This window comes from Polaribacter atrinae (genome assembly GCF_038023995.1).
GTDB classification, from domain to species: domain Bacteria; phylum Bacteroidota; class Bacteroidia; order Flavobacteriales; family Flavobacteriaceae; genus Polaribacter; species Polaribacter atrinae.
In genome coordinates, this window is the sequence record NZ_CP150660.1 from 2,660,050 (window position 1) to 2,775,392 (window position 115,343).

86 protein-coding genes and 1 pseudogene (2 of these 87 only partly in view) are annotated in these 115,343 nt (G+C 31.3%); 49 read left to right on the forward strand and 38 right to left on the reverse strand.

The genetic code is table 11. From position 1 onward, the window contains the following. The 8 genes from WG945_RS11670 to WG945_RS11705 form a co-directional block, all read left to right on the forward strand. On the forward strand, positions 1–1,368 hold the 3' portion of the coding sequence (locus WG945_RS11670) for a M1 family metallopeptidase (RefSeq protein WP_231874616.1). 423 nt of this gene lie to the left of the window's left edge; the window shows 1,368 of its 1,791 coding nt (coding positions 424–1,791); its start codon lies beyond the left edge, outside the window; its stop codon occupies positions 1,366–1,368. Positions 1,369–1,642: 274 nt separating this feature from the next. Then, a complete protein-coding gene (locus WG945_RS11675; protein WP_068449187.1) occupies positions 1,643–5,842 on the forward strand; it encodes a T9SS type A sorting domain-containing protein in 4,200 nt (1,399 codons plus the stop codon). A 108-nt stretch (positions 5,843–5,950) separates the two neighbouring features. Further along, positions 5,951–6,973: a Holliday junction branch migration DNA helicase RuvB gene (gene ruvB, locus WG945_RS11680; protein WP_068449189.1), complete on the forward strand. Its 1,023-nt coding sequence runs from the start codon at positions 5,951–5,953 to the stop codon at positions 6,971–6,973. 202 nt (positions 6,974–7,175) lie between these two features. Beyond that, entirely contained in the window at positions 7,176–8,903 is a 1,728-nt protein-coding gene (locus WG945_RS11685) for a SulP family inorganic anion transporter (RefSeq protein WP_068449193.1), read from the forward strand. A gap of 86 nt (positions 8,904–8,989) precedes the next feature. Next, positions 8,990–10,396 carry an MBL fold metallo-hydrolase gene (locus tag WG945_RS11690; RefSeq protein ID WP_068449196.1) on the forward strand — a complete coding sequence of 469 codons (1,407 nt, stop codon included), beginning with the start codon at positions 8,990–8,992 and terminating at the stop codon, positions 10,394–10,396. Between the two features lie 3 nt (positions 10,397–10,399). Then, entirely contained in the window at positions 10,400–10,768 is a 369-nt protein-coding gene (locus WG945_RS11695; protein ID WP_231874606.1) for a rhodanese-like domain-containing protein, read from the forward strand. A gap of 233 nt (positions 10,769–11,001) precedes the next feature. Continuing rightward, positions 11,002–12,885, forward strand: a complete 1,884-nt coding sequence (locus WG945_RS11700) for a transglutaminase domain-containing protein (protein WP_068449200.1) — start codon at positions 11,002–11,004, stop codon at positions 12,883–12,885. 9 nt (positions 12,886–12,894) lie between these two features. Continuing rightward, entirely contained in the window at positions 12,895–14,865 is a 1,971-nt protein-coding gene (locus tag WG945_RS11705) for a DUF3857 domain-containing protein (protein WP_068449203.1), read from the forward strand. A 91-nt stretch (positions 14,866–14,956) separates the two neighbouring features. Here WG945_RS11705 and WG945_RS11710 read toward each other — a convergent pair whose 3' ends face one another. From WG945_RS11710 to WG945_RS11720, 3 genes are all read right to left on the reverse strand, one after another. Continuing rightward, positions 14,957–15,820: a sigma-70 family RNA polymerase sigma factor gene (locus tag WG945_RS11710; RefSeq protein ID WP_068449388.1), complete on the reverse strand. Its 864-nt coding sequence runs from the start codon at positions 15,818–15,820 to the stop codon at positions 14,957–14,959. A gap of 29 nt (positions 15,821–15,849) precedes the next feature. Then, positions 15,850–16,041, reverse strand: coding sequence for a hypothetical protein (locus tag WG945_RS11715; protein WP_068449205.1), 192 nt, complete (start codon positions 16,039–16,041; stop codon positions 15,850–15,852). Positions 16,042–16,342: 301 nt separating this feature from the next. Beyond that, positions 16,343–18,691: a TonB-dependent receptor gene (locus tag WG945_RS11720; protein WP_068449206.1), complete on the reverse strand. Its 2,349-nt coding sequence runs from the start codon at positions 18,689–18,691 to the stop codon at positions 16,343–16,345. Positions 18,692–19,198: 507 nt separating this feature from the next. Between WG945_RS11720 and WG945_RS11725 the strand changes: the two genes are divergently transcribed. The 5 genes from WG945_RS11725 to WG945_RS11745 all read left to right on the forward strand — a co-directional run bounded on the left by WG945_RS11725 (position 19,199) and on the right by WG945_RS11745 (position 26,616). Beyond that, positions 19,199–19,891, forward strand: coding sequence for a TIGR04282 family arsenosugar biosynthesis glycosyltransferase (locus tag WG945_RS11725; RefSeq protein WP_068449207.1), 693 nt, complete (start codon positions 19,199–19,201; stop codon positions 19,889–19,891). 62 nt (positions 19,892–19,953) lie between these two features. Beyond that, positions 19,954–23,214: a SusC/RagA family TonB-linked outer membrane protein gene (locus WG945_RS11730; RefSeq protein ID WP_068449209.1), complete on the forward strand. Its 3,261-nt coding sequence runs from the start codon at positions 19,954–19,956 to the stop codon at positions 23,212–23,214. Between the two features lie 4 nt (positions 23,215–23,218). Next, positions 23,219–24,667, forward strand: coding sequence for a SusD/RagB family nutrient-binding outer membrane lipoprotein (locus WG945_RS11735; protein ID WP_068449210.1), 1,449 nt, complete (start codon positions 23,219–23,221; stop codon positions 24,665–24,667). A gap of 64 nt (positions 24,668–24,731) precedes the next feature. Then, a complete protein-coding gene (locus WG945_RS11740; RefSeq protein ID WP_197482069.1) occupies positions 24,732–25,643 on the forward strand; it encodes a nucleoside hydrolase in 912 nt (303 codons plus the stop codon). A gap of 1 nt (position 25,644) precedes the next feature. Beyond that, positions 25,645–26,616 carry a phosphotransferase gene (locus WG945_RS11745; protein WP_068449213.1) on the forward strand — a complete coding sequence of 324 codons (972 nt, stop codon included), beginning with the start codon at positions 25,645–25,647 and terminating at the stop codon, positions 26,614–26,616. Here WG945_RS11745 and arfB read toward each other — a convergent pair. The 5 genes from arfB to WG945_RS11770 form a co-directional block, all read right to left on the reverse strand. Beyond that, positions 26,613–27,017: an alternative ribosome rescue aminoacyl-tRNA hydrolase ArfB gene (arfB, locus tag WG945_RS11750; protein WP_068449215.1), complete on the reverse strand. Its 405-nt coding sequence runs from the start codon at positions 27,015–27,017 to the stop codon at positions 26,613–26,615. The two genes, WG945_RS11745 and arfB, sit on opposite strands and share 4 nt — an antisense overlap. Positions 27,018–27,131: 114 nt before the next feature. Then, positions 27,132–27,791 carry an AAA family ATPase gene (locus tag WG945_RS11755; protein ID WP_068449217.1) on the reverse strand — a complete coding sequence of 220 codons (660 nt, stop codon included), beginning with the start codon at positions 27,789–27,791 and terminating at the stop codon, positions 27,132–27,134. Beyond that, positions 27,752–28,384: a nicotinamide riboside transporter PnuC gene (pnuC, locus tag WG945_RS11760; protein WP_068449219.1), complete on the reverse strand. Its 633-nt coding sequence runs from the start codon at positions 28,382–28,384 to the stop codon at positions 27,752–27,754. Before pnuC ends, WG945_RS11755 begins: the two co-directional genes overlap by 40 nt. Positions 28,385–28,706: 322 nt before the next feature. After that, positions 28,707–29,429, reverse strand: a complete 723-nt coding sequence (locus tag WG945_RS11765; RefSeq protein WP_068449221.1) for a geranylgeranylglyceryl/heptaprenylglyceryl phosphate synthase — start codon at positions 29,427–29,429, stop codon at positions 28,707–28,709. A gap of 66 nt (positions 29,430–29,495) precedes the next feature. After that, positions 29,496–30,377 (reverse strand): helix-turn-helix domain-containing protein, encoded by an 882-nt coding sequence (locus WG945_RS11770; RefSeq protein ID WP_068449222.1) that lies wholly within the window; start codon positions 30,375–30,377, stop codon positions 29,496–29,498. 94 nt (positions 30,378–30,471) lie between these two features. Here WG945_RS11770 and WG945_RS11775 point away from each other — a divergent pair, with 94 nt between their 5' ends. Continuing rightward, positions 30,472–30,846, forward strand: coding sequence for a DUF983 domain-containing protein (locus WG945_RS11775; protein WP_068449224.1), 375 nt, complete (start codon positions 30,472–30,474; stop codon positions 30,844–30,846). Here the strand turns inward: WG945_RS11775 and WG945_RS11780 are convergent. Further along, entirely contained in the window at positions 30,824–31,450 is a 627-nt protein-coding gene (locus WG945_RS11780; RefSeq protein ID WP_068449226.1) for a 4'-phosphopantetheinyl transferase family protein, read from the reverse strand. The two genes, WG945_RS11775 and WG945_RS11780, sit on opposite strands and share 23 nt — an antisense overlap. Before the next feature lie 63 nt (positions 31,451–31,513). Between WG945_RS11780 and ahcY the strand changes: the two genes are divergently transcribed. The 10 genes from ahcY (at position 31,514) to WG945_RS17780 (ending at position 53,698) form a co-directional block, all read left to right on the forward strand. Next, a complete protein-coding gene (gene ahcY, locus WG945_RS11785) occupies positions 31,514–32,827 on the forward strand; it encodes an adenosylhomocysteinase (RefSeq protein WP_068449228.1) in 1,314 nt (437 codons plus the stop codon). Between the two features lie 1,137 nt (positions 32,828–33,964). Continuing rightward, positions 33,965–36,961 (forward strand): SusC/RagA family TonB-linked outer membrane protein, encoded by a 2,997-nt coding sequence (locus WG945_RS11790; RefSeq protein WP_197482070.1) that lies wholly within the window; start codon positions 33,965–33,967, stop codon positions 36,959–36,961. Positions 36,962–36,971: 10 nt separating this feature from the next. Then, entirely contained in the window at positions 36,972–38,786 is a 1,815-nt protein-coding gene (locus WG945_RS11795; protein ID WP_068449232.1) for a RagB/SusD family nutrient uptake outer membrane protein, read from the forward strand. A 15-nt stretch (positions 38,787–38,801) separates the two neighbouring features. Continuing rightward, complete coding sequence (locus WG945_RS11800) at positions 38,802–39,692, forward strand: discoidin domain-containing protein (RefSeq protein WP_068449235.1); 891 nt, start codon at positions 38,802–38,804, stop codon at positions 39,690–39,692. Positions 39,693–39,873: 181 nt separating this feature from the next. Beyond that, entirely contained in the window at positions 39,874–42,084 is a 2,211-nt protein-coding gene (locus WG945_RS11805) for a M60 family metallopeptidase (RefSeq protein ID WP_068449237.1), read from the forward strand. 43 nt (positions 42,085–42,127) lie between these two features. Continuing rightward, the gene (locus tag WG945_RS11810) at positions 42,128–43,480 is read left to right on the forward strand and encodes a DUF3472 domain-containing protein (RefSeq protein ID WP_068449239.1); all 1,353 of its coding nucleotides are present in this window, start codon (positions 42,128–42,130) and stop codon (positions 43,478–43,480) included. A 228-nt stretch (positions 43,481–43,708) separates the two neighbouring features. Then, positions 43,709–46,453, forward strand: a complete 2,745-nt coding sequence (locus WG945_RS11815; protein ID WP_082864208.1) for a glycoside hydrolase family 95 protein — start codon at positions 43,709–43,711, stop codon at positions 46,451–46,453. 179 nt (positions 46,454–46,632) lie between these two features. Next, positions 46,633–49,053, forward strand: coding sequence for a VPS10 domain-containing protein (locus WG945_RS11820; RefSeq protein ID WP_068449241.1), 2,421 nt, complete (start codon positions 46,633–46,635; stop codon positions 49,051–49,053). After that, positions 49,050–53,114, forward strand: a complete 4,065-nt coding sequence (locus WG945_RS11825) for a LamG-like jellyroll fold domain-containing protein (RefSeq protein WP_068449243.1) — start codon at positions 49,050–49,052, stop codon at positions 53,112–53,114. Before WG945_RS11820 ends, WG945_RS11825 begins: the two co-directional genes overlap by 4 nt. A 272-nt stretch (positions 53,115–53,386) precedes the next feature. Further along, positions 53,387–53,698, forward strand: a complete 312-nt coding sequence (locus tag WG945_RS17780; protein ID WP_394364774.1) for a hypothetical protein — start codon at positions 53,387–53,389, stop codon at positions 53,696–53,698. On the opposite strand, the pseudogene WG945_RS11830 reads toward WG945_RS17780, so the two are convergent. Continuing rightward, positions 53,678–53,901 (reverse strand): annotated as a pseudogene (locus tag WG945_RS11830) (ATP-binding protein); the annotation flags it as partial. The gene WG945_RS17780 and the pseudogene WG945_RS11830 sit on opposite strands and share 21 nt — an antisense overlap. On the opposite strand from WG945_RS11830, the gene WG945_RS11835 reads away from it, so the two are divergent. Further along, positions 53,880–54,179: a DNA/RNA non-specific endonuclease gene (locus WG945_RS11835; RefSeq protein WP_340866610.1), complete on the forward strand. Its 300-nt coding sequence runs from the start codon at positions 53,880–53,882 to the stop codon at positions 54,177–54,179. The pseudogene WG945_RS11830 and the gene WG945_RS11835 overlap by 22 nt on opposite strands. 121 nt (positions 54,180–54,300) lie before the next feature. Further along, positions 54,301–55,143, forward strand: a complete 843-nt coding sequence (locus WG945_RS11840) for a DMT family transporter (RefSeq protein WP_262501937.1) — start codon at positions 54,301–54,303, stop codon at positions 55,141–55,143. Between the two features lie 4 nt (positions 55,144–55,147). On the opposite strand, the gene WG945_RS11845 is transcribed toward WG945_RS11840, so the two are convergent. The 11 genes from WG945_RS11845 to WG945_RS11895 form a co-directional block, all read right to left on the reverse strand. Further along, entirely contained in the window at positions 55,148–56,683 is a 1,536-nt protein-coding gene (locus tag WG945_RS11845) for a YifB family Mg chelatase-like AAA ATPase (protein WP_068449249.1), read from the reverse strand. Positions 56,684–56,713: 30 nt separating this feature from the next. After that, complete coding sequence (locus tag WG945_RS11850) at positions 56,714–57,097, reverse strand: hypothetical protein (RefSeq protein ID WP_068449251.1); 384 nt, start codon at positions 57,095–57,097, stop codon at positions 56,714–56,716. A gap of 103 nt (positions 57,098–57,200) precedes the next feature. Continuing rightward, a complete protein-coding gene (locus WG945_RS11855) occupies positions 57,201–59,780 on the reverse strand; it encodes a phosphoenolpyruvate carboxylase (RefSeq protein WP_068449253.1) in 2,580 nt (859 codons plus the stop codon). Positions 59,781–60,028: 248 nt separating this feature from the next. Then, positions 60,029–61,411 carry a TlpA family protein disulfide reductase gene (locus tag WG945_RS11860; RefSeq protein ID WP_068449255.1) on the reverse strand — a complete coding sequence of 461 codons (1,383 nt, stop codon included), beginning with the start codon at positions 61,409–61,411 and terminating at the stop codon, positions 60,029–60,031. A 17-nt stretch (positions 61,412–61,428) separates the two neighbouring features. After that, positions 61,429–62,745 carry a tRNA lysidine(34) synthetase TilS gene (gene tilS / locus WG945_RS11865; protein WP_068449257.1) on the reverse strand — a complete coding sequence of 439 codons (1,317 nt, stop codon included), beginning with the start codon at positions 62,743–62,745 and terminating at the stop codon, positions 61,429–61,431. A gap of 40 nt (positions 62,746–62,785) precedes the next feature. Further along, positions 62,786–62,917: a type II secretion system protein GspG gene (locus WG945_RS11870; RefSeq protein ID WP_197482071.1), complete on the reverse strand. Its 132-nt coding sequence runs from the start codon at positions 62,915–62,917 to the stop codon at positions 62,786–62,788. A gap of 22 nt (positions 62,918–62,939) precedes the next feature. Beyond that, on the reverse strand, positions 62,940–63,248 hold the full coding sequence (locus WG945_RS11875) for a hypothetical protein (RefSeq protein WP_068449259.1): 309 nt from the start codon (positions 63,246–63,248) through the stop codon (positions 62,940–62,942). A gap of 1 nt (position 63,249) precedes the next feature. Beyond that, positions 63,250–63,483: a hypothetical protein gene (locus WG945_RS11880; RefSeq protein ID WP_068449261.1), complete on the reverse strand. Its 234-nt coding sequence runs from the start codon at positions 63,481–63,483 to the stop codon at positions 63,250–63,252. 19 nt (positions 63,484–63,502) lie between these two features. Further along, positions 63,503–64,819 (reverse strand): serine hydrolase domain-containing protein, encoded by a 1,317-nt coding sequence (locus WG945_RS11885; RefSeq protein WP_068449264.1) that lies wholly within the window; start codon positions 64,817–64,819, stop codon positions 63,503–63,505. A 39-nt stretch (positions 64,820–64,858) separates the two neighbouring features. Then, the gene (locus WG945_RS11890) at positions 64,859–66,205 is read right to left on the reverse strand and encodes an anthranilate synthase component I family protein (protein ID WP_068449266.1); all 1,347 of its coding nucleotides are present in this window, start codon (positions 66,203–66,205) and stop codon (positions 64,859–64,861) included. A 67-nt stretch (positions 66,206–66,272) separates the two neighbouring features. Further along, a complete protein-coding gene (locus WG945_RS11895; RefSeq protein ID WP_231874610.1) occupies positions 66,273–67,496 on the reverse strand; it encodes an acyloxyacyl hydrolase in 1,224 nt (407 codons plus the stop codon). A 109-nt stretch (positions 67,497–67,605) separates the two neighbouring features. Here WG945_RS11895 and WG945_RS11900 point away from each other — a divergent pair, with 109 nt between their 5' ends. After that, positions 67,606–68,214, forward strand: coding sequence for a DUF4230 domain-containing protein (locus WG945_RS11900; protein WP_068449269.1), 609 nt, complete (start codon positions 67,606–67,608; stop codon positions 68,212–68,214). Positions 68,215–68,254: 40 nt separating this feature from the next. On the opposite strand, the gene lpdA is transcribed toward WG945_RS11900, so the two are convergent. Beyond that, positions 68,255–69,655 (reverse strand): dihydrolipoyl dehydrogenase, encoded by a 1,401-nt coding sequence (gene lpdA / locus WG945_RS11905; protein ID WP_068449271.1) that lies wholly within the window; start codon positions 69,653–69,655, stop codon positions 68,255–68,257. A 162-nt stretch (positions 69,656–69,817) separates the two neighbouring features. Here lpdA and WG945_RS11910 point away from each other — a divergent pair, with 162 nt between their 5' ends. Further along, positions 69,818–71,083: a glycosyltransferase gene (locus tag WG945_RS11910; RefSeq protein ID WP_068449273.1), complete on the forward strand. Its 1,266-nt coding sequence runs from the start codon at positions 69,818–69,820 to the stop codon at positions 71,081–71,083. 189 nt (positions 71,084–71,272) lie between these two features. On the opposite strand, the gene WG945_RS11915 is transcribed toward WG945_RS11910, so the two are convergent. Both WG945_RS11915 and WG945_RS11920 read right to left on the reverse strand, forming a co-directional pair. Next, positions 71,273–72,895, reverse strand: coding sequence for a glycoside hydrolase family 10 protein (locus WG945_RS11915; RefSeq protein ID WP_231874612.1), 1,623 nt, complete (start codon positions 72,893–72,895; stop codon positions 71,273–71,275). A 48-nt stretch (positions 72,896–72,943) separates the two neighbouring features. Continuing rightward, positions 72,944–73,693, reverse strand: coding sequence for a DeoR/GlpR family DNA-binding transcription regulator (locus WG945_RS11920; protein WP_068449275.1), 750 nt, complete (start codon positions 73,691–73,693; stop codon positions 72,944–72,946). Positions 73,694–74,072: 379 nt separating this feature from the next. Here WG945_RS11920 and WG945_RS11925 point away from each other — a divergent pair, with 379 nt between their 5' ends. From WG945_RS11925 to WG945_RS11970, 10 genes are all read left to right on the forward strand, one after another. Further along, entirely contained in the window at positions 74,073–77,261 is a 3,189-nt protein-coding gene (locus WG945_RS11925) for a SusC/RagA family TonB-linked outer membrane protein (protein WP_068449277.1), read from the forward strand. Between the two features lie 11 nt (positions 77,262–77,272). Beyond that, complete coding sequence (locus WG945_RS11930) at positions 77,273–78,769, forward strand: SusD/RagB family nutrient-binding outer membrane lipoprotein (protein ID WP_068449279.1); 1,497 nt, start codon at positions 77,273–77,275, stop codon at positions 78,767–78,769. 203 nt (positions 78,770–78,972) lie between these two features. Continuing rightward, a complete protein-coding gene (locus tag WG945_RS11935) occupies positions 78,973–79,473 on the forward strand; it encodes a hypothetical protein (RefSeq protein ID WP_157603589.1) in 501 nt (166 codons plus the stop codon). A gap of 6 nt (positions 79,474–79,479) precedes the next feature. Beyond that, complete coding sequence (locus WG945_RS11940; protein ID WP_068449283.1) at positions 79,480–81,489, forward strand: T9SS type A sorting domain-containing protein; 2,010 nt, start codon at positions 79,480–79,482, stop codon at positions 81,487–81,489. A 43-nt stretch (positions 81,490–81,532) separates the two neighbouring features. Continuing rightward, a complete protein-coding gene (locus WG945_RS11945; RefSeq protein WP_068449285.1) occupies positions 81,533–82,990 on the forward strand; it encodes a sodium:solute symporter in 1,458 nt (485 codons plus the stop codon). Next, positions 82,980–83,801 carry an N-acetylmuramic acid 6-phosphate etherase gene (gene murQ / locus WG945_RS11950; protein ID WP_068449287.1) on the forward strand — a complete coding sequence of 274 codons (822 nt, stop codon included), beginning with the start codon at positions 82,980–82,982 and terminating at the stop codon, positions 83,799–83,801. The genes WG945_RS11945 and murQ overlap by 11 nt, the downstream gene beginning before the upstream one ends. A gap of 14 nt (positions 83,802–83,815) precedes the next feature. Further along, the gene (locus WG945_RS11955) at positions 83,816–84,922 is read left to right on the forward strand and encodes an acyltransferase family protein (protein ID WP_068449289.1); all 1,107 of its coding nucleotides are present in this window, start codon (positions 83,816–83,818) and stop codon (positions 84,920–84,922) included. A gap of 9 nt (positions 84,923–84,931) precedes the next feature. Then, positions 84,932–86,620 carry a glycoside hydrolase family 3 protein gene (locus WG945_RS11960; RefSeq protein WP_068449290.1) on the forward strand — a complete coding sequence of 563 codons (1,689 nt, stop codon included), beginning with the start codon at positions 84,932–84,934 and terminating at the stop codon, positions 86,618–86,620. A gap of 42 nt (positions 86,621–86,662) precedes the next feature. After that, positions 86,663–88,129, forward strand: a complete 1,467-nt coding sequence (locus tag WG945_RS11965) for a glycosyl hydrolase family 18 protein (RefSeq protein WP_068449292.1) — start codon at positions 86,663–86,665, stop codon at positions 88,127–88,129. A 9-nt stretch (positions 88,130–88,138) separates the two neighbouring features. Further along, a complete protein-coding gene (locus tag WG945_RS11970; protein WP_068449294.1) occupies positions 88,139–89,347 on the forward strand; it encodes an exo-beta-N-acetylmuramidase NamZ family protein in 1,209 nt (402 codons plus the stop codon). A gap of 95 nt (positions 89,348–89,442) precedes the next feature. Here the strand turns inward: WG945_RS11970 and WG945_RS11975 are convergent, their stop codons facing one another. Further along, entirely contained in the window at positions 89,443–91,461 is a 2,019-nt protein-coding gene (locus WG945_RS11975; RefSeq protein ID WP_068449296.1) for a M3 family metallopeptidase, read from the reverse strand. A 171-nt stretch (positions 91,462–91,632) separates the two neighbouring features. Here WG945_RS11975 and WG945_RS11980 point away from each other — a divergent pair, with 171 nt between their 5' ends. Together WG945_RS11980 and WG945_RS11985 are read left to right on the forward strand one after the other, a co-directional pair. After that, a complete protein-coding gene (locus WG945_RS11980; protein WP_068449298.1) occupies positions 91,633–93,264 on the forward strand; it encodes a LamG domain-containing protein in 1,632 nt (543 codons plus the stop codon). 216 nt (positions 93,265–93,480) lie between these two features. Then, a complete protein-coding gene (locus tag WG945_RS11985; protein WP_068449300.1) occupies positions 93,481–94,113 on the forward strand; it encodes a T9SS type A sorting domain-containing protein in 633 nt (210 codons plus the stop codon). A gap of 67 nt (positions 94,114–94,180) precedes the next feature. Here WG945_RS11985 and purE read toward each other — a convergent pair whose 3' ends face one another. The 3 genes from purE to WG945_RS12000 are packed head-to-tail and all read right to left on the reverse strand — an operon-like array spanning position 94,181 to position 96,357. Beyond that, the gene (gene purE, locus WG945_RS11990) at positions 94,181–94,660 is read right to left on the reverse strand and encodes a 5-(carboxyamino)imidazole ribonucleotide mutase (RefSeq protein WP_068449301.1); all 480 of its coding nucleotides are present in this window, start codon (positions 94,658–94,660) and stop codon (positions 94,181–94,183) included. A 54-nt stretch (positions 94,661–94,714) separates the two neighbouring features. After that, positions 94,715–95,878 (reverse strand): 5-(carboxyamino)imidazole ribonucleotide synthase, encoded by a 1,164-nt coding sequence (locus WG945_RS11995; RefSeq protein ID WP_068449303.1) that lies wholly within the window; start codon positions 95,876–95,878, stop codon positions 94,715–94,717. A gap of 53 nt (positions 95,879–95,931) precedes the next feature. Next, positions 95,932–96,357, reverse strand: coding sequence for a hypothetical protein (locus tag WG945_RS12000; protein ID WP_068449305.1), 426 nt, complete (start codon positions 96,355–96,357; stop codon positions 95,932–95,934). Positions 96,358–96,546: 189 nt separating this feature from the next. Here WG945_RS12000 and greA point away from each other — a divergent pair, with 189 nt between their 5' ends. The 3 genes from greA (at position 96,547) to WG945_RS12015 (ending at position 97,790) form a co-directional block, all read left to right on the forward strand. After that, positions 96,547–97,020, forward strand: a complete 474-nt coding sequence (gene greA / locus WG945_RS12005) for a transcription elongation factor GreA (RefSeq protein ID WP_068449307.1) — start codon at positions 96,547–96,549, stop codon at positions 97,018–97,020. A gap of 199 nt (positions 97,021–97,219) precedes the next feature. Then, positions 97,220–97,609, forward strand: a complete 390-nt coding sequence (locus WG945_RS12010) for an HIT family protein (protein ID WP_068449309.1) — start codon at positions 97,220–97,222, stop codon at positions 97,607–97,609. Position 97,610: 1 nt separating this feature from the next. Beyond that, positions 97,611–97,790: a hypothetical protein gene (locus tag WG945_RS12015; RefSeq protein WP_068449310.1), complete on the forward strand. Its 180-nt coding sequence runs from the start codon at positions 97,611–97,613 to the stop codon at positions 97,788–97,790. A 176-nt stretch (positions 97,791–97,966) separates the two neighbouring features. On the opposite strand, the gene WG945_RS12020 is transcribed toward WG945_RS12015, so the two are convergent. The 4 genes from WG945_RS12020 to WG945_RS12035 all read right to left on the reverse strand — a co-directional run bounded on the left by WG945_RS12020 (position 97,967) and on the right by WG945_RS12035 (position 104,262). Next, on the reverse strand, positions 97,967–99,343 hold the full coding sequence (locus WG945_RS12020) for a T9SS type A sorting domain-containing protein (RefSeq protein ID WP_068449312.1): 1,377 nt from the start codon (positions 99,341–99,343) through the stop codon (positions 97,967–97,969). 107 nt (positions 99,344–99,450) lie between these two features. Beyond that, positions 99,451–101,325, reverse strand: coding sequence for a DUF11 domain-containing protein (locus WG945_RS12025; protein ID WP_068449314.1), 1,875 nt, complete (start codon positions 101,323–101,325; stop codon positions 99,451–99,453). A gap of 240 nt (positions 101,326–101,565) precedes the next feature. Then, the gene (locus WG945_RS12030; RefSeq protein WP_068449316.1) at positions 101,566–102,786 is read right to left on the reverse strand and encodes an IgGFc-binding protein; all 1,221 of its coding nucleotides are present in this window, start codon (positions 102,784–102,786) and stop codon (positions 101,566–101,568) included. Positions 102,787–103,110: 324 nt separating this feature from the next. After that, on the reverse strand, positions 103,111–104,262 hold the full coding sequence (locus WG945_RS12035) for a sensor histidine kinase (protein WP_068449318.1): 1,152 nt from the start codon (positions 104,260–104,262) through the stop codon (positions 103,111–103,113). A gap of 195 nt (positions 104,263–104,457) precedes the next feature. On the opposite strand from WG945_RS12035, the gene WG945_RS12040 reads away from it, so the two are divergent. Together WG945_RS12040 and WG945_RS12045 are read left to right on the forward strand one after the other, a co-directional pair. Beyond that, positions 104,458–105,318: a flavin reductase family protein gene (locus WG945_RS12040; protein ID WP_068449320.1), complete on the forward strand. Its 861-nt coding sequence runs from the start codon at positions 104,458–104,460 to the stop codon at positions 105,316–105,318. A 5-nt stretch (positions 105,319–105,323) separates the two neighbouring features. Continuing rightward, positions 105,324–105,692, forward strand: a complete 369-nt coding sequence (locus WG945_RS12045; RefSeq protein ID WP_068449396.1) for a DUF3127 domain-containing protein — start codon at positions 105,324–105,326, stop codon at positions 105,690–105,692. Positions 105,693–105,798: 106 nt separating this feature from the next. Here WG945_RS12045 and WG945_RS12050 read toward each other — a convergent pair whose 3' ends face one another. Continuing rightward, positions 105,799–106,044 (reverse strand): DUF1456 family protein, encoded by a 246-nt coding sequence (locus WG945_RS12050; protein ID WP_068449322.1) that lies wholly within the window; start codon positions 106,042–106,044, stop codon positions 105,799–105,801. A gap of 29 nt (positions 106,045–106,073) precedes the next feature. Beyond that, entirely contained in the window at positions 106,074–106,697 is a 624-nt protein-coding gene (locus WG945_RS12055; protein WP_068449324.1) for a YqaA family protein, read from the reverse strand. 123 nt (positions 106,698–106,820) lie between these two features. On the opposite strand from WG945_RS12055, the gene aat reads away from it, so the two are divergent. Both aat and WG945_RS12065 read left to right on the forward strand, forming a co-directional pair. Then, positions 106,821–107,447 (forward strand): leucyl/phenylalanyl-tRNA--protein transferase, encoded by a 627-nt coding sequence (gene aat / locus WG945_RS12060; protein ID WP_068449326.1) that lies wholly within the window; start codon positions 106,821–106,823, stop codon positions 107,445–107,447. A 64-nt stretch (positions 107,448–107,511) separates the two neighbouring features. After that, complete coding sequence (locus tag WG945_RS12065; protein ID WP_068449328.1) at positions 107,512–108,048, forward strand: hypothetical protein; 537 nt, start codon at positions 107,512–107,514, stop codon at positions 108,046–108,048. Here the strand turns inward: WG945_RS12065 and WG945_RS12070 are convergent. Continuing rightward, positions 108,045–109,715 (reverse strand): RluA family pseudouridine synthase, encoded by a 1,671-nt coding sequence (locus WG945_RS12070; RefSeq protein ID WP_068449330.1) that lies wholly within the window; start codon positions 109,713–109,715, stop codon positions 108,045–108,047. The genes WG945_RS12065 and WG945_RS12070 overlap by 4 nt on opposite strands. Before the next feature lie 17 nt (positions 109,716–109,732). Beyond that, positions 109,733–110,692 carry an L-threonylcarbamoyladenylate synthase gene (locus WG945_RS12075; RefSeq protein ID WP_068449332.1) on the reverse strand — a complete coding sequence of 320 codons (960 nt, stop codon included), beginning with the start codon at positions 110,690–110,692 and terminating at the stop codon, positions 109,733–109,735. Between the two features lie 195 nt (positions 110,693–110,887). On the opposite strand from WG945_RS12075, the gene WG945_RS12080 reads away from it, so the two are divergent. Together WG945_RS12080 and WG945_RS12085 are read left to right on the forward strand one after the other, a co-directional pair. Beyond that, positions 110,888–111,295: a DUF134 domain-containing protein gene (locus WG945_RS12080; protein ID WP_068449334.1), complete on the forward strand. Its 408-nt coding sequence runs from the start codon at positions 110,888–110,890 to the stop codon at positions 111,293–111,295. 131 nt (positions 111,296–111,426) lie between these two features. Next, the gene (locus WG945_RS12085) at positions 111,427–113,499 is read left to right on the forward strand and encodes a hypothetical protein (protein WP_068449336.1); all 2,073 of its coding nucleotides are present in this window, start codon (positions 111,427–111,429) and stop codon (positions 113,497–113,499) included. 6 nt (positions 113,500–113,505) lie between these two features. On the opposite strand, the gene hemG is transcribed toward WG945_RS12085, so the two are convergent. After that, positions 113,506–114,072 (reverse strand): menaquinone-dependent protoporphyrinogen IX dehydrogenase, encoded by a 567-nt coding sequence (hemG, locus tag WG945_RS12090; RefSeq protein ID WP_068449338.1) that lies wholly within the window; start codon positions 114,070–114,072, stop codon positions 113,506–113,508. A gap of 309 nt (positions 114,073–114,381) precedes the next feature. Further along, a protein-coding gene (gene tyrS, locus WG945_RS12095) for a tyrosine--tRNA ligase (protein ID WP_068449340.1) crosses the window boundary here: on the reverse strand, positions 114,382–115,343 show its 3' portion. 247 nt of this gene lie beyond the right edge of the window; only the last 962 of its 1,209 coding nucleotides appear in the window; its start codon lies beyond the right edge, outside the window; the stop codon is at positions 114,382–114,384.

Consider the following 115,343-nt stretch of genomic DNA (forward strand, 5'->3'; position numbering starts at 1 on the left):
GATTTCGATGCTCAGGTGCCTGTTCAAATTCGTCGTTCTGGTAGAAATAGTAGCGAAGGTGTTGCTTTGTCTATGTCGCAATGGTATCCTAAATTAGCAGAATACGATTTTCAAGGTTGGCATACGCCTCCATATATTGCAAGAGAGTTTCAAGGTGTTTGGGGAGATTTTGATGTAACCATTCATATTGATAAGAACTATACTGTAGGTGGTACAGGGTATTTACAAAATCCACAAGAAATTGGTCATGGTTACCAAGATGATTCTAAAGATTTAAACTTGCCTAAAGGCGATAAATTATCATGGAATTTTAAAGCACCAAATGTGCATGATTTTATGTGGGCAGCAGATCCAGAATACATTCACGATGTTTTAAAAATGGAAAACGGAATCGATTTACATTTTTTATATAAGAAAACATTAGAAGCAGAATATTTGAAAAACTGGAAAGATTTACAGCCTAAAACGGCAGAATTAATGACGTATTTTAGTGAGCAAGTTGGTCAATATCCATATAAACAATACTCTGTAATACAAGGTGGAGATGGTGGAATGGAGTATGCAATGTCTACTTTAATTACAGGAAAACGTAAATTTGGTAGTCTTTTTGGAGTTACAGCACACGAGATGGCACACACTTGGTTTCAGTTCTTATTAGCATCAAACGAAAGTTTACATCCTTGGATGGATGAAGGTTTTACTTCTTATATTTCTAATAAAGCAGAAAACTTAATTTTAGATGAAGGTAAAGAAAACCCACATGCAGGTTCTTACAGAGGTTATAGATCTATTGTTACAAAAGGGTATGAAGAATCGTTATCTACACATGCAGACAGATACCATACAAATTGGGCGTACAGTACTGCAAGTTATTCTAAAGGAAATATTTTCTTAAGTCAATTAGAATATGTTATTGGTAAAGAGAATGTAGCAAACGGATTAAAGAAATATTTTAACGATTTCAGTTTTAAACATCCAACACCAAATGACATTAAACGATCTATGGAAAAAACTGCAGGATTGGATTTAAGTTGGTATTTAAACGAATGGACACAAACTACACATACCATAGATTATGGTGTAAAATCTGTAGATAACAATACAATTACATTAGAAAGAGTTGGGCAAATGCCAATGCCAATGGATGTTGATGTAACTTATGTTGATGGAACTTCAGAAAGTTTTAACATTCCATTAGAAATGATGAGAGGTAGTAAGCCAACAACAGCAACCATTTTAAAAGATTGGGGTTGGGCAATGCCAACATATTCTTTTACAGTTTCTAAAACTGTAAAATCTGTTACTATTGATAAAAGCGGATTAATGGCTGATATTAATTTAGAGAATAATGTTCTAGAAGTGAAGTAAAAGTGTTAAAAACCAAATTAATAACCTTTCCTATTAGGAAAGGTTTTTTGTTTGGTTATTTTTGCAATAGAAACAAACCGTGTTAAACTGTTAATTTTTCCATTAAAATAAATATAATTTTCCAACGCTCCCTATTTCTTCAAATGCCCCTAAGAAGTTTTTTCGTTCTTTAATTTTAATTTGCATTTTACATTTTTCTCTATTTTCGAATGGACAAACAGCTGTAAGTACTGTTTATGGAGATAATGGAGGTTTTTATACTTCTACAACGGCTGTGCCTGTAACTTATGATGATTCTAATAATTTATTAGGATTTACAGTAGATGGTGCTACATATTCTACCGGTGTTAATGATGCAACTTTAACAGCTAATAATATAACATATACTACTGGTAATTTTGTTTCATTTCCAATGCCTGCTTCTATTGATTATAAATCGGAAGAATTAATTGGTATTGGAACTAATTGGGGAGGAGTTTCGCAAAACAATAATGCAACAGATTATATAAAAACGTTTAACCCTATTGTTCCTTCTCATTTTGTAAGAGATGGTAGTAATGGTTTAGAGTTAGCAACAAATTTTTTTAATATAGAAAGTCAAGTAATCATATACGATGCTATTGTAATAAATCAGGCAGTAAGTATTAATGATGCGATGCCAGATATTATTGTAACTCAGACAGGAGCTCCTGGAAATACAGATAAGTTTAAATTTATAGATAGTGCAGGTGTTATAGTAGGGTCGGAAATCAACGTTACTTTTGGAAATGTAGCTATTGTAGGAGGAACAGATTGGACTATTTATAGAGTAAATCCTGCTACAGGGTTGGTTAAAAATACATTTGGTATAGACACCTATAGAGACCTAAGGGTTCTTTCTATAAAGTTAAGTGATTTTGGTCTTACAACTAGTAATTTTAACCAAGTAACTAATTTTGTACATACTACTTCTGGTAGTACAGATATTGCTTTTACGGCTTATAATTATGATGCCATAAAAATACTACTGCCGGCAACTGATTTAGAAGTGTCTAATTCAATGATTTCTGCAGATGATTTTTGTGCGCCTACTACGGCTACTTTTACAACAACGATAACTAATAAATCTGCTACCGAATTATCAAAAGATTTTGAGGTAGATTTTACAATTCCAGTTGGTATGACAGCAACTAGTAATTCTGCAGTTTTTTCCGAAGCAGGTGTTTCTCCTTTATCAGCAAGTTTTAATAATACGAATAATACCTGGACTATTGATAATTTATCAGTAGGAGAAAGTGTAACGCTAACAGTTAATACATCCGTAAGTACGGCTTCATTTCCTATCAGTTTTACAGCTACAGCAACCGGATTGTTTCAACCAGATAGTGACCCAAGTAATAACACACAAACAATATCTGAAGCAGGAGAAGATAATGATTGTGATGGTGTAAAAGATACGGATGATTTAGATGATGATAATGATGGGATTTTAGATTCTGATGAAGGAACTGGAGATTTTGATGGAGACGGAATTGCTAATTATTTAGATTTAGATAGTGATGGAGATGGTTGTCCAGATGCTTTAGAAGCAACAGGTACTGTTAAGCAAACGGATTTAGATGCTAATTTTGTAATTATTGGAGCTGTAAATGTACAGGGAATACCAACTTTAACAGAAGCTGGTGCTGGAGTAGGACAAGATATTGGTGATAGCCAAAATGGAAGTGTTTTAGCTTGTGATACTACTGATACTGATTTAGATGGAATAATTGATATTATTGATTTAGATGACGATAATGATGGAATTTTAGATACTGCAGAAAATGCATATAGCGGAAACCCGATTGCAGATACAAATAAAAACGGAATTATAGATTACAAAGACCCAGCTCTTAGTGGTTTTGTAGATTCTAATTCAGATAATATAGATGATCGGTATGATATTGATTTAGATGGAATCATAGATCAGTTTGATACAGATAGTGATGGAGATGGCTGTCCGGATGCTTTAGAAGGTGGTGCAACTTTTACTTTTGCAGATGTAGATGGTAATAATCGATTAAAAGGGGATGTAGATGAAAAAGGTATTCCTGTAGTAGCTAGTAGTAATGGTCAATTATTAGGGAGTAGTCAAGATAATTTAATACAAGACCAAAGCTGTAGTTTGTTACCGGTAATTATTAGTCAAGTGTATCAAACGGCGTCGGGTAACGCAATAGAATTAACAAATATTGGAACAACAACTGTAACTAATATCAGTTTAGTTTTATTTAAAGATTTAGGTATTGCTTCTGCAAGTGCTATTATGCCTACGGCGGATTTAACAATAGCAAGCATACCTGCAGGTGGTTCTGTTGTTATAAAATCTGTTGCATCAATTCCGGGAGTTACTTTTATAAATAGTCCTACCGAATTAACAGATGCTAGTATTACGGATTTAGCAGATGGAGACGATACTATAATTCTTTCAAAAACCATAAATGCTTCTGCATGGGAAAATAGATATGATGTTGTAAAAAATATTAGTAATGAAACTTCTCTGGTTCGTATCGATGAAATAACCAAAGCAAATACTTCTTTTACGGTATCAGAATGGATTTCTTTTATAGATGATGCTATAGCTGTTGTTGGAGATGCAGAGCCAATTCCTGCAATTGTAAGACATGCAAATGCGCCACTTTTATCAGAAGTAAAAACACCAATTAATGAAACAAATTGTGGTTTAGGTTTGCATAGAATAAGTCCAACTATTCGTACAGGAGCTGCGTGGAGTAACGGTTTTCCGGATAAGTCTAGAAATGTAATTGTAAGAGAAACGTATACACATGCTACAGGTAGTTTAAATGCAAGAATCTTAGATGTGCAAGATAGTAATGTGTTAAGTGTGAGTGATAATGCGTTAATTGTGTTAAACAATACTAATATTAATGTGAAAGCGCAAATTAGAATTTTAGGAACTGCACAGTTTATTCAGGTACACGATGGTAAAAGTGCGGTTACCGGTAATGGAAAATTATTAATAAGCCAAAAAAGTAAGGTTCCTAATGTGTTTAGATACAACTATTGGTCGTCTCCAGTTGTAGAATTTATTGGTGGTAATACGTATAGAGTATCAGAAATAATGAAAGATACAGGAGGAGACCTTTCTGCAAATTCTACAATTACAGATATTAATTTTGTAGGTGGTTATGATGGTGCTTCTACTAGTCCTATACAAATATCTAGTTATTGGATTTGGGCTTATTTTAATAGTGCCGGAAATAATGATTGGGTACAATTAAAAGAAGAAGGTTACTTGTCTAAAGGTTTAGGGTATATTATGAAAAGTACAGGTCTTAATCCACAATATTTTACGTTTTATGGAAGTCCGGTTGATGGAGATATTTCATTTAATTTATCAGCAAATACAAATAGTCTTATTGGAAACCCATATGCAGGTACTTTAGATGGAAAAGCATTTATTTTAAATAATGAAGACACTATTGATGGGACGCTTTATTTTTGGGAACATTCTGGTGAAGCATCAGATCAAGGGCACACAAAAGCGGGTTATGAAGGAGGTTATGCTCAATTAACTTTTTCTATGGCAACAGCTGCTACAAGTGTTGTTGGTACAAACGGATTAACAGATTCTTACACGTATACTACTCCATCAAGGTATGTTGCTTTAGGTCAGGGATTTTTTGTGTTTTCAGATACAGACGGAGGAACCATTAATTTTAATAACAAGCAAAGAAGTTATCAAACAGTAGAACCTTATTTTTTTAAAGGACAAGAGAAGAAAACAACTAATAGTTCGCTTCCTATTTTAAAGTTAGGTATGGATTTTACAAATAAAGACTATCTAAAGCTTCATAGGCAAATAGGAATTTCATTTAATGAAAATCATTCTTATGGTTTTGATTATGGTTACGAAAGTGTAATGATAGATGTTCAATCGTCTGATGTTTATTGGGATTTTGATGAAATGGATCATAAGAAATTAGCTATTGCAGGAGTTGAGGGGATTAATGAAGCTTTAAAAGTTCCACTTACAATTCTTGTAGATTCTAATGAACCTCTTTTTATCCGAATAGATGAATTAGAAAATATTGACCGTAAAATTTATTTATTTGATGCTTTAGAAAATACAACTAGAGAATTAAAAACTGATGAGGTAGTTGAATTACCATTGTCAAAAGGAGTTTATGAAAACAGATTTTTTATCACTTTTAATGAATCTAAAGTATTATCTGTAACGGATGAGGTTTTAGAATCTAATTTAAAGGTTTATATGGATAATGATTCGAATAAAATATCAATAGTTAATAAAAGCAGTTTTACTATAGAAAACGTTGCGGTTTTTAATGTATTAGGTCAGAGAGTTAAAAATTGGAGTCTAAATGTATTAGATGAAAAAATTGACTTAGAAGTAGGTGAATTATCAGCCTCTGTGTATATCGTACACGTAAAAACAAACAAAGGAACATTTTCTCGTAAAATGTTAAAAAAATAAGGGATTAATTCATGTATTTACAAAAAGCCTTTCCTATTTGGAAAGGCTTTTTTGGTTATGTAACAAAACATACAAAACTGTAATTTAAATTCAATTATATTTGTGGTTATGAATGAAAACTTAAATCCTGAAAACAACAATTTATCGAACGAAGATTTAGATGTAGAAAAAAAATTACGTCCGCTTTCTTTTGATGATTTCACAGGACAAGATCAAGCCATAGATAACCTAAAAATATTTGTTGAAGCAGCAAATCAAAGAGGAGAAGCTTTAGATCACACATTGTTTCATGGACCTCCTGGTTTAGGAAAAACAACCTTGGCGCATATTTTAGCCAACGAATTAGAAGTAGGTATAAAGGTTACTTCTGGTCCTGTTTTAGACAAGCCAGGAGATTTAGCGGGTTTGTTAACAAATCTAGATGAGCGAGATGTTTTATTTATTGATGAAATTCATAGATTAAGTCCTATTGTAGAAGAATATTTATACTCTGCAATGGAAGATTATAAAATTGATATTATGATAGAATCTGGCCCCAATGCCAGAACAGTTCAAATAAATTTAGAACCTTTTACTTTAATTGGAGCAACAACCAGATCTGGGTTGTTAACTGCACCAATGAGAGCTCGTTTTGGAATAAGTAGTAGGTTACATTATTACAAAACAGATTTATTAACTACAATTATTCAAAGAAGTGCATTTATTTTGGGAGTTCCTATTTCTATGGAATCTGCAATTGAAATTGCAGGAAGAAGTAGAGGTACACCAAGAATTGCAAATGCCTTATTAAGAAGAGTTAGAGATTTTGCTCAAATAAAAGGAAATGGAAAAATTACTATAGATATTGCAAAATTTGCGTTAAAGGCATTAAATGTAGATGCTCATGGTTTAGATGAAATGGATAATAAAATTCTAATGACTATTATCGATAAATTTAAAGGAGGACCTGTAGGTTTAAGCACTATTGCAACTGCAGTTTCTGAAAACACAGAAACGATTGAAGAGGTGTACGAACCTTTTTTAATTCAGCAAGGATTTATCATGAGAACTCCTAGAGGAAGAGAAGTAACCGATTTAGCGTACAAACATTTAGGACGCGTAAAAGGGAAAAGTCAAGGAGAATTGTTTTAGAGAAAAATGAAACAAGAGTAAAGAGAATAGAAAATAGACAACAATTTATGTTTTTGATGTTACTATGTGTTCGTTATTTAATTTTAGAAACAAGAGTGTGTTGTGTGAATAGATGAAATTAACCAATTAAATAAAAATATTAAAGTAATAGAATAAGAATATCTGTCTTTATTCTTGATTCTATTTTCTTGATTCTCAAGAAATGAATATAAAAAAAATAATACCAATTTTAGAGTGGTTACCAAACTACAATACAACTCTTTTTAAAGGAGATTTATTGGCAGGAATCACTGTTGGTATTATTTTAATTCCGCAAGGAATTGCGTATGCTTTAATTGCAGGTTTACCACCAATTTATGGTTTATATTGTGCTTTGGTGCCCCAAGTTATGTATGCTATTTTTGGATCTTCTAGGCAGGTGGCAATTGGTCCTGTAGCGATGGATTCTTTAATTGTAGCTACTGGTGTTTCTACCTTGGCTTTGGCAGGTTCTGAGAGTTACATAGCTATAGCTATACTGTTAGCTTTAATGGTGGGGGCAATCCAATTTATAATGGGGGTTTTTAGTTTGGGGTTTATTGTAAACTTTCTATCTAAACCTGTTATTACTGGTTTTACATCCGCGGTAGCGTTAATTATTGGCTTCAATCAATTTCGGAATTTATTTGGAGTCGATTTTGTGCAAAGTGATCAATTACAGTATGTTGTGGTTGATGTTTTTGATAAAATAGTCAACTTTAATCATCCAACAACTGTTATTGGTTTAATTTCTGTTGTGGTCATTATTATTTTTAGAAAAATCAACAAAAAAATACCAAGTGCCTTAATAGTTGTTGTTCTCGGAATTGTAGTATTAAAATATTTTGGTGCTTCTTTTGGTGAGGTTTCTATTGTAAAAGACATTCCTTCTGGCTTGCCAACATTTGGTATTCCGGAGTTTGATATCGACTTAATAAGAGAGTTATTACCAATTGCATTTACATTGGTGATGGTTGGTTATTTAGAAACCATTTCTATAGGTAAATCATTAGAAGCAAAACAAGACGAATATAGAATAATACCCAATCAAGAATTAATAGCATTAGGAATCAGTAATATGGTAGGATCTTTGTTTAAAGCATATCCAACCACATCTAGTTTTTCTCGTTCTGCAATTAATCAAGAAAGTGGAGCAAGAACAGGTATGGCAGCTTTAATTTCTGTTGTAATGGTTGTTTTTACACTATTATTTTTAACGCCATTATTTTATCATTTACCAAAAACAGTTTTGGCAGCCATTATTATTGTAGCGGTTTTTAATTTGGTAAATATTAAAGAAGCGGTTTTTTTATGGAGAGCAAATCATTTAGATTTCTGGTTGATGTTAGCCACATTTATTGGCACATTATTATTAGGAATCGAATTTGGTATTATAGTTGGCGTAGGGTTGTCTTTAATTGTATTAATTTATAGAACATCTAGACCTTATGTAGCGGAACTAGGGAAAGTGCCCAACTCTAATTTTTACAGAAATAGAAGTCGTTTTGAAGAAGTTATTATAGAAGATGATGTTTTAATTTTTAGGTTTGATGCTCAGATATTTTATGCAAATTCGAGCTATTTTAGAGATAAGCTAGATGAAATGGCACATAGAAAAGGAGCGGCTTTAAAATTGATAGTTTTAGATGCAGAAAGCATAAATAGAGTAGATAGTACGGGAGTAGAAATGTTAAAAGAGCGAATTAAATACTATAAAAAGAAAGGTATTACTTTTTTATTAGCAGGCGTAAAAGGCCCTGTAAGAGACGATTTATTTAGAAGCGGAATTTTATCAATTATAGATATCAATCACTTTTTTATGCGCTCTAATGATGCCGTAAAATTCTACAAAACTGGCGACAGAAAACAACAAGAAAAATATGCTAAATACATACACCAAGCATATCATTAAAAAGAATTAGTCACTTATCCTATGAGTATAATTTCTGAATTTAATTCAGTATTAAAAATACTTTGTAGGTGTTAAAAATTATAAAAATGATTATAGAACAAATTTATACAGGTTGTTTAGCTCAAGGGGCTTACTACATAGAAAGTAATGGCGAAGTTGCTATTATAGACCCATTAAGAGAAGTACAAGATTATATAGATAGTGCAGCAAAAAATAATGCAAAAATCAAATATATTTTCGAAACGCATTTTCATGCAGATTTTGTGAGCGGGCACGTTACATTGGCAGAAAAAACAGGAGCAGATATTGTATTTGGTCCAACAGCAGAAACTAATTTTAATGCAATTATAGCAGAAGATAATCAGGTTTTTAAGGTAGGAGATATTACCATTACCGTATTGCATACTCCAGGACATACTATGGAGAGTACTTGTTATTTATTGAAAGATGAAAACGGAAAAGATCATGCTCTTTTTAGTGGAGATACCTTGTTTTTAGGTGATGTTGGTCGCCCAGATTTAGCACAAAAAGGAGATATTACAGAAAAAGATTTAGCAGGGTTTTTATTTGATAGTTTGCGTACTAAAGTAATGACTTTGGCTGATGAGGTTATTGTATATCCTGCACACGGAGCTGGTTCTGCTTGTGGTAAAAACTTAAGTAAAGAAACGGTAGGTACTATTGGTAATCAAAAAGAAACCAATTATGCTTTAAGAGCAAACATGACTAAAGAAGAGTTTGTAAAAGAAGTAACTGATGGTTTATTGCCTCCTCCAGCTTACTTTCCTTTAAATGTAAAGCTGAATAAAGAAGGGTATAAAAGTATTGATGAGGTTATCAAAAATAGTGAAAAGCCATTATCTGTTAAAGATTTTGAAATTATTGCAAATGAAACAGGTGCAGTTATTTTAGATGTTCGTCATCAAACGGAGTTTGTAAAAGGCTTTATTCCGCAATCTATTTTTATTGGTATCGATGGTGGTTTTGCTCCTTGGGTTGGTGCATTGATTAAAGATATTAAGCAACCAATTTTGTTGGTCGCTCCAGAAGGAAGAGAAGAAGATACCATTACGCGTTTATCTAGAGTTGGTTTCGATAATGTTTTAGGATATTTAGAAGGTAGTTTTGATGCTTGGCAAAAAGCAGGTAAAGAAATAGATACATTAACCTCTGTTTCTGTTCAGGTTTTAGAAGATAAAATCAAAGAAAATGCGGTAGTTTTTGATGCTAGAAAACCTGGAGAATATGCAAGTGAACATATTGTAGGAGTTAAAAATACTCCGTTAGATTTTTTAAATGATCATATTTCTGAGTTTCCAGAAAAAGGAGATTTCTACGTGTATTGTGGTGGAGGTTATCGCTCTGTAATTGCAGCTTCTATCTTAAAAGCAAGAGGTATTCACAATGTAATTGATGTTGCAGGTGGTTATGCTGCCATAAGAAATTCTAATATAGAAAGATCAGCAGCTGTTTGTCCTTCAACTTTAAAATAAAAAATGAAGAAAAATGTTTTATGCCTTTTATTGATGAGTTTCTTTTTTATGAATTGCAGCTCGCAAGTAGAAGTAAAATCAATTTCTACAAAGGAATTAAAAGAATTACTTTCTAAAGAAAAAATTCAATTAATGGATGTTAGAACACCAAAAGAAATTAAAGAAGGTGCAATAGCAACGGCCACTTTTTCAAACTATTTTGATACTAATTTTAAAGAGAAAGCTTCTGAGATATTAGATAAATCTAAACCAGTTTACTTATACTGTAGAAGCGGCAATAGAAGCGAGAAAGCCTCTAAAATACTTCAGGAAAATGGTTATGAAGTCTACAATGTTTTAGGAGGATATAACAAATGGAAACAAGAAAACTAAATTTAATTAGAAACTCTAGAAGTAGATAATAAAAACAGGGTTTTACACAACGTAAAAACTATTGTTTGTTATACTATTGATAGAATAGATTCTTAACGTTAAAAAACACATAAAAAAGAGAGAACAAGAGCTTTACATAAGGTTTTTGTTCTCTCTTTTTTGTATTTTAGTTTCATATAAAACAGACAAGTTTGAGCATTTATAAATTAGTTTTTCTTACATTTTTTTTATCAATGGTAACAAGCTTAAACGCTCAGTATTCTGCAGAGTTTTTAAGATATAATAAAGCGCATCCAGAAGCTGCAAGAGTTCGTTTACAGCAAGAAACTACTATTGCAATAACCGTTGTAAATGATAGTTTACAAATAGATCAAGCGTTTTTTGAGGAAGATTTGTATTTAAATGATGCTGCCACCTATAACTCTAAGAATACTTTAAATTTCTCTGCCTTTTTTGAATTAAAGAACATAGAAGCTTCTTCTTTTTCTTTTGACAATAATGAATATGTAGAAAATAAAGTAGAAAAATTTACTAAAAAAGATGAATTAAATCAGTCTTTTCATGATGATTCTACATTGTTAAATTTTGTATATCCAAATTTAAAAAAAGGGTCTAAATCGATTTTGAAATATTCTCAGAGAATTAAAAACCCTCGTTTTTTAACTCCTTTTTATTTTGGTGATTATTTTCCTGTTCAAAAAAACAAAGTCACTATTATTGTTGATGAAAATGTGCATTTAGAATTTAAGAAATTTAATATTGTTGATGATAATATTCAGTTTACCGAAGCTAAAAAAGGTGATAAGGTAATTTATACATGGGTTTTAAATAATCAACAGGAATATGATTTTGAGTCAAATACACCCAGTTACAAAACTATTTTACCGCACATTGTACCAATTATCACTTCTTATAAAATTAAAGGTGAAAATATTAAGTTATTAGGTAAGGTTTCAGATTTATACACTTGGTATTATTCTTTGGTAGAAAATGTAAATACAGAAGCACCAGCTAAAGAATTGGTAGACTTGGTTTCTAAAATTACAGCAGATAAAAAAACGGATCTAGAAAAAGTGAAATCCATTTATTATTGGACGCAGCAAAACATAAAATACATTGCTTTTGAGTATGCCTTAGGTGGCTTTATTCCGAGAGAATCGAATGAGGTGTTTAGAAAGAAATATGGCGATTGTAAAGACAATTCGAGTATACTTTATAGCATGTTAGAAATTGCAGGTGTTAAAGGAAATTTAACATGGATTGGTACAAGAAGCATTCCGTATACGTATGATGAGGTGCCAACACCCGTTGTAGATAATCACATGATTCTCTCTTATGAGAACAACGGAAAAACCTATTATTTAGATGCTACAGGTAGGTATATTAAATTCGGAACTCCAACTTCATTTATTCAAGGTAAAGAAGCGTTGGTAGGTTATGGAAAAGATTTTAAGATTAAAACGGTGCCCATTATAGCTGCGAAAGAAAATGCAATTATAGATGTAACTAATATTAAAATTGAAAACGGTAGTGTTTTTGGATCTTCTAAAACAACGATTTCTGGGTATCCAAAAATTGATATTTTTCATACGTTAGAATCTGGAAACTCAGAAACTAAGTTGAAGAAATTCTATAAAAGTGCGTTTGAGAAAGGGAATAATACTTTTCAAATCAATAATTTTAAAGAAACGAATAAGTATCATTATGATAATGATTTTATTGTGGATTATGATTTTGAAATTAAGAATTATGCTAAAAATTTGGGTGATGAAATTTATATCAACCTAAATTTGAATAAAGAGATTTCTTTCTATAAAACGGATAAAAACCGAAAGAATGCGATAGAATATGAGTATCAAAAACAGTATAATTATACCACTAAATTAGAAATTCCGGTAGGTTATAAAGTAGATTATGTGCCAGAATCAGTAACTGTTTCTAACGATTTATTGACTTGTAAAATTACGTATCAAATAAAGGGAAATGAGGTGGTTTATGAGCATGAAATTGAATTAAACTTCTTAGTTTTATCAACAGAACAACAAAAAGAAGTGAACAAAGAGATTCAAAAAATAGAAAGAAATTATAAAGAAATTGTAGTTTTAAAAAAAGAATAAAGCAGAATTATGAAGATTAAAATAAACCTATTAATAGCCTTGTTATTTACTTTTCAGATGGTCGTTTCTCAGGAAATACCTTTTTTTGAGAGTTATGATTGGGAAGTAAGTCCGAATTATACGGTAGATAATGAAATTGAAGAAGATATGATTGCTGTTAAAGAAAAAACAGTCACAGAGTTTTATTTTCAAGATGAAGATTTGGTTGAATTTTATTTAGAACACAAAGTTTTATGGCTTAATTCTGATGATGCAATTGAGGAGTATAATAAAATCTATTTACCATTTTCGTCAGACGCAGAATTGCGCGTAAATAAAGCAAGAGTAATTACTCCAGGCGGAAAAATCATCAACTTAGACAAATCTAAAATACTAACAGCAGAAGATGAAGAAACTGGTAATACTTACAAATATTTTGCCTTAGAAGGTATTTCAAAAGGAAGTTTTATAGAATATATGTATGTGGTAAAAAGACCGCCAAATTATACTGGGAAAAAATTTTACATCCAAGATGGGTATTATAAAGACAAAGTAGAGTTCGATTTATATTCTCCGAGTAATTTACTTTTTAAGTTTAAGAGCTATAATAATATACAAAATGTAGAAAGAGACACTTTAAGTACCGTAAAATTACATTATAAATTACATGCTGCTAAGGTTCAGAAATTAGAGAATGAATACCAAGCTCCTTACAATGCTTCTAGAGGTTTTATAGTGTATAAAATGGATAAAAATGTAGATAATATGGACGAAGATATTATCTCTTACAGTAGTATAGCGCAAAATGTATACGCTTCTTATTATCCAGAATATTCAGAAAAGACAAAGGGTTTACTAAACGATTTTATTAAAGAATTAGCATTGCCTAAAAATGCAGATCAAGAAAGTATCATTAGAAAATTAGATTTTTATATAAAATCAACGGTATATTCTCAAGATGTTTATAATGAAGATTTGCAAGATTTAGATCTTATTTTAACAACACAACTAGCTAATGAAAGCGGAGTTATTAAGTTATATATAGCTGTTTTAAGAACGTTAAATATAGCACATGAATTAGTAATAACAACGGATAGAACTGAAATGAAGTTCGACCCAGAATTTGAAGCGACTAATTTTTTAACAGACTTTTTATTATATTTTCCTACTTCTAAAAGGTATTTATCTCCAAATGCATCCGGAACAAGGTATGGGTTTCCAATGCCTTATGTAACGGATAATTATGGATTGTTTTTAAAAGAAGGCGTAGTTGGAGATCAGAAATCTGTTACAGGAAGAATTAAATATATAGAACCTGTAAAAGTAGATGAGGTTTTAGATGTTATGAAGGTAACAATCGATTTTAATAAAGAGAATTTAACTGAAAACACCGTTCATTTAGATAGAACTTTTAGCGGTTATTATGCAATGAACATACAGCCTTTTATGCATTTAATTCAGGGTGAAGATGCTAGAAATGACTTGGTAGATAGTTTTGTAGAAAGCATGACTTACGAGTTTGAAGCTCAAAATAGAGAATTGATAAATGATGATGCAGAACTATTTGGAGTAAAGCCTTTACAGATTAAGGTAGATTTTACTACGGAAGCTTTTGTAGAAAAAGCAGGAAGAAAATACTTGTTTAAGCTAGGTGATTTAATTGGGCAACAGATAGAATTGTATCAAGAAAAAGAAAGGGTTTTACCGTTAGAAGGACAGTTTCATAGAGGTTACAAGAGAACTTTAACACTTCATATTCCTGAGGGGTATAAAATTACCAATTTAGATGATATTAATATTGACAACTCGTATGTGAAAGACGGAAAAGAAATCTTCTTTTTTAAATCTTCTTATCAATTAGAAGGAAACACGTTAACGGTAACTGCCAACGAATATTATAAAGAAAATATTATTGAAGTTGCTATGTATGAGGATTACAGAACTGTTATTAATAGTGCTGCAGATTTTAATAAAATTGTATTGCTATTAACTGCCGAATAGTGTGGTAAGGTGTATATAAGAAAATAAAAAGGGAGCATATCGCTCCCTTTTTATTTGTAATAATTTTGTGAAAAAAAAATAAACAAAATGTTTATCCTAAATATGTTTTTAAAAGATGTGTCTTAGATTGATGTTGTAAGCGTCTAATTGCTTTTTGCTTTACTTGGCGCACTCTTTCTCTAGATAAATCAATGGTTTCTCCTATTTCAGTTAAACTATAAGGACTCGGTAAGTTAATACCGTAAAACATTTTTATCACTCTTGCTTCTTTTTGAGATAGTGTATCTAAAGCTCTATTAATCTCTATAGATAATGATTGTTTTATTAAGTCTTTATCGGGTCTTGGAGACTCGTCAGACTGTAAAACATTGTATAGATTAGTATCTTCACCTTCTTTAAACGGTGCATCCATAGATACGTGTCTACCAGAATTTCTTAGAGATTGTTCTACCTCAGTTTCCGTCATGTCTAACTGTTTTGCAATTTCTTTATTAGTAGGCATGCGTTCCGCTCCTTGTTCTAAACGAGCATATATTTTTCGTATTTTATTAATACTACCAATTTTATTTAAAGGCAAACGTACAATACGAGATTGTTCTGCTAAAGCAGACATAATAGATTGACGAATCCACCAAACAGCGTAGGAAATAAACTTAAAACCTCTTGTTTCATCAAAACGTTTTGCTGCTTTTACCAAGCCTAAATTCCCTTCATTTATCAAATCGGATAACTTTAAACCCTGACCTTGATATTGTTTTGCAACAGAAACAACGAATCTTAAATTTGCTTTTACAAGTTTATCTAACGCTCTATTGTCTCCTTTTTTTATTTCTAAAGCTAGTTCTACTTCTTCATCAGCAGTAATTAGCCCAATTTTACTAATTTCTTGAAAATATTTTTCTAAAGATTTGGCGTCACGATTGGTTACTTGTTTTACAATTTTAAGTTGTCTCATATATTGTTTGGGGTTTTTTAAAATTAATTTTAAATAAATAAATTGCAATCATCACATGTTTTCACTTCTCCATAATACGTTTCTCTGTATTCATGGATTGTTTTAATAGGGATCCCTAAAAAGTATTTTTTAATGCAGGTTACTCTAGAGTTTAAAGTTCCCATTGCAGAGGAATAGTATTTTTGATATTTTGTTTTTCTTTGAATTTTAATAATTTTCATATATATAATTTTAAATAAGTGTGAAAACACTTATTATGAAGTTGAGGATTAAAAAAGGTATAATTTTCTTGAAAAAATTAAGGTATAGAAAAACTAGAAAGCAAGTGTAATTGATTTATCTGTATGATTTTCTAAAAGAGAAAAATCGAAACAATAAATGCTTGTATTTTTTTGAATGTAAAAAGATGAATTCTTCATAATTAGCAATATACGAAAAAACGAGCGATTTTCAATAGAAAATGCTCGTTTTGTTTCGTTTTTGCGTTATTTTTAGTTAAAAATGACTAAAAATGATCTTTTTTTAAAACTTTAAAGTAACCCCAACTAAGAAGTTTCTAGTGGCTTGTGGGTAGTAACCTGCGCCATCTACCGTTGTAATTTTGTTTGGGTCAGACCAAGTATCATCATACGTGTAATAATAACCTCTGTCTACATATTCTGTATTAAAAATATTATTTATTAAGGCAGAAAACACAATAGATTTGAAAATTTTGTTTGGGTTTATTTCATAAACAATATTTAAGTCAGAAGTAAAATAATCGTTTAAAACATCATTGTCAGAAATTTTACTACTAAAGTTGCTCATAAATTGTTTACCAACATATTTAGATAAAAATGAAACTTGTAAGTTCTCTATAGGTTTGTAAATAAACATGTTTCCTGCAACAACTTCCGGAGAAAAAGATAAGTCTGTGTTTCCTAAACTTTCTGGTGTATCAATTCCGTTTCTTGTTATAAAAAAGTCTTCGTTTTTATTAGAACTAAATGCAGCATTTGGTTTTATAGAAAACTGATCGCTTACAGTAATGTCTGCATCAATTTCTAAACCTAAACGATAACTGTTACCAGAAGTTGCTCTTACTGGCGCACCAACATCATCTAAAGCACCTGTTAAAACCAACTGATTTTTATAATCCATATAATAGATGTTGGTATTTAATTTAAGGTTTTCCTTTTTTAAACGCCATCCAAATTCTAAATCATTTAAAGTTTCGTGTGTGGTAACTCCGCCTTCAAAATCGTTTCTATTAGGTTCTCTATTTGCTACCGCAAAAGAAGTGTATAAGTTATTATGGTCATTAATCTTATAAGTTAATCCAACCTTTGGGTTAAAGAAATTAAAATTGGCATCAACATCAATAGCAGCAATGTCAGAAGTAATTCCTTTTGTTTGGTAACCAACAAAACGCCCTTGTAAATCAGCATAACCAGACAATTTCTCACTAATATCAAAAGTAGCTTTTGCAAAGATTGAAAAGTCTGTTTTCTTTGCATCAGAAAAATAATAACGATCTCTAATATTTACATTTGGAGCTAAGTCTTCTCCCCAAATTACTTCACCAAAATGATCTCCAGTATAATTAGAATAAGAAATTCCAGATATAAAATTCAACTTATCTGTTTTGTAATTCGTGTTAAAGTTTACCACATAAAAATCATTCTGCAACCAACGTCTTACAATTACATCTGTACCATCAACAATTAAATTACCATAATCTGCTGCATCTCTTTCCTCTTTAAATTGCTCGAAAAAACCAGCACCTTTTGTGTAGTTTAAACCTAAGGTTGTAGACCAATTTTCATTCAGTTTTTCATTCCAATGTAACTGATAATGGTTTTGGTCATAATCATCTACTTCATTCTCGTACGTATACGGGTTCTGTCTTCTATCTTCCTTTAATTGATCTGCTGTTAAACCTTCCCAAGCTTGGTAAGTAACCTCTTTACCACCAAAAGTAATCGCTTTTATCAACGTGTTTTCATCCGTATAACTACCTTGTAAATAATAAGATTTTAAATCTGCAGAAGCTCTATCTACATAACCATCAGATTTAATGTTAGACAACCGACCAGCAACTTCAAAGTGCTCGTTAATTTTACCAGTACTAAATTTTACCGTATGTTTTCTAGTTCCGTAAGAACCAAAAGAGTTCGATATTTCTGCAGAAGCCTCTTCAGAAACCGCATCTGTTAAAATATTTAAACTCGCACCAAAAGCACCAGAACCATTTGTTGATGTACCAACACCACGTTGTAATTGTAAATTCTGAGTAGAAGAAGCAAAATCGCTTAAATTTACCCAAAAAGAACCATGGCTTTCGGCATCATTATAAGGTATTCCATTTACTGTAACATTAATTCGCTCTCCGTTAGAACCACGCACGCTCATATAAGTGTAACCAACACCTGCACCAGCATCACTAGAAGAAACTACAGAAGGCATATAATTTAGTAGAATAGGTATATCTTGACCTAAATTACGGGTTGCAATTTCTTTTTTAGAAAGGTTAGAAAACGTAACAGGTACATCTGCATTTACTCTTACTGCAGAAACTAAAACCTCTTCTAAAACAGTAGCATTAGGTACTAAAGAAAACGCAATTGTATCATTTTGGGTTAAAGAAACTGTTTTAGAAACTGTTTTGTAACCAATAAATGAAACTTGAATGGTATAATCTCCTTTATTAAGATTTACACTAAATTTTCCATCAAAATCTGTAGAGGTTCCTTTCTTAGTTTCTTTGACTAAAATAGTTGATCCTGGCAAAGAATCATTGTTTTCATCTACCACTTTTCCGTTAAGTGTAAATGTCTGGGCGTTTACAAGAATGCTTGCAAACAAGAATAAAAAAAATGTGATTTTTTTCATTTTAAAAATTTTAAAACGAATAAAAAGAGGTAATTATTCTTGTGATTTATGTTGAATAATTAATTTCTGTCATTACGAGGAGTATACAACGTGGTAATCTCTTCAATAAGAAAAATTGCTTCAGAAAAAAATCTTCGCAATGACATTTTATATTTCCTAAACAGCATTACCTGTTCTAGGTTCAATGGGTATGATCTCAGCTTTTTAAAGCACCCCTTTATGAGAACGCTGCAAAATTACCTCAGTTTTTTGACATAGAGAATAACAAAAGCACTTTTTTTTAGAAGCTATTTCCTGCTTTCCGCTATATCTTTTTTTGTAAAAAACAAAAAAAGGATGCCGCTGCAATCAGGGCTAAGTTTACTTGCCAAATCTTAGTGTTTCCTGAAATAAAATTTCAGTTTAAAATCTTTTACCTAAAAACGAATAACTTATATGTTAAATATTATTTTAGCTTTTGTAATTTGCTATATATAATTACGACTGTTACAATTTAAAATATTTTTTTTGATCAACTTAAAACATTCTAAGACTGCTATTCTTATCTTTTCGCTTTCGCAAGAAGCCGAAAATTTACGTAAGCCTTTCCTTCAAAAAAAGGATACGGTTAGCAAACTGAATGCTCTAATTAAAGAAAAAGTTAGTTCTTTAGGTGTAGACTATTTTCACTATACAGAGAAAGATCAAAAAGGAAATAATTTTGGTGAACGTTATGTAAATACCGTTTCGGATATTTTTAATAAAGGGTATAATAATGTTATAACAGTTGGTAACGATACTTTAGGTTTAGAAAAAAAGCATCTTCGTGCTGCCATAGAATCCTTAGAAAACAATCAAATACCTGTTGGACCTTCTTACGATGGTGGTTTTTATCTTTTAGGTATACGTAAAGATCAATTTAAAGCCTCAGAATTTCTTTCGCTTCCTTGGGAGTCATCAACATTATATAAAGAATTAAAAACACTTTTATCAGCAAAAGAAATAGCAACTGCTACACTTCCTTGTTTATATGATTTAGATGAAGAATTAGATATTTCTAAAAACATTGCGTCACTTTCTTTTCTAAAAATAAAAGCACTTAAATTATTACAAAATCTACAAGTAGTAATTTTAAAAGTAAGCAAATACATTCTTCAAAAATTTAAAGAAGCTTCTTTAAACCACCTATACAATAAAGGACCTCCATTGGTTTGTAATTAATTATAAGTACAATTTTCTGTAAAAACAGGACTTATTATTTTACATACATTTTAACTCAACTAATGAAGAATTTATTTTTCGGGTTACTTGCGCTATTTACTATTAGCCTAAGTGCTCAAGAAAATCTTGTCGTCTACGTTATAGATTATGAGACCAAAGCACCAATTAAAAACATAACTGTTACGCTTGTTAACGACCTACAAGGTTATGAAGCAAAAAAGACCACAAATGAAGTAGGTAAAGCCTCTTTTAATTCCATTGCCGCTGCAAACGGTTATCAAGTTATTTTTGATGGAAACAAAACATACGGAACCACTATTTCTGATATGGTAGGTGTTCGTACTAATGAAGAATCGGTAGTCAAATTGTTACTGTTTCCGGCTTCATTTCAGCAAGAAATATTAAACGAAGTTGTTGTTACTGCTTTAGGTATTAAAAGAGAAAAGCAATCTTTAGTATCTTCCGTAACCACTATAAAACCTGCGGCTCTTACAGAAGTTACGCTTACGAACGTGGTAAATAGCCTTGCAGGACAAGTTGCTGGTGTAAAAGTTACCAATGGTTCTTCTGGTGTAGGATCTTCTTCTCGTATTGTTATTCGTGGAGAAAACTCTTTAAGCAGCTCTAATCAACCTTTATTTGTTGTTGATGGTGTGCCTATTAGTAATGAGCAAATTACAAGTGATTTAGTAAACGATGGCTCGTTACAAGAAGTAGATTATGGTAATGGAGCATCTGAAATTAGTCCAGATGATATTGCTTCTATCTCTATTTTAAAAGGAGCAGGTTCTGCTGCTTTATATGGTGCAAGAGCCGCTAACGGAGTGGTATTAATCACTACCAAAAGGGGGGAAAAGAAAAAAGGTTTAGGAGTTAGCATTAATAGCTCTTTAACTATAGAAACTTTATTAACCTTACCAGATTATCAAAATGTATATGGTGGAGGTTCTAATGGTGAATATTCTTTTCAAAATGGTGCTGGCGCTGGCGTTAATGATGGTGGTTTAAGTAGTTATGGTCCTCGTTTAGACCAAGGTCTTTTAATCAACCAATTTGATAGTCCATCTGTAGATATTAACGGAAACCCTGTTCGTGCTGGAGACATTATAGCAAGAACCCAAGCAGACGGAACTTTAACGCCAATTACACCTACTGCTTGGGTTTCTAACCCTAATAATGTACGTGATTTTTTTAAAACCGGAATTACGAAGCAAAACAATATTGCTATTAGCTCTTCTGGTGATAAAGGAAGTAGTAGATTTTCGTATAGTAATTTAATAAACGAAGGAATTGTACCAAATACAGATTTAAAAAGAGATGGTATTTCTATAAGTTTAAACCAAGAATTGCACAACAAGTTACATGTAAATGCTTTTGTTAATTATATTAATACAAGAAGTGGTAACCGTCCTAATTTAGGTTACGGATACGAAAATCCTCTTTATGGTTTTAATTGGACAGGTAGACAAGCAGATATTAATTCTTTTAGAAATTATTGGCAAGCAGGACAAGAAGGTTCTCAGCATTTTGATATTAACTACAACTGGTTAACAAACCCTTATTTAACTGTTTTTGAAAACACCAACAGTTTTAATAAAAACAGATTTTTAGGAAACGCTGCTGCCGTTTACAATATTACAGACAAATTAACAGCAACCGTACGTACTGGTTTAGATACTTATAATGATAAGCGAGAATTTAGACGTGCTGTAAGTACCAATGCAAATCTAGAAGGATCTTATAGAGAAGACAATGTGTTTTTTAAAGAATTAAACACAGATGTATTAATCTCTTATGATGATGTAATTAATGAAAATTGGAAATACAATCTAAGTGCAGGTGCTAACCGTTTTGATCAAGAAATTGAATACAGTTATACTTTAGCGCCTCAACTAGCTATTCCAGATATCTTTACACTTGCAAACTCTAAAGCTGCTTTGGTTGCAGAGAGTAATACGTTTACTAAAAGAATAAATAGTGTATATGCAACTGGTAATGTAAACTATAAAGATGCTCTTTATTTTGATGTTTCTTATAGAAATGATTGGAGTAGTACTTTACCTGCCGATAACAATTCTTTTGGATATTATTCTGCAGGCGTAAGTGCTGTAATTAGTAAGTTAGTGACATTACCTGAAGCAATCTCTTTCTTAAAACTTCGTTTTAGTGGCGCAAGTGTTGGTAATGATACAGATCCTTATCAAAACAATCAGAACTTTTTATTAAATCAGAACTACGGAACCAATTTTCGTGTAACTAATGAGAATGTACTAAAGAACTCTAATTTAAAACCAGAAAGATTAAATGCTCTAGAAACCGGTATTGAAGCTTGGTTTTTAAACAATCGTTTACAAGTAGATGTTTCTGCTTATCAAAATACGAGTGTAGACCAAATTATATCTAGTCCTATTTCTCAAGCGAGTGGTTTTGGTAATTTTAATATAAACGGTGGTGAAGTTCGTACTAGAGGTTTAGAAATTTTATTGAGTAGTATTCTAATTAAAAATAAAGATTTTAAATGGGAAAGTTCTGTAAACTTCTCTACTTCTAGAAGTATTGTTACAGAATTACCCGAAGGAGTAGATCAATTTGTAACAGGTTCCGCAGACGTATTTTCTGGTTCTGGCGGATCTAATAGTGTTTTTTATATTGCCCAAGAAGGTGGTCGTGTTGGAGATATGTTTGGTACTGGTTTTGTTGAAATTGATGGAGAAATTCTTCATAATGCTAATGGTTTACCTGTACAGGATCCTAATTTACGCTTATTAGGAAATTATAATCCAGATTTTCAAGTAGGTTTTAATAACAACTTCACCTATAAAAATATAAACGTATCCTTTTTATTCGACTGGAGACAAGGAGGAACAATCGTTTCAAGAACTAAAGCTTTAGGTAGTACTTCTGGCGTATTAAAAGAAACTTTAATAGGTAGAGAAACAGGTATTGTAGGTAATGGTGTGGTTAATATAGGTACGGATGCAGCTCCACAGTATGTTGCAAACACAACTAATGTTTCTGCACAAACATACAATAATAGCTTTTTTGATCGTGGTAATGAAGCAAGTGCATTATATGATGCTTCTTATTTAAAATTAAGACAACTAAGTATTTATTATAAGTTTAATAAAGACTTAGTAAATAGAATTGGTTTCCAAAAAATAAAAATTGGGTTAACAGGTAGTAATTTATTCTTATTTACAGAAAACCCTCACTTTGATCCGGAACTAAATGCTTTACAAGGACAAAGTGTAACACAAGGTGTTGAAGATTTCTCATACCCATCTACAAGAAGTTTCGGAATTAGTATTAAAACTGAATTTTAAGAAAATGAAAAATTATAAAAACATATTTTTAGCAATCTTCGTTTTTAGTACGTTTTTTACTGCGTGTACTAACGGTTTCGAAGAAATTAATACAAATAATAATAATCCAGAATCTGTTGCTCCGCAATTTTTATTAACCAATATTCTTTCAGTTTCTTCAGATTTAAACGCATACGACCAAGGCTTTAGACAAGCCAATTATTTAGCTCAATTTTCGGCTAGTATTGAGTTTGAACGTATTGATCGTTATGAAATGGGATCTAATAGTGAGTATTGGAATGCTATTTTTGGTTTGCTTTCTGATATTGAATCGATACAAAATTCAGAAACCACAAACAGTGCTTATAATGCGGTTGGTGATATTATGAAAAGTTATTTATTTTCTCAACTTACCGATTTATGGAGTGATGTTCCATATACAGCAGCTTTAGGGGCTATTGATGGTGTTTTTTCTCCTAAATACGATACGCAAGAAAATATTTATACAGATCCTGAAACAGGTATTTTGGCAGTTTTAAAAAAGGCTGTTACAACATTAGAAAACAACAATGCTATTATTGAAGGTGATGTTTTATTTAATGGCGATTTAAGTAAATGGATAAAATTTGCCAACTCTTTACAAGTCCGTTATTTAGTACGTATTAGTAAACGTTTAAGTGATTTTTCAGATTTACAAGCTTTAGCCGATTCAGGTAACATCATGCAATCGAACAACGATAATGCGGTTCTTCCTTATTTAAGTACATCACCCAATCAGTTTCCTTTGTTTAATGCAGCTTCTGGTATTAATAATGAACATACCATGACGATTACTGTAGAAGAAATTTTAAAATCTTGGGACGATCCTAGAATGGGAGTTTTATATAAACCAACAAATGCAACGGCTAATACTACCGCAGAATTTCATGGTTTATTAAACGGACAATCTAGTAATAGTATTGCCGCTAGTGGTGTAGACTTAAATAATATTTCTTTATTCGGAGCTATTTTTAGAGATACTCCTAATGGCGTAGATGCACAATACATGCAATATTCCGAAACTCAATTTGCTTTGGCAGAAGCTGTTGTAAAAGGTTTTATTTCTGGTGATGCTAATACGTATTACCAAAACGGAATTACAGCTAGTTTTGATTATTATAACACAGAAATTCCTGCAGATTATTTTACAAGAACTGCTATTGCTTTAGACGGAAGTGAAGATGATATCACAAAAATTATGACTCAAAAATGGTTGAGTTTAATTTCTGTAGGTCATGAAGCTTGGTTTAATATTCGAAGAACAGGAATTCCTAATTTAATAGCTGGTCCAGATAATTTTAACCAAGACCGTTACCCAGTTCGTTATTTGTATCCAGAATCTGAACAAGCTTCTAATAACACTAATTATAAAGAAGCAGCAGAAAGGATTGGTGGAGATAATATTAATAGTAAAGGTTGGTGGGAAAAAGATTAATTTATACTTTAAAAATTTGGGTTTACAATCGAAATATAAAACATCTTATATAATGACAAATTACATGAAAACGATATACACATTTATACTGTTCTTACTGATTTCTGCCTTTGCAGAAGCACAACAAAAACCAATACATTTAATTATAGATGCAGACACAGCAAATGAGGTTGACGACCTCTTTGCGCTTGTACGTGCTATAGATGAACCGGCATTTAATCTTTTAGGAATTACATCTGCACAGTTTCATACATCGCCACAAGCAACTGAAAATACGGTTAGCGAAAGTCAGCAAATTAATGAACAGATTATAAAGGTGATGAATCGCCCAGAAATTAAATTGCCTTTAGGTAGTAATGTTCCGTTAGCATCTATGACAACGCCTTCTCCTTCTAAAGCTTCTAAGTTTATTATAGAAAAAGCGCACGAAATGAAGGATAACGAAAAATTAGATTTGGTTATTTTAGGTTCTTGTACCAATGTTGCTTCTGCAATTTTAGAAGATCCTTCTATCATTTCTAAAATTCGTGTAAATTATCTTGGTTTTTGGCACACGGTAAAAACCAATACGTATAACAAAAAAGAGTTTAATTCTGGTAATGATCCACTTGCAGTGGATGTACTTTTAAATACGGTAGATTTAGAATTTAATGTGATGACGGCAACTACTTCTCAGCATTTAGTTTTTAAAAAGAAAACGATAGATAAGCAGTTAAAAGGAAAAGGCGGAATTAAAGATATTTTAGTAAATCGTTGGGATACGTATAATCGTTGGTGGACAAAAAAAGATCCTAAAAAGAAAGAATGGGTAATGTGGGATGTTGCTCTTATTGAGGCTTTAATAAACCCAGAATATGCAACGATAACGCCTTTAGAAACACCAAAAGAAAACACAAAACGAACTATTGGTGTCTACACAGATTTAGATAAAAAAGCAATGGAAAAAGCATTTTGGAAACACCTTAATAAATTATAATATGAAGTATATTGATATACATACAGATTTAAAAATCATCAAAGAATTTCTATTAGAAATCAATTTTTTAAAGGAGTCTGAAGAAATTTTATCCGCAGAAAAACCAGGAGAAGGTAATATGAATGTGGTGTTGCGTGTAACAACAAATCAACGTTCTTTTATTGTAAAACAATCGCGTCCTTTTGTACAGAAGTATCAAGATATTCCTGCGCCAGAAGACCGAATTGATGTAGAATATCAGTTTTATAAAGCTATTGAAAGTCCTGCAATAACTTGTCATATTCCTAAAGTTCTTGCTTACGATACTAAAAATTATGTATTAATTTTAGAAGATTTAGGAAATTGTGAAGACATGAGTCTTGTTTATAAAAATCGTGTTATTGAAACGGAATCAATTCAACTTTTGGTGGATATACTTTCTAATATCCATAAAAGTGAAGTTTCTAATACGTATCCAGAAAACAAAGAATTACGCGCTTTAAATCATCAACATATATTTGTTTTACCTTTTGCTGTTGATAATGGTTTTTCTTTAGATACCATTCAAGATGGTTTAGAAGCGGTATCACAAACTTATAAAAATGATGAAAAATTAAAAGCAGAAATTGCTTTAGTTGGAGAATGTTATTTATCCGAAGGAACAACTTTACTACACGGAGATTATTATCCGGGTAGTTGGATGACTAAAGGGGATGAGGTGTATGTAATTGACCCGGAATTTAGTTTTAAAGGTTTTGCAGAATTTGATTTGGGTGTTATGGCGGCACATATGGTGATGGCAACTGGAAATAAATTAATGATTTCTAAAATAAAACAAGCGTATACATTAAAGTTAGATGAGCACCTTTTCTTACAAATAATAGGTATTGAAATAATGAGAAGATTAATTGGTTTAGCCCAACTTCCGTTGGATAGAACTTTAGATGAAAAGAAAGAATTACTTGAAATAGCGAGATTATTAATTATTGATTAATCTAATCCTGGTTTTTTTCTCAATGCTTTTTTCACAGAAGTTCTCTTTTTCTTTTCAGCATTTTTTCGAACAGAAGATTTACTTGGTTTTGTAGGTCTTCTTTTTTTCGGACGAATTAAATTGACACGTAATAATTCTAAAAAACGTTTGATAGCTAAATCTTTATTTCTGTGCTGAGAACGAGATTCTTCACAAAATAAGATGAGGTTATTTTCTTTTGTTAATTTAGAAGAAAGTTTGGTTTTTAAAAGTTCTTTTTCGTTATCAGAAAGAGACGGTGAGTTTTCTAAATCGAAAGTTAATTCAATTTTAGAAGACGTTTTATTTACATGTTGGCCACCAGCTCCAGAGCTTCTAATGGCTTTAAAATTAAGTTCTTTTAGTATGTTTTCTTTGTTCATGTTCTAAAAATAAAGTCTATAAAAAGTAAAATAGTTAGAGTAGTTGTATAAAATTTAGATATTTTTATCAGTTCTCTATATTCTTTCCTCTTGTATCTTGTTTCTCTTTTACATTTAATACTCAAATGGAGTGCCAAAATCACCCGTATTTTGATGTAGAAAGTGCATGTCTACATCTTGTAAAGAATCAGAAAAAGAATGTAAATTTTCTTTATCAGCAATTATTTTATTAATAGCTTCTGTAGCATTCCTTAAACGGGTTTCTTTATCTCCTTTTAATAAAATATAAGGTCTGTTATTGTCTATTAAAGATTTTTCAAAAGCATTAAACATTTCTAAACGTAGCTCTGGTCTGTCTCGTAAATCATCTTCTTCCCAAGGCGTGTCTATGTATGTTAATAAGTACAAATCGTATGTGTTTTCGCTTGCAGCTTCGTTTAGTCTTTCATCAACAAAACCACCATAAAATTCTTCGGAATATACTTTTGTTTCTAATAAATCGGTATCACAAATTAAAATTTTATCAGCCTTTTTTGCTAAAGAATTTTCTAATTTCATTTGTCCGATGGCAATAGGAAGTAAATCTTCTTTTTCGCACGTTTTACGCTCGTTGTTCCATTTTTCTTGTAAATATTCACGTGCAAATTCTGGCGCCCAAACTGTATTATAATAACGTGCTAAATGACGAGAAAGTGTTGTTTTACCAGAAGATTCAGGTCCGAATAAAACAACTTTTACGATGTTAATTGGTGCTTGTTTAAGTTCTTTTTCCATGCTAAATAACCAAATATTGCTATAAAAGTAAATATTAAATACTGAAAACTAGTAAAAGTAAACCCTTTATAGAAATAGAGAGGCGCAGAAATGATGTCTCCAACAATCCAATAAATCCAGTTTTCTATTTTTCGTTTTGCCATTAACCACATACCTACAAAGAAAATTGCTGTTGTAAAGGTGTCTACATAGGCGGTCCAACTTGTCCATTTTTCAAAATAAGTATATACGGCATACACAAAAATAAGTGTTGCTATAAAAATAACAATACTCAGTTTTTTTTCCTTTAATGTTGTTCTGCTTATTGGCGTTTCATGCTCTCCATCACTTTTATATGTCCAAATATACCAACCATAAACACTCATTATAAAGTAGTAAGCATTTATCATCATATCACCTAAAAGTTCCCATTTATACAAAAGGTATACAAAAATTAGAGTGCTAATCATTCCTGTAGGAAACACCCAAATTTTATTCTGTTTAGAATACCAAACCGATAAAAAACCGAAGATTATGGCAACAATTTCTAAAGAGATGTCTATAGTAGAATAGGTTTTGTACTGTCCAAAAAGGAAATTGATAATCTCTAACATGGTTGTTTTTTAAGAGTTGTAAATGTAATCTTTTCAGGTTTTAATAGTAAAGGTACAATTCATTTATAACTATAAAAAAATACAACTACTGTCATTTCAACCTTTTGGGAGAAATCACATGAAGCTTGGTTGTTGTGTTATCAATGTTATGAGATTTCTCCTATCGTCGAAATGACAATTGTTGAGGTTTCTTTTATGTTCAGTTTTGTCATTTCAAACTGTCGAGAGAAATCTCATAAAATTTTGTAATTGTCTTGTTATCACTGTTGTGGGATTTCTCCTTGCGTCGAAATGACAAACTGTAGAGAAATATTATAGCGTATTATTTTTTAAGTTGATTAAAAAAAGCTTCATCATTTTCGAAAGCAGTACCAATAACTACTAAATCTGCACCAGCATTAAAAGCGTTTTCTAATTGTTTTTTTGTTCTAATTCCTCCGCCAACAATTAAAGGAATCGATAAATTAGCATTCACAACAGCGGTAATATTTGCATCTACAGGTACTGTGGCTCCAGAACCTGCTTCTAAATAAATCAATTTTTTACCAGACAATTCACCAGCCAAAGCAGTGTTTAAAATCAGTTCTGTATTTTCTTGTGCAATTGGTTTTGTGTTGCTTACTTTTTGAGTAGCCGTTTCTTTTTGTCCGTCAATTAAAATATACCCCGTAGAAATAATTTCTAAATTAGAATCCTTTAAAAACGGAACACTTTTTATCTGTTGTTCTATTAAATACTCCGGATTTCTACCAGAAAGCAAGCTTAGAAATAGAATTCCATCTGCTTTTTGTGTTATTTGTTTTACATCACCAGGAAAAAGAACAACAGGCAATTGAGTTTCTTTTTTAATAGCAGCAACCACATTTTCGGTTAGGTTGTTTATATCAGTACTGCCACCAACAAAAATATGCGTAGCAATAGATAGATGTACTTTTTCGAAAAAAGAAGCAATGTTATCTAGATCTATTTTTTCTGGATCTATTAAAACGGCCAATAATTTTTTGCCCTCTTTTTTTGCTAATAAAATGTTTTGATAAATATTCACAACTGCGAAAATACGAATTACTAGATTATGAATAATGTAGAAATTTATATTTCATTTATAGGTTCTCTATTTTATAAAATAATATTTTTTTCTAAACCCCATAGGAGTAAAACCTGTATTCAATTTAAAAAACCTTGAAAAATAAGCGTAATCAGAAAACTGAAGAGTGTCTGCAATGTTTGCTAAATTGTTTTCAGAATGAATAATTAATCTCTTTGACTCTAAAATAATTCTTTCAGAAATTAATTGACTAGTTGTTTTGTTAAGAGCTTTTTTTACCACTCTATTTAAGTGCTTAGTTGTTATATTTAATTGATTGGCATAAAATTTAGGGAACTTCTCTTTGTAAAAATGTGTGTTTATTAAATCTTCTAAATTCTCTAATATTACAGCGTAATAAGGAGAAACTAATTTTTCTATATTAACATTAGCAGTGTAAGCTCTTGTTAATTCTATGTATATGTTGTTTATGGTATTTATTATTTTTAACTCTCTTAATAGCTTTTTTTGATGATATTCTACATAGATTTCTTCAAACTTAAGTTTTAATTTATTTAAATTTTCTGTTGATAATTCTAATAAAGGAGGGTTTTGATTAGAGTAGAAAAACGGAAATGACTGCAGTGTGTGGTCTAAAAATTTTAGGTTGTAAAACTCTTGCGAATGAAAAAATATAAAACCTTCAGGTTTTGTATCAAATTTCCAAAAATGTGTTTGTCCTGGTTTTAGAAAAAAGACCTTACCTGGGTTTACTGTGTAAGAATTAAAATCAATTTCATGAATTCCAGAACCTTCTGTAAAAAGAACACACAAGTAAAAATTATGACTGTGTGGTTTGCTTAGTAATTTCTTATTCAGTTCAATATGATTAGAAAAAGAGTTAATATAGAAATCATTTAATGAGTGTGATTCTTTAAATTGTTCAATTTTTAAAACAGGTATCTTCATAATTATGTCTTAAAAGTACAAAAAATAGCGATTATACTATATAGAAATTATGTATTTGTCAACTTAATTTTGTATATAAATTAAACGATAAGTTATGGCAAACGTAATTGATGTCTTAAAATGTAAATGTCCTAATTGTGAAGATGGAGAAATGTTTTACAAATCTGGAAACTTTCTTTTATTGAAAGCCCCTAAAATGAATTCAGTATGTACAAAATGTAGTTTTAAATTCGAAAAAGAACCAGGTTTCTTTTTTGGATCTATGTTTGTTAGTTATGCTTTGGTGGCTGCAGAAATGATAGCTAGTATCGTTTTATTTAAGGTAATCTTAGGTTTTTCGTACATAAACGTTGTGTTTATAGTACTTGCTGTAGCTGTATTACTAAGTACTTTTAATTTTAGAGTTTCTAGATCTATCTGGATCTATATGTTTTATAGCAATGAATCTAAAAAGCATACACACACGTAAAACCTTCAAACTCTAAAAACTCAATATTATAGGCAGTGGTTTTACCTTCATACCTAATTTCTCCAGTCGTTTTTGCATTTTCAAAATCAAAATCTTCTATATAAATATTTTCTAAAAAGCGTAATTTTTTCTTTCCGTATATTTTATACAAGCTCTCTTTTCCTCCCCAAACAATGGTTAGTTTACTAATTAAAGCATCGTGGTTTGCAATGGTTACATACTCTTTAACGTGTGTAAATTTGTGCGCAATTTTCAGAATTTTATCACGTTGCATTTCAATATCAATACCAACATGTAAATTATCAGAAATTATCAACCCAGAAAAAGTGAAGGAATGTGTTATAGAAATAAACTTTCCATCCTTTAAGTGTGGTTTTCCAAATTCATCATAAACTAAATCCGAATCAGAATAACCAGCTTCTTTTAATAAATGACGCACACTTAAAAAACCTCTTTGGTGTAGGTCAGATTTCATTCCGTCTAAACGAGTCTGACTTTTATCAGTAAGTAAAACGTTTGTATTTAATTGATTAAATGATTCTTCAATTTTCCAAATGAATACTTTAGTGTTTTTGTTAATCGTTAAACTTTTGTAAAGAGGCATACTTTTTTAAAATGGATGTCGTAACTTTGCAGTTCGAAAAATTAGAATATAAATATACATAATATGAGCACTAAATTAGCTTACGTACCAAATAAAGTTAAAGATATTTCTTTAGCAGCTTGGGGAAGAAAAGAAATTTTATTGGCAGAGGCAGAAATGCCAGGATTAATGTCTTTAAGAGAAGAGTACAAAAACGAGCAACCTTTAAAAGGAGCTAGAATTGCAGGTTGTCTTCACATGACAATTCAAACAGCAGTTTTAATAGAAACTTTACAAGCTTTAGGAGCAGAAGTTACTTGGAGTTCTTGTAATATTTTTTCTACACAAGATCAGGCAGCAGCAGCAATTGCAGCAGCAGGAACAGCAGTTTATGCTTGGAAAGGTTTAACTGAAGAAGAATTTGACTGGTGTATAGAGCAAACTTTATTCTTTGGAGAAGATAGAAAACCATTAAACATGATTTTAGATGATGGTGGAGATTTAACGAACATGGTTTTAGATAAATATCCAGAATTAGCTGCAGGAATCAATGGTTTATCAGAAGAAACTACAACAGGAGTTCATAGACTTTACGAAAGAGTAAAAGCCGGAACTTTACCAATGCCAGCAATTAACGTAAACGATTCTGTTACAAAATCTAAATTCGATAATAAATATGGTTGTAAAGAATCTGCAGTAGATGCAATTCGTAGAGCAACAGATATTATGTTAGCCGGTAAACGTGTAACTGTTTGTGGTTATGGAGATGTTGGTAAAGGTACAGCAGCTTCTTTTAAAGGAGCAGGTTCTATTGTAACGGTTACAGAAATCGATCCTATTTGTGCTTTACAAGCTGCAATGGACGGTTTTGAAGTAAAACGTTTAGAAACTGTTGTTGGTAATTCAGACATTATTATTACAACTACAGGAAACAAAGATATTATTCAAGGTCGTCATTTTGAGGCTATGAAAGACAAGGTTATTGTATGTAACATTGGGCATTTCGATAACGAAATTGACATGGCTTGGTTAAATAAAAACCATGGTAATACAAAAGATACAATTAAACCACAGGTTGATAAATACAACATTAACGGAAACGACATTATTTTATTAGCAGAAGGTCGTTTAGTAAACTTAGGTTGTGCAACAGGTCACCCAAGTTTTGTAATGTCTAACTCATTTACAAACCAGACTTTAGCGCAAATAGAATTATGGAAAAACGCTGATGCTTACGGAAATGATGTATACATGTTACCAAAACATTTAGATGAAAAAGTAGCAAAATTACACTTAGCAAAAATAGGAGTAGAGCTTACAGAATTACGTGAAGAGCAAGCTTCTTATATTGGTGTAACTGTAGATGGTCCTTATAAGCCAGAACACTATAGATACTAGTAATTAGTAACTAAAAAGTAAAACTGTCATTTCGAAATGAGCCTTTTTGGCGATTGAGAAATCTCATATAAACACAAAACCCTTTCATTAACTTGAGAGGGTTTTTCTTTTTTCTGTCATTCCGAAATGAGTCTTTTTAGGAGATTGAGGAACCTCATGATAATTATGCTTTTTTGGGACGTTTTAACAGGCTTTTACTACTCGCTTTTTTTACTGCTAGTTCTCGATACAAATTTTTCATTCTTCAAAATTCACTCGAACTGACAATAAAAAAAGTGCTACAAACATATAGACTGTCTTGAGCGTAGTCGAAAGACTCAATCCTTAATGCGGGTTTTTGGCATTTAAAAAATTGCTGGCTTCTATTAAAAATTAGTAAAAAAATTTCAATTTTTTCTTTATTAGAAACTTTATAAACTAAAGAAATATATTCTTAACAACACATTTATGTAAATCTAAATAATCAGATTTAGGACAAAAGTAATTGTGTTTTGTAATTTTAGCCAACAATAGATTTGCTTGAAATTCAATTTATCTAAATTTTCAATTATCCTACCCTTCTAGAATCTATTTTTCTTATTCTATTTTTAATTTAAAGCCCTTTGTATTCTAGAGATAATTGAATCCATACCAAATAATTGTAGGGAATAAGTTTCAAATAATATTGCGACAATTTTATTTATTAACCTCAATGTTTTTAACAAAATTAACATAATGTCAAGAGTCCGTTTTTTAAGTGATAAGAAGATGTTTCTATAGTTGTCTGTAATAGAGTGTGATAATAGTTAATAAGAGGGAAGTAATAATTAGTCAAAAAGGAGTATTATTTAGTCTTATGATTAATTAAACCTAAAATTGAATAAAACTTTCACTACAAATTATAAATAAAATTTCATATTTGGGAGTAAATTAACAGATAATTAACAATATGTACTTAACAAAAATGCCTCTAGTTATGAGCTTTGAAAAGAGGAGTGTGAGTAACGAAAACCTTCTTTAGGTATTAAAGAAACTTATTAATTAACCAAAATAATCACAAATATTAACTTTATGAAAAAACTATTTACTTTCTTTCTGTTATCGTTATTGTTGTCATTTAGTTTAGAAGGCTATTCGCAGTCCGATCAAACTACTATAATGGGAACTATAATCGATGTAGACAAAACTCCAATTTATGGAGCAAATGTTATAATTCAGGGTACAACTATTGGTACAACTACCGATTTTGATGGAAAATATACCCTTAAAGTACCAACATCAGCAACATCACTTACATTTTCTTATTTAGGTTTTACAACTAAAACTGTTCTCATAGAAAATAGGAGTGTAATAAATGTAACTTTAGAAGCTTCTTCTGCAGAGTTAGATGAGATTGTTATAGTTGGCTTTGGATCTCAAAAGAAAATTAGTGTTGTAGGAGCAGTTTCTACAATGGCTTCCGAAGATTTAAGGTCTGCTAATACCACCATTTCTAGCTCGCTAGCAGGTAATGTAGCAGGTATTATTGGTGTGCAACGTTCTGGACAGCCTGGGGCTGATGGAGCAAGTTTCTATATCCGTGGGGTTGCTACTTATAGTGGTGTCTCCAACCCATTAATTTTATTAGATGGAGTAGAAATCTCTCAAGGCGATTTAAATAGTTTAAGTCCAGAAGTTATAGAATCTGTTTCTGTACTTAAAGATGCAACAGCAACAGCTGTTTACGGAACTAGAGGAGCTAACGGTGTATTAATTGTTGCTACTAAAACAGGTAAAAATTTAGATAAACCAAGAATTAATGTGCGTGTGCAATCTCAGTTTACTATGCCAACATCAACACCAGAGTTTGTAGGTGGTGTAGAATATATGGAATTATATAACGAAGCTGTTACTCAAAGAGGTACTGGAGAAATATTGTTTTCTCAAGATAAAATTAATGGTACACGAGATGGCTTAAACCAATATGTGTTTCCAAATGTAGATTGGTATGATGCTATGTTTAATGATTTTGCAGATAACCAAGAGATTAATGTTAGTGTTCAAGGTGGTGGGAAAAAAGTAGGCTACTTTATGAATGCTACTATGAATAACCAGAATGGTATGTTAAAGAAATTTGATGTAAACTCTTATGACAATAACATTAATGTTAGAAAATTTACTTTTCAAAATAATATTGATGCCGATTTATCGTCAACTACAAAAGTTGCGTTAAAATTAAATACACAATTAAGGTATTACAACGGACCATCTACAAATGTTCAATCTATTTTTAGTTCAGTTATGAATACGAATCCAGTTGTTTTTCCTATGTATTATCCATTAGAAGAAGGCGCAGATCCTAGAGACTTAATGTATGGTGGTAAAAGTGGAGGAGCCGTTAATGATGGATTTGAAAACCCTTTTGCTTCAATGACCCGTGGTTATACTGATAACTTTCAAAGTACGGTATTGGCTACGTTTACAGGAGAACAAAAATTAGATTTTATTACAGAAGGTTTGGTTTTTAAAGGTTTAGCGTCTTTTAAAAACTGGTCTACTACAACGGTTACGCGTTCTAAAGGTTACAACCAATATGAACTAGGTTCTTATCAAGTGAATGCAGATGGTACTTATGATTATAGTTTAAATCAAGTAGGAGCAGCACAAAGTATTTCTTTAGGAACCTCTACAGCGACTTCAGGAGATAGAAGGTTTTATATGCAACCATCTATCGAGTATAAAAAATCTTTTGATAAACATGAGGTGTCAGGGTTACTTTTATATAATCAAACAGAATACCTTATAAATAGTCCTTACGATTTATCAAGTTCATTACCAGAAAGAAGAATGGGGTATGCAGGTCGTGTAACTTACGATTTTGATAACAGATATCTTTTTGAAGCTAACTTTGGTTATAATGGTTCTGAAAACTTTGCAGAAGGTAATCGTTTTGGATTTTTTCCTTCGGTAGGTGCAGGTTATGTTATTAGTAATGAAAAATACTTCGAGGGGTTAACAGATGTTATTGATGTTTTAAAAATTAGAGCCAGTTGGGGTAAAGTTGGTAACGACCGTATTGGTGGTGCACGTTTCCCTTATTTGTCTGATATTGATCTTAACGGTAGTGGTTTTACAACAGGTGTTGAGCAAACCACGAATTACTCAGGTCCGGTTTATAATCAATTTGCTAACACAGGCATCTCATGGGAAACGGCTGAAAAATTAGATATAGGGCTTCAGTTAGATTTAACAAATGGATTTAAATTTAACATCGATTATTTTAGAGAAAAAAGAGATAATATTTTTGTTGATATTTCTACTACAATACCTACTGTATTTGGAACATCTGGAACTAATGTATATGCTAATTTAGGAGAAGTTTTAAATAAAGGTTTCGATTTTTCGCTTCAATATGACAAACAAATTGGTGAAGATTTCTTTATTTCTTCAAGAGGTACATTTACGTTTGCTCGTAACAAGGTTTTAGTTAATAACGAACCAGCCTATAGTGATTTTCCAAATTTATCAGCTGTTGGCTATCCTATTGGAACGCAGTTGGGGTATAAGGCAGAGCGTTTATTTATTGATCAAGCAGAGGTAGATAACAGTCCTGTTCAACAATTAGGTGGTTTTGTTTCTGCAGGTGATATTAAATATACGGATGTTACAGGCGATGGAATTATTAATAGTGATGACCGTGTTAGAATGGGGAATCCTGCAATACCTGAAATTGTTTATGGTTTAAGTACATCAATACGTTATAAAAAATTGGATCTGTCCTTTTTACTTCAAGGTGTTGCACGTACATCATTCTTTACAAGTGGGTTTCATCCTTTCGGAAGTCAAGGTGTTAGAAATGTATTGCAATGGGTAGCAGATGATCACTACAGTGCTAGTAACCCAGATATCTATGCAGCATATCCAAAATTATCTAAGTTAGATAATGGTAATAATACTCAAAACTCTACATATTGGTTAGAAGATGGTTCTTTCTTAAAACTAAGAAGTGCGGAGTTGGGGTATAATATTGGTAATACTAGAATATTTTTAAGTGGTTATAACTTATTAACTTTTTCTAAATTCAAAAAGTGGGATCCAGAGCAAGGTGGTGGAAGTGGACTTTCATACCCTACACAAAGTATCTTTAATTTAGGTGTACAATTAAAATTTAATTAAAAAAGAAAAAATGAAAAAACTAATAACATATTTAACAGTAATTGTAATTTTTTCAACCGTATTCAGTTGCGAAGATTATCTAGAGATTGTACCAGACGAAAGACCAACGGAAGAAGATGCTTTTAGAAACCCAAATGCAGCTTTAGGATATTTGTATTCTTGTTATTCGTATATACCAAAACAGAGATCGGGAACATCTTCTATCGATTTAATGACGGCAGATGAAATTGTTACTGCCTTTGAGCATGAAACCTTTGCAAAGTTCCCAAGAGGAGAATATACGGCTTCTTCCCCTGTAATTTCATATTGGGACGATTTGTATAAAGGGATTAGACAATGTTACATTTTTATCAATAATGTAGATGCTGTAGCAGATTTAGATAATAGTACTAAAACACTATATAAAGCTGAAGCTAACTTTTTAATTGGTTATTATCATTTCTTATTATTAAGAATGTACGGACCAGTGGTAATTGCAGATCAGCAATTCGATATTAACATGTCAGTTGCCGATTATCCATTAAGATCAACTTATGATGCTAGTATCGATTTTATTGTTGAAAAATTAGATGAAGCATCTCAAGATTTACCATTACAACCAGTTAGCCAGTCAGATTATGGTCGTGCTACAAGCGTTATCGCAAAGTCTGTTAAAGCTAGAATGTTATTGTATGCAGCATCCCCTTTATTTAATGGAGGAGGTCAAGACATGGCTAGTTTATATGGTAATTTTCTTGATGATGAAGGAAATCAATTAATAAGTACAACCTATAATAAAGAAAAGTGGAAACGTGCAGCAGATGCTTGTAAAGAAGCGATTGATATTGCAGGAGCAGCGGGAATTGAATTATATGAAAATAGTACATATAATTCAGATTTACCTTCAGACCCTATTGAAAAAGATTTACGTTATGTATTTGTAGATAAGAACTCTAGTGAGATTATCTGGGGAGAAACTCGAAAAGAAACTATTTACGATTTTCAATTTAAAAGTACACCAACAGTATCTGGTTTTGCATGGAATGGCGTAGGCCCAACCTTAACTATTTTAGAATCTTTTTACACCAAAAATGGTTTACCAATTAGTAAAGACCCAGAGTATAATTATGGAAATAGATATAATATTGTTGATACAGATTTAGGAGCTACAATGGGACTTAATTTAGAAAGAGAGCCTCGTTTTAATGCATGGATTTCTTACCACAACAGTTATTATGAGGTAATAAGAGGTGCAGAAAAACAAGTTTTAACTCAATATAGACGTAATGATAACTATGGTATTCAAGGTAGAAGTAATAATTACACGCCAACAGGATATCTTAATAAAAAAGGTGTAGCACCAGAATTGGTTCAAAATCAGTATTCTGTTTCTGTTAACTACCCATGGCCAGTAATTAGATTAGGTGAGTTGTATTTAAATTATGCCGAAGCTTTAATAGAATACGGTCAAGATTTTAGCACAGCAAAAGATTATATAGACAAAGTTAGAACACGAGCAGGTATACCAACAATAGACGAAGCTTGGAATCCAATTGGAGGCGCAAATGATCAATCTACACTTCGTGATATTGTTCGTCAAGAAAGAACAATAGAGCTTTATTTAGAAAATCATAGATTTTGGGATTTAAGAAGATGGCAAATCGCTGATCAGTATTTGAATGATAATCTACAAGGAATGAATATACAAGGGGAAACAGATGAAGAATTCTTTAGAGTTACCGAAGTACAATTTCCAAGATCTTTTAGTCAAAGAAATTTTTTAATGCCTATTCCTCAGTCAGAAATAAACAAAAACGAATTGTTAATTCAAAACCCAGGATATTAATAAAACAATATTATTATGAGAAAAATATTATATACCGCAATAGTAGCACTTTTATTAATAGGGTGTGACGATTCTAACGATAGTAACATAGCAGAACCAACCGATGTAGTAAGTGTTAGCGCTGAATCTCGATTAGGAGGAGCCTTAGTAAAATGGGATATCCCTGAAGATGCCGATTATACTTACCTAGAAATAGGTTATGTTAAAAACGGAAAGCAAGTTATTGAACATGCAAGTAAATTTACTGATACTTTATTGGTGGAAGGTCTAATTAATAAAGAAGACTTTTCTTTTACCATAAAATCTGTAAATGAAACTCCCAATGCAAGAACAGAAGGAGCTATACTTACCAGTAATTCGGTAACACCTATTAGAAGGTTACCAGATATTACGTACTATCCAGAAGAATTAGAGAAGTTATCTATAACTAGTGATATGATAGATACTTATACACAAGAAAATAGTGAAGGACCAAAAGCAAACTTGGTAGATGGAGATATTAATACTTACTGGCATTCTGCTTGGTCTAGTGGTGTGGCTCCGTTACCTCACTGGATTGAAATAAACAATACAGAGGTGTCAAATCTTGGTGCTATTAAATATTGGCTTAGACAAAATAATGGAGATAAAGGTGGTAGGCCAACGCAATGGGGACTAGAAACTAGTGAAGATGGAGTTACTTGGGAACGTGTTTGGGAATCTGATGATAACCTATCTGTTTCAGATAGTTCTATAGAACATTCTGTAACTTTTGATAAAAACTATTCTGCAACTAACTTTAGAGTATTAATTCTTAAAGATGGAAGTGGTACTTATGCCCACTTAGGAGAGATTTCATTTTATAAAATGGATTCTAGAATTGTAGACAAAGAACTGGAAGCAGAAGAAGTTTATTATAGCTTCTAAGGTTTCTAAGACCAGATTTATTTTGTTTTTATTGAGTTTGAATTAATGATTGTGCGGTGTGCTTTTTTAAGGATACCGCATAATTACAATTCATTTAAACGCTTAGAATTTTCTATCTTCTTTACTGTATACAACTTTATTTAGAGTAGAGTATTCAGTTAAAATTTAAAACCATTTCAAAATGTACCTTAAAACATTCAAAATATTTTTACTATTTGTAATATTATTTTCTGTTAGTTGCTCAGAAAGTGCTAACACTGCAGTACAACCAGAAATAGAGAATCCAAAAATTACAGATCCAGAAAAATATGAGCCTACCAATGCAAATAGTATAGATAAAGATGTTAAAATATCTCCAAATAGTGCATCTGCAAGTGAGTATCAAAGTGGAACAGATATTCAAAAAACAATAGATGGAGATAAATCCACAATTTATCATAGTAGATGGGGAGATGCTACAGAATATCCGGTAGAACTTATTTATAATTTTTCGGATACTAAAGATTTAATAGATTATTTCGTGCTTTATCCGCGTAGCGATGCTACAAATGGTGATATTTTAGAATTATCAGTTTATACAAAAGCTCAAGGAGAAAGTGATTATGCTTTGTTTAAAGAATATGTTTTTACAAATGGAAATTCTCCTAAAATGATAGCATTTCCTGAAGGGTTTGTAAATCCGGCTTCTATAAAATTATCCGTAACTAAAGGAGTAAACGATTTTGTTAGTCTTGCAGAAATTGAGTTTTATAAAGAAAGCGCAACTTTAGAAGCTAGCTTAAGTGTTTTTAGTGATAAAGCCTGTACAGTACTTGTACCAGGAACTACAAGAGAAGATATTGATAATATAGATAATGAGTTTATAAAAGCGATGGCATTAGCTATTTTTAATGAAGTTTATGAAGAGTTTAGAATAGGCAATTTTAAAAGCTATGCAAATCCAGACATTGCTAGTATTGCAAATAAAACAGGAACCTATGGTATTTACGATAATGCGACCGGAATTTATGTTAAATGGGGTACAGATATGGTTGTTTTTATGAACGATTTTGAAGGAGAAATATCTTTACGAGTTGTAAATCACAATCAAGGTTTTGGAGGTGTCGATTATGTTCTAAAACCAGGAGTAAATAGGTTTCAAGTAAATACAGAAGGACTTGCTTATTTAATATATCAAAATGAAGCACAATATGAAGTAAAAGCTAATTTTGCCACAGGAAAAATTAACGGCTATTTTGATGTTGCCAAGCACACTAATGAAGATTGGCAAGCGCTTATTGATAATGCAGAATATACTTATTTTGATGTGTTGGGTGAATTGTCAATGTTATCTTTTACCACTGCAGATTTCCGTCAGTACAACACCAATATTACAGAGCTTATTGGATTATATGATAATATGGTGGATCTAGAACAGGATTTTCTAGGATTGTATAAATATGATAGAGCCAATAAATCTCGCATGTATTACAGAACAAATACACATCAAGATATGTTTATGTACGCTACAAGTAATAGGACAGAGTACCATAAAAGTACCATGCCAGGACTTATTAACCCTAATACATTAAAAACAGATCCTTGGGGGCCAGCACACGAAATTGGGCATATTAACCAAACTAGTCCAGGTTTAAAATGGCTAGGATTAACCGAAGTTACCACAAATATTTATAGCCTTTATGTACAAACTACTTGGGGTAACGCAGCTAGAATAGATGAAGAAGTTGTTGCTCCTTATAATAATCGTTATGAAAATGCATTAACTGAAATTGTAGCGGCAAATATTTCTCATGCAGAACACGGTGATGTGTTTTGTAAGTTAGTTCCGTTTTGGCAATTACAATTATATTTTTCTGATGTATTAGGAAAAAAAGATTTTTATAAAGACGTTCATGAGATTATTAGAACAACAGAAGATGCTGATACTAATGGAGAATCGCAAATTGAATTTGCTAAAATTTGTTCGGATGCAGCAGAAACAGATTTAACAGCATTTTTTATTGACTGGGGCTTTCTAAAAGTAGTAGATAAAGAACTTAACGATTATGGAGCAGGTACTATAACCGTTACACAAACTATGGTAGATGATGCTATTGCAGATATTAAATCTAAAGGTTATCCAGAACCAGCCATGAAGTTACAATTTATACACGAGCAAAGTTTAAACATTTACAAAAGTAAAGGGGCGCTTAGTATTGGAAATGCTTCTGTGGTTAATAATGAAATAACGATAACAGGAACAAATAATGCGGTTGTATATCAACAAGAAAGAGATGGAAATATTATATATATATCTGTAAGAGATAAGTTTACTGTTACTTCTTTTAATGCTTCAGATAAAATATTTGCAGTTGGTTATGATGGAGAACGTCAAGAAATTTCAGTGCAGTAATTGTAAATCCTAAAAATAATTTTCTAGTAAAAAAAGGAATAAAATGATATATAATAAAATAAAAAACATTCTTTCAAGTATTTCTATAATCACACTTTCGGTGTTTTTGATAGGTAATTTATTCTCTTGTAAAAGTGATAAAAAACCAAATCAAATTGCTGCTACTGCAATAAAACCTCTTTCTTTTGAGATACCAGCAAAAGGAAATAGTTGGGTTACAAATAATGTAGCCTCAAACAATAGAATTATTAGAGAAAACGGAATTAGAAATTGGAACGATTCTGAAACACAAATTAAAACCTATTTTAAAACAGAAAAAACGGGGAAGATTAAGTTGATATTAAGGTTAAATACAATAGACGAATCATCTAAAATTAGCATTTCTTTAGGTAATGATGTGAAGGAACTTACCATAAAAAAATCTGATAAGAAGGAGGTTTTTGCAGGAGAATTTAATATAACTACAGCAGGTTATCAAACTATAGAAATTAAAGGATTACAAAAAGATGGCGCTGTATATGCAGATATCAATGCTTTTATTATTGAAGGAGCTGCTACCGCAGGGAATATTTACTTTATTAAAGAAGATTTTTATTTTGGTAGACGAGGACCCTCGGTACATTTATCTTATGAGTTACCAAAAGAAAAAAAAGTAACCTATTTTTATAATGAAATTAATGTTCCTGAAGGAGAAGATGTTATTGGGTCTTATTACATGGCAAACGGATTTAAAGATGGTTATTTTGGTATTCAGGTAAATTCAGAAACTGAACGTCGTATTCTATTTTCAGTTTGGAGTCCTTTTGATACTCAAGACCCTAATGAAATTCCAGATGATCATAAAATTATTTTACTAGATAAAGGAAGTGGTGTAAAAACAGGTGAATTCGGAAACGAAGGGTCTGGTGGTCAGAGTTATAAAGTTTACCCGTGGAAAGCTTCCACAACGTATAAGTTTTTATTAAAAGGTGTGCCAGCAGAAAATAATTCAACAGATTATACTGCTTATTTTTATAGTCCAGAAGAGAATAAATGGAATTTAATAGCTAGTTTTCGTAGACCACAGGCTAGTAGATATTTACAAAACCTGTATTCTTTTTTAGAAAATTTTGATACAAAAACCGGATACATTTCTCGAAAAGCAAATTATAATAATCAATGGATATATACCAGCGATAATGAATGGATAGAATTAACAAAAGCAAAGTTTACAGCAGACGCCACTGCAAGAAAAGAATCTAGATTAGATTATGCTGGAGGAGTGGAAGGAAATCAATTTTTTATGAAAAATTGTGGCTTTTTTAGTGAAACTATTCCAATAAATACTGCGTTTACAAGAATAAAAAATGGGATAGCTCCAGACATCAATTTTTCTAATCTAGAAACTTTAAAGTAAGAAGTAATCTAAAGCTTAAAAAAATACCTTAATGTTATCTATAGGGTGATGGTTTAAAGTTTACCAATTATAACAACTCGTTTAAAAGATGATTTATCAGTAAAGATGAAAATAGGTATTTCAAAAGATAGGATCTATGTTTCAACTTCAGAGACATATAGTTAATCAAATAAATTGAAGCTAATTCAGTGACCATATATTGTTTAGGGTTAGGTTAAAAAAAAGCAAATGAAACAAAAATTTTCAATCGTATTATTGTTTTTACTAACAACAATAGCATACTCACAAGTTTCACCAATAATTTCAACTTATAATAGTGAAACTTGGTATTATATAAATTTTAAAGTTGGAGGAGCTGTTTTACAGGACATGGGAGATGGTGAAAGACTTTCTACCAAAGTAGCATTGGAAAATTCTGATGCCCAATTATGGAAATTAACGGGATCAATGGACAAGCTCGTTTTAACAAGTAAGTTAGGAAGAACTATTGATTTTGTTGGAAATAATTTTAAAACTAGTATTTCTACCAATGTTGACTTTAAGTTAGTTGAGACTTTGAATCAAAATCTTAGTCCAGCATGGGAATTGCAAATAAATGGTAGCTCTAAGGCGATGAACCAATTAGGAGGAGCAGGACCTGAAAAAGAGTTGGGAGAATGGAGTTTAGGAGATGATAACAATCTTCTAGAGTTTAATTTGCCGTTAGAAATGGGATTCCTTCCAGAAAAACCAGCTGAAGTGAGAATGACAGGAAGTGCAAGTAAACCAAAATCGGCACTGTCTTTATGGTATAGAGAGCCAGCTACTGTTTGGATGACTTCTGCATTGCCTATAGGTAATGGTGAGTTTGGTGCTATGGTTTTTGGTGGAGTTGCTCAAGAAGAAATTCAATTCAATGATAAATCACTTTGGACAGGAGGTAAAGGAGGTTATGGTTTTTATCAAAATTTTGGAAGTTTATTTATTAATACGAATAATATTACAAGTGTCTCTAATTATAGGAGAACTTTAGATATAGAAAATGCTGTTGCAGACGTAACTTTTGAATCGAATGGCGTGCAGTATACAAGAGAATATTTCTCAAGTAAAGTTGATGACGTTGTAGTAATACGATTGTCAAGTTCTGCTTCTAGTATGATAGATGTCGATTTAATATTATGGGACGCACATGCAATAACACCTAAATACCAAGACAATACTATTTCATTAGACGGAAAGTTAGATTTATTAAATTTCAATACAAAAATAGAAGTAAAAAATGAAGGAGGAACTCTTTCTACTTTTGATGGTAAAATAACAGTTAAAGATGCGGATGCTGTAACAATAATATTAAGAGGAAAAACTAATTTTTCTCCTAGTAGTCCAAATTATATTTTTCCTAAAGAAAACCTTAACAGAATAGTACAAGATATCGTTGGGTCAGCTTCTAATAAATCTTATGAATCCCTAAAATCAGATCATATTTCTGATTATAAATCATTATTCGATAGAGTTTCATTGGATTTAGGAGATATGAATAATGTGATACCAACAAAAGACCTTGTAAAAGCGTACGATGGAGGTGTGCAAAATAATTTTTTAGAAACACTGTATTTCCAATACGGACGTTATTTAATGATATCTTCTGCAAGAGGAATGGATTCACCTTCAAACTTACAAGGAATATGGAATAATTCGAACACACCACCGTGGCATAGTGATCTCCATGCTAACATTAATGTTCAAATGAATTACTGGTTGGCAGAGAACACAAACTTGTCAGAATTACATAATACTTTTTTAAATTACCTATATAATGAAGCGATAGTTCATGATCAATGGAAACAAAATGCCCTTGATTCAGGTCAAACTAAAGGATGGACACTTTATACTGAGAATGATATTTTTGGAAGCAATGGAGGGTTTGCAACAAACTATGTTGTTGCAAATGCTTGGGTTTCTATGCATTTATGGCAACATTACAGGTATACGTTAGACAAAACGTTTTTATTAGAAAAGGCATATCCTGTTATGAAAAGTTCTGCAGAGTTTTGGCTAGAACGTTTGGTGAGAGATTCAGATGGTTCTTGGGTTTGTCCTAATGAATATTCACCAGAGCATGGTCCAGAAGCAGAAAATGGTGTAGCCCATGCGCAACAATTAGTTTGGGATTTGTTCAATAGTACAATTCTTACCATGGATATATTAGGAAATGATGTTGCAGCGGACATAGATTTTAAAAAAGAATTACAAGCTAAGTTTGAAAGTTTAGATACAGGTTTGGCAATTGATAATGACGGACATCTTAGAGAATGGAAATATTCTCCTCGTAGTGTTGGGCAACCAGGGCATCGTCACATTTCTCATTTAATAGGATTGTACCCAGGAAATCAAATTTCTCCTCTAATTGACCAAGATATTTTTAATGCAGCAATTGTTTCCTTGCGTGATAGAGGAGATGAAGGGACAGGTTGGTCAATGGGATGGAAAATTAACTTATGGGCACGAGCATTGGATGGCGATCATGCACATGAAATTTTGAGCGGTGCACTAAATTATGTAGAAAACACGAGTAACGGAGGTGGAGTTGGTGGAGGTGTTTATGGTAATCTTTTAGATGCACATCCTCCATTTCAAATAGATGGTAATTTTGGAGTAACCGCGGGTATTGCAGAAATGTTATTACAAAGTCATACGGGTACTATTCAAATATTACCAGCTTTACCAAGTGTTTGGAAGAGTGGTAGTGTAAAAGGGTTAAGAGCAATAGGTCTTTTTGAAATTGATATAGATTGGAACAATAATAAAGCAACTAAAATAGGAATACAATCAAAGTCGGATTCTATTTGTGTTTTAAATTACCCTTCAATAAAAGAGGCGAATATTATAAATAAAGAAACGGGAGAATCTGTCCGTTTTAAGGTAATTTCAGATTCTATAGTGTCGTTTTTAGCAAATAAGAATGTTGATTACATAGTAATATTTCCTAATTAAAAACCATTAGGATTAATCTTTCTAAGATTGTTAAAGTAAAAATATTATAAGGTAATGTTAGTAAAACACATTAAAAAATCAAAAACAATTTGTCTGTTAGTTAGTTTTAAATTTTTTTGATAGAAATGAAGCTGCTTTAGATAGAATTACAGAGGTTAAAAAAAATAAAGTATTTAATTATGAAAAAAATCACTCTAATAGTTTTTTTATTAATCTATAATATATGCGATGCACAAATTAGTAATCAATGGTCGCAAATATTCTTAAAATGGAATGTTAAGCAAGATAATGGAGGAACAGGTGTAGTTCGTTCCATAAGAATTGATCCTAGTGATACAAATTCGGTTTTAATAGGTGCGTCAACAGCAGGAATTTGGCACACAGCAAATGCCGGAGAAGACTATAGATTAGTTTCTGTAGGTGTTCCTGAAGTAGAATGGGTAAATGAAATTGTTTTCAGTAGAAAAAATCCAAAAATTGTATATGCTGGTACTGATATTGGTGTGGTTAAATCTATAGACGGTGGTTTAAATTGGAATTATACAGGATTAAAAAAAGAAAAACCTGCTAAATATGGCGATTTATTATGGGTAGATGTATCAGATAAAAGCAGTAGCATTGTATACGCTACTGTAGAAGAATCAGGTTCGTATAGATTACTGAAATCTAAAAATGGAGGAGACTCTTGGAAAGAAATGTATAAAACATCTTCCAAAATTTGGGATATGCGTGTAAAACCAAATAATCCAAATATTGTATATATTTTAGAAGAATCATCAACAACAAAGTGGATTAATTTTAAAAGATCAACAGATAGCGGAGTTACATTTACAACAATAAATAATGGCTTTCCTGCTGATTATAGCACAGATTCTCACAGAGCAAGATTGGGAACAACACCTGCAAATAATAATGTGGTTTATGTTGCAATTGGTTACAATGGAGGCGGTGATAATGATAAAATTTCTTTCTTTAAATCTTCAAACGCCGGAATTTCTTTTGATAAAAAATGTTGTGGTAACCCAACAAATCCTTTGGAAAATGCAAATGGTGCAACAGACTTTTTATATGAAACTTGCCATTTAGCACAATTAACTTGGAATTTTGCTTTTACAGTATCTGAAACCGATGAGAATTTTTTAGCCTGTGCAGCAAATAAGCTAAAAGTAAGTAAAGACGGTGGAGCAACTTGGGGTTACGATGTTACTGGAAATATAATAACAGGAAAACAGTACGATTATTATAAATCTAACAATGCACATACAGGAGTACACGGGGATCATCACGGACTTTCTGTTATTGGAACTCAAATATGGAATGGAAATGATGGCGGTGTGTACCATTCTTCAGACGGAGGAAAAACAGTTGTGTACGATAAAAGTGATGGCTTAGGTTTACAAGAACTTTGGGGATTTAGCCAATCATTTAAAAATGATATTATGGCTGTAGGGTTAAATCATAATCAAATATGTTTTAGAGATGATGCTGTTTATGGTGGTTGGATTGGGGTAAACGGAGCAGATGCTATGGCAGCAAATGTAAACCCTATAGACGATCAATTTATGTATAATCACCCTTGGGGGCATGAAAGAGTTGAAAGAGCTTTAGCAGGCGTTAAAGGGCATAAAATGCAAAAACTGGGTATTGAGTTAGGGTATATTACATTAGATAATCTTGAATTTCATCCACACCAATATTATACCATGTACGGAAGTGATTATGGAGATAGGAATAAAACGTACAAGCTTACAAAATCTACGGATAATGCAGAGAGTTGGCAAGTTATAAAGAGTTTTGAGGATGAAAAGAAAAATGCCGTTTCTGTAAAAGTAAGTTTTGCCAATTCAAATTATGTATATGCTGTTGTTGAACCGAATCGTGTAATTAAATCTGTTGATGAAGGAAAAACTTGGACAGAAGTTGGGCCACCTAGTACTTTAATTAAAAATACAACTTTATGGAGGTTAGCGGTAAGTGATAAAAATCCTGAACATTTATGGGTTACGTCCAAAAAAGGAACGAAAGCACAAGTCTTTTTCTCTAATAATGGTGGTAGAACTTGGAGTGATTATTCCGAGGGATTGCCAAATCAACCCGTATATTCAATAATTTACCAAAGAGGGAGTGATGATATTCTTTATCTAGGAACTGGTTTTGGTGTTTATTACAGAAAAAAGAATATGTCTGAATGGAAACTTTTTGGAACAGGTATGCAAGCAGGTAAGACTCCTTTTATGTTTATCAATTATGCAAAAGGTAAATTACGATTAGGAACCTCTAGAGGTTTATGGGAAGTTAATTTGTTAAAATTAACAGCTCCAAAAGCTAATATTACAGCCAATAAGTCAACTTTTAATGAAGAAAATCCTGTAATAAAATTTGCAGATTATTCTGTAGCAGATAAAGATGCAACATATGCATGGAGTTTCCCTGGTGGATTTCCAGCTACTTCAACATTAGAACGACCAGAAATTAGGTATTCTAAAGTTAACGGAACTAGCTTTAATGTTACTTTAACTGTTACAGATGCACGTGGTACAAGTACACAAACCTTAAAGGATTTTATAAAATATGCAAAAAATAAAACTATAATAAAATGAAAAAAATAATATTATTTCTTATCGTATTGGTAAGTCCGTTTGTGTTTTCACAAGAAAAGAAGAAAAATGATCATGAATACGAAATGAAGCACAAAGCCAAACCTTGGTTTGCTGAGATGAAGGATGGCAGTAACTACCATCAAGTAAAAGCTAACTTCGATACTTATTTTGGCAACAGAGTTTGGGATAAAAGCAAACCTAGATCTATTGGGCAGCAGTGGTTAAAACAAAAATTATTTTATCTTGATAAAGATGGGTTTGTACAGGCAGAACCGTATGCAAAAGAAATGAGTCAACTGAACTCACCTTTAAATACTTTTCAAAATGAAACTACAAGAGTTTTAGGTTCTTGGAACCTTATTGGCCCGGTAAATAGTAGTGAGACTGGTTACTCTGGCAGTGGTAGTCATGGAGGCTATGTATTTTTAAATCGTATAGATCCAACCAATAGCGCAAAACGATTTGTATCATTTGTAACGGGTGGTTTATGGGTAACAGAAAACTCTGGTGAAAGTTGGACAATTGTTGATACAAATTTACCAGATGATAAATATCAAGATTTAGATGTTGCCATATCAAATCCAGATATCGTATATGCTATTAGCGATCAACAAGTAATTAAATCTACAGATGGTGGTTTAAATTGGGCTTCTACCACCTTAATAAAATCTAATTATAGTGGGGAAGCATATGATATTGCCGTTTCTACAAGCAACCCAGACATTGTTATAGCAAGATGGGGGAAAAATATTTATAGAACTACAGATGGTGGCGTTACTTGGGTGTCGGTATTAACAGGTTTAGCAGAACACCAAACATGGGATAGTAGTGTGCATAGCGAAATGGTAGATTGGAGTACTACAAATTCTGATGTAGTGTACTCAGTAAGTACAAGTCATAATAACAGGGTTCTTGTACACCGTTCAGATGATGCTGGCGCAACATTTTCTTTGATGAAAGTATTAAGTTTAGAAGCCTCGGCAAATGGAAGTATTGTGGGGTGGGCAAAATTAATGTTGCCTTCATCAAATAGCAATTCTATTTACGTAGCTGTTGGTAGTGGCGATAATCCTTATGCCCACAGATCTGCTCATTTGTACAAATTAAATGCAGTTACCGGTGCTATAGAACTCACCAAAACCAATATGATTACTGGTGTAGGAGACCCAAGAAAACATGATTCTTATTTGCATCATGGTGATATTGCTATGGATAGAAGTAATGAAAATAAAATTGTTTATGGCTCTTATGCAGGTACAAAAGTGTTTGTATCTAACGACAATGGAGGTTCTTTTACGCTTTCACAAGCAACTACGCATTCAGATATTAGATCAGTTGATGTTGTAGATGGTTTATTATTAGTTGGCTCTGATGGTGAAACTGTAGATTCTACGGACGATGCTCAAACTTTAAAAACTATAACCAATAGTATTAGTAATCATGAATTATGGGGTTTTGGTAGTGCTTTTAAATCAAATTTAGTAGCTTCTGGTAATAATCATGGACCAGTAATGGTTAAAGAATCAGCTAATGGTTTTGATTGGTATAATGGTCCAGGAGCAGATCAAGGAAACACAGATGTAAATCCTTTAGATACGAGATATATTTATAGTCAAGGGTATAGTAATTACAGGTTTTTTAGACCAGGAGTGCACCAAATAACGAATCAAGCAAACTCTTTAGACCTTGGTGGTATTTATAGTTATTTTAATTCCATTGAGTTTCATCCTAATAATTATTACACCATTATTACGCATCACGCAGGGCAATATCCAACGAATAATCCGAATTTAACAACTTGGAAAAACTCATTAATTAAAACGGAAGATAATGGGAATACTTTATCAATCGTAAAAACATTTAACGAACAAGTTTTTAGAGAAAAAATCTCTATGAAAAACCCAAATCATATGTATGTGGTAACGGGTTTAACCAATAACAAAGTTTGGCACACTGCTGATGCAGGAGTAACTTGGACAAATATAACTCCAAAATCAAGCACCACTTTAGGACAAAAAAACATCTCTGATATTGCTGTAAGTGATGAAAACCCCAATGAAGTTTGGGTTACGTATAGTGGTGTGCAATCGGCTTGTAAAATTATAAAATCTTCAGATTACGGAGCAACTTGGACCAATTTAACTCAAGCTAATTTAACAAGTTTTCCAATGACAAAAATTGTCTTTCAACGAGGTTCTGATGGTGGTGTGTATGTTGGTAATAAAAGCGGCGTTTATTACAGAAACAATAGTATGCCTAATTGGATACCTTTAGGCACTGGTTTACCTATGGTTGATGTTCGATTTATGTTTATTAACTACAATGAAAATAAACTTAAAATAGGAACTTCTAGAGGAGCATTTTCTCATGAATTGTATGAAATAAGCCCACCAAACGCATTAATTTCTTCTAATACTGCCCAAATAACATGTGCAGCAATAGAAAATGTTCAATTTAAAGATTATTCGGTTGTAAGAAATGCATCTGCCACTTGGCAATGGAGTTTTCCTGGAGGTACACCAGCAAAATCAAACGAAGAAAACCCTGAAGTATCTTATGTAAATGCAGCAAGTGGTTTGTATGATGTTACACTTACGGTAACAGATGCTTATGGTACAAGTACACAAACATTAACAAATTTTATTGAAGTAGCCAATGAATGTGGTTCTCCAGAACCAGAACCAACACCTGGAAATGTAGCTTCTTTTTCAGGACCAAGTAATAAGGATTATATTAGTATTGGAGATTTGGGACTTAACAATAATTCTTTTACCTTTTCTACCTGGATAAAACCCGATGGAATTCAAGTAGATTATAGTGGAATTTTTAGTGTACAAGATAGTGGAAATGACTTCATATTAAATTTTGTTGGTGGTAACAATACGCTAGGGTATCATCCTAATTGGAGTTGGACCTCTTCAGGTTTGCAAGTTCCACCAAATGAATGGTCGCATGTGGCATTAGTAAGTGATGGTAGCGTTGTTAAGATTTATTTAAATGGAGTGGAAAGTATACATAATGCTGCTATAGGTTCAAAGGCAATAAACGTTATAGATTTAGGTCGTTATGGTAGAAATCAAGCTGCAGATGTACGTTATACAAAATTAGAAATGGATGAAGTTTCAATATGGAACAGGCCTTTAAGTAAAGATGAAATTAGAGCATCTAGGCATTTAACAAAAAAAACTACAGACCCTATATTTAATGGCTTGGTAGCGTATTATCAGTTTAACGAAACCCAAGGAAATATTTCATTAAATAAAGTGAACAACCCAAGTTCTAGCTTTGGAACTTATAAAGGTATTAGTGGCTCTAATCACATACCATCAACTGCACCTGTTTTTAGCGGTAAAAGTCAAAAAATGACAATTAATTCTGCAGGAATAAAAGATTTTGATACTGCAGGAGTTGCTATGAATTTTGATACAGGTACGTATCCTGATGGTGATGTTTGGGTGTCTACAAGTACTATAAATCCTGATGTTTTGCCAGACGGTTTTACAAACTTTAATTCTTATACTATTGTAAATAATTATGGTACAAATACTACATTTACACCTTTACAATCAATATCATTTACAGGAAACAGCAATTTTACAAATACAACAGCTTCTTTGTATAACCTTTATAGTAGACCAACAAATGCTTTTGGAAATACTTGGGGCTCAAAGATTGATACTGCTGATACCATCGTTGATGCATCTGGCGCTTCTACCGTTGTAACTTTTTCAGATGGACTTGCCATTGATACTTTTGGTCAATTTGTACTTTCTAATAAAGATACATCATTATCTACTGAAGATATAGTGCTTAATGATGATAAAAATATACCAATTATGTATCCAAATCCTATTGATAAAAAAGATACGTTTCATGTTACTCTTCCGCAAAATTGGGAGAAAGCATCGATAATAATTTATAATATTTTTGGACAAAAAGTAGCAAAATCTTCTTTAAAAATAGATGATAATAAATTACGATTAAACCTTACATCAGGTGTTTACACAGTTAAGGTATTTAATCAAACTAAAAATTACACTAAAAAGATAATTATGAATTAAGCGTATACTATTCTTTATTTATGATGAGATCTTCTGCCTAAAAATTAATTTGTTCATAATTTAAGGCAGAAGATTTTCTGTGTTTTATAACTTTTCTCATTACATTTATCCTTTTAATTAAAACACTAAATACCAATGTTTTATAAAATCAATTAAAATTGATAGAAAGTTATATACCAAATAACGAAAGTATAAATACAAAAATTTCAAAAGCAAATGTTGGTTGGCATTAAGATCATAGTTTAAAAGTTATAAATTCTGTGGTACAAGCCATGCAAAGTTCAAACCCTACTTTGTATACAGATAATTTTAGGTTTTTAAGGAAAATATTATTGAAATTCAATTATTTTCCAAGAGGAAAAGTAAAAGCTCCAAAACACGTAAAACCACCAGAAGTAGTATTAAAAGCTGATATCATTAAACAATTAATAACCTCAAAAGAGCATATTACTGTAATTATTAACTTATACAAAGATGCTTATTTTGTACATCCTATATTTGGAAATGTAAATACATTAAGAGTATTTTCTTTTTTAAATGCGCATACAAATCATCATCTAAAAATAATAAAAGCCATTATGTGAAAATGAAATTTCTCCTGGTCTTGGATATTTGCCTCCACCAACGAGCGATACATTAGAAATTGTGTGATGTGGACCTCTAAAAGGATGTTGATGTAGCAATCCGTTATTTTTAGTTTTACCAACCACAGAATGGATTTTGTAGTTTCTAGCGCTTCGTGCAACGTCATTGGTGGTAAAATACTTGGTAACCTTTCTATCAACAAGTACAACCAACCAAGTGGTGCATCATGAGAATTATTCATTATCATACAGCGAAAAATATGAACAAGCAGAATGGGTTGCCTTAGACAAAACAGACGGTAAAATTAAAATGTTGGCTTTTTTAATGCGTAATAAAGAATCAAAATCGCCTTTATACAAATTTGTGGTTTCGGTTGATGAAATAGAAGCGTTAACTGGTATTGATTTCTTTGCGCAATTAGATGACACTATAGAAGAAAAATTAGAAAGTTCTAGCAGTTATAAAAGTTGGAGTTTTTAATAGAAAAAGTAATCAAAATCTTTCAGACATTAAATCAAGGTTCTTAGTAATCAAAGGTAGTTTTCCTTATTTTAATCTTATTTTTGTGCCCTTATAATCTAAACAGTACAAGTACTTCTTTATGAAAAGCTCAAAGGCAATTTTTTATATGATTTTTAGTGTCATTGCATTTTCACTAATGAATACAGTTGTAAAATATTTAAATGATTTTAGTGCCTATCAAATTGTGTTTTTTAGATCTATTGGTACCTTGTTTTTTACGGTGCCATTAATTTTAAAAGCGAAGATTCCTATTCTGGGTAACAATAAAAAACTGTTGTTTATTAGAGGGCTTGCAGGAGTAATTTCCTTAACAACTTTTTTTCAGGCTTTAAATTATTTAGCAATTGGTACGGCGGTTTCATTAAGATATACTTCTCCTATTTTTGCTGCTATTTTAGCACTTATTTTCTTAAAAGAAAAAATAAAGCCAGTTCAATGGTTTTTGTTTTTATTATCATTTACAGGGGTTTTGGTTATTAAAGGTTTTGGAGTAGATGTAGATTCTATTGGAATAGTATTAGTTCTTTTATCTGCAATTTCTTTAGGTGTAATTTTTGTAGTAATTCGTAAAATTGGAGATACAGAAAATCCATTAGTAATTATCAATTACTTTATGGTAATGGCTTTTGTTTTTGGAGGTATTATGTCTGTCAATAACTGGAAAAACCCTAATTCATTAGAATGGTTACTGTTATTAAGTTTAGGTGTTTTTGGTTATGTTGGTCAATTATATATGACCAAAGCATTACAATCTCACGAAACAAATGTAATTGCTCCTTTAAAATATTTAGAAGTGGTTTTTATGATTGCTATTGGTGCTTTTTGGTTTGGGGAAATCTATAATTTATGGACCTTGTTAGGTGTCTTTTTAATTATGTTTGGTTTGCTTTATAATATTTATATTAAGAATAAAAAAAGTTAATTATTTACCCCAACCAGCCATCTCTATCCAAGCTTCTGTATTGTATTGCCTCTGCAATATGATCTGGAGAAATATCTTTAGAGTTTGCTAAATCTGCGATTGTTCTGGATACTTTTAATATTCTATCATAAGCCCTGGCTGAAAGGTTTAATTTTTCCATAGCAGTTTTTAAAAGAGTTAAACTTTCTGGTGATAATTTACAGAATTCACGAATCTGTTTTACACTCATTTGTGCATTATAATGTACGTTTTCAAAGTCTTTAAATCGCTCAGACTGTATTTCTCTAGATTCCGTAACTCGTTTTCTGATGTCTACACTAGATTCTCCTTTGCGTTCTTCAGATAATTTTGCAAACGGAACAGGAGTTACTTCTATATGAATATCAATTCTGTCTAATAAAGGTCCTGATATTTTACTCAAATAACGTTGCATTTCTTGTGGAGAAGAAGTCATCGGGCTGCTTGGGTCATTAAAAAAACCACTCGGACTCGGGTTCATACTTGCCACCAGCATAAAACTACTTGGGTAGGTAACTGTAAATTTTGCTCTAGAAATAGTAACTTCTCTGTCTTCTAAAGGTTGACGCATAACTTCTAAAACATCTCTTTTAAATTCAGGTAATTCATCTAAAAACAAAACACCATTATGCGATAACGAAATTTCTCCAGGTCTTGGGTATTGTCCGCCGCCGACCAAAGCTACATTCGAAATTGTGTGATGTGGGCTTCTAAAAGGACGTTGGTATAGCAAACCTTCCTTTTTTATTTTACCAACCACAGAATGAATCTTTGTAGTCTCTAATGCTTCATGCAACGTCATTGGTGGTAAAATAGATGGTAATCTCTTTGCTAACATCGTTTTTCCAGATCCTGGAGGACCAATTAAAATAATATTATGTCCGCCTGCAGCAGCAATTTCCATGCATCGTTTTATAGATTCTTGTCCTTTTACATCAGAAAAATCGAACTCTGGAAAATCTATATTTTTATAAAATTCAGCTCTTGTATCTACAATGGTTGGTTCAATTTTTTTATCCTCATTAAAATGATTGATAACTTCTAAAATATTTTCGACTCCTAAAACCTCTAAATCATCTACAATGGCAGCTTCTTTAGCATTTTCCTTTGGGAGAATTAAATATTTATAACCTTCTTCTCTTGCTTTTATGGCAATTGGTAAAGCACCTCTTATGGGTTGTAGGCTTCCGTCTAAAGAGAGTTCGCCCATAATAATGTATTCATGAATAGCTTCAGATTTTATTTGTGCTGATGCAGCTAAAATTCCAACAGCCAAAGTTAAATCATAAGATGCACCTTCTTTTCTAATATCGGCGGGAGCCATATTGATAATAATTTTTTTACCAGGAAGTTTGTAATTATTGTTGTTAAGTGCGGCAGAAATTCGATAAGAACTCTCACGAACTGCATTGTCTGGTAAACCTACCAAATGGTAGCCAATACCTTTGTCAATATTTACTTCTACGGTAATGGTGGTTGCCTCAATACCAAAAACGGCAGAGCCATAGACTTTTACAAGCATTCTTTTTCTTTTTTCTAAAGATAAAGAAAATTAATTAAGGTTTGGTTGCTTAAAATTAATAGGATCCCATCGTGTAGGATCATTTTTTTGTAAAAAACCTTTTAAAAGGTATTCATCTCGATAACTTTTATAGTCATCATAAATAAATCGAGTAGCTTTTGTACTCAGGTTTTTATCAGAAATTAAAAATTGGTTATCATCAATTTCTTCAAAAGAAATCGTTGAAAATTTATACTGTTTTTTGAAGTTTAAATCCTTATTAATTGAAGTGTAAGAAGGATTAACATCAGCTGTAAGCTGAAAAGAAGAGGTGTAAATACTAACTGGAATAAAATTATTGTTCGTAGTTTGTTGTTGTGAAAAACAAAAACTACCAACAAATAAAGTTAAAAGTAAGAAATTGTATTTTTTCATAGTACGTAATTTTACTTTATAAAAATACTACTTTAATATCACAAAAAAAAATGCACTCATAAGTTGAGTGCATTTTAAATATAAATTATTTTTTGATATTATTTTAAGCAGAATTTCTACTTGCATTGATATTACCAAATAAAGAACGCATTACCATTTTTTCATATATTTCAATTTCTTCTGCGCTTCCGCCAGTTTTTTGAAGTTCTTGAATTTTCTTTAAAGCAAATTGCTGAATTGTTAATAATGGCAATACAATTTGTTCTCTAATTTCTATAGAAGCTTTTCCAACAGGGAAACTTTCCATTAATTCAGACTCTCCAGTAAGTTTTAAAAGTAGTCTTTTAGACGTTTCGTATTCTGTAAAAATTACTTTCCAAAATTCACCAAACTCTTCATCATCTGCCATATAAGAAGTTAGCCCAAAGAAAGATTTGGTTAAACTCATCATACTGTTCTCTAGTAATGTTCTAAAGAAGTCTGAAGCGTGGTAAAACTCTTTTATTTCTTCAAACCTACCAGCATCTTCATATTTTTTAAGTGCAGTACCAACACCAAAGAAACCAGGTACATTTTGTTTTAACTGGCTCCAGCTTCCTACAAAAGGTATTGCTCTTAGTGCAGAAAAGTCAAGTTTGTCAGATCCACCACGTTTACTTGGCCTACTTCCAATATTGGTTTTTGCATAGTATTTTAACGTACTCATTTTTTCTAAATACGGTAAAAATTTATCGTGATTTTTAAAATCTACATACGTTTGGTAACTTGTAGCGGCCATATCGTTTATTAATTCTCTATGGCTATCATTTAATTGATCTTTGGTAAAAACATCATTTTTAATACCAGAACTAATCAACTGCTCTAAGTTGTATTGAGATGAATTTAAGGTACCAAAGTTAGAACTAATCGTTTGTCCTTGTATGGTTAATTGTATTTCTTTATCTTCTATTGTTGGGCCTAAAGAAGCATAGAATTGGTGTGTTTTTCCTCCTCCACGAGCTGGTGGTCCACCACGTCCGTCAAAGAAAATTACTTCAATATCAAATTCTCTAGATATTCTTGTTAGAGCTTCTTTTGCTTTAAAAATACCCCAGTTAGCCATTAAGTAACCACCATCTTTTGTTCCATCAGAAAAACCTAACATAATTGTTTGTTTGTTTTTTCTTTTGGCAACATGGTGTCTGTAAACTTTATTAGAGTATAAAGTTCTCATTACATCTTCTGCGTTTTCTAAATCTTCTACAGTTTCAAAAAGCGGAATTACATCTATTGGCAATTCGTTTTCAAAACCACATAAGTTTAGCATTGCAAAAGTTTGCATTACGTGTAAAGCACTTTGGTTGTTACTAATAATGTAACGGTTTGCGCCACGTTCTCCATTTCTTTGTTGAATTTCTTTTAAGGCATAAATAGACTCAATGGTTTTAACAGAAGTTTCGTCTGTTAAAATACTTGGGTCAATACTTCCTTTAACAACAGATAAAATGTCTACTTGCTCTTCTTCAGAAAGATTTAAATAGTTTTTAGGGAAAGTAGTATCTCCTGTTTTTAATAAATCTTCTACAATTTGAGTAAATGCTTTATGGTGTACTCTACTATCTTGTCTAATATCTAAGGTTGCAAAGTGAAAACCAAAAATTCTGACTTTATTGATAACATCATTTAATTCTTCTACAAATAAAGATTGATGCTTGTTAACAATAATTTCTCTTGCAGCATATAGTTCATCTAATAAGATTTTTTGAGAAAAGTTAACTTTGGTATAACTTCTTACAACGTGCTTATAAAGTCTTTTTTCTAGTTTTGCAAAAATTTCTTGCACACCATCAAAAGTAAAACGTCTTTTTAAACGTCTGATGTCTCTATAGTAGTTTCTTAAAATTGTTTGACGCAATCTTTCTGCAACATCTAACGTAATTTTTGTAGTTACAAATGGATTACCATCTCTGTCTCCACCAGGCCAAAAACCAAGTTCTATAATTTCATTTTCTATTGGCTCTCCATCATAAATATGATGTTGAATGTAGTTGTAAATTTTAGGTACAGAGTGATAAAATACGTGTTCTAAATACCAAATTAGACTTACAGCTTCATCAAAAGGAGATGGCTTTTCTTTTTTATAGAAAGGCGTTTTACCTAATTGAGCTAATAATTTTCTAATTAGTAATAAATCATCATTCTGAATTGCTCTGTCTAAGTCTGTAATAATACCTAAAACAGACCCTGGGTAAAATTGTGTTGGGTGTGCTGTTAATACAATACGTACTTTAAAATCTTCTAGATGTGCTTTTAATTCGTCCTTTTTATTACTAAGTAGCGCTTGCTCTTTAGAGTTTCTTAAGGTTCCAAAACCATCCATATTATTTACAATAGGGTAGGCAGCATCTTCTACAGCATCAAATAAAACTACTTGACGTTCTATAAATTGAATAAAACGGAAAAGTAAATCTGATTTTTCTTTTTCTGTAGGTTCGTCTTGGTATTTATTAAAAAAGTGCTCTACAATTTCTGTAGGATTTTTTCCTAATTTAAAACCTTTGTTACAAACTTTATGTAAAAGAGGTAATAATACCCCAGTATCGTCTATGGTGTCAAAAGGTAGCGTTGTGAAAATACTGTTGTAAATCTGATATTTAGACAGTACGTTTTCATTAAATCTATCTAGCTTAGGTAAATTGTTCATTTTCTTATGATTTTACGGGATTAAAATTACGAAAAAGGGAAATGATTAAACCTACTTTTTAATGAATAATCGTGTTTTTATTTGCGAAAACGATATAAATTCTATTCCTTTTTAGTGAATTGTTTATTTTCTGTTACTTAATGTAGTTTTTTGTTTTTTATTTAAACAAAAATAATTTTTTAAATCCATGCGAAGAGTAGCATTCTTTAATGGATAAAAAATGCTACTTGTCGCATAGATTTTAATCCTTATAATTCTAAAGATTGCAACGTTTCTACTAGTTTTTTGTCAGATGGTCTTGGAGCATTTGCATTCACGATATTTCCTTTAGGGTCAATCAATATAAAACGTGGAATCCCTTTTATTTGGTAGTCTTCTATAAATTTAGATTCCCAATTATTATCTGCAAATAATTGTAGTCCTTTTAAGTCTTTATCAACAATCATTTCTTTCCATTTTTCATGGTCTTTCATTTTATCGATAGAAATACTTATAAATTCAATGTTTTTATTGTGATATTCTTTTTCTAGTTTCTTTAAAGAAGGTATTTCTGCTATACAAGGGCCACACCAAGTTGCCCAAATATCTAAGTATAAATACTTTCCTTTTAAGTCGTCTAAAGAAGTAGTTCCGCCTGCGTAATTTTCATAATCTACAAATTTTGGAGAAGGACTTCCTGTAGCCAAAGCCTTTAATTTATTGTAAGCCGTTGTTATTTCTTTGTTGTTTTCTTCGTTGGTAGAGTTTTTAGAAAAAATGGCGTAATATGTTTCCAAATCATTTGTGTAGGTAACTCCGTATTTAGCAGCGTCATACAATAATTTGTTTTTTATTTTATCATTTTTAATTTTTGCAGTCAATTTTAAGTACGCAATATCATCTGCTATAGAATCTTTTTTTGCTAATGCTGTTGCATCGGTTCCTATGGCATTCTCTACAACACTTCGATATCCTTTAGAAAAAATAAAATCGTTTTCATTTTCTAAATCGATATTTTTTAACTCATCTAAAAAGTTTTCTGAAGCTTTAAAACTTCTATCTTTAGAATAGTAACCATGATAAAGTTCGTATTTGTTTAAAGTAGATAAGTAAGTGTACTTAATGTTTTTAAGTTCATTGTTTTTAAAATTTTCAGAAATAGCTTTCGTTTTCATTAACAAATCTTCTTCTGCTGTTTTTATTTTTAATAAATGTGCTTTAAAATCAGCTTCATCCTTTAGAAACATTTCTTTTTGATCTCCTGTTGTCGTTTTTGTAACAAATACTTTGTCAGACAAATATTGATTAATAGCACTGTTGCTTCCGCTAAACTGTACCGTAGAATCTTTCTTTGTAGCATCATATTCAATTTTTAAAATACTTCCTTTTGGGATATATACATCTGTTAAGTTTTTATCTTGACGAAGTGCATAAAAATCTGTAGCTGTTTTTAATGTGTCACTAAAAGTACCATCTTCTGCAATGGTAAGATCAGCTATTTTTTTCATAGTATATTGGTTGTAAATTGCAGCTTTTTTAGAATCTGTATTTTCAATTTTACCAGAAATAACGGCATAATCTATCTTTTTTTCAACTTCTGTTTTACAAGATAATATGGTTGTAAAGGCTATTAATAGTATTATTTTTTTCATATTTCTTTTTTCTTTATTTAATTTTTCGTTGAGATTTTTAAAAGTGTGTTTGTTTCTTTTTTTTTATCAAAACGCTTGTCTTTTCTGTGTCCTACAACCCAAATAATGGCATTGTCATTATTACAGAGTAACCAAGTGTTTTGTTTTTGTAAAAGCGAGAATTTTTCATCTTTAAAATATTTGCTTAGTTTCTTTTTTCCGTTCATTCCTGTAGGATAAAAGAAATCTCCATCTTGCCATTTTCTAAGTCTTAAAGGGAACTGTAAATTATGTTTATCAACATAAATGGTTTGTTTATTTTCTGTTGATTTTTCTTGTACGTTTTCTAACCTTAAATGAATAGGTTTGGTAATTAAGGTTGTATTTTCGTCTATCTCGGTTGTGATTTCGAGTGCAGTCGAGAAATCTTTTTTAGATAGTAATAAAAAACCTCTATCTTTTAATAATGTATGTGTTTTAGATAGAATTTGTTTGCCAGATTGTGCAGAAAGTAAATTAGAAACATCATTCCATTCTGTAAAATTATAGTCTTTTAAAAGTTGGTATAAATAGGCCTTCGGATTTGATAATTTCTCAATTTTAGAAATATCAATGTTTAAAATATTATCTACTGTTACTGTTGTTTTTGTAGAAATTTCATCAACTTTATCTTCAACGATTTGCTGACTCTCTTTTAAATGAGCTGTGGTTTTATCAAAAGTTTCTAACAAACTTGGGTTGATTTCTTTTAAAATAGGAACTATTTGATGTCTAATTTTATTTCTGATGTATTTTGTAGAGGCGTTGCTTTTATCTTCTCTCCAAGAAATGTTGTTTTCTTTTACAAATGTTAATATGTCATTTCTAGAAAACTTTAAAAGCGGACGTACAATATTTCCGTTAATTTCTGGAATGCCTGTTAAGCCATCTAAACCAGCACCACGCGTTAAATTAATAAGAAAAGTTTCTAAATTATCATCTGCATGATGAGCTGTTAAAATATAATCGAATTGGTGTTTTTCAATCAGTTCATTAAACCAATCATAGCGTAAGTTCCTTGCAGCAATTTGTGTAGATTGTTTGTTTTCTTTGGCAAATTCTGTTGTGTTAAAATGAATTGTAAAAACTTTGGTGTTTAGATTCTTTCCTAAATTTTTTACAAACTCCTCATCTATATCACATTCAATTGGTCTTAAATTAAAGTTGCAATGTGCTAAAGAAATATCAAACTTTAACGTAGATAAAAGATGTGTTAAAACCACAGAGTCAACTCCGCCAGAAATGGCGATTAATAGTTTTTTATCCTTTAAAAAAGGAAGATTTTGGTTTATGTGGTTCGCGAGTTTTTTTAGCATTGTACCTCAAAAATAACAATTTTATATGTGATAGTATCATTTAATTTGAAGAGTATTGGATATCGTCTTTTGTATTCAATTCTCCATCACCTCCTAAAGAAATTAATTGATAATTTTGTCCATCTTTAGATGGTGTATATACAAAAGTAGATTTCCAATAATCCGTGGTCAAATTATTTCTTAAAGGATTATTTCTAATAATCTCTTTTTAATGCTGATGGAAATTTACCAAACTGCTTTTTTTCTGATTCTAAAAGTTTAGAAATTTCCAGCATTCTTTTTGTTGTCTTTCTCTGATTCTCATTTTTAAAAATGAAGAATGAAAATAGGAAGATAACAGGGATAATAATGATAAAGAAAATGAACAATGGTTTTGTCAATGGATGCCAAACAATACTTTTTGGCAGGTTATTTTCTTTCTCATACTTTCTTCTTCTTTTTGTGTTAAACCAATGCTTAATGTCTAAATAGGTATCTAAAATACATCCTATAAAATCAAACATTTTATTGTTTATTTAACCAAACTCGAATCTCTTTTCTTATAGAAACTTCTGGTTTAGGTAACGGAATTGTTTTACCAAACTGTTTACTTCTATTAAATTTAGAAAAGGTAACTTTTAATGCTTTCCATTCTGCTGGGTACAACTTTAAAAACATGTTAAACATATTTTGTTCTGTTGGTTTTTCGTTTAAACTGTCTAATGTTTTTCTAAAAAGTTCTTCTTGATTCGGAATCATAACGTAAATTTTAATAAAATTATTGATTGTCTTTTATTGCTTTATAAAACACTTGCTGTAGCTTTGGTCTTATATTTAGATTGTATATATTTCTGTGATCTCTATTAGGATATACTCTGTTTGATAAGAATATAAAAACTAAATTATTTGTAGGATCTGCCCAAACAAACGTTCCGGTAAAACCACTATGACCAAAACTTTCTGAACTAACTTCTGGTGCAGGATAAGCTTCTTTTATAGATAATTTAGCATTGTCAATTAAAGGTTTGTCAAATCCTAAACCTCTTCTGTTTTCATTTTCTGGGTATTGAATTTTGGTAAACTCTCGTAAGGTGTTTTCAGAAATATATCTTTTTCCATCATAGATGCCGTAATTGGTATACATCTGCATAATTTTTGCCAAATCTAATGAGGTACCGAACAAGCCTGCGTTACCAGAAATCCCACCTAAAAGAGCTGCATTTTCATCATGAACCCAGTTTCTTGTAAGTCCTTTTCTAAAAAGATCATCTACTTCTGTTGGTACAATTAAGTTGTTAAAATTCTTAGATTTTGGTCTGTATCCTAAAGTGGTAGCTCCTAATGGGCTGTAAAAATTGTTTTGGAGATACTCAGAATAATCCTCTTTAGTAATTTGACTGATTAAGTCAGGGTAAATTAAAAAGCTTAAGCCAGAATATTTGTATTTTTTTACATCAGAAACTTCAGATCTATTAATTTGTCTAAAGACCTTATTTTTAAATCTGTTTTTAACATAAAGACCTTCGTAAGCTTCATTTTTAAATCTTCTGCTAGCTTTACTTTTGATAAATCTTTTTTTGATTTTGCCATCTTTCTTTAAAACTTCATTTAAAAAAATAATATAAGGAGTTAGTCCTGCTTGATGTGCTAAAATCTCTCTAACGGTAAGCTCTTTTTTATCTTTTCTATTTTGCCAAGGTGTCCAATACTTACTAAAAGGACTGTCTAAATCTAATTTCCCTTCACTATGAAGCTTCATTAGTGCGGGCAAAGGTCCTGTAATTTTAGTAACAGAGGCTAAATCATAAATGTCATCTAAACTTACTTTTTGGATGCTGTCATAGGTATGAAAACCGTAGGCTTTATTAAAAATGATTTTACTGTCTTTTACCACTAGAATTTGTGCGCCAGGAAATGCTTCTTGCTGTATTCCAAATTTCATAATGGAATCTACTTTGGTGTACATGTAAAGAGAATCCATACCAACTTCAGATGGATTTCCGTAAGTAATTTTTTGATTTTGAGCGATTGAAATGTGTGAAATAAATAATAACCCAATTAAGAATAAAGTAGATGTTTGCTTAGATGTTGTCATGTTTATTGATCTTTATTTTAGGATTATTGTAAAGTTTTTTTATTTAGAATTCAATAAAGCAAATTTCATTGCTTTTGCTTTTAGCAAACATTCTTCGTACTCTTTTTCTACAACAGATTGTGCTGTAATAGCGCCACCAACAGAATACGAAATATATTTTTCTGCTTCATTATATAAGATACTTCTTATAATAACATTGAAGTCAAAGTTATTATCTGGTGTAAAATATCCAATTGTTCCAGAGTATAAGCCGCGTTTTGTTTCTTCTAAATTCTCAATAATTTTCATTGCAGAAACTTTTGGAGCTCCGGTCATGCTTCCCATCGGAAAGGTACTTTGAAGTACGTCTATTGGGTGTGTGTTTTCTTCTACTTCAGAAACTACCGTAGAAATTAATTGATGTACTTGCTTAAAAGAATACACTTTGCATAATTCTTCTACTTTTACAGAGCCTATTTTTGCAGTTTTAGATAAATCGTTTCTAACCAAATCTACTATCATTACATTTTCTGCACGTTCCTTTTCGTCTCGCGTTAAATCTAAAGCTAATTGTGCGTCATCAAATGCGCTGACCAATCTTTTTGCTGTCCCTTTTATTGGTTGAGAAATTATTTTAGTGCCTTCTTTTTTTATATATCTTTCTGGTGAAGCACACAAGGCATATTTGTCATCTAACTTTAAAAAAGAGGCAAAGGGAGGTTCAGAAATTTGGTTTAGATGTTTATAAACTTCAACTGGGTTTATCGTTGCATTTTCTGCATAAAATTCCTGACAGAAATTAGCTTCATAAATATCTCCTTTTTTTATGTGATCTAAAACCTGGGTTACTTTTGCATGGTATTCATCCTTATGTATCCTTAGTTTTATTTTGATATTTTCTTCCCTACTGTCTGTTTGATTCTGGTCGAGTTCTTGCGTATCCTCTAAATCGTTCGTTTGAGTTTGAATTGACAGTTTAGAAATCTCATCAAAATCACTTTCAATTTCATCATCAACCATTCTTAAATAATGAAACTCTACAGAGTTCCCTTTGATAAAAACAAGCTTTTTGGGTTGAAAAAAATACAAATCGGCAAAATCTAAACCATCAAAGTTCTTGGAAGAAAGTTGCTCAACATCATTTTTAACATCATAGGTGATGTAACCAAAAAGATAATCTTTGGTAATGGTTTGGTACTCCTTTAATTTCTCAAAAGCGTTGTAATAATCTGTTTTTATAGAAGTAAAATCATCTGCAGCTAAAGCCCCATCAAAACTAGAGTATTTCTGATGATAGTTATTAGAATCTAACCAAATAACCGTTTCAAATTGTTGTGCCCAAGACAATAAATTGTTTTTGAACTCAATAGTATTATCAACAGAAAAAGTGCGAGTTGTTCTTTGCATATTCGCTTCAAAAATACAATTCTTATTTCTTTGAGGTATAAATTTTTAAATTGATTTGATGTTGATGTTAAAATGTTTTTCCAATTGTAAATTGGATAGGAATTGCAACACCTGAATTTTTAGTAAAAATATTTCCGTTAGAGTAATGCATAATTCTAAGTTCTGCGTTGTAAGCTCTTTTTTCTCCAAAGAAAACGCCTAAACCCATCGTATCTTGATACGTGATTTTTGGTCCTGTTTCTAAATTATCTATGTTACTTTTTGTTAAATAAGTGGGGCCAATTAAAGAGTAATTGGTGTACATGTCAAAATCATCTCTTCGCATTAAATAAAAACGCATAGTAGGGAAAATAGAAAACGCAAACACATTTGTATTGGTGGCTTCTGTGTTAAAAGCGGTAACACTTACACCCCAATCTAGAGAAAAAAGTTTTTGTGTTCTAAAAGCCAATCTTTGGTAGGTGATAGAAAATGAGTTTTCTGCTTTTACATCACCAACCCAAAAAACCGGAATTCCGAAACTTTCGAAATTACCAACTTTTAAACTCATTCCGAAAAATTTATTTGCACCAAAACCAATTTTACTGGTTCCGTAACTTACTTGTAAAATGTTTTTTGGAAAGAAATATCTTTCATCATTTTCATATTCTAAAGCCAATGCATCGGGTATTTTTTGAATATGATATTCAAACCCAACAGAGGTTTGTGAAATAGAAGGTTGATTGTGTTTGTCTGATTTCGGGAAAAATGTTCCGTTTAAGGCTAGTTTCCATCGGTCATTTAATTGGTAATTGAATCCAAAACCATAGAGTAAGCTTCCAAAATGAGCATCGTCATAAATTACTTTATCTTCAATAGAAAAACCACTTCTTGTAACATTTGCTGCACCAAGTTCTCCAAAAAAGGATAGTTTTTTAGTTAAGTTGATGTTTTTTTTGAGTGATAAATACCAAGCATTAATCCACACACTTCTATAATAACCAATATTATTTACATTGTCATATTTAAACCAAGAAGCAGGTCTTATAACACCAAATTGCAACGCTAAGTTTTTGTCTATTTTGTAGCCAAAACCTAGTTTCCCAGAAAAATAGTTTCTACTAAAGGTTTCCGTTTTATAGCCTTCAATTAAGTTATCATTAGAAAAAGGATAAAAAATGCCACCAAAATTAACACTGTAATAAAAGTTTGATAAAAATTTTGAAGGCTGTGTTTTTAGATTTTTATTTTCTTGACTATTCAAGTTTGAAAATATCATAAAAACAGAAAGCAGTAGTATGTTTTTTTTCATGTTATAAAAGTAAGTAACTTTTTAAAAAGAAAAAGTAAAGATAAAAGGTGAGTACTATTAATTGATAAGTATTTTTTTTACATTTATTTTTTGGTAGTATATTTACATTATGGAGTTAATTATTTTAGGACTGGTTATTGGTTTAGGAATTTCCTATGTAATATCAAAGCGGTTTTCAGTATCAAAGAAAAAGAATTTAGTAGAAAAACAATCTGTTATTTTATTAGATAAAATAAAGAAAGTATCTAAATTGATTACCGTAGAAGGAGATTTTTCTGAGATTTATCATCATGAAAATACCAAAGAAAACTTTTGGGGATTTAGTAGCAAGAAGAAAGCAATCGTCTTAATTCAGGCAAAAGCACATATTGGTTTCGATTTTAGAAAAATAAAATTAGCGGCTAATACAGAAAAAAAGGAAATTGTTTTATCAGATTTTCCGCAACCAGAAGTAGTTTCTATTGAGTGTGATATTAAGTTTTACGATATAAAAAATGGCTATTTAAATAAGTTTGGTACAGAAGATTTTACTAGTTTAAACAAAGAGGCAAAAGAACATGTACTTAACAAAATACCAGAAAGTAATTTAATACAATTGGCAAATAAAGAAGCGTTAGAGGCCATTTTATTGATGGAAAACATTGTAGAAACCATTGGGTGGAAACTAGATTATACTGCTTTAGAAGCAAATGAAGCGCATAAAAAAATCTCGAAATAAAACATATTTCGAGATTTTTAAAATTATATATTTTTACTGATTAAGCATTTAACGGCTTACCGTCCCAAGCAGCTTTTGCAGCTTCTTTTACCGCTTCAGAATACGTTGGGTGACCATGGCAAATTCTAGCTAAGTCTTCTGCCGATGCTCTGTATTCCATTGCAACTGCAGCTTCCATAATTAAATCGGCAACACGTGCACCAACCATGTGAACTCCTAAAATTTCATCTGTATTTTTATCTGCAATAACTTTTACAAAACCATCTGTATCTCCACTTGCACGAGATCTACCTAAAGCTCGCATAGAAAATTTACCAACTTTGTAATCTACTTTTGCATCTTTTAATTCTTGTTCTGTTTTACCAACAGCAGCAACTTCTGGCCATGTGTACACAATACCAGGAATTAAATTATAATCGATATGTGGTTTTTCTCCAGCTAAATATTCAGCTACAACAACACCTTCTTCTTCTGCCTTGTGTGCTAACATTGCTCCTTTAACAACATCACCAATTGCGTAAATATTAGAAACATTGGTTTGTAAATGATCGTTTGTAGTAACTTGACCACGTTCGTTAACCTCTACACCAATTTTTTCTAAACCTAAACCTTCTGTATATGCTTTTCTACCAACAGCAACCAAACAATAATCTCCAGTAAAAGTAACTTCTTCACCTTTTTTGTTATTTGCTTTTACGATAACTTCATCACCGTTTCTTTCTACAGAAGTAACACCATGACTTACAGCAAATTTAATACCTTGTTTCTTTAAAACTTTAGTAAGTTCTTTAGAAACATCAGCATCCATAGTTGGCGTAATTTTTGGAGCATATTCTACAACAGTAACATCTGCACCTAAACGTTTGTAAACAGAACCTAACTCTAAACCAATAACACCACCACCAATTACAATTAAATGTTTTGGTACTTCTGGTAATTTTAAAGCTTCAGTAGAAGTAATTACACGTTCTTTATCTAAAGAAATAAAAGGTAAAGTAGACGGTTTAGAACCTGTTGCAATAATAATATTAGTCCCTTCAATTATTTCTGAAGAACCATCTTTTTTAGTGATTTTAACATGTGTTGCATCTTCAAAAGAACCTAAACCTTCAAAAACATCAACGTTGTTTTTGTCCATTAAATACGTGATTCCTCCTGTAGTTGTTTCTACAACTTTGGCTTTTCTTTCTACCATTTTTCCAAAATCAAACGTCGGATTTTCAACAGAAATTCCATGTTCTTCAAAATGGTTTACAGCATCATAATAATGATGAGAAGAGTCTAATAATGCTTTAGATGGAATACAACCAACGTTTAAACAAGTTCCTCCTAAAGTTGAGTATTTTTCAATAATTGCTACTTTTTTACCTAATTGAGATGCTCTAACTGCAGAAATGTATCCTCCAGGACCAGATCCAATTACAATAATATCGTATTTCATGATTGCGTTTTTTTGCGTAAAGTGTAACCTTTCGCTTTGTTTCTTATATTGATGAACAAAAATACATATATTTTCATAGAATAAAGTAAGAAATAAGTAGTTTTACTAATCTGTATTTCTTAATTTTTAGCTAAATAAGATTAAAAAAGAACTAGGTTTTAAATGAAAAATAATTTGAAAGAATTGACAATACAAAATGTCTTAATTATTGGTTACGTTTGGGTTGAGCCAAATTCTTCTGCTGCAGGAAGTAGAATGATGCAATTAATTGAGCAGTTTTTAAAACATAATTTTAAAATAACTTTTGCTTCTCCTGCGCAAAAAAGTGAAAAAGCTACAAGTTTAAATTCTTTAGGGATTGATGAAGTTTCAATTGAATTAAACAATGCTTCTTTTGATGATTTTATAAAAGAGTTACAACCTACAATTGTCATGTTCGATCGTTTTATGATGGAAGAGCAATTTGGTTGGCGCGTTGCAGAAAATTGCCCAAATGCAATTCGAATTTTAGATACAGAAGATTTACACTTTTTAAGAAAAACTCGTCATCAGCAATTAAAGAAAGGAGAAGTTTTTACAACAGAAGCTTTATTAAAATCTGCGGATGCCAAAAGAGAAATTGCATCTATTTTGCGTTGCGATATCAGTTTGATTATCTCTAGTTTTGAAATGGATTTGTTAAAATCTGTTTTTAAGATTGATGAAAAAATCTTGTATTATCTACCTTTTTTATTAGATAGGATTGATGAAAATCAACAAGAAAAATGGAAGTCTTTTAATGAAAGAGCAAACTTTGTGTTTATTGGTAATTTCTTTCACAAACCAAATGTAGACGCTGTTTTAACTTTGAAAACTGAAATTTGGAGTGAAATTAGAGAGCAACTTCCAAAGGCAGAAGTTCATATTTATGGAGCGTATGCGAATCAACAAATAAATCAATTACATAATAAAAAGGAAGGTTTTATAGTAAAAGGCTTTGCAGAAGACGCTAAAGAAGTAGTGAGAAATGCGAGGGTTGTTTTAGCTCCGTTACGTTTTGGAGCAGGAATAAAAGGAAAACTGACCGAAGCCATGATTTGTGGGTCACCAAGTGTAACTTCTACAATTGGAGCAGAAGGAATGTATGATAACTTGACTTGGAATGGTTTTGTAGTAAATGATTTTACAGAATTTTCTACAAAATCGATTCAGTTATATACGGATGAAAATCTGTGGGAAAATTCGCAAAAAAGCGGAGTTGAAATCATTAATAACATCTATGATAAGGAAAAGTTAGGTGTGCTTTTTGTCAACCAAATAAAAGAAATTCAAGAAAATTTAGAACAACACAGAATACATAATTTTTTAGGGAATTTATTGCAACATCAAACCTTACAAGCTACAAAATATATGAGTAAATGGATTGAGGCTAAAAATAGTATTCAGTAATTTATTTTTAGAGGTCTGTACTTGATTATTTGTATTACAATTATATAAAAAGATTCAATATGTCTGGTTGAGCGCAGTCGAAACCTAATTTTAAGAATTTAATAGTTCTCGATTGCGCTAGAACTGACAATCATGAATTTTACAATTACTATCAAAACAGTGTCTAGTAATTTAATTTTTATCAGATTTCTATAAATTAATTTCCTTTACAATACTCTCGTTTCCAAATTTATCAACGGCAGTGATTGCAATCGCATTTAATCTACTTTTTGAATTTTTAGCATCAACTTTTATCAAAGGAATGTTTTGTGAGTTTGTAAAAGAACCATGTATGTGATAGTCCCATTTAGAGTTGTATTTGTAATAGATTACCCAATTTGCAACTTCATCAATATTCTTATGAGTCCAATTTACCAATAAATTTTCTTTTCCTTTAGTGTAACTTAATATTGGAGCTTCTGGTATTGCTTTACTCAACCAAGGATAACTAGGTATCAATGCTTGTTTTTTATAGGGACCATTAAAAATTGCTGCTGTTAGTTCTGGCGAACTTATTAAAGGAGCAATGCTCCAATGAACAGTTCCTGGAGATTTTGAGGTCATTCCGCGCGTAATCATAATCTGATTTATAACTTCGTCAATTGCTTCTTCTCCTTTTTCTCTACCAATACTCATTCCTGGCCAAAGATGTCTTTCTTTGGTGTTTTCTTCTATCCACCAATTTAATAAAACAGGAAAACTAACATCCATTCTATTAATTGGCCAATATAGTTGCGGTGTAAAATAATCTATCCAGCCTTCGTTTAACCAAAGTTTTGCATCAGCATAAAGTTCGTTATATTGATCAAAACCAGCGGTTACAGAAGCAGGATAATTGGGTCTCCAAAAACCAAAAGGACTAATTCCGAATTTTACGTTAGGTTTTGTTTCTTTTATGTTTGTATAAATACTTTTAACGAATTGGTTTACATTGTCTCGTCTCCAATCATCTCTTTTTAATTTTCCGCCAGTGTTTAAGTAGGCTTTCCAACTTTTGTCATCAGGAAAATCTTTATTGTTGTTATAAGAAGGGTAGGGATAAAAATAATCGTCAAAATGAATTCCGTCTACATTATATCTTTCAACAATATCCATAACAACTTTGTAGCTGTGGTTTTGTGTTTTTTTATTTCCAGGATCTAACCAATAAAAACCAGTTTCTAGTTTTACTGCCAATTCTGGGTGTTTACTTGCAATTGAGGCATTTGTTATTTCGCCTCCGGTGGTGTGATGTGCTCTATAAGGATTTAACCAAGCATGTAGCTCTAGCCCTCTTTTATGCGCTTCTTTAATCCAGAATTCTAATGGATCGTAATAAGGAGAAGGTGCTTTTCCTTGCGTTCCTGTTAAAAAATAAGACCAAGGCTCTAAGTCGCTTTTGTACATTGCGTCTGCCTGAGGTCTTACTTGTAACACCACTGCGTTAAAATTATTTTTATGAAGAAGGTCTAATAATTTAATAGCTTCTTCTTTTTGTTGTTTGGTAGAAAGACCACGTTTACTTGGCCAATTTATATTAGCTACACTCGCAATCCAAGCAGCTCTGAATTCTCTTTCTGGAGCAGGAACGACCCTTTTTTCTAGGTCAATAATATTTTCTACTTCAATATTATTTTCAGCTTCAATATTTTTGTTAATTTCAATGTTTTTTTGAGTTTCATTGCCTTTTTTTACATCTGTATTATAAACTTTTTTACTACAACTAATACATAAGAAAGTAGATAAAAGAATAAAATAGATTGGTTTTGTATTTTGATAAAAAAGCATTTTCATTGATGTTATAGTGTTTATTCTAAAAATTCCCTTCTTTCTTGGTTAAGATTACATTAAAACTACTCCAGAATCAACATAGGGTTTTAATATAGGGTCATCTAGTTCTAAATCTGTAATGGCAATATCAATTTCTTTAAGTGGGCAAATATCATAATTTAGTCTGATATTTAGTTTGTTTGAAGTAGATAGGTACACATTGCGTTCAGAAGAATCAATCATTGCTTTTTTAACTAATGCAACCTCATAGCCTTCTCCCGTAATTCCTTGTTCCGCATTAAAGGCACTTACCCCTATAAAGCAAAGATTTGCAGTAATGTTAGATAAATATTGAATTACATCAATACCAGTTGTTACCATAGAGTTTCTTTGTATTCTACCTCCAATAAATATGGTTTCTATAGTTGGGTGTTCTGCCAATTGCATTGCAATTGGTAAACTATATGTATAAATGGTTGCTTTTAAGTTTTTTGGAAATAATTTAGCTAACATTAAGTTTGTAGTACCACCACTCATTATAATAACCATTCCGTCTTCTACTAAAGTAATTGCCTTTTTAGCAATGACAACTTTTTCTTCTCTTTTGTAGATGACATCTTCATTGTAATGGTAAAGTTTTTGCATGGTAGAAATTGCACCTCCATGAACTTTGGTTAACAGACCTTTTTTATCTAGTTCTTTTATATCTCTTCTTATTGTGTCTTCTGATACATTTAATTTTTCAGCCAAAAAAGTAGAACTAACCTGTCTGTTAAGACTTACTTCATCTACTACTTTTTGCTGTCTCTCTTTTTTCTTCATAAAAAAATGATTTTTTCAAAAGTAAGATTTTATTTAACCATTTTGCAAATGTCTTTTGGTTAAAAAGATTTTTTTTGCTGTTTTTTTGCGTTTTTAAAAATAAAAATGCAAAAAATAACTGATTTTCTAATATTGTTAAAAAGATGTTTTATTTCATTCATTTTTCCTAATGCCACTCTCGTTTGTCCTTGTTTTTAAGATAATTATATGTTAATTTAATAATTTTTAATAATTCAGAAAATCGCAATGGATGCGTGTTTTATTCTTGAAATGTGTAATTTTTCGAATAATTTTATTAAATGCTGCAATTTTGTGCGATTAATTTGCGGTATTTTGTTTTTTTTATATCTTTACCTTAAATAATTCAAATTCAAACTAAATGAAAAAAAATTACAAACTAACATTATCCTTGATAGTGTTTTTGATTGTGCAAAGTACGTTTGCTCAATTAAAGACAATTTCTGGAGTTGTTACAGAGAAAGGCAGTGAAATCCCGTTGCCCGAGGTTAGCGTTTTTATTAGTCAAATTAATAAGGGTAGTGTTACAGATTTTGACGGGAATTATACAATTAAAGCTGAGGATTTAAAAGGAAAAACAATAGCCTTTAGTTACCTTGGTTATAAAACGATTACAATAACCTTAACAGGAGAAAATCAAGTTATAAATGCAGAATTAGAGGCAGATGCTACTGGTTTAGACGAGATTGTGGTTACTGCACTAGGTATTAAGAGATCAGCAAAATCTTTAGGATATTCTTTAACTGAGGTTGGTGGCGAAGATATGTCTACAGTAAAAAGTACAAGTGCGGTTAATTCTCTGCAAGGTAGAGTTGCTGGGGTAAATATTTCTGCAGGTAGTGGTGGAGCCGCTGGATCTAGTAGGGTAATTATTCGTGGAGCAAGTTCATTAACAGGAAATAACCAGCCTTTGTATGTAATTGATGGAATTCCTATTATTAACAATACAAATGGGTCTGTTGTTGGTGCAACCAATGATGGAACTGGAGATGGAGGAGATGATATTTCTTCATTAAACCCAGATGATATTGAAAGTGTTTCCGTTTTAAAAGGAAGTTCAGCTGCAGCACTTTACGGTTCTTTAGCGTCTAACGGAGTTATTATGATTACCACAAAATCAGGAAAAGGTCAAAAAAGATTAGGTGTAGAGCTTTCTAGTTCTTTTACTTTTGATAAAATTAATACAAGTTTACAAAATTTTCAAACTACTTATGGTCAAGGTAATAATAGGTTAAAGCCTGGTTACGAGTATGATGGTAGTGGTCAGGCGGTTGAAATTTCTAATGTAGCCAATGCTATTGATGATTCTTTTGTAAGTTCTTTACAGTCTTGGGGAGATAAATTAGATGGCTCAATGGTTTATAATTGGGATGGTACTAAAAGACCTTATTCTAATACCGGAAATAATTTAGATAAATTTTATAATGTAGGTTCTACAGTTATAAATACAGTAGCATTATCAAAAGGAGGCGAGGAATATAATTATCGTTTTTCTTTTTCTAATTTAGATAATGATGATATTTTTCCGAATACGACTTTAAATAGAAAATCGATATCATTAAATGCTTCTGCAAATATTACTCCTAAATTAACATCAACAGTTAATGCTAAATATGTGATTGAAAAAGTGCATAATCGTATTAATATTGGAGATACACCAGGTAATGCAAACACAGTAGCGTATGTGTTACCAAGCAGTCTTAATATTACAGATTTACAGCCAGGTTTTAATGAGGAAGGTACAGAATTATTGTTTCAACCAAGTCAGTTTATTTCTAACCCATATTGGGCAACAGATGTATTTAATAATGATGATAAGAAAAATAGATTTACAGCATCTACAACTTTAAAATATGATTTTAATGATTGGCTGTATCTTACAGGTCGTGCAGGTATTGATACGTATGATTTAAGTAGAAGAAGGGTTACTCCATTCGGAACAGCATACAGGCCAGCAGGTGAAATGACACAAGAAAAATCTACATACACGTTATTTAATGGAGATTTAATGTTAGGTATAAATAAAGATTTATCAGATAAAATTTCTACGAGCTCAATTTTTGGAGCAAATACAAGAACATCATCTTTCGAATCTTTAAGTGCATTGGGTAGAGGTTTTATTGTAGAAGGTTTAGAAGATATTAACAATACAACGTTACCAGAACCAAGTTTTGGATATTCTAAAACAAAAACGAATTCTCTTTATGGATCTGTTGAAGTAGGTTATGATAAGTTTTTTTACTTAACATTTACAGGAAGGAATGATTGGTTTTCTACACTTTCCTTTCCAGGTAAAACAACTCCAAATAATGGGTTTTACTGGTCTTTAAGTCAGAGTTTACTGTTAAACGAATTGTTTGATTTACCAGAGCAGGTTAATTATGCTAAAGTAAGAGCAAGTTACGCACAAGTTGCCGGTGGGGCTAGTAATGCGTATAGTTTAAATTTAGATTATGCAATTACAGGTTCTTTTCAAGGACAGTCTTTCGGAGAATTAAATGGTAACTCTATTCCTAATCCTAACTTAGTTCCTTTTCAAAAGAATGAATTTGAAGTAGGTTTTGATGGACGTTTTTTCCAAAATCGTTTAAATTTAGACTTTGCTTATTATCAAAATCAAACTACTAATGATATTGTAAGTGCTTCTGCATCTCAATCATCTGGTTTTACGTCTTCGATTCTTAATATTGGAGAACTTCAAAATAAAGGATTTGAGTTTTTAATTGGAGGTACTCCTATTAAAACTGAAGATTTTTCATGGTATACTTCTTTCAATTTTGGATATAATGACAGTGAAATTGTTCACACAGATGATGAGGATACTGCCATTAATGTTGATGGTAGCCAGACGCGTTCTAGAACCGCAATTATTTCTCATATAGTTGGCGAAAATTATGGTGTAATTTGGGGTTCTTCATACAAAAGAGATAGTGAGGGTAACATCATGTATAATACAACGGGTTCTATCCCGAAACCAATTCAAGGAGAAAATAAAATTTTAGGTCAAGGTGTTGCACCGTATACTTTAGGTTTTTCTAACTCTTTTAAATACAAAGATTTTTCATTAAACTTTTTAATAGATGCTAAGTTTGGTGGAAGTGTTCATTCTGGAACCAATAGAGAATTAATGATGAGAGGTTTGCATGAAAAAACACTAGAAGGTCGTGAAGATGGTTTGGTGGTGTCTGGTATAGATGATGCAACAGGAAATCCATTTACAATGACTGTAGCCCCAGAAAATTTAAGAACCTATTATGGTTTTATTGGTGAAGAGAATTCTGGTATTTCAGAAGAGTTTGTGTACAGTACAGATTTTATAAAATTTAGAGAATTAAGTATCGCTTATAGTTTGCCTAAAGCAACTTTAGAAAACATTTTTGTAAGCGATGTAAGGCTTTCTTTAATAGGAAGAAACTTATTTTATATTTCTAAAAAAATAGATAATGTAGATCCAGAAGCTTCATTAAACAATTTAAATTCTCAAGGTATAGAAAGATTCGGAACACCATCAACTAGAAGTTATGGATTCGCAATAAATGTTAAATTTTAAAAAAATAGATCATGAAAAAAATATTTATTTCATTCATAATTATAATGTTTGCGTTAAGTGCTTGTGACGACGGTTTCGAAGAACTTAATGTAAATCCAACAAAGCCAGTACAATTAGATCCTTCTACAAAATTCACCTATATTCAGTTATATACAGGTGGTAGCAGTTATGTAGCGTATTTATTTTGGAATATTATTCATTTAATGCAAAACGTACAGCATTTAAACAATACGTCGTATGCATCATTTTTATATAAAGAAGGAAATACACATTGGTTGTTTGAAGAGCAATTTAAAACTACGGTAAAAAATATTGCAGATTTAGAATCTCAATTAGAAGTAAGTACAGAAGCAACTGCATCTATAGATTTAGCAATTACCAGAGTACAAAAAGTATTAATTTTTAGTAGAATTACTGATGTTTATGGAGATATTCCTTACAGTGAAGCTGGTAAAGGTTTTTTAGAAGGAGTTCGTTTTCCAAAATATGATCAACAAAGTGCTATTTATGCAGATATGTTATTGTCTTTAGAAAACGCAGCGGCTACCTTAAGTGCTGGTGGAACAAGTTCTTTTGGTTCTGCAGATTTAATGTTTTCTGGAGATGTTGCAAAGTGGAATAAATTTGCAAATTCATTAATGTTGCGTTTGGCAATGCGAATGGTAAAAGTAGATGAAGCTGGTGCAAAATCTTGGGCAACCAAAGCTATTGATGGAGGCGTAATGACTAGCAATGCAGATATTGCATACATACAATATGAAAACTCTGCAAATGATGGAGGACCAAATGTAAATCCTTTAACAAAAGGTTTTACTTCTAGAGCATCAACACAGGTTAAAATTTCTAAAACTTTTATGGATTTTATGAAAACAAGAAACGATCCAAGAGTTTCTGTTTTAGCATCCACAGTTGATGGAAATACTGATTTTGCATTACAATTTGGGCAAGATATTAATGATGAAACAAGGGGAGATGCAAACTCTAAACCAAATATAAATATTTTTGGAGGGTCTGGTACTATAATTTATGATGCACCTTTTTTCTTTCAAACGTATGCAGAAGTAGAGTTTATGTTAGCAGAAGCAGCAGAACGTTGGGGATTATCTGGCGGAACTTCTAATGTTGAAACACATTATAACGCAGGTGTAACAGCGGCAATGCAATATTTATCTATGTATGGGCATGGTGTAGAAATTACAACTGCAGAAATAGATACATATTTAAATTCAAATCCATTTGTACCAGCGCAAGCTTTAAAAATGATAAATGAACAATATTGGGTAGCAACTTTTGGAAACGGTTTAGAAACTTTTTCTAACTGGAAAAGATCAGGCTATCCAGAATTAGTTCCTGCAAATGTAGCAGCAACGCTTACAAATGGAGAAATTCCAAGAAGACTTCCATATCCTGCGTCTGAAAAATTGAATAATTCAGTAAATGTAGAGGCTGCAATAGTTTTACAAGGAGGAGACCTTTTAACTACCAGAATGTGGTGGGATAAAAAATAAATAAATTCACTTCCCCAATAATTATTGTCATAATTGTTTTTTTTATTTTGAGTTAGTAAGGGGTGAGATGGCGCGAAAGACGATTCTCACTCCTTATTTTTAAAGAGGTAATTTGAAATTAAATATTGGAAGAATAAGTTTTTAATAATATAGAGATTAAGGATACCACTATTTAAAAGGATAAGAATTAAGACTGTATAAAAATGAAAAATCATAAATCAATAATACCTTACTTTATAGTCTTATTGCTTTTATTAAGTAATTGTAAAGATAATTCTAAGACAGAAGAGAAGAAGATTAGCGTTAAGAAAAAAGAAAAAGTTACTTTACCTACAGCCAGTAACAATGACGTTTCCGTAATTAAAGAAGATAATATTTTTGTTATTGATCAAAAGTTTACAAAGGAAGATGCTCAAAAAAATATAATAGGAAAACCTGTTGAGGTTGATTTATCTACAACATCAGGAGCTATGATTTCTGCGTATTCTACGTATAATGATGAGTACACCATTTTTTATAAAACTCTCGAAAATAATTCTTGGTCAGATTGGTTAGAGCTAGAAGAAAATGAACACGTTGATAACCCAAATCGTAAAGTTTTTTCACCTAAAAATTTAAACCCTTCGGTACAGAAAATTCAATTTAAATCAAGTAAAATAACAAAAAGTGAAGTAGTATTTAGAATATACACATTTGAAAAATAATCCCCTATGAAAAAAATAGTATTCTTACTTATTGTTTTGTCACCGTTTTTTTGTTTTGCAGATTGTACACAACCGGACTTTTGTGGAAGAGCTTGTTGGGATACAAATGGTTCACGTCCTGCTCAAACAAATCCAAGTTACACAACACCTACTCATATAATAGTTCATCATACTGGAGATGGAATTGTTTTTCCGGCGAATACAAATTATGCAGAAAAAATTAGATATTATTGGGATTTACATGTAAACACCAATGGATGGTCAGATCTTGGATATAATTGGTTAATTGATAGAAATGGCGTTATTTATGAAGGAAGAGGAAACGGTGTTTCTGGAGCACATTTTAGTGGGCATAACGCAGGTACAATGGGAGTTTGTATGATTGGTGATTTTACTTTAGAATCTCCTTCTGCAAAAGCTTTAACTTCTTTAAAGAATATAATATCTTGGGAGGCAACAGATAAAAATATAGATGTAGCAGGTGCTAGTTATCATGCATCATCAGGTCTTAATTTAAACAATGTTTCAGGTCATAAAGATGGTGGAGCAACGGCTTGTCCTGGTACAAGTCTTTATGGTTTATTGCCAAGTATTAGAGCTTCTATAAGTAGTTTTTCTTGTTATACAGACACAACTCCAGCTCCTGGTTTAGATTGTTCAAGTGCAATAGAACTTAGTAATGGCGTTGTCTATTCTGGAAGTAGCTCTACTGCTGGTTCAAAAGTTGCTACTTTTGGATGTAACTCTTGGACAGAAACAGGTCCGGAGAGAGTACACAAGATAACTCCTACTGCAGATGGACCAATAACAGTAGCTTTATCTAATTTTTCAGGAGATTTAGATGTTTATATTTTAGGAAGTTGCGATCCTTCAGATTGTTTAGGAACTGTAAGTTCGTCATCAGCAATTTATGAAAATGGTATTGCAGGACAAACCTATTATTTAGTTGTAGATGCAGATGATGGTAGTGGAGGTTCTTATGATATTGTAGCAACATATTCAGAAGCAGTAGTTGCTGAAGATGTTACAATTTCAGATGGACTTGTAAATGTAACAACCCTAACTGCTGGTGAAAATATAAATGTTTCAGCTACACAAAATTATTCGGGGTCTCAACTCGCTGCCGTTTTACCTAATATTCATCTTGGTTATTACTTGTCAACTGACTGTGATTTGAGTTCAAATGATGTTTTACTTGGAGAAAGTAGTTCTAATATAGGTAGTGATAATACATCTCAAAATGAGAGTGAAACGCTTACCATTCCTAATAATACTCCTGCCGGAACTTATTTTATGCTATTTTCTGCGGATAATAGAAGTGAGTTAAATGAAAGTGATAAAACGAATAATGTAAGTTGCATACAAATTACAATAAATAGTTCTGTAGAACCTGAAGATGTAGAGTTGATAAATACAACTGTAGCTCCAATGATTGTAAATGCAGGCAATGATATTAGGGTTACTGCAACACAAAGTTATTCTGGATCTCAGCTTGCTGCTGATTTACCTAATATTCATCTTGGTTATTACTTGTCTACTGATTGTGATTTAAGTGAAAATGATATTTTATTGGGTGCGGATAATTCTAACCTTGGCAGTGATAATGAAAGTGAAAATGAAAGTTCAAGTCTTACGATTCCAAAGAACACATCTGCTGGAACTTATTTTATCATCTTTTCAGCAGATAATAACGGAGTACTAACCGAAAATGATGAAGCTAATAATAGAAACTGTATTCAAATTACAGTAGACGCTGCTTTGTCTAATATAGATTATGAGTTTAAAAATCAATTAAAAGTTTTTCCAAATCCTACATCAGATATCATAAACATAAAGGCAAATACCAATTTGGGTATCAATCAACTTTATATCTATAATTTAAATGGACGTTTAATAAAAGAAAGTGCAACAGATTTAGATAAAATTAATATTTCGGAATTATCAAAAGGAATCTATTTATTAAAAGTTGTTGGTAATGAGAATAAAACAGCGGTTTTTAGAATTATTAAAAAATAAAAAAAAGTTGTTTTAAATATTAAAACGCAAAAAAATAAAGTACATGAATTCAACCATAATTTTATTAATCATTATCTCTTATTTTGGAGTATTAATGTTAATATCTCACTTTGTTTCAAAAAATACAAGTGATGATTCTTTTTACACCGGAGATAGAAAATCTCCTTGGCAAGTAGTTGCTTTCGGAATGATTGGAGCTGTTATGTCTGGTGTTACATTTGTTTCTATTCCGGGAATGGTCAGTAATAATTATTTCTATTATTTACAATTTGTTTTTGGTAATGTAGTAGGATATATTTTTATCACTTATGTATTAATTCCTATTTATTACAATTTACAATTGGTATCTATTTATAGTTATTTAGAAACAAGATTTGGATCTAGAACTTATAAAACAGGATCTTTATTTTTTCTGATATCTCAATCGTTTGGTGCTGCCTTAAGATTATTATTAGCAGCAAAAATTTTACAGTATGCCGTTTTTGATGCACTAAACATTCCGTTTTTTTTAACGGTAATTATCATATTGATTTTAATATGGATGTACACCAATAAATCTGGAATTAAAACAATTGTTTGGACAGATACACTTCAAACATTTTTTTTACTAATGGCGGCTATTGTGTCAATATTCATCATTAAAGATTCTTTAAACTTAAGTTTTTCAGAAACGATCACGTCTGTTACAAATCATAAATACTTTAAGGTTTTTAATTGGGATTTTAATTCTGGTAGTAATTTCTTTAAACAGTTTATTTCTGGAATTTTAATTGCTGTTGCTATGGTTGGTTTAGACCAAAATATGATGCAAAAAACATTAACCTGTAAAAGTAAAAAAGAAGCGCAGCGTAATATTTTAACCTTTAGTTTGTTTTTAGCTTTAGCACAGTTTCTCTTTTTAGGTTTGGGAGTGATGTTGTATTTATATGCAGAAAAATTCGGAATTCAATTAGAAATAGAAAACGGTCAATTTATTCATACAGATAATTTATTTCCGATGCTTTCTCTTGGTAGTTTTGGTACCGTAGCAGCAATCAGTTTTATTTTAGGAATTACGGCAGCTTCATTTTCTAGTGTAGATTCATCACTAACGGCGTTAACTACCTCCTTTACACATGATTTTTTAGATATTACACATAAAACTTCAAAAGAAAAAAAACGACTTAAAAATTATGTTTTACTTGGTTTCTCAATTGTAATTTTCATTATTATAATGTTATTCTCTGGAAGTAAAGGAGACGTAATTACAACAATTTTTAAAGTAGCAGGATACACGTACGGTCCGTTATTAGGGCTTTACCTTTTAGGTATTTTCACTAAAATAAGAATAAAAGACAAAGCTGTACCATACATCTGTGTCTTAATGCCATTACTTACATATTATATAAATTACATAGTTAAAGTTAAGTTTTCATTTGATTTAGGTTTCATGAATATTTTATTAAATGCTTGTCTTACCATACTATGTTTAATCCTTATACGAAACAAAAATGACGAATAAATTAACTACAGAGCAAGTATCAGATTATAATAATTTAGAGCAGATGAGTACCACGGAATTGCTCACAAATATGAATAATGAGGACAAATTGGTTCCTTTGGCTATTGAAAAAGCAATTCCATCTATACATAAACTGGTAGATGTAATTCATGAAAAAATGAGCAACGGAGGCCGATTATTTTATATTGGTGCAGGTACAAGCGGACGACTGGGTGTGTTAGACGCATCAGAATGTCCGCCAACGTATGGTGTTTCCGATAATTGGGTAATAGGAATTATTGCTGGTGGAGATGTGGCACTTAGAAAAGCCGTAGAAAATGCAGAAGATGACACAGAATTAGCATGGGAAACTTTAAAAGAGCATAATATTTCTAATAAAGATGTTTTAATTGGTATTGCAGCTTCAGGTACTACACCGTATGTTATTGGTGGTTTGCAAAAAGCAAAAGAACAAAATATAATTACAGGTTGTATTACATGTAACGAGGGGTCTCCACTTGCGTTAGAAGCAGATTTTCCTATAGAATTAGTCGTTGGGCCAGAGTTTGTAACAGGAAGCACAAGAATGAAAGCAGGTACTGCTCAGAAATTAGCTTTAAACATGATTTCTACAACTGTTATGATAAAACTAGGCAGGGTTAAAGGAAATAAAATGGTAGACATGCAGCTTTCTAATAAAAAGCTCGTTTCTAGAGGAGTAAAGATGGTTATGGATGAGCTCCATATTGAAACAGAATTAGCAAGTAAACTGTTACAGGAACATAAAAGTGTTAGAAAATCTATAGAAGCGTATAGAGAAGAAGTCAAATAATAGATTTTATAGAAATGGCAAAAAAGGAGAGATTAATAGCGTTAGATGTTCTAAGAGGCATAACAATTGCTTCCATGATTTTGGTAAATACGCCTGGTAGTTGGTCTTATGTTTATTGGCCATTATTACATGCAAAATGGCATGGCTTTACACCAACAGACGCTGTCTTTCCTTTTTTCTTATTTATTGTAGGAGTTTCTATACATTTTGCTTTTAAAAATTTTAGACCAAGTGAGCATAAACAAGCAATTAAAAAGATTGTTAAAAGAACGTTTATAATATTTGCAATTGGATTGTTTTTAAATTTATTTCCAAAATTCAATTTTGAAACGGTTCGATATTTTGGGGTGTTGCAAAGAATAGCAATTGCCTATGGTGTGGGTGCTACTCTTTGTTTATTTTTTAATAAAAGAATTCTAACCTACATTACTGTCTTAATTTTAGTTAGCTATTGGGCCATTTTATATTTCTTTGTACCAGAAAATCCTTTTGGACCGCAAACAAATTTAGTGGGTAAAATAGACTTGTATTTATTCGGACCAAATCACATCTGGAAAGGTCTTGGTTTTCCTTTTGATCCAGAAGGATTATTATCTACGGTACCAGCAATTGCAACAGTACTTATTGGTGCTTTAACGGGTAGTTTTTTAAGTGAATTCTCTAATATTACGGTTAAAATAAAAACCCTTTTAAGCTACGGGGTTGGTCTTGTTTTACTAGGCTATATTTGGGGTTTTGTATTTCCTATCAATAAATCGCTTTGGTCAAGTACTTTTGTTTGCTTTTCTGCAGGATGGGCAATGATTATATTGGCCTTTTTAATATGGATTATCGATCAAAAAAAATGCACAGCATGGTCTAAACCATTTATCCATTTTGGCACAAACCCTTTGTTCATCTTTGTATTCTCTGGTTTGTATGCAAAAACAATCATTTATTTAATAAAAATAACCAATTCTCAAGGAGAGATTGTATCAGCAAAACAATATTTATATCAAGATATATTTTTTCCTATTGCCGGAAATATGAATGGGTCACTTCTTTTTGCAGTTGCTCATATTCTATTTTTCTGGTGTTTAGTTTACTTATTACACAGAAATAAAATATTTATAAAAATTTAATTCCTAAAAATGAAAAAATTAATTCCTACACTTTTAGTTTTACTACTTGTCGCTTTAAGTTGCGATAAAAAACAACCAACAAACATATCGTTAGAAAATACACCACGCACAAAATGGGTAGATAGTATCTATAATAAAATGACTTTAAAAGAAAAAATAGGTCAATTATTTATGATTGCCACCTATTCTAATAAAGGTAAAAAGCATACAGATTCTATTCAGAGATTGATCAATGAGAACGGAATTGGTGGATTGGTGTTTTTTCAAGGTGGTCCTGTTAGACAAGCTCGTCAAACAAATGTATATCAAGCAACATCAAAAGTACCATTGTTAATTGCAATGGATGCTGAATGGGGTTTAAATATGCGATTAGATAGTACGGTGAGGTTTCCGTATAATATGACTTTAGGAGCCATAAAAGATACCGACTTAGTAAGAAAAGTTGGTGAGAAAATTGGGGAGCATTGTAATCGCTTAGGGGTACATATAAACTTTGCTCCTGTGGTAGATATCAATACAAATTCTAAAAACCCAATAATTGGTGTGCGTTCTTTTGCCGAAGATAAATACCAGGTTACAGAAAAAGCACTTGCTTTTACAAATGGTATGCAAAGTAAGAATGTGTTAGCTTGTGCAAAACATTTTCCAGGACATGGAGATACCGATAAAGATTCTCATAAAACGCTTCCAACCGTTACGCTTTCTAAAGAAAGAATAGATTCTGTAGAAATGTATCCATACAAAGAATTGTTTAAAAACAAGATGGCAGGTGTAATGGTAGCACATTTAAATGTACCAAGTTTAGAAAAAGATGGGGTGCCTTCATCTCTATCACATCATATTGTTACAGATATTTTAAAGGAAAGATTAGGCTTTGAGGGACTTATTTTTACGGATGCCTTAAATATGAAAGGTGCTGCTAATTACAAAGAAACAGGAGCTATAGATTTGGCTGCGTTTATGGCCGGAAATGATATTTTGGTATTGACAGAAGATGTGCCAAAAGCAGTATCTAAAATTACAGAAGCATACAATAATAAAGAAATTACAGAAGAAAGGTTAGCGCATTCTGTAAAGAAAATTCTAGCATCAAAATTTGATGTTGACTTAAATAATTTTAAACCAATTGATACCTTAAATCTTATTAGTGATTTAAATGATGAAACAAATGATGTTTTAAACGAAGCCGTTTTTATAAATGCAATTACTGCTTTAAAAAATAACAATGTTCTTCCTTTTAGAGAGGTTGCAAACAAAAAAATAGCATTTGTAGGTTTGGGTGATGGTAATTCGGCTCCTTTTTTAAATGCTTTACAATCACATTTAAAAGTTGATGATTTTTCTGATTTAAAACAACCAGAATTGCTTAGAAAACTTAAATCGTATGAGAAGGTGATTGTTAGTTATCATCGATTAAATAGCCGATTAACTTCAAAAATATCTGATGAGGATAGATTAAAGATAGAAGAAATAGCAAAAAATAACAAGGTTGTTTTAGATGTATTTGCAAGTCAATATAGTTTAGAGAATTTAGACTTCGAAAACATCGAGGCAGCTATTGTGTCTTATGAAAACTCTGAAATAGCTCAAAAGGTATCCGCAGAAATTATTTTAGGAAATAAAGATGCAAAAGGAAAATTATCAGCATCCTTAAATGATGAATTTATTGCTGGTTCTGGAATTAAAATATTAAAATAACTAAAACATATTCATTTTGTAAACAACTAAAAACCAAGAATTATGAAACAATTATTACATTTCACAGTAATTTCCTTATTTGTCTTTTTTTCATATAATAAAGCTTTATCACAGGAAATTATTAAAAAAGGAATTCATGAATTACAAGCAGAAGAGTTTGGTGGTTCTGCTAAACACCAAAAAAGTTCAGGTAAAATTGTTTCAGAAATTATTCCATTGCAAAGCAAAACTGCTAAAGCATTGTCTAAAAAAGTTTTTGGTTTTTTACCTTATTGGGAGCAAAGTAGCGGCGCGCATAATAATATTCAGTATAATTTATTAACGCATTTGGCTTGTTTTGATTTTAGAGTGCAATTAGACGCTTCAATTTCTACACCTCCAGGTTGGCCTTGGACAACAGAGATTAATGCAGCACATACAGCAGGAACTAAAGTTATAATGACTGTTGTAAATTTTGGTGGTGCAGATGGTGCAGACGCAGTAGCTTGGGAGTTGTTTACAAATACAACTAAGAAAAACACTTTTTTTACCAATGTTAAAAATTTAATTGAAACGTATAATTTAGATGGTGTTAATATCGATTTTGAAGGAATGGTTAGTGCGCATAGAGGAGCTGAATTAAATACGTTTATGGCAAGTTTAACTGCTTATATTCATCAAGAACTACCAGGAAAAGAAGTTTCTTTTGATGGTCCGGCAGTAAATTGGGGTGGATGGGTTATGGATGATTTAGTAGATAGTGTAGATTATTTAATTATAATGGCATATGATTATACGTCTGGTTCCTCTGCTAATGCAGGGCCTGTAGCTCCATTAACACACCACACTTCTTGGAAAAGATTTGTGAAAAGAACCGTAGAAACCGGAACTTATAAAGTGCCTGTTACAAAGAATCCAGAAAAGTTGGTGATGGCAATTCCGTATTATGGACAACATTGGAAAACCGCAACAAATGTTTCTGAATCAGCAACAGTTTCGCATGTTAAATCTACCAGGTATAAAGACACTTCTATAGATGCAAGTGCTTATGGAGGTTGGATATGGAACAGTGATTTTGAGGTTCCTTGGTACACTTGGAATGATGGTGTAAATTGGAATCAGATTTGGGCAGATAATGAATTAAGTATTTCAAAAAAATACGATTTGGCAATAGAAAATAATTTAGGAGGTGTTGGTATTTGGGCATTAAATTATGATGGAACAAGACCAGAACTTTGGAATTTAATCAACACTAAATTTGGTTCAACGGCTAATGTAGATTCATATTTGAATGATTTAATAGCTGTATATCCTAACCCTACCAATAACATTATTAATATTTCAAATGAAAAAAACATAAAATTCGCTAAAATTGGTGTTTATAATACTTTAGGAAAATTAGTTAAGGAAGTTGGTCTGCAAAAAACAGCTATTGATATTTCTAATTTTTCAAATGGAGTATATTTCTTGAAAATTATTGATGAATCTGGAAAACAAGCAACATTAAAAATTTTAAAATCATCTTTATAATTTACAATCATGAAAAATTTAATAATACTAATATCTCTTGTTTTAGTTTCCTGCAGTACTAAGCCAACCAAAGAAAAGGAAACAGAAGTAGCGAACATCGTAGCAGAAAAAGAAGAGGTTAAAATTATTGTTGCTGCCAATCAAACAGCTGAATATTTACATTTATTAAAAGGTAAAAAAGTAGGTATTGTTGCTAACCAAACAAGTGTTATATTTAAAGGAGAAACTAATGTACACCTTGTAGATTCTTTAGTTGCTTTGGGAGTAGGTGTTACTAAAGTTTTTGCTCCAGAACATGGTTTTAGAGGTAAGGCAGATGCGGGAGAACATGTTGAAGATGGTATTGATGCTACAACAGGTTTACCAATTATATCATTATACGGTGCAAATCGAAAGCCATCTCATGAACACTTAAAAGGTTTGGATGTAATGTTGTTTGACATTCAAGATGTTGGGGTGCGTTTCTACACCTATATTTCTACTTTACATAATGTTATGGAGGTTTGTGCAGAGTTAAATATTCCACTTATAGTACTAGACAGACCGAATCCTAATGGACATTATATTGATGGCCCTATGCTAAAAGAAGAAGCAAAAAGTTTTGTTGGGATGCATCCGGTTCCTACAGTTTATGGAATGACAATTGGCGAGTACGGAAAAATGATTAATGGCGAAAAATGGTTAGAAAATGGAATTCAATGTGATTTAACAGTAATTTCTTTAAAGAATTACACACATAATTCTGAGTATGATTTACCAATTTTACCATCACCAAATTTACCGAATGCTCAATCTATTAATTTGTATCCTAGTTTATGCTTTTTTGAAGGAACCAATGTAAGTGCAGGTAGAGGCACAGAAATGCAATTTCAAATTTTTGGTTCGCCTTTTTTAGCGAAGGAATCTTTTGATTTTAGTTTTACGCCAGAACCTAATTTTGGTGCAAAACATCCAAAGCACAAAGGTGAAGTTTGTTTTGGTAAAGATTTACGTACTTATAAAAAATTAAGCAATTTAAATTTAGATTGGCTTATAGAATCTTATGCGCATACGTCTGATAAAGAAAAGTTTTTTAATAAATTCTTTTTAAAGTTAGCAGGAACAAAAGAATTGCAAAAGCAAATTGAAGTAGGTTTATCTTCTAAAGAGATAAAAGAAACTTGGCAAAATGGCTTAAATAAATTTAAAGAAACAAGAGAGAAATATCTTATTTATTAATTGTTTTTCTTGGAATAAAAGGTAAAATAAAAATCGGTTTTTCTTAGGGTAAAACACCCTTGAAAAACCGATTTTTTGTTGTAAAATATCTTATTTTAAAGTAAGCCTGCTCTTTTTAATAAAGCATCTGGTTTTGGCTCTTTACCTCTAAAACGTTTGTATAATTCCATTGGTTTTTCTGTTCCACCTTTAGAAAGTACATTGTCTTTAAATTTGGTAGCTACTTCTTTATTAAAAATTCCTTCTTCTAAGAAATATTCAAAAGCATCTGCATCTAAAACTTCTGCCCATTTGTAAGAATAATATCCGGCAGAATAGCCTCCTTGAAAAATATGAGAAAAAGCAGTACTCATACAGTTTTCTGCAACATCAGGATATAATTTTGTGTTTGCAAAAGCATTATTCTCAAACTCTTTTATAGAAGTAATTGTCTGTGGCGACTCGCTACCGTGCCATTGCATGTCTAATAAACCAAAACTTAACTGGCGTAAGGTTTGCATTCCTTCATGAAAACTTGCAGATTCTTTAATCTTCTCTACATATTTCATCGGAATAACTTCTCCGGTTTCATAATGTTTTGCAAACAATTCTAAAGCTTCTTTTTCGAAACACCAGTTTTCTAAAACCTGACTTGGTAATTCTACAAAATCCCAAGAAACAGACGTTCCAGATAAACTATTGTAGGTGGTGTTTGCTAACATTCCGTGTAATGCATGACCAAATTCGTGAAACAGCGTAGTAACCTCGTTAAACGTTAATAAAGACGGTTTGGTTTCGGTGGGTTTGGTAAAATTACAAACAATGGAAACCTGTGGTCTTTCGTTAATTCCGTTTTTAATTTGTTGTGATTTGTAACTTGTCATCCACGCACCATTTCTTTTCCCTTTTCTTGGATGAAAATCTGCATAAAACACAGAAATAAAGTTACCGTTTGTGTCTGTTACATTATATGTTTTAACATCTTCGTGATATTTGTCGATGTTAGATACTTCTTCAAATTTTAAATCATATAATCTGTTGGCAATTTCAAAAACACCATCAATTACGTTTTCTAATTTAAAATAAGGTTTTAATAATTCTTGGTCTAAATCGAATAATTCTTTCTTTAATTTCTCAGAATAGTAAGAACCATCCCATTTTTCAAGATGATCTATTCCGTCTAATTTTTTAGCAAAGTTTTCTAAGTTTCCAAACTCTTTTAAAGCAGCAGGTTTTGCTTTTTCTAAAAGATTATTAGAAAATTCGATTACTTTTTCTGGCGTTTCTGCCATTCTTTCTTCTAAAACAAAATGAGCATGTGTTTTATAACCTAATAAATTAGCTCTTTGATGACGAAGATTTACAATTTCTAAAACAATTTTTTCATTATTGAATTCATTGTCTTGAAAAGCTTTTTTACCAGCTGCAATTGCCATTTTTTTACGCAACTCTCTATTGTCTGCATAGGTTAAAAAAGGAATGTAACTTGGGTAATCTAAGGTAAAAATATATCCTTCTTTATCTTTAGAAGTTGCCACTTCTTTGGCTGCTTCTTTTACACTTTCTGGTAAACCAGCTAAATCTTCTTCATTTGTTAAGTGAAGTTCAAAAGCATTGGTTTCTGCCAATACATTTTCTCCAAATTTTAAAGATAATTTAGAAAGTTGAGCATCTATTTTACGAAGTTCAATTTTATCAGCTTCCTTTAAATTAGCACCATTTCTTGCAAAACTTTTGTACTGCTTTTCTAAAAGCATTGTTTGTTCTGGCGTTAAATCTAACGTTTCTTTACTATCAAAAACCGATTTTACTCTTTTAAACAAAGCTTCGTTTAAAGTAATATCATTACTAAACTCACTTAACCAAGGAGAAACTTCTTGTGCAATTTTCTGAATCTCATCATTAGTTTCTGCAGAGTTTAAGTTGAAGAAAATACTCGTAATTTTATTTAGTTTTTCACCTGTAAAATCTAACGCAACGGTTGTGTTTTCAAAAGTAGGAACATCAGTATTGTTTATAATTTCATCAATTTCTGCTTTGGCAATTTCAATCCCTTTTTTTATGGCAGGTTTGTAATCTTCATTAGAAATTTTAGAAAAAGGAGGTGTATTAAAATCTTGTAAAAGTGGATTCATGGATTCTTTGTATATAGATCTCAAAGATAAATATTCTATTAATTTAATATCTTAATTTTAGTTAAAAAACTTCTATTTATCGAGTTAATAACTAACTTTAACTTTTTTTTGAAATAAGGGTTGCTTAGGTGCTACTTTTTAATTAAAATACAGAATATATCCCCCTAAATTATGAAGTGCTTTAAAAGTTATTTATTATTTATTTTTTTATTAGTTGTTACTGTAGTTTCTGCTCAGTTACCTTGTAGTGCTGGTTTTAATGCAAATGGTACAGATGATTTTATAACTGTACCTAATACTGATGCAATTAATGTACAAGATACTAGAAACAGAACGGTAGAGTTTTGGTTTAAACCTTCGGATATTACTACGAGACAAGTACTGTATGAAGAAGGAGCACAAGTAAATACAATTATTTTTTTTATTGAAAACGGTAGGATTTATGTTGGTGGCTATAGAAATAATGCAGATGTTGTGGCAAATAGACGTTTCTTTAGATCTGCTATTGGAGATGTAGAAGTTGGTAAATGGAGTCATGTTGCTTTAACCTTAGAAGACACTGCTAGTCCTGATTTAACTTTTAAATGGTTTTTAGACGGAGTTGAAAAAGATGTACAAGATGGTGTTCAAATAAGCAGACATACTGGAGATATTGCTATTGGTAGAAATGGAGGGAATATGAGGTATCCAGAGAGTTTAACGACAAATTGGGTGTCTAGTTCTGTTAGCGGTTCAACTTCAGAAACTTATAGTGGTGTTTTTACAGATCAGTTGAGTGCAGACTATAATTTTAATGGTAATATTTCTTTATTTAGAATTTGGAATGTAGCGAGAACCCAAGCTCAAATAGATACAAATAAATCTACCTATTTAACATCAGGAACTAGTTTAGTAGCGTATCAAGATGGTGACGATATTAAATATCAAGCAAATGGAACCGCGTCTATAGCAGCAACTGCAACAGCAAACGGAAGTGGTACAACTTATACTTGGTCTGTAGGTTCTTCTACAGATTTTTCTAATAATGCTAATTGGTCTGGTACGTCTTCTGATGTAACAAAAACACAAAAAGTTATCATTAATAATAGTACAAATAATCCAATTATAACTGCTACTATAGGAGTTGTTAATATTGGTGATTTAACAGTAGATGCTAATGCAGAAATTACTGTAGAAAGTGGAGCAACTCTTAATGTGTTTTATTCTTTAATTAATAATGGGAAGATTGTAATTAAAGATGGAGGATCATTAATATATCATGCCTGTAATTCTCCAATACAAGGTTTGGGTACTGTCGATATTCAAAAAATTACTCCAACGTATTCTACTAATAAATTCTTTTCATATTGGAGTTCTCCGGTTATTAGTTCAGATTCTAATATTGCAACCGTTTTTTCAGATGCTTCACTTATTTATAAATTCGATGCTGCTGCTGAAAATTCAGATTGGGTTGCTACAGGTACTTCAGATTTTAATACAGGAATTGGATATGCTGTTCGTAATGAAAGTACTGGAGGACAATTAAGAACTTTTTCTGGTAAAATTAATGAAGGTGCTATAGAAGTAGACATATATAATACGTCTAATTTAGAAGGAACAGATTTTGATGGAGTGGTTTGGTCTACAAGTGGAGATAATTTAGTAGGAAATCCATACGCTTCAGCGATAGATTGGGAGTTGGTTATATCAGATTCAGATAATAGTGAAATTGAGGGAACAATGTATCTTTGGGATCAAAACTCGGTTCATATAGGAGAAAACAGACAAGTAGATTATATAGAATATAATGCAACAGGTGGTTAAACTCCTTCTGTAAATAGCGTTATTGGTTCTGGTCAAGGTTTTTTTATAAAAACAACAAGTACAAACCCTAATTTAAAAATCACTTTTAAAACTACACATCAAGTAGAGGGTTTAAATACTAAATTTTTTAAAAGCAACGAGGGGAGTGCTAGTAGTATAAAAAAACAAGGGCGCTCTTGGTTTACTTTTAATCATAATGATATAACAAAAACAATATTGATAGGTTTCGTAGAAGGTGCAACAGATAAGTTTGATAGGTTATATGATGCTCCTTTTGATGTAGAGAAGAAATCTATGGAGTTTTACTCGTTTGTAGAAGATGTACACAAAGCAACTATACAAGGTTTACCTGTTTTAAAAGAGGATACTAAAACAATTAAGGTAGGGTTTGTTGTAGATGAGTTAGGTGATTATTCTATAGATATACAAGAAGAACAAATAGAAGAAGCTTATTATATTTATTTATTAGATACAGAAAAAGGAGTTACTGTAGATTTAAAGCAGTCAGAATATAATTTTACTGTTGATGCTGTTGGAGAAAATAATACAAGATTTAAAGTTGTTTACACTAAAAATAAATTAAAAACATTAAGTGCAGATTCATATGAAATGGATGCAAATAAATTTTTGGTATATCTTAATGAAAGAAAAGAATTAATAGCAACATATAATAATAGTGTAGATGATATAGATGAGGTTTCTGTGTTTAATGTTCAGGGAAGAAAAGTAGCATCTTTTAAAGGAGAACAGAAAATGAATACTTCTAATCTATCATCAGGAGTGTATATTGTAAGTGCTAAATTACAAGATAATAGAAGCTTAAATAGAAAAATAGTGCTTGTAGATTAGTCCTTTAAAAAAGGCAAAAAAAAACTCAGAATTTTATAAATTCTGAGTTTTTTTATTTTAAAAATCATTATTTTCTAACTCTTTCTGAAGCTTGATTTACTTTTAATTTTAATTCTTCTTTGTAAGCGATTATCTTATTTAAAATAAGCTCGTCTGAAGCACCAATAATTTGAGCCGCTAAAATACCTGCATTTTTTGCGCCATCTAAAGCAACAGTTGCAACTGGTACGCCACCTGGCATTTGCAAAATAGATAAAACAGAATCCCAACCATCAATAGAGTTTCTACTCTTTACAGGAACTCCAATTATAGGTAATGGACTCATAGAAGCTACCATTCCTGGTAAATGTGCTGCACCACCGGCTCCAGCAATAATTACTTTTATACCTCTTTTGTGTGCATTTTTAGAGTATTCAACCAGTTTTTCTGGAGTTCTGTGAGCAGAAACAATATCTACTTCTATTTTAATATCAAAACTCTCTAAAATGTCTATTGCTTCTTGCATTATTGGAAGATCAGAATCGCTTCCCATTATTATTCCTACCATATTTTTTCAATTATCAATTATCAGTTATTAATGTTAACTAATAATTGTTTGCTGTTAATTATTTTTACTAATCACTCTAATCGTTTCTTTTACTTCTTGTGCTACTTTTCTAGCAATATCAATGTCAGAATTTACAATAGTAACATGTCCCATTTTACGAAACGGACGTGTTTCTTTTTTTCCGTAGATATGTGGCGTAACACCATCAATTTTTAAAATTTCTTCTATATTCTCGTAAATTACATCACCAGAAAAACCTTCTTCACCAACCAAGTTTACCATAATTCCAGCAACTTTACTATCTGTATTTCCTAACGGAAGATTTAATATTGAGCGTAAATGTTGTTCAAATTGATTGGTATAACTCGCTTCTATAGAATAATGTCCAGAATTATGGGGTCTTGGAGCAACTTCATTCACTAAGATTTTATCATCTACTGTTTGAAACATTTCTACAGCCAACAAGCCAACAAAATCTAAATCACTTACTACTTTTAAGGCAACTTCTCTTGCTTTTTCTGCTATTGTACTATGTATTCTTGCTGGACAAATAACATACTCAACCTGGTTTGCTTCTGGATGAAATTCCATTTCTACAACTGGGTAGGTTTTTACTGCACCAGCAGCGTTTCTAGCTACAATTACTGCCAATTCATTTTTAAACGGAATCAGTTTTTCTGTAATACACTCAACATTTGGTAAAGATTCTAAATCTTCTATATTTCTAACAATTTTTACACCATTACCATCATAACCAAAACGAGCTGCTTTCCAAACAAAAGGAAAATCTATCGTGTTATTTTCATATGAATGTTTAATCTCTGTGGAATGTGCAAAATGAGAAAATTCTGCAGTAGGAATTTCATGATCTACATAAAAATTCTTTTGTCTGGCTTTATTTTGAATAATGCGTAAATCTTTCGGTTTCGGAAAAATGGTTAAACCTTCATCTTCTAGTTTGTCTAAAGCATCTAAGTTTACATTTTCAATTTCAATGGTTAAAACATCTACGGTTTTACCAAAGTTGTAAACGGCATCAAAATCTAGTAAATCTCCAACCACAAACGTGTTACAGATTTCTGCACATGGTGCATTTTTATTAGTTTCTAAAATAGAAGTATGAATGTCTAATTTTTGAGTTTCTGCTAAAAGCATTCTACCTAATTGACCGCCACCAAGAATGCCTAATTTAAAATTTGAAGAATAATAATTTTTCACGTTGAGAATTGTTGTGTTTAGGCAAAAATAAGCAACTTATATAAAGTACCCTATTAATAATTTGTGATTCGAAGTGCGGTTCCACTTTTTGTAACCCTATACTCTATTGCAGGACAGATAAAACCTTCTGTTTGTGGAGCGCCTCCAATTCCTTTTCCAACACCGTATTCGCTGCCATCACATGCACATTTTAGAATAAAACTTCCATTAAAAGTCATTGCTGTAGTGCAATCTCCGGCAGGACACAGTTTATCATAAGCAACAAAATCGGTGCCATTAACATTCATTAAAAGAACGCCTTTAGAGCCTGCATTTAATTCTACATACCCACCAGGAACATTCGCATTTAATAACTGAGGATTGTTTAAATCTGTTACGTAACTTAAAGGTAAAGCTTGTATGCAATTGTTTAAATCGTCATTATTAGAGCAATTTAATAACGTTAAAAAGAAGCTGAAAAATACTATTTTTTTAATCATACAAAAGTTTCATTTTATTTAAAACGTTAGCAAGTTACAAATATTTTGTATATTTGTTATTCGATCTCATTCCTGTTACAGGGCAATGGGATTTTTTAATATAAACCCGTATTGGGTTTTTTTAGTGTAAAAGGGACTTGTTTTTAATAAGTTTATTAAATGTAGGTTACAAATTTAAATAATAAAAAAATGAGCGAGATATCTTATTATTCAGCAGAAGGATTAAAGAAATTGAAAGATGAATTGGTGCAACTAGAACAGGTTGAGCGTCCAAGAGTAACTACAGAAATTGCAGATGCACGAGATAAAGGAGATTTAAGTGAAAATGCAGAATACCATGCTGCAAAAGAAGAACAATCTCACTTAGAATTTAAAATTGCCAAGTTAAAGAATGTTATTTCTAGTGCAAGAATTATAGATGAATCTCAATTAGATACTTCTAAGGTGTTGATTCATTCTATTGTAAAAATAAAAAATGTAGCAAACAAAATGGAATTTTCTTACACGTTGGTGGCAGATTCAGAAACCGATGTTAGAAACGGTAAATTGTCTGTAAACTCTCCAATTGGTAAAGGTTTGTTAGGTAAAGAAGTTGGTGATGTTGCAGAAATTAAAGTACCAAACGGAATTATGAAGTTCGAAATTGTAAATATTTCTAGATAAAGTCATTACAAGAAAGAATGACGAAGTAATCTCTTTATCTATTAAAAGATTGCTTCATTACATTCGCAATGACGTTTTTTATTCATTATAAATTCGGGTTTTAGCATTGCTAGAACCCGAATTCTTTTTTTACCTTTACTACTGTTTGTAAGATCTAGCACAGTTGAGGTCTAATTTATAAATCAATACAATAAACAAAATGAGCATTTTTACAAAAATAATAGAAGGAGAAATTCCTTGTTACAAAGTAGCAGAAGACGATAATTATATTGCTTTTTTAGATATCAACCCAAATGCCAAAGGGCACACTTTGGTAGTTCCAAAAAAGGAAGAAAACAAATTATTCGATTTGTCTAAAGAAGATTATTTAAGTCTTATGGATTTTTCTTACCGTGTTGCAAAGGCTTTAGAAAAAGCAGTTTCTTGTAAAAGAGTTTGTACAAGTGTAATTGGTTTAGAAGTGCCTCATGTACATGTACATTTAGTACCAACAAATGCAATGGAAGATATTCAGTTTACTAAAAAAGTAAAATTAACAAATGATGAGTTTGTTGCGTTGGCGGCAAGTATTTCATCAGAATTTGAATAGAATGAAAAACTGGGTAAAAACAGGATTGATTTGGGGATGTGTAATGTTTATTTTAGTAACTTTTGTTTCTCCTTATCTTTTTAATGAAGAAATTACCTTAAACAGAATTATCATAAATATTTTTTTATGGTTAATTTTAGGCTTGTTATTTGGTTATTCTGTACGCAAAAAATTACAATAAGTATCTAAAAGAGCTTTTTTTTAATCTGAATTTATTTAAAATTCTTATAATTTTTAAGATTAGTAGTTTTAAACTATGTCGTATTTATTAAAAAGAAAAACCACGTTTTCATAAAAGAAAACGTGGTTTTAAATATTCAATCAAAAATATTCAATCAAAAATATTTTATAGAAAATTTATTTTACTAATATCTTTTTACTAATATTCCCTTTTTCTGTAGCAATATTTACAATATAAATAGATTCAGAAATGGTATTAATTTTCAATCTATTTTGGGTTGTATTGGTTTCAATAGTATTCCATTCAGCCGCTTTCTGACCTAATAAATTAAATAAAGTTACCTTTTTTAATTCTAAATTACTGTTGTTCTCAATTACCAATTCTTTGGCGTTATTATCTAAGTAAATAGAAACGTTGTTCTCTAAAATTACATCTTCTATCCCTAATACTTGGCTTTTAGTAGTTTCAGAAAAAGCAAGTACAAAGCGGTCTGTGTAGGTTCCTTTTGCAAGTGTTAAAACAATACTTGCATCATTAAGTAAATAAGAGGTGCTTGTTAATTTATCTTTAATATAAACGTTTCTGTTAATCGCATTCCATTCATCAATGCTAATTGCTACTTGTCCGTCCTTAGAAATAACCAACTCTAAAGGGATTTCTAGTTCTTCAGAAATACTTTGTACACCGGTAATTACATATTTTTCATCAGAGTTTGGAAACTTCCAATAGATATCAGTTGTTCCTACATCATAAATTTCTGTGTCATATCCTTTATCAAAATCAAAAGAGTTATTGTCTTTAAATGAAATGGCTAATTGTCTATGTAAATTGAAGTTATTATCATTTGTATAACTCATTCCTAATTTAATAATTGGTAATGTATCTGTAAGGCTTGTTTTAGCAGCAGATTTTTTATTTTCACTTTTAAAGAAATAAGAATTTGCTCCTTCTTGTACATATTCCCTTTGGCTGTTGTTAAAAACAATAGGTCCAGAAAGTACATCATCTCCTTGTATAAAAAAACCTTGACCGATTGCTATAAAGGCTTTTGGCTCTGTATAAGATCCACTACCTAAAGTAGGTGTACCATTATTACTTTTATTATTGTCAACTACACTGTTTGCAGCAACGCCTCCAGATAAGTTTCTAACAGCATATCCACCAACGTATCCACCATAATTATGTCCTTCAGAACCATTACTAGAACTTTCTTCTCCTACATGTTCCCAAAAATATAAACTACCGTTCGTAACATCTAAATTATCTTGAATAAACTTTTTACTACTCATTGCAGATGCATACGGGTTTCCTACTAAATAAGAGTCTCTTGCATTAATAGTTGTTGTTAATTCTCCATCTTTAGGAGTACCAACAAAAGTATAATTTTGTGCAGCACCAGGACCTTTAAAAGTAAATCCATCGGTTTGTGAAATTGTTTCACTTTTGTATTTATGAGACCAACCAGATCTTCCATTAGATCCTGTTGCATATGTGTATATCCAATGATCTGCTATAGAAATAGGTGATGTAGTATTACCATCATAACCCCCCACAAAGTTAATGTCTGTAATTGTAGAAGTTGCAGAGGTTGGTATTGTGCCGTCTTTTAAAACATCTTTTATAGTAAATGTTGTTGCATTAAGAGTATGTACAGGAGAGCTTAATAATTATATCTGTACTTACTTGGTACTGTAGAGTTTTGGTCTACTAATAATTTACCGTTTCCAGTAACTTTAGATGCTGTTTTATGCGTTTGAATTAACTGTGCCTTATTAGTATTGTCTGAACTAATTAAGCGTATTTCATCGTTTGTATCTTTAATAATTATTTCATTTGTAACTACTAATAGGTTATCTGTAATTGTAAAAATACTACTTTCTTTAACTTCTAATTTTCTAGCACTTAACTTACCTGTATGATTATAATCTTCAGAAACCTTTACATTTCTAGATCTATCTGGGTATCCGTTTGTCCAAACACTACTACCTAATACGGTAGTTCTGTCTGTGAATTGAAATCTACGTAAACCTGGTTTAATATTGGCTTCATCATTAGCAGTAGCTATTTCAGATAATAAAGGATCGTGTGCATGACGTTCTATAGCATTATCATTTACTAAATCTGAATAGGTAATAATATTATCATTTATAAAAGCAACCCATTCTGTTGCATCTGCAGTTTTATTTGGTGCAGAAACTTCATCAATACGCACATAGCTTGTATTGTCTTCTATAGATGCTATCACATCAATCCTTGATGCCCAAGCATTCGTATTAGATATTCTAGTTAAGGCTATATTATCATTGGCATCATCAAAATCTGTAACATTTGTATCAACTATTTCAGAAGCTGTAGAAAGCTTGTTAGAAACGGTTCCTGCAGATATTAATAGAGATTCACCCGGGTTAATAGCATTTGTGTTAGAGATAAAAGCAGTTGGCGTATTATCTGTTTGATCTCCAGAGGTGTTTTTAAAGAGTGCAATAATAGCTGCATTTGGTGCAACAATATTTGTAGCATCTGTATTGGTAATTTCTATCCAACGTTCTGTATTTGTTTGGTATACTTGTGTAATCATAGCAACTCCACAAACATTTGTAGCAGCATCTAAAGCATAGGTGCTATAAGTAGAAGTATAATTTGTAGAGGTTGTAGAGGTGTCATTAGTTTCTAAGCTAGTTGCTAATCCATTACTACCAATAGGGTTATTTGTAATGTTTATAACAGCGTTTGTAACGTTTGTAATTGTGTTGTTAGAAGTATTTGTACCATAACCATTGGTTACATTTGTATTTGTTAATACGGCAGGTATACCAGCTTCTATAGTGTCTGGGCAGCCATCACCATCAGAATCTAAGTCTAATGAATTAGGGATACCGTCATTATCAATATCATTACTTCCTTCTACAGTGTCTAAAATACCATCGTTATCATCGTCTATATCATTTACATCTGCAACGCCATCAGCATCAGTATCTCTTAAAATATTAAAAGAAACAGAAGGAGCATCTGTAGTCTTGTTACTATCTTCTTGGTCTTGTGTGTTTGTTACTGTGTTTGTTAATGAAGAGCTAACCGCTGTACCTGTCATTGGGTTAACGATTGCTTTTATTGTAATCGTTTCTATTTGTCCGCTTGTAAGTGTTCCTACTGTCCAATTTGGTTCAGACCAAGAACCTGTACTCGCTTCTGCACTACATATTTTTAATCCAGCAGGAATAACATCTGAAATGTTAACATTTGTTACTGCGTCTAATCCTTTACTTTCTACTGTAATTTTAAAAGTAATTGTATCCCCTTCTATAACTTCTGTTTTGTCAGCAGTTTTGTTTACAACAACATCAGGATTACAATAATAAGCAGAAATAGATTTAGAATCATAAGTACAACCTCCTTTAGAAACACGTACGTAATAATCTCCAGCTTCTGTTGGAGTATATGTATGGTTTGTTGCTCCTTGTACCAAAGTACCATTGTCATACCATTGATAAGTTTCAAAATCTTTATTAACTACTTCAATTGAACCACTTGGCAAACATCCCCCACCTGTAATGGCTAATACTGTAGCCGGTTCAGTGTCAAATCCAGAAAAATATCCTGCGACACCAATGTTCGTGCTTTGTCCTGTAAAACCAACTGCTATTGGCCCACTAGACTCTACAGAAACGTTTCCACTAAGTCCTGAAACATAAAAAGTTTTCCAATCTGAATTACCAGAAACAGCTTCTGCTGGATCTAAATTTATTCTAGTACCATTATCTTTTAAATAAATAGATCAGCGGTCTGTTGTTGTAGATGCAATAATAAAGACTCCTCCAGTAACAGGCGTCCCAGATAAGTCTGTTATATTGTGTATAAAATCCATGGTGTCTGGTAGTAAACAGCTTACAGGTGCCACGAAATTTAAACTAACTGTTTTAGTTGCTGAGCTTCCAGAAAGTACTTGATATGCATATACGTTCTTTGTAGATTTTACAAACATGTTTTTTCCAACTGATGAACCAGAATAGTAAGAAGCAGGTATTTCTACATATTCTCCAATACCAATTGTAGCAAATGGAGTAGTAGTTTCATCACTTGTATTTACAAATATATTTGTATTTGCTTGCGTTCCTATAATAATAACAAACTCATTACTAGATCCTCCTTGGCCACGAACAAAAACATATTCTTTACCTAATTTATCTTCTGGTACGGGTTGATCTGCACCAGCATCTCTAGCTTGACTAGTAGCACTTACTCCAAAATTTAACATCCCATTACTAATAGCAATGTCTTTATTAAAATTAATAGAAGCTCCAATCCAACCATCTATATTTGCTGTTGCAGCACTTTTTGCAGCTTCAACAACATAAGATTCTCCTTTGTTAAGTGTTATTTCAATAGCGTTTGCAGTAATACCATCTATATCATTTTGTAATCTAAATTCACAAGCAGGGTCATAACCGTTTATGGTAATTTCTGTATTGTCTTCTGTAGCCATAATACCTAAAGTAGCATTTATACTGTTATGGCTTGCTTCAATTGGTGCTCCTCCCCATTTAAATTTTTGGCCTAAAGCGGCTCTACCTTTAGAGGTGATTGAAGTACCTTGTGCGCTAGAACGTCCTCTATAGTTTACATAAAACTCTTCTCCATTGGGAGCTTCAATACGTAAACCACTATTCTTTAAAACAACTCCAGTATTTGTATTGGATACTAATGTTATGTTGTTATCTCCGTTTGCTAAGCTATAAATTATTGGTGTAGATTTAGATAGAGAAAGGGTAGCAATAGCATTGGTATTAGTTCCTTGATAAATTTTAACCTCGAAACTATTTGTTTCTGGTGTTGATAAATATAAACTCTGTTGCTTAACAGATTGATTATTTGAATGTTGCTTTAAAGGAGGTAAAAAGTGTAAGTCGCTTAATTGACCATAACTTATTTGAGAAAAAGTAAATAGAATGATAAATATAGATGCTCTCTTTAATTTTTTTAAACTTAAGATGTTCATATATAGCTAGTTTTTTTAATTTATAATATCATTTGGAGCTACAAATTTACTGATGAGGTTTAAAAAAATAGGGTGTTTTTATTCGAGTGGTTTTTTTCTGTATTTAAAATGCGGTTTAGTATAGTTGAACTGCTTTTGTAGTTAGGTAAAATTGGTTGAATGCCCTTTTAATAAGAAAAGGAAATGTAGTTTTTAGAAGTTATTGACTGCTTAAAGAATAGTCATTTTATCAATAAAATAAAGGGATGACAAGAGTTTGGAGTTTACTTAAGATAGTAAAAGAACCTTTTTAAAGTAAGGTTTTTTTTTGTTAAAACCATTCAACTACACTTTATCTAAGAGGATCTCAAAAGTAGTTCCTTTTTCAATTTCAGATTTTTGTACAAATATTTTTCCTTTGTGATAATCAGCAACAATACGTTTAGAAAGTGATAATCCTAAGCCCCAACCACGTTTTTTGGTAGTGAAACCGGGTTTAAAAATTTGTTTAAATAATTTTTTAGGCATTCCTTTACCAGTATCGGTAATGGTGATTTTTACCTTTTTAGCGGTGTTTTCTATAGTTAGTTGTAGTTGTCCCTTGCCTAACATGGCGTCAATAGCATTCTTAATAAGGTTTTCTATAACCCAGCCAAATAACTCTGTATTTAAATTGGTGTAAATTTCAGCATCTGTAGTAGAAAAAGAGAAGGATATTTGCTTAGAACTTCTAGATTCTAGGTAATCGAAAGCTTGTTTGGTAACGGCAACCACATTTTCTTTTTCTAGTTCTGGTGTAGAACCAATTTTAGAAAAACGATTTGCAATGGTGTTTAATCTACTAACATCTTTTTCTATTTCTGCGACATATTTATCATCAACCTTTTCCATTTTTAAAATGGCAATCCAACCTAAAAGAGAAGACAAAGGCGTACCAATTTGATGTGCTGTTTCTTTAGCCATTCCTGTCCAAAGTTGATTGGTTTCTGCAACTTTATTAGAGTTGTAAAACATATAAATAACACTTAAAAAGAGAAATAAAATTAAAATTAATGCAATTGGATAGTAGGTTAATCTGTTTAATAAATCGGAATTTCGATAATAAATAAACTGTTTGTTTTTGCCTTTATAACTCACTTCAATGGGCTCATTTTCGGCCTTCATTTCTATAAGTTGTTTTTCTAAATATTTAGGATTTGAAGCTTTTACAGAGTCAAGGTTTTGAAAATATTCTATTTCTCCTTTGTCATTTACCAGAATCATTGGAATATTACTGTTGTTCTCAATTATTTTTAAGGGTAAATCTACATTGGCATCTAAGTTGGTGTCGCTAGCAATTTCTTTTTGAGCGGTTGCTAAAATTTCCATTTTAATACGTTCTTCATGCTTAAATTTTTGAAAGAAAGTATAGGTATTCCACAAGATTAAAGAAACAATAATAAACGAAACAAGAATTGTAATTCGTTTAAATAAAAGGGTGTTCGAAAAAATTTTCATCAAAACAAATATAAGGTTTCCTCTGTATAACTCATTTAAAGATTAGATAGTATCTTTACAAAGCAAAAATATTTGCCAGTTAGCATATTTGCTTTTTATCAAAATATATTTTGATAAAGGGTGTTGAACGAAGATGATCTATTTCGTTAAACTGTTTAGTTGTGCTCTAAATGGCATTTAGTAAAATTTATAAGTATGCTATCTATTAACCCAAAAGAGATTACAACCCAAAAATTACACAGTTATTTATTAGGTGCCATTGCGCCAAGACCTATTGCTTTTGCAAGTACGGTTGATGCAGATGGGAATCCGAATTTATCACCTTTTAGTTTTTTTAATATTTTTGGAGCAAACCCACCAATATTAATCTTTTCTCCAGCAAGAAGGGTAAAAGATAATACTACAAAACACACGCTAGAAAATGTTTTGGCTACCAAAGAAGTGGTTATAAATGTGGTAAATTATGCCATGGTACAACAAATGTCTTTAAGTAGTACAGAATATCCGCAAGGTGTAAATGAGTTTGAAAAAGCAGGGTTTACCATGTTAGCTTCAGAGAGGGTAAAACCTTTTAGAGTAGCAGAATCTCCTGTGCAATTAGAGTGTAAGGTAAATGATGTTATTTTTACTGGTGATGAAGGTGGAGCAGGAAATTTAATAATTTGTCAGGTAGTTAAAGTACATATTTCTGAAGATGTTTTAGCGGAAGACGGAAGCATAGATCAACATAAAATAGACTTGGTCGCAAGAGCAGGAGGTAGTTTTTATACTAGGGCAAAAGAAGGCTTTTTTGAGATACCAAAACCAGTAAGTACTTTAGGTATTGGAGTTGATAAAATACCTTTAGAAATAAGAAATAGTACGGTGTTAACGGGTAATAATTTAGGGATGTTAGGTAATGTAGAACAATTGCCAACAGAAGCAGATGTTAATAACTTTAAGAAAGATCATTTAGAGTTTATTGGACTAGAAACCACAAAAAAACATACATTTGCCCAAGAGTATTTAAAAAAGAATGATGTAGAAAGTGCTTGGAAAGTGCTTTTATTAAATTAGAAATTATGGAAGTTATTGGTAAAGTAAAATTAATTGGAGACGTTCAAACATTTGGATCAAACGGATTTCAAAAAAGAGAATTAGTGGTTACAACAGATGATCAATATCCGCAAATGATTAATATCGAGTTTCAACAAGATAAAACTGATTTATTAAACAATTACAAAGTTGGTCAAGATGTAAAAGTTTCTATCAATTTAAGAGGTAGAGAATGGATTAACCCACAAGGTGAAGCTAAATATTTTAACTCAATAGTTGGGTGGAGAATAGAAAATTTATCTCAAGCGTCTGCAGGTGGTAATTTACCTCCAGTAGATCAATTTGAGCCTGCATCTAAAGTTACAGATGAAGAGCCAGATGATTTACCTTTCTAGAAAGGTATATTTCTAAATATAAAAAAAAGAGTGTAAATTAAATTTACACTCTTTTTTTTATATAAAATTTTGTCTTGTTTCTTGTACTTAATAAGAAACTATAAACTTATTTCTTCTCACCTTTTTTAGGCATTGGTCCACGTAAATGAACAACCAATCCGTTTAAGAAGTTACGTAATATTTGATCCTGACATTCTACATATTTAGGGTGTTCTTCACTTCTAAATAAAGCACCTAATTCTGCTTTACTTACTTTAAAGTCTACCAAAGCACAAATTTCTACAATATCTGTATCGCGTAATTTATGAGCTACACGTAGTTTTTTTAAAATGTCATTATTTGTTAATCCCATAATACTAATATAATTATTTTAATCTGAGTTTAATGTACAACTTGAAAAATTGCCCAAGCATATATTGCAAATCTAACAAAACGAAATAAACCAAAAAAGACAACTTTATTAAATGGATATTTTATCATTCCTGCAGCAATACAAGCAATTGAAAAAGGTAATGGTAATAAGGCGCCTACCAATATTAAGATGCCACCCCATTTACGAGTGTTTTTTAGGTTTTTAGCCATTTTTACTTCTAAATATTCCTTTACTGATGCTATTTTTAAAGCTGTTTTTCCTAAAAAGTAAGAAATTAATCCACCGCAATAAGATAAAGTAGCTAAAATTGCTAAGTTTAATATTGGATCAGGTGTTTTTTTAGACCACGCAATAAACATTTCTGGCGGTACTAGCCCTAATAAGGTTTCAGAAACAAAAAAGAATATTAAAACTGTAAGTCTAGAAACTGTTTCTGTAAAATGATGCAAGCCTTCATTAATATCATATACATATTTATTAAAAAGAAATAAGCTTGCAACAACAATAACAATTGGCCAAAAAGCTTTCTTTAAGCTCTCCCAGATAAACATATAAAACCCTGTTCTATGGAAATAGGAGTGCATTAGTTTAGCTCTATGCGTTTTTGTTTTTTTTTTTGTTTTTTTTGCCATTTTTAGATTCCTCTTTTTCTTTAAATAGGTTACAAAAATAAGGACTTAATTTTTATAAAGTGAATAATAATTTATATTCCTACTCTTTTATGAATTCCTTAATTTAGCAACAAATAAATTCTTATGATTTGGCTTACAGATAAAATTGATTTCCCACCTTATGAATATACCACAAATGATGGAATTATCGCTCTAGGTGGAGATTTATCTGACGAACGTTTAATTTATGCCTACAAAAATGGAATTTTCCCATGGTTTTCAGAAGGAGAGCCAATTGTTTGGTATTGTCCGTTAGAAAGAATGGTGTTGTTTCCGGATGCTATAAAAGTTTCTAAATCGATGCGTAAAATTATCAATAAAAATCAATTTGCCATAACAGAGAATAAAGCATTTAAAGAAGTGATTTACTACTGTAAAAATATTGAAAGAAGTGATGGTTTTGGTACTTGGATAACTGATGATATGGAGCAGGCCTACATCAATTTGCATAAAAAAGGCATCGCAAAATCTATAGAAGTATGGTTTAATAATGAGTTAGTTGGTGGTTTGTATGGTTTAGAAATAAATACTATTTTCTGTGGAGAAAGTATGTTTAGTAAAGTTTCTAATGCTTCTAAGTTGGCATTTATTCATCTCGCCGAAAAGAAAGAATATACTTTAATCGATTGCCAAATGTATAATGATCATTTAGCGAGTTTAGGCGCTCAAGAAATTGATAGAAATACATTTTTAAAAATACTAAAAGTTTAAAATTTTAAAAAAATATAAGCAATGGAATAGTTGTTGCTGAGGTTCTGATATCCAATACCTTGCAATGAAAAAAATACTACTTTCACTCCTGTTTTTTTGTACGATTCAAACTTTATTATCACAAGAAAAACTTGGACAACCTTTTTTTACTGGTTCAGCAAATTTAACCTTTGCTGTTAATGAACATTATACGTTAGATCCAGACGATGGTGAAACATTTTTAATTCCTTCAGCAATTTTTTTTAGAATGGGTTTTGGGTGCGAAATTAAAAAAAGAGTTGCCATAAGTGTAAATGGTGGTTTCGATTATCATTGGAATTATGCCGTAAGTGCTTTTCCAACTTACGTGAGTTTAAAATACAATATAACCGAAGATGAAGGAGATAATTTTTTTTCCGAAGTGAGTTACGGAAAAATGTGGCGTCCATCTAGTAATTATCCTAACGGAAATTATTACCGAATAGGGTTAGGTACTCAAGTTGCAGGAGCAGAAAGATGGAACACAATAGTTCGTTTAGACTTTCATAGAAAAGGAATCATCGGCTTCGAAAATAACAGATTAGACAGTGTTTCTTTAGGGATCGGTTTCTCGTTTTTCTAAAAATCTGGGGTCACTGTAAAACTCATTTTCTTATGAGTTGTAGGGTGTGAAAATTCTATGAATTCAGCATGTAAATGCAACCTGTTTTCTTTATTTCCATACAAGTCATCACCAACAATTGGTGTATTTAGTCCTTTTATATGAGCGGAATGTACTCTTAATTGATGCGTTCTTCCTGTAATTGGGTAGAAATGAACTTTTGTTTTTCCGTTTTGTCTATCGATGATTTTCCAATCGGTTTCTGCATTTTTTCCATGAACAAAATCTACTAATTGTTTAGGTCTATCGTCTAAATCTACACGCAAAGGAAGTTTTATTTTACCACTTTCTTCGGTTAGGTTTCCATCTAATAAAGCAACATATCGTTTTTTTACAGTTCTGTTTATAAACTGACTTTGTAATACTTTATTGGCTTCTTTTGTTTTGGTCAATAATAAAATTCCAGAAGTAGACATGTCTAATCTGTGAACAATTAATGGACCCGTAGCATCTGGATATTTCTCTTTAATTCGCGTATATACAGAATCTGAAATGTCCTTTCCTGGTACAGATAAAAACTCCGTTGGTTTATTTACAACTAATAAAACATCATCTTCATAAATGATTTCTAATTCTTGTTTCTCTGCTAAATTTTCTAACAATAAATTTTCATCCATTGCAATACCTTCTAACATGTGTGTTAAAATAGGTTTGCATCTGCCTTGGCAGGCAGGATAAAAGTTCTTATGTTTTCTAATAGCGGAGTTTGGCGAGATTCCCCACCAAAATTCTGCCATACAAATAGGCGTTAAATCGTTTAAAAAAGCATGTTGTAATAATTTAGGAGCAGAACATTCTCCGGATCCTGCAGGTGGTTTTATAGCAGGATTTGTAAAAATATCTAATAAATTACGCAGCTCTTTTTTTTGATTTAAGAAAGCATATTTACTGAAAAGAGTTTGTTGTAAATAGTTAGATTTTTCTTTTCTTTCTTTTTTTAAGAATGCAATTTTATCTTCAAAAAGAGCTAATTCCGTTCTTTTTTTAGCAATTTTATCGTCGTAATATTCTAAAAGTTCTTTGTAATAAAATTGATTATTAAAACTTTCTTGGACTAATTTTTTATTTAAAACATTAAAATCAGCTTCATTTAAAGTTGCTTGTCCGTTGGTCTTTCTTCTTTTTCTATCTTTTTTCTGAAGATTCATTTTTCTCCTCTCCAGCATTAAATCGTCTTCTATTTCTTTTGATAATTTTTTAACAGATTTTTTTAGCTTTAAATAGCTTCTATCCTTTTTTAAAAGAGATAATTGTGCGTTTATTTTATCTATTTCTTGCTCTCCTTTAATATAGAAACTTCCTTCTGTTCTCATATTAAAAACAGGCGGAACAAATTTTTCAGGCAAACTTTTATCTGCTAATTTTCCTGAAAAGGCAGCTAAATAACCAATTTCATTTTGTTTGTTTTTAACCACCAAAACTCCAAACATTTTACCAATAGGTAATGTTTCTTGTTCTTCGGATAATCCAAAATTGTGTGTAAAGTCCGTTTGGTTTTCTAAATATTCTTGCAATTCATTTGTAGCAATTGTTGCTAATTGATGAGGTTGATAGTAAAAGGGAAAAGTAAATTTTTTTGGAAGTTCAATTCCTGAAATATCGGCTTTAAAATTTTGGAAATAATTCAAATTTTAAAATTATAAAGTTAAAGGCTAAAAGTAGCACGTTGTAAACGGTCGTTAATAGATTTTCCTAAACCAAATTCTGGAAATCGTTCTGCAATAATTACATCCAATTTTTTACTGTCTAATTCGTGTAAAGAATCGTATAATTTTGATGCAGCTTCGTGCATAGATCCTTTTTCTGATAAAATAATTTCTGTTAGAGAAACATCATTCAAAGAATTTTTAAAAGGTAATACACCAATTTTTTTGCCTTCATGCTTTTTTACCTCACTGGCAATATCATCAACCAAAAAAGTACGAGTAGCAGGTGCATAATGTCTAGCCAACATTCCTGGAGCATCCGGACTTATTTCTTCTTTATTTTTAATGTTAATTGTACCAACAACAGCTTCAATATCTTCTAAAGCCAACGCTCCTAATCTGTAAATAATAGGTTCATCATCTATAAAACCAATAATGGTAGATTCAATGCCGTTTGTACAAGCCCCACCATCTAAAACTTGCTGAATATCATTCTTAAAATAGCGTTCTACATGTGTTGGTTTTGTTGGGCTAATGCTTCCAAAAGGATTCGCACTTGGTGCTGCTAAAGGAAAAGGGAGTTGTCTTAATAACTCTAAAGTTACAGGGTGATTCGGTACACGAACCGCAACGGTATCTTTACCGGCAGTAATAATATCAGGAATATTTTTGTTCTTTTTTAAAACCAATGTCATAGAACCAGGCCAAAAAGCAGCCGCTAATAATTTTGCTTTTTCAGGGACATGAGTTACAATTCCGTCTAAAGAATCTACAGAAGGAATGTGTACAATTAAAGGGTTAAAAAACGGACGTTTCTTAGTTGAAAAAATACTTTTTATCGCTTTTTCGCTAAAAATATTTCCGGCTAAACCATAAACAGTTTCTGTTGGTATGGCAACCAACTCTTCATTGGTTAATAGCTGTATGGCTTTTTGTATGTCTTTAGAAATGATGCTCATTGGTTATTCTTATAGATGGCAAATTTAAATATAAAATAGCAGAAATAGGTTTACTTAATTTGATAAGAATAAAGTTGTGTCTTTTTTGTCATTTTAAGCTTATTTCTGACGAATTGTTAGGCTTTTTAACAGATTATTATTGATATTTTTGTTTAAATGAACGTGTGTTCAGTATCTTTGCGTGAAATTTGAAAAATGCCCAGGCCCAAAAAGAAAAGAAAAGTAGACAATCCGCCAAAAATGCTTGGTTTTAAGCCTTTTGGAATTCGGTTTTGTGATGCAGAACATGTTGTTATGCAATATGAAGAATATGAGGCTATTAAATTGGTTATTTATGATGGGCTATCGCATGACACCGCAGCAGAAAATATGGAGGTTTCTAGACCTACACTTACTAGAATTTACAATAGTGCCCTGCAAAAAATTGGTCAAGGATTTGTAGAAGGAAAGTCGATTGTTATTAAAGGAGGTGATTTTGAATTTAATAAGGAATGGTTTAAATGTAAAACATGTTTCAAATTAATTGATGGTATTAAAGACCCTAATGTTTGTGTTGATTGTACTACTGATTTTAAAAATGAATTAATAAATTTAAATAATTAAATAAGTTAGCGTATTTGCGCGTCATTATACACATTAAAATCGGTCTTTTAGTGTGAAAAATAGAGTTGAAACGTACAATATTCTTATCTAAAAAAAATATGCCTAAAAGCGCATTTTAAAGAAAATTACTTATGACGAATAATATAGCTATAGAAGATCAATATAAAAGAACTTCTTTGTTTGAAAAAGAAAATATCAATTACTTGGTTCATGTGTTAAAGCGATTTAATACAGTGCCTAAAATAAATAACATTAACATTATTACTTCTAATACGGTGCCTAATGTTTTTAAAATTGTACCAAATAAATCGATTATAATTGGTGCTTTGTATTTAAGAAATCCTGTTTTAGCTTTGGTTTACTTAAGATACGGAATAGAGTGGCAACTTTGGTATAAAGCTTTAGAGGGCGAAAAAAAAGAAACTTCTTTATGTAATATTGCTGCCTTAGAAGTAACTAGAATATTTTATAAATTATTACCTAAAGAAGATAAAGAAAAGTTAGACAATGTTGATCATTCTTTAATCAATTTGATAAAAGATAGTACTGCTTTAAATGCAGAATCTTTATTGAAACATGAAGAATTAGAAGCTTTTCATGGGTTAAATACCGGACCTAAAGTATTTGAGAAATCTTGGAAAGCTATTGTTGATAACCTTGCAAAACCTACGGAATATTTATTGATGGATGGTGGTGACCATAGGTTAAATATTGATGAAATAGATTTGCTAAATAAATATGGATGCAGGCCATTTCCAAGACCAGAAGCCTTTACGTTTGCTTCTTCTACGGCTACAAGTGTTTCTAATTTTGCTTTTGATAAAACAGACAAGGCTAGAAGCATTTTAATAAAAAATAGTTTAAAAAATGGTTTTAAAGAAAGTGCCATTGAGTTTTCTGAATTATTGAAAAGTAATTTGAGAAAAATTTTTACTTTAAATGATGCTTGCGAAATTATTTTTTCTCCTTCCGGAACAGATTCGTCACTTCAAATTGCAGCTATTAGTCAAATTGTTACCGACAAAGAAATTACACATATTTTAGTAGCTTCTGATGAAACGGGTAGTGGTGTTCCTGCAGCATTAAAAGGGTGTCATTTTGAGAATAATACTGCTTTAAATTATCCGGTTAAAAAAGGAGATAAAATGGAAGGTTTTAGGGATGTTGACCTTATTAAAATTCCGTTTAGGGATGAAAAAGGAACCTTAAAATCAACAGAAGAATTAGATGCAGAAGTATTTGCAGCCATTACTGAAACTCATAAATTAGGCAAGCAAATTGTATTGCATGTTATGGATCATTCTAAATTAGGTTATCAATCTCCTAGTGTAAAAATGATGCAAGAAATAGATGCTCTTAAAGATGTATCATTACAAGTAATTATAGATGCAGCGCAGTTAAGGTTAGATCCTACAGACATACAGAATTATTTAAGTAGGGGATATATTGTTAGTATTACAGGAAGTAAATACTTTACTGGACCTCCGTATTCTGGAGCATTAATTTTTCCGGAAAGTGTTAGTCAACAAATTACTTCAGCTAAAAAGAAGTTGCCAAAAGGGTTGAATATATATTTTAATCATTCAGATTGGCCAACATCATGGTTTTGTTCTAAAGACTTGTCTGACGGATTTAATTATGGCTCTTATATGCGTTGGAATGCTGCCATTGTAGAAATGGATAGGTATTATAAAACTCCTATTTTATATAGAAATATGGGAATTGAGATGTTTTGCAATTTTGTTGAAGACTCTATAAATGAAGCTTCTTTTTTAGAGCCTGTTTATGGTGATGAACTTAAGGTAAAAACGTACAATAATGAGGAGTTTGGAATACGAAATATCCGTACTATTTTTCCTTTTTTCATTCTTAAAAATAAAGTAGCATTATCTGTTGATAACGTAAAAAAACTCTACACGCTTTTAAATTCTGATCTCTCTAATAAGTTTGAAGGAGCTTCTTTAGAAATTATAAGATTAGCAGCACAAAAATGCCATATTGGGCAAGCAGTAAACGTAAAGTTTGAAGATGATTTACAGAGTGCTGTTTTAAGAATTAGCTTAGGAGCTAGAGTAATTTCTGAAAGTTGGGTAAATAGAGATATTAGTCTTTATTTTAGAAATATAGAAGCACAAATGAGTCAAATAACTGTAATTATTAAAAAAATAGAATTAATTCTTAACGACCCCGAATTATTGAAATAGTTAAATTTATATTTTGTGAAGAATAGGTGTGGGTTTATTACTTTTAAAACTCACACTTATTTTTTTTCCAAAATCGTTTACTTTTTCCCAATTGGTAAACTCTATGGGGTCTTTAGAATTTGTTGGTCCATCTGTTAATTTCATGATTAATTTAATCATAATGCTGTCAATTATAGAGTATGATTTATAATCTAATTTACCAGCAAATACTTCTAAGAAATCAGGATTCCAATTTGTATCCTGTATGAATTTAATTAGATAAGGGTTTGTAGCAGTTGTGTTCTTATCTACTTTTCTTGCTACTAAATTAACTGAGAAGAAGGCTGTTTTTATTCCTTTAAGTTGCTCTTTGTTTTTTAAGATAAAGTCATAAATCTTTTTGTTATGTTTTCCGTATCTAATACTAGCACCAATTATTAGGGTATGAAATTCAGATACATGACCAATAAAATTTTCAATTGAAAATAGTTCTGTTTTTATCTGTTCCTTCTTGAAATCAGCACTTAACTTTTCGCAAATTTTTTTAGTTTGTCCGTCTGTAGAGCAGTAAATGATTCCAATTTTTCTTTTCATAACATTATTTTGTCACTTCGTCTTGAATTATTCACGCTATACAACAAAACGTACCTGTTTTTTACAGCTACTAATTTACAAAATTCAGTCTATTTTTTATCATTTTAAAGGTGTTTTATATTAATTTTATTATATAATTTTATGAATACAATGCCTTTAAATACATCTATTTTGTTGGTTGCTTTTTACTGTGGATGAAAATAGACTGAATTTTATAAATGATATGTTATGTTTTTGTTTAATAGTTGGTTACGTTTATGTAAAGGACTAGTTTTATTGTTTTTCATAAACGATAATACCTAAACAACTTTATTTTATTAATTCGTAAAAGTTTCTTTTGCCTATCTTTATTTTCATACCTGGTCGTATTATAATTTCGTTATGAATTTCTTTGCTTTTTTTTAAGTCAATTTGAACCGCTCCACTTTCAATTAATCTTCGTATAGCAGATTTTGATAATCCTTTTTTTAATTGAACACATAAATCTATCAACTTAATAGTCTGGTTTACGTGTTGTATAGTATTCATTATTACAGGTTCAAACTCTTTATTTTCAATTTTTTTATTTTGAAATTGCTTTACAAAGTAGTCTTCTGCATCTTGTGCTAGTTTACTATTATGGTATTGTGTAATAATATTTTTAGCAATTATTTTTTTTATTTCCATTGGGTTTTCACCATTTGTTAATCTGTTTTTAATAGTTTGTTTTTCGTTAAAAGAGAAATCGGTTGTTAAGTGTAAAAACTCTTCAATCAAACTATCAGGGATGGACATTGTTTTCCCAAACATATCTTTGGCATCATCTGTTAATCCTATAATGTTGTTTAGGGATTTACTCATTTTTTCTTTTCCATCAAGTCCTTTTAATAAAGGCATACACATTACAATTTGTGGATTCATTTTAAAAGTTTCTTGTAATTTTCGTCCCATTGTACAATTAAAAAGTTGATCAGTTCCTCCCATTTCAATATCTGCTTTAATTTCTACAGAGTCAAATGCTTGAAGAATTGGGTATACCAACTCGTGCATTGCAATAGGTGTATTTTCTGTAAACCGTTTGTTAAAGTCATTTCTATGCATAAGTTGGGCAACTGTGACTTTTGATAATATCTGAATTACTTCTGTGAATGATAGTTTATCTAACCATTCAGAATTAAATACAATTTTAACTTTATCTATGTCTATAATTTTAGATAATTGATTTATGTATGTTTCTGCGTTATGCTGAACTTCTTTTACTGATAATGGCTTTCTACTTTTGTTTTTTCCTG

Excerpts from the sequence above, each read along its gene's own strand:
- WG945_RS11910 (WP_068449273.1), top strand. The coding sequence starts at position 69,818 with ATGAAAAATAATTTGAAAGAATTGACAATACAAAATGTCTTAATTATT.
- WG945_RS12050 (WP_068449322.1), bottom strand. The coding sequence starts at position 106,044 with ATGGGATTAACAAATAATGACATTTTAAAAAAACTACGTGTAGCTCAT.
- WG945_RS11770 (WP_068449222.1), bottom strand. The coding sequence starts at position 30,377 with ATGAAGATACCTGTTTTAAAAATTGAACAATTTAAAGAATCACACTCA.
- WG945_RS11685 (WP_068449193.1), top strand. The coding sequence starts at position 7,176 with ATGAATATAAAAAAAATAATACCAATTTTAGAGTGGTTACCAAACTAC.
- WG945_RS11860 (WP_068449255.1), bottom strand. The coding sequence starts at position 61,411 with ATGAAAAAAATAATACTATTAATAGCCTTTACAACCATATTATCTTGT.
- WG945_RS11975 (WP_068449296.1), bottom strand. The coding sequence starts at position 91,461 with ATGAATCCACTTTTACAAGATTTTAATACACCTCCTTTTTCTAAAATT.
- purE (WP_068449301.1), bottom strand. The coding sequence starts at position 94,660 with ATGGTAGGAATAATAATGGGAAGCGATTCTGATCTTCCAATAATGCAA.
- tilS (WP_068449257.1), bottom strand. The coding sequence starts at position 62,745 with ATGCTAAAAAAACTCGCGAACCACATAAACCAAAATCTTCCTTTTTTA.
- WG945_RS11935 (WP_157603589.1), top strand. The coding sequence starts at position 78,973 with ATGAAAAATCATAAATCAATAATACCTTACTTTATAGTCTTATTGCTT.
- WG945_RS12075 (WP_068449332.1), bottom strand. The coding sequence starts at position 110,692 with ATGAGCATCATTTCTAAAGACATACAAAAAGCCATACAGCTATTAACC.
- WG945_RS17780 (WP_394364774.1), top strand. The coding sequence starts at position 53,387 with ATGCAAAGTTCAAACCCTACTTTGTATACAGATAATTTTAGGTTTTTA.
- WG945_RS11820 (WP_068449241.1), top strand. The coding sequence starts at position 46,633 with ATGAAAAAAATCACTCTAATAGTTTTTTTATTAATCTATAATATATGC.
- WG945_RS11925 (WP_068449277.1), top strand. The coding sequence starts at position 74,073 with ATGAAAAAAAATTACAAACTAACATTATCCTTGATAGTGTTTTTGATT.
- WG945_RS11855 (WP_068449253.1), bottom strand. The coding sequence starts at position 59,780 with ATGAACAATTTACCTAAGCTAGATAGATTTAATGAAAACGTACTGTCT.
- WG945_RS11730 (WP_068449209.1), top strand. The coding sequence starts at position 19,954 with ATGAAGAATTTATTTTTCGGGTTACTTGCGCTATTTACTATTAGCCTA.
- WG945_RS11745 (WP_068449213.1), top strand. The coding sequence starts at position 25,645 with ATGAAGTATATTGATATACATACAGATTTAAAAATCATCAAAGAATTT.
- WG945_RS12080 (WP_068449334.1), top strand. The coding sequence starts at position 110,888 with ATGCCCAGGCCCAAAAAGAAAAGAAAAGTAGACAATCCGCCAAAAATG.
- WG945_RS12010 (WP_068449309.1), top strand. The coding sequence starts at position 97,220 with ATGAGCATTTTTACAAAAATAATAGAAGGAGAAATTCCTTGTTACAAA.
- WG945_RS12085 (WP_068449336.1), top strand. The coding sequence starts at position 111,427 with ATGACGAATAATATAGCTATAGAAGATCAATATAAAAGAACTTCTTTG.
- WG945_RS11755 (WP_068449217.1), bottom strand. The coding sequence starts at position 27,791 with ATGGAAAAAGAACTTAAACAAGCACCAATTAACATCGTAAAAGTTGTT.
- WG945_RS11720 (WP_068449206.1), bottom strand. The coding sequence starts at position 18,691 with ATGAAAAAAATCACATTTTTTTTATTCTTGTTTGCAAGCATTCTTGTA.
- WG945_RS12040 (WP_068449320.1), top strand. The coding sequence starts at position 104,458 with ATGCTATCTATTAACCCAAAAGAGATTACAACCCAAAAATTACACAGT.
- WG945_RS11940 (WP_068449283.1), top strand. The coding sequence starts at position 79,480 with ATGAAAAAAATAGTATTCTTACTTATTGTTTTGTCACCGTTTTTTTGT.
- WG945_RS11840 (WP_262501937.1), top strand. The coding sequence starts at position 54,301 with ATGAAAAGCTCAAAGGCAATTTTTTATATGATTTTTAGTGTCATTGCA.
- WG945_RS11715 (WP_068449205.1), bottom strand. The coding sequence starts at position 16,041 with ATGAAAATTATTAAAATTCAAAGAAAAACAAAATATCAAAAATACTAT.
- WG945_RS11805 (WP_068449237.1), top strand. The coding sequence starts at position 39,874 with ATGTACCTTAAAACATTCAAAATATTTTTACTATTTGTAATATTATTT.
- WG945_RS11800 (WP_068449235.1), top strand. The coding sequence starts at position 38,802 with ATGAGAAAAATATTATATACCGCAATAGTAGCACTTTTATTAATAGGG.
- WG945_RS11965 (WP_068449292.1), top strand. The coding sequence starts at position 86,663 with ATGAAACAATTATTACATTTCACAGTAATTTCCTTATTTGTCTTTTTT.
- murQ (WP_068449287.1), top strand. The coding sequence starts at position 82,980 with ATGACGAATAAATTAACTACAGAGCAAGTATCAGATTATAATAATTTA.
- greA (WP_068449307.1), top strand. The coding sequence starts at position 96,547 with ATGAGCGAGATATCTTATTATTCAGCAGAAGGATTAAAGAAATTGAAA.
- WG945_RS11705 (WP_068449203.1), top strand. The coding sequence starts at position 12,895 with ATGAAGATTAAAATAAACCTATTAATAGCCTTGTTATTTACTTTTCAG.
- WG945_RS12035 (WP_068449318.1), bottom strand. The coding sequence starts at position 104,262 with ATGAAAATTTTTTCGAACACCCTTTTATTTAAACGAATTACAATTCTT.
- WG945_RS11880 (WP_068449261.1), bottom strand. The coding sequence starts at position 63,483 with ATGATTCCGAATCAAGAAGAACTTTTTAGAAAAACATTAGACAGTTTA.
- WG945_RS11700 (WP_068449200.1), top strand. The coding sequence starts at position 11,002 with ATGGTAACAAGCTTAAACGCTCAGTATTCTGCAGAGTTTTTAAGATAT.
- WG945_RS11810 (WP_068449239.1), top strand. The coding sequence starts at position 42,128 with ATGATATATAATAAAATAAAAAACATTCTTTCAAGTATTTCTATAATC.
- WG945_RS12015 (WP_068449310.1), top strand. The coding sequence starts at position 97,611 with ATGAAAAACTGGGTAAAAACAGGATTGATTTGGGGATGTGTAATGTTT.
- ahcY (WP_068449228.1), top strand. The coding sequence starts at position 31,514 with ATGAGCACTAAATTAGCTTACGTACCAAATAAAGTTAAAGATATTTCT.
- WG945_RS11850 (WP_068449251.1), bottom strand. The coding sequence starts at position 57,097 with ATGAAAAAATACAATTTCTTACTTTTAACTTTATTTGTTGGTAGTTTT.
- WG945_RS11815 (WP_082864208.1), top strand. The coding sequence starts at position 43,709 with ATGAAACAAAAATTTTCAATCGTATTATTGTTTTTACTAACAACAATA.
- lpdA (WP_068449271.1), bottom strand. The coding sequence starts at position 69,655 with ATGAAATACGATATTATTGTAATTGGATCTGGTCCTGGAGGATACATT.
- WG945_RS11790 (WP_197482070.1), top strand. The coding sequence starts at position 33,965 with ATGGGAACTATAATCGATGTAGACAAAACTCCAATTTATGGAGCAAAT.
- WG945_RS11780 (WP_068449226.1), bottom strand. The coding sequence starts at position 31,450 with ATGCCTCTTTACAAAAGTTTAACGATTAACAAAAACACTAAAGTATTC.
- WG945_RS11960 (WP_068449290.1), top strand. The coding sequence starts at position 84,932 with ATGAAAAAATTAATTCCTACACTTTTAGTTTTACTACTTGTCGCTTTA.
- WG945_RS11945 (WP_068449285.1), top strand. The coding sequence starts at position 81,533 with ATGAATTCAACCATAATTTTATTAATCATTATCTCTTATTTTGGAGTA.
- WG945_RS11920 (WP_068449275.1), bottom strand. The coding sequence starts at position 73,693 with ATGAAGAAAAAAGAGAGACAGCAAAAAGTAGTAGATGAAGTAAGTCTT.
- WG945_RS11740 (WP_197482069.1), top strand. The coding sequence starts at position 24,732 with ATGAAAACGATATACACATTTATACTGTTCTTACTGATTTCTGCCTTT.
- WG945_RS12065 (WP_068449328.1), top strand. The coding sequence starts at position 107,512 with ATGAAAAAAATACTACTTTCACTCCTGTTTTTTTGTACGATTCAAACT.
- WG945_RS11845 (WP_068449249.1), bottom strand. The coding sequence starts at position 56,683 with ATGCTTGTAAAAGTCTATGGCTCTGCCGTTTTTGGTATTGAGGCAACC.
- WG945_RS11885 (WP_068449264.1), bottom strand. The coding sequence starts at position 64,819 with ATGACAACATCTAAGCAAACATCTACTTTATTCTTAATTGGGTTATTA.
- ruvB (WP_068449189.1), top strand. The coding sequence starts at position 5,951 with ATGAATGAAAACTTAAATCCTGAAAACAACAATTTATCGAACGAAGAT.
- WG945_RS11735 (WP_068449210.1), top strand. The coding sequence starts at position 23,219 with ATGAAAAATTATAAAAACATATTTTTAGCAATCTTCGTTTTTAGTACG.
- arfB (WP_068449215.1), bottom strand. The coding sequence starts at position 27,017 with ATGAACAAAGAAAACATACTAAAAGAACTTAATTTTAAAGCCATTAGA.
- WG945_RS12055 (WP_068449324.1), bottom strand. The coding sequence starts at position 106,697 with ATGGCAAAAAAAACAAAAAAAAAAACAAAAACGCATAGAGCTAAACTA.
- WG945_RS11955 (WP_068449289.1), top strand. The coding sequence starts at position 83,816 with ATGGCAAAAAAGGAGAGATTAATAGCGTTAGATGTTCTAAGAGGCATA.
- pnuC (WP_068449219.1), bottom strand. The coding sequence starts at position 28,384 with ATGTTAGAGATTATCAATTTCCTTTTTGGACAGTACAAAACCTATTCT.
- WG945_RS11900 (WP_068449269.1), top strand. The coding sequence starts at position 67,606 with ATGGAGTTAATTATTTTAGGACTGGTTATTGGTTTAGGAATTTCCTAT.
- WG945_RS12030 (WP_068449316.1), bottom strand. The coding sequence starts at position 102,786 with ATGAACATCTTAAGTTTAAAAAAATTAAAGAGAGCATCTATATTTATC.
- WG945_RS11895 (WP_231874610.1), bottom strand. The coding sequence starts at position 67,496 with ATGAAAAAAAACATACTACTGCTTTCTGTTTTTATGATATTTTCAAAC.
- WG945_RS11795 (WP_068449232.1), top strand. The coding sequence starts at position 36,972 with ATGAAAAAACTAATAACATATTTAACAGTAATTGTAATTTTTTCAACC.
- WG945_RS11875 (WP_068449259.1), bottom strand. The coding sequence starts at position 63,248 with ATGTTTGATTTTATAGGATGTATTTTAGATACCTATTTAGACATTAAG.
- WG945_RS11690 (WP_068449196.1), top strand. The coding sequence starts at position 8,990 with ATGATTATAGAACAAATTTATACAGGTTGTTTAGCTCAAGGGGCTTAC.
- WG945_RS11890 (WP_068449266.1), bottom strand. The coding sequence starts at position 66,205 with ATGCAAAGAACAACTCGCACTTTTTCTGTTGATAATACTATTGAGTTC.
- WG945_RS12045 (WP_068449396.1), top strand. The coding sequence starts at position 105,324 with ATGGAAGTTATTGGTAAAGTAAAATTAATTGGAGACGTTCAAACATTT.
- WG945_RS11825 (WP_068449243.1), top strand. The coding sequence starts at position 49,050 with ATGAAAAAAATAATATTATTTCTTATCGTATTGGTAAGTCCGTTTGTG.
- WG945_RS11980 (WP_068449298.1), top strand. The coding sequence starts at position 91,633 with ATGAAGTGCTTTAAAAGTTATTTATTATTTATTTTTTTATTAGTTGTT.
- WG945_RS11970 (WP_068449294.1), top strand. The coding sequence starts at position 88,139 with ATGAAAAATTTAATAATACTAATATCTCTTGTTTTAGTTTCCTGCAGT.
- aat (WP_068449326.1), top strand. The coding sequence starts at position 106,821 with ATGATTTGGCTTACAGATAAAATTGATTTCCCACCTTATGAATATACC.
- WG945_RS11775 (WP_068449224.1), top strand. The coding sequence starts at position 30,472 with ATGGCAAACGTAATTGATGTCTTAAAATGTAAATGTCCTAATTGTGAA.
- hemG (WP_068449338.1), bottom strand. The coding sequence starts at position 114,072 with ATGAAAAGAAAAATTGGAATCATTTACTGCTCTACAGACGGACAAACT.
- WG945_RS12000 (WP_068449305.1), bottom strand. The coding sequence starts at position 96,357 with ATGATTAAAAAAATAGTATTTTTCAGCTTCTTTTTAACGTTATTAAAT.
- WG945_RS11710 (WP_068449388.1), bottom strand. The coding sequence starts at position 15,820 with ATGAGACAACTTAAAATTGTAAAACAAGTAACCAATCGTGACGCCAAA.
- WG945_RS11915 (WP_231874612.1), bottom strand. The coding sequence starts at position 72,895 with ATGAAAATGCTTTTTTATCAAAATACAAAACCAATCTATTTTATTCTT.
- WG945_RS11930 (WP_068449279.1), top strand. The coding sequence starts at position 77,273 with ATGAAAAAAATATTTATTTCATTCATAATTATAATGTTTGCGTTAAGT.
- WG945_RS11695 (WP_231874606.1), top strand. The coding sequence starts at position 10,400 with ATGAAGAAAAATGTTTTATGCCTTTTATTGATGAGTTTCTTTTTTATG.